Below are 113,929 nucleotides of genomic sequence, written 5' to 3'. Positions count from 1 at the left end.
TTGCGCAGGCTCTTGATCGACGGCACCCAGGTGTCGCCACCCGTGAAATTGACGATAGTATCGACGCCGCCTTCGCCCCAGATGCGCGGCTTGCCGGCGATGCCGTGCAGCGCCTTCATGAAATCCTCGTCCCGATAGTTAATGCCGTGGTCCGCGCCCAAAGCCTTGAGACTCTCGAGCTTTTCCTGGCTGGAGGCGGCCACGATGACCTCGGCGCCGCTGAGCTTTGCCAACTGCACGCAGCAGGTGCCGACGCCGCCCGAGGCTCCCAGGATAAAGACCTTTTCCCCCGCCGCGCTGCCGTCCAGCCGCATGCCGCCGCGCGTGACCATCATACGGTAGGCGGTGCCATAGGCCACCGGCAAAGCGGCTGCCTGCTCAAAGCCGACGTTCTCGGGCAGCGAGATCAATTGATCGGCCGGCACCTTGCAGAACTCGGCCAGGCCGCCATCGAGCGTCTCACCCAGCAAGCTGTAGCGTTCCCGCAGCAGCGGATCGACCATCACGCGGTCGCCTTCCTTCCAGGCGCCGCAATTGGGACCAACCGCCGCGACAATGCCCGCCATGTCGATCCCCATGATGATCGGCATCGGCACCTTGATGCCGGGCATGCCCTTCAGGGTGAAGAGATCGTGATAATTTAGAGAACACGCCTTGACGCGGATCACGACATGGCCGTCCTCGGGCTCGGGGGTCGGCCAGTTTTCCTCATAGGTGATCTGGTCGATGGTGCCATGGGAACGAATGACTTGAGCTTTCATGCTTTCAACCTAATAAAGTGACCGGGCGCCTGGCGTCCAGTGATGAGGGGTCGTCGGACGGAACATCGGGCGGAGATCAGCGGCTCAAGCCGCCCGCCATCTGTTGGATGTGTTTTTTATCGATCTTGTTTGCCGCTGACAGCGGCATCTCGTCGATGAAGCATATAAAACGAGGGTATTGGTAAGCCGGGCCATTGCTCAAGGCGAACTGCTTGAGGTCGTCCCCGCTGACGGTGCTCCCCGGCCGCCGCACGATGAATGCAGCCGGCACCTGGCCCTTGATCTGATCGGGGACGGGCACCACCGCGGCCTGTGCCACGCCGGGATGCTTTTCCAGCAAAAGCTCTATCTCGCCGGGGTACATGTTTTCTCCGCCGCAAACGAACATGTCGTCGGTCCGGCCCACAAAATAAAAGAAACCGTGCGCGTCTCGGCGCATGACGTCGCCCGTCCGGTACCAGCCATCCTTGAGGCGCTTCCGAGTCTCGTCGTCACGGTTCAGGTAGCCGGGCATGATGGCCCCGTTGCGGACATAAAGCTCACCCTCATCCCCGGTCCCGCCCTCGAGCCGCACCTCGACCCCTTGGAGCGGATAGCCCAGCGACAGGGGCGGCCTGTCGATGCCCTCGGGATGCGGCCCAAAGACGGCTGGGCCTGTTTCCGTCGTTCCCCAGCCGTTCTGCACGGTCGCATGGGGGAATATCGCAGCGATTTGCTCGCACAAGGCGCCCGTGAGCGGTGCGGATCCGACCGCCACGCTTTGCACCGCCCCCAGGTCCAGCCGCGCGATCGTTGCCGTTTCACGGGCGCAGAGAGCCAGCATGGTTGGCACCGCGGTGACGACGGCACAGCGATGCCGCATGCAGCTTTCGAGAAATGCGCGCGCATCGAAATGCGTCATCAGCACGAGAGTGCCGCCATACGCCGTCACCGTCTTGGCCAGGAAGAGCGCATTCATGTGGGACAACGGCGCCGCGGTGATCACCCGGGCGGCCGTGCGGCGAATGAACTCGCCGCCATTGACCGACACCCGATCCAGCGTCCAGATATAAGCGCCATGCGTCAGCGGCACCCCTTTAGGCGTTCCGGTAGAGCCGGAGGTATAGAGGATGGTCGCCGGATCCCGTGCCTGGACCTGCGCAATGTCGAACGGTCCCTGATGGAGATGTGCCCACCACGCGGCCCGATCATCCAGGGGCAGCACGGGGACTTTTCCCTCGAGCCGCTCGGCCCAAGCGGCATCGGCATACAGCAGTTCGACCTCGGCATCCTCCACGATGTGCTCCACCGTGTCCTGCGCCAGCTTGTAGCCGATCGGCACCGCACAGAGCCCCGCCTGCATGATCCCGTAGTAGCTCAGCAGATACTCGGCGCAGTTCAAGCCTATGATCCCGACACGCGCATTCGGAGCCAGGCCGCGGGCCCTCAGGGCCAGCGCGACGCCCGCCGCCGCGCGATGCAGATCGCCAAAGTCAAAAACGCGCTCGGCCCCATCGCTCGCAACCTCGATCAGCCACGGCTGAGCGGCCTCGACCTGCGGTGCGATCATGCCCCCGAGGTTGGGGCCCGTCGGAAAGGGAACGTTGCTCATGACCATCCTCAACCAATCTGCGTGCTGTAGCAGCCTCGGCCCACTGCGGTCAGACGCCCCTGGTCGTCAAAGATATCGACATCCGCCACACCCACGGTGCGGCCCGCCCGCCGGACTGTGGCGCGCGCCACCAGGTACTCGCCACCGGATGGACGGAGGTAATCGACACGGAAATTGATCGTGGGCACGCCGCCCCCCACCATGAGCGCAACGGCAAAATCCCCCGCTGTATCGATGAACGAGGCCACGGGACCCCCATGGAATTGCTTGCCGGCCGTATCGCGCGCCAGCTCGGGCAACATGGGCATTTTCATTTCTACGTACCCTTTGCTTGCATCCACCTCGCAGACCTCCATCCGGCAATGGCGTATGAAGGGCGATGCGTCGGCCCAGGATTGCAGGACTTCACGGGTCACAGGCGCATTGGATGAAACGGTCATTCGAAACTCCTTGTCGAGTGCAATCGCACCATCAGTTTTTACGGTATTTCCAGAACACAACGCGTTGATGCGCCAGGCGCACCACGAGTGCGAGCAGCGAGGCCAGCGCCGCCAGCACAAGCACGGCGGCAAACATCGAACTCGCATCGATGTCGTACGAGGCTGCGCGCAGGTAATAGCCCAGCCCGGCGATGGCCGCAAGGAATTCGCCGACCACGCACAGAATGAAGCTCAGGGCCGCACAGACCTCGAGCCCGCTGAAGACATAGTCAAGGGATGCCCGGATCTTGATGGTGAACGCGACGCGCCAGCGGTTTCCGCCAAAGGCGCGCCCCATGTCGAGCAGCTCCGCCGGCGCCGCATGCATGCCTGCGACGGTATGGATGAACATGACAAAAAACGTGCCCACCGCCACCAAGGCCATCTTTGAGGCCAGGCCGATACCAAACCACACGATGACCAGAGGCGCAATGGCCACGATGGGCATGGCCTGCAAGGCCAGCGCCATGGGATACACCGCGCGATCCAGCAGGCGCACTTCGCCAACGATCACGCCGCTCACGAAGCCCAGTCCCGCACCGATGGCGAGCCCTCCCAGGGACCCATAGACCGTCGCCACGAGATGCGGCATGAAACCGCCGCTCGATATCCAGGCGTATAGATTGTTTCCGACCTGCATCGGCGTGGGCAGCAGCCTCGAGTCCGACACGACGAACTCGGCCAAGCCCTGCCATGCCGCAAAGAGCAGCGCCAAGCCAATGGCGGGCAAAGCCACACGCATCCAGCCGGGAATGAACTGATCATGAGTCATTGCGGCCGATCCCCCTCCCAGAAGACGATGCGCCTGCGGATCCCGGACAGCACACCGCCGCCGATATACCCCAGCACCCCCAACAGCACCATCGCCGCCACAGCGGTCACGGTATCGAGCGCGTTGGCCGAGTTGTCGATCAAGAACCCGGCCCCCCCCATGCCCATGATGAATTCCATCACCACGCAACCCACCAGCGCAAATCCCCAGCCCACCTGCAGGCCCGCGGCAATTGAACCGGCCGCGTTGGGCAGGCTGCAATGCAGATAGGTTTTCAAACCGGATGCCTTCAGGGTCTGAAAAAGGTCGAGAAGCACGGCGGGTGTCGATCGGACGCCCACGAATGCGCCGACGAAGGCGGGAAAGAAACAGATCAGGGCGACCAGCGTGATCGTGCTGCGCGCGTCGAAGCCCAGCCAAAGCAGAACGAGCGGTGCGATGGCCACCTTGGGGACCGCCTGTATCAGCACAACCAGCGGATAGACCAGCAGCTCGAGCTTGCGGTTCATGGCCAGCACGCTGCCAAGCGCGATGGCCAGCACCGATCCCAATGCAAACCCCGCGAACGTGCTCTTGAATGTCAGCCACAGATGGAGCCAGAGATCGGCATCCACGAAGAGCCCGGTATAGATGCGCCCGGCGACCTCGAGGGGGCCCGGCATGAGACGGCTGGGAATATCGAAACCCTGCACGAGGCCATGCCAGATGAGGGCCAGGAGGCCGATCGGGGCCAGGCGAAGCGCAAACCCCGCTAAAAAGGTCGACGCTCGGCGCACCACGTCCCCCTTGATCACCGCACGCGGCTGCCGAAGATGGAGAGCATCCCTCATGGTCAAGTCTCTGTGTTGAACAGATCGCGCAACTGATTCGACAGTTCGACAAAGCGAGGATGCGCAAGGGTCTGCACATCGCGGGGCCGGGGCAGGTCGACCGGCACGTCGGCAATGACCTTGCCGGGCCGTCCGCTCATCACCACGACTCGGTCTGAAAGAAAGACCGCCTCCTGGATAGAGTGCGTGATGAACAGCACCGAGGGGCGCGTATCCAGCCAGATGCGCTGCAGCTCGATCATCATGTTTTCACGCGTCATCGCGTCCAGCGCCGAGAACGGCTCATCCATGACGAGAATGGATGGATCCCGGATCAAGGAGCGCGCCAGCGAAACGCGCTGCTGCATCCCCCCCGACAATTCAAACGGGTAGCGATCATGGAAACCCGACAAACCGACCAGATCCAGCAAAGAGCGCGCACGCTCGGAAGCCGACCGGACGGATTGCCCGGTCAGCCGAATCGGCAGCAGCACATTCTCGAGTGCCGTTTTCCAAGGCAATAGCGCCGCCTGCTGAAACGCCACCCCGACATCATCACGGGCGCCCACCGCCGACACGCCATCGAACTCGACGGCGCCGGTGGTCGGTTTTTGCAAACCGGAGACCAGGCGGACCAGCGTGGACTTGCCGCAGCCCGATGGCCCCAGGACCGATACGAAGGATGAGGGCTGGACGCTCAGGTTGAGCTTGTCCAGCGCCAGCACGGGCCCCCTGCGGCTCGGGTAGCTCACGCTGATGTCGCGCAAGTTCAACAGCATGCTTTTAGCCAATTGGAGTTCGTGCGGCAAGGGGGCGTTCATGGCTGCGCGGCATTCGCTGCGGCGCGCACAGCCTCGATGTCAAAATCGTTGGAATCCTTTGCGAAGCGATCCGTATAAAGGGCCGAGATATCAAAATCCGCGGATTTGATCTGTTCGCCGTCCTTCATTTTCTGGACGATATTTTTCCAATCGGATTCCGTATAAACACCGTGCTTGCCCTCCAGGGAGGCCAATTCGCCGATCGTGTAGGTACCCTGGTTGACCGCCACAAAAGTACGCACCCATTGCGCCTCGTTGTCCGCGGTGGGTTTGGAGCTGGGGTCGATCTTCCAGTAGGAACGGACACAATTCTCGGTCGCAGCCATGCAAGCCGCGATGGATTTGCTGACGGCGCGGCTCATCCCGGCCACCAGTTCGGGATTGCTCTGGATCAGTTCATTGCTGGTGGCGATACCGTTGGAGAACACCTTGCGGAATTCCTCGGGAAGCTCGAGGCGCCGGATCGGCGTGCCCGCCTGCTCCATCATGACGTTCTGTGTCGCCGGCAGGTTAAGCGCATCCACGCTGCTCGACTTCAGACGTTCCCAGGCGGCAGGGCCAACGCCCACCGGCAGGACTTTCACATCCTTCATCCACGTCACGCCCACGTCGCTCAGCATCAGGCGCGACATCGGCAGATTGCCCCAGCTCAATGCGCCCACCCCGATTGTCTTGCCCTTGAGATCCGCCAGGGACTTGATCGGGCTGTTCTCGAGAACTGTGAACTCAAAGATGTTGCGGGGATAAAAATTGTAGAAGAATTTGACGGGAAAGGGCTCGCCCTTGGATGCCGCGATAATGGCCAGGTCCGGCGTCATGATGCCGAACTCGACCGAGCCGTTGGCGACCTGCGGGAGCAGGATGGCCGTGCCCTGGACTGAGACGTATTCGAGTGCGATGCCTTCCTCTTTGAAGAAGCCCAGCGTATCGCCAAAGGGAATGGCCGCCTCGACCGCGGACCAGGCCGGCGGATAGCCGATGCGAACGGTTTTCAGCGGCTCGGCCTGCAATGCCGTGGCCACGGAGAACAAGGTTGCCGCCAAGGCGGCGGTGCGAAGCATATTGGGGATTGGATTCATGGTGTCTCCTGTGTCGTGCGTTTGTAGGTTTCTCGTCTCTCTAGTGGAAAACAGGTGCGCCGGAGGATCTATAGAAACCCGGATGTCATGGCAACTTCGCCTCTGGGTGTTCCCAGCCGCACATGCATATAGGGCGCGTCCGCCGCTCGCAAAGGAATCTCCACGCCCAGGTCTCGCCAAAGCAAGGCGAGTCGATCCGCCTGCGGATGGCCCGCTTCGCAGGCCAGCACCGTGGCGTCCGGAGTCAGGCGCCCAGTGGGATGGGGCGTATCGAGCCAATCGATGAAAAGCGGTGCAAACAGGCCGTACGAATTGGCCTCCGGAATCATCAGGCGCCACCGAAGGATCTGGCCATCCTGCGTGAGGCGTTCCAGATCATGAACAGGCGCCTCGATGCCCGACCGGCGGTACGCCTCGGCCAGCGCCGGAAAATCGGCGGACGCGCAGCGCATGATGAATCGATGCAATTGGGGACGCGGCAAAGCCTCCATCCCGTCGCGCATCGGGCTGCGCACGTCGGACGCAGGGTCGGGGGCGATGAGTTCAAGGTAGGTGGATGACCCCGCCCCGACCAGACAATTATGGGTGCCCAGTGTCGGGTGCCGCCCCCCCTGCTCGGGCACGATGCCCGTCAGCGCGGTAAACCCGGTGGCCATGTCGTCCAGGCTGGTGCCGGCATACATGAAATGATCGAGGGTTGTCAGCATGAAGAAAGCTCCGACGTAGGGATGAGAATGCTAAGCGCGCAGCCCGTCGAGCGCCCGACCGACAATCCACAGCCCTTCACGCATGACATCGAGACGCCACTGCGGGTCTCGAGGACAAAAAGAAGCCATGGCCTGCTCGTGCAGCACGGCCCGCTGTTCCTGCTCTAGCATGGTATCAAATCGCAAGCGATGATCGAGCTGCAGGCCCGCAATGGTGGCCTCGGGCGGCGTGGTGCCGAACTCGATCACCGCGCCTGAAAATTCCGCCTGGGCGCAAAATTCGCGCATTCCCTGGAAAACAAGCCCCGAATAGCGGGGCCTGGGCGCGCCGCCGAATCCGCCCTTGTTCTCGATGGCGTCACGCCCCCACCAGGCGCAGCAATGCTCCCACTCGGGACTGCCCGGCTCGTTGAAGCACAGGAAGAAGGATTGGCCGTATTCCCCCAGGCCCGTATGCCAGTCGATGAAGCCGATCCGTCGGGCATGGCCGAGAAAACGATCCGCCACGTTTTGCAGCGCATGATTGGACCATTGGCGCTCTTGGCCCCCATAGATCAAGCCGTCGGGCACCTCGTACTGACCCGCAAAAATGGCATTGAAAAAGGCCGCCTGCCCATTTTCTTCAATCCACGCATCGAGCGCCGCCCGTGCGGCCGCCTTGCCGTGTTCGGTATGATCCCCCGAACAGATCAGCGGGTGGATGGCCCGATACCCTTGATTGCCAGGCACCGGGCTTGAAAAATCAATGAAATTGCGATTCAAGTCGACGTTATTTTCGTTGGTGCGCAGCATGTGGGCAAAGCCATAGGGGTTGACCGCATGCACCAGAAGAACGCCCACGTCGCCAGCCAGCTCCACCTGCTTTTGCGCCTGCAGGAATGCCACCATCAGCGGGGAGGCCGCGTAAGCCTCGGAGCCATGCGTGCCGGCGAGCATCACGAGAACGCGCGAGGCGTCGGCGGCCCCCACATAGGCCGCGTCCAGCGCCAACCCCTCGTTGGCGGGCCCCACCTGATCCGGCAGAACCTGCGTGTACAGTGTCGCATCCGCCGCTTGGGCCGCCGCCAGAAAACGGGCGCGCGCCTGCGCATAGTGGGTCGGATACAAATCTAGAATCTCGGTATCTTTCATGGCTTAGGAACTCTGGGCTATTTTCTCTGGCACGGCGGACACGCCGCGCATGGCGGTAAAGGCGCGCTCCATATCCTGGATCAGATCGTCGGTGCACTCAAGCCCCGCATGGACGCGCACGAGCTGCCCGCCGCTGGCAGCCCGCGGCAATTCTGAATCCGGCCGGGCCGCCAGGGGCACCACCAAGCTCTCGTACCCCCCCCACGACAGGCCAATGCCGAAAACGCGCAGCGTATCAAAGAAAGCCGTCAAGCGCTGCTCGCTTGTGGGCCTGAATACAAAAGAGAACAAGCCGGACACACCGCCGAACAGGCGATTGAAAAGCGCGTGCCCCGGATGGGATGCCAAACCGGGTGAGCACACGACAGCGACCTCGGGTTGCTGCTCGAGCCAGATTGCCAGCGCCAGGGCCGAGTCGCCATGCTCACGCAAACGCACTCCCAGCGTGCGCAGGCCCCGCAGGCCTTGATACAGATCGTCCGGAGACGCCGTCTGCCCAAAGCGTGTGACGGAACTGGCCAACAGCTCCCAGGCGTTCTGATTGCACGAGGCCACGCCCAGGATGCAATCGGAATGCCCCCCGATGTACTTGCTGGCGGACTGGATGGCGATGTCGACCCCGTGCGCAAGTGGTTTAAACAGCAAGGAGGTGGCCCACGTATTGTCCATCAGCACCCAGATGCCACGCTCGTGCGCGCGCGCCGCGATATGGCCCACATCGCTGATCTCGAACGTAATGGAACCCGGCGACTCGAGATACACCGCGCAGGTGTCGCTGCGAAAGCGCGCGGCCACTCCATCGGCATCCAGTTCGGGAAAAAACTCCACCTCGATACCGAGGCGCCTCAGGGTATTTTCGGCAAATTCCCGTAGCGGCCAATAGGCGAACTCACTGATCAGGACGTGCGTGCCCGGCGAGCACACGGACAGGAGCGCATGCGTGCAGGCCGCCAAGCCAGAAGGAAAACACAATGCCCTGTAGGCCTGGTCCAACTCGGCGATGGCCGACTCGAACGCGGCAGTCGTCGGCGTCCCAAAGCGACCGTAATTCGCCTGGGGCTTGTCGCTCGAGCGCAAGCCGGCGCGCTGGCGCCATTGCGCCAGGGAATCCGCCAGAACGGTCGTTCCGCGAACCACAGGCGGATTGACATAGAGGAGAGAACTCTCCTGGCCGCGACCCAGTCGTGTCAGTTGAGTCGCCGCCGAGCCAACCCGGCTCGGGGCACCATGAGATGAAGATGACATTTACATTCCAATTTCTCGATCTGAGTGGAGCGATACTATCACAAGACCCATTAAATCAAAACCACATGCTAGTTCGTAATCCAGTACTAGATTTTAATTTCTATTTTTAAGTTATTAGTAGAATTTATTTCTTTTAATCGTACCCCTACTTCAGCCCCCCAGGGCCAGCCCCTCGCGGCGCGGGTCGGCGGCGCCCAGCAAACGACCGTCGGGCAGGCGCTGGACGCCTTGCAGGCCGCTCGGGAACTCACCTACCCGGACCTCGTGGCCCAGGGCGCGCAGGGGCCCGGCCAGCGCCTCGGCCGGCGTGCCAGCCTCGAGCTCGGTGGCCTGGTTGCGGCTGCCGACATGCGGCAGATCGATGGCCTGCTGGAGGCCCAACCCCCAATCGAACACGCCCACCAGGGTCTGGGCCACGTAATTGATGATGGCGCTGCCGCCCGGCGAACCGATCGCCAGGGCCACGCGCCCGTCGCGCAACGCCAGCATGGGCGCCATCGAGCTGCGCGGCCGCTTGCCGGCCTCGACGCGGTTGGCGATCGGCCGGCCCCGCGCGTCCTGGGCCAGGAACGAAAAATCGGTCAACTGATTGTTCAGCAGGAAGCCGCGCACGAGGAGTTTGCTGCCGAAGGCCCCCTCGATGGAGCTGGTCATCGACACCGCACCGCCCCATGCATCGATGATCGAGACCTGGGTGGTGGACGGCGGTTCGAGGCCCCGGCCGGCGCCCGGACGCGGTGGCGCGGCGGGCGGCACGCCCGCTTCGGCACGGCCCATGCTCCGGCCCGGCCGGATCAGCGCGGCGCGGGCGGCCAGGTAGGCGGGATCGAGCATGCCGGCCACCGGCACCTCGACAAAGGCGGGATCGGCCACGTAGGCGTCGCGATCGGCGTACGCCAGGCGGCCGGCCTCGGCGAACCAGTGCGCGGCCTGCGGGGACTCGGGCGCGGCCCGCGCGATCGGGGTGTGCGCCAGGATGCCGAGGATTTGCAGCACCGCCAGGGGGCCGGAACTGGGCGGCGGCGCGCCGCACAGGCGGTAGACGCGGTACGGCATGCACACCGGCGCGCGCTCGAGGGCGCGGTAATCGCGCAAGTCCTCGAGCGACAGATCGCCCGGCACGGGGTGCGCGGCCACGGCGGCGACAATGTCGCGCGCGATCGGCCCCTCATAGAACGCATCCGGCCCCTCGCGCGCAATCCGCGCCAAGGTGTCAGCCAGCGCGGGATTGCGCAGCACGTGCCCGACCGGCCAGGGCCTGCCGTCCGGACCGTAGAAATAGCGCGCCGCCGCGGCCTGGCGGGGCAAATCCCGGTCGCCCGCCAGCAGGGCATGCAGGCGCGGCGACACCGGAAAACCCGCGCGCGCCAGGTGGATCGCCGGCTGGAACAGCTCGGCCCACGGCAGGCGACCCTGGGCCTGGTGCAGCCGCCACAGGGCGCGCAGCACGCCCGGCACCCCTACCGAGCGGCCGCTGTTGACCGCCTCGTGGAAATCCATGGGCTCGCCCGCGCGCAGGAAGCGCCCGGCGCGCGCCGCGGCCGGGGCGGTTTCCCTGCCATCGTAGGTGAGCACCCCGCCATCGCGTGGATCGAAGGCCACGATAAAGGCGCCACCGCCGATACCGGAGGACTGCGGCTCGACCAGATTGAGGACCATCTGCGCGGCGATCGCCGCATCGGCGGCGGCGCCACCGCGCGCCAGGATGTCGGCCGCCGCCCGCGTCGCCCACGGATTGGCGGTGCTCGCCATGTAGTGGCTGGCGTAGGCCGCCGCGCGCGCCATGCGGCCGCTGGCGGCTTCGGGGTTGAGATGCTCGTGGCCGGCGGCGGCGAGCGCGCCCGCGCAAAACAGGCCGCCGACCAGTAGCGCCGCGAAGCGCCTGCCCATTGCACACCGGAAAGTTGTCATGCGAGCTCCTTGATGCCCGCCCGGTCGCGCGCCCGGCCCAGTCCGGAAACGCGGCGCGCCGCGGTTGACTAGTGGGACACTAGTATCCCACTAGTCGACTTCCAGCTCGAACAGATTGGTCGCCTCGCCCTCGAATACCTGGACATCGTCCTGGTTGTAGACCCGCCAGGTCCAACGCATGATGCCCAGATCGTCCCGGCTGGCGGATACGCGCAAGGCATCGACCGTGGCCTCGAGCCGCAGCCAGTCACCGGGTCGCACCGGCGCCATCCAGCGCAAGCGCTCGAGCCCGGGCGAGCCAAAGGATTCGGAGCCCTCGAGCGCGGCCTGCGCCGCCATGCGCATCGCCAGGCCGCAGGTCATCCAGCCGCTGGCGATCAGCCCGCCCCAACGACCCTTGCGGGCACGCTCGGGATCGACGTGGAACCACTGGGGATCGTAGGCCTTGGCGAAAGCCAGCATTTCCGCCTCGTCCACCTCGATGGGAGGATGGCTGATGACCATGCCGACTTTGAAATCCTTGAACTTCATGACAATAATCCGGATCAATCAATGATTGGGCAGTCTTGCAGTTTAACCGTTCACGGCCGGCGCCCGATCCCCAGGCCCTGGAAAGTCGCCGCCGCGCGCCCGATCCGGTCGTTGACCGCCTGCCAGGCCGGGCCCGACGGCGGACGCTCGAGCACGATCGCGTCATAGCCCCGACCATCCAGCCGGCGCAGGAGCGCATAGAGGTCCCGGGCATAGGCGCGCGGGTCGGCGGGCGCGACCACCCACTCCACCCCGGGCCATGCCGGCCGCTCGCCGCCCTCGAACACGACGGCGGCCACGCGCGCGCCGCCCCGGCCTGCACGCAGCCAGTCGGACAGCGCGTCGCCGCCCATCAGGGCGAGCGGCGTGCGCGGCGCATAGTGCGCCTTGAGCGATCCCGACACCCGGGGGGCCGCCGCATCGGGCAGGGCCGGCCTCACGCCCAGCACCTCGGCGATCTGCGCGGCCGACACCTGCCCGGGCCGCAGCAGCACGGGACCGACGCCCTGCTCGAGCCGGGACAAATCCAGGATGGTGGATTCGATGCCGACCTCGGCGGCGCCCCCCTCGAGGATCATCAGCGCCTGCGCGTCGAGGTCGGGGAATTCGCCGCGCACGTGATCCGCGCGGGTGGGCGAGACCTGGCCGAACTGATTGGCGGATGGCGCCGCCACCCCGCCGCAGCCGTGCGGCTTGAGGAGGGCGAAGGCATGCAGCAGGCGCTGCGCCACCGGATGCGACGGGCAGCGCAGGCCGATGCTGTCCTGCCCGCCGCTGACTGCGTCCGGAATGCGATCGGCACGCGGCAGGATCAGGGTCAGCGGCCCCGGCCAGAAAGCCGCCATCAATTGCCGGGCCTGGGGCGGAACCGACGCCGCCCAGTAACCCGGGTCGGTGTCCGGCGCCAGGTGGACGATGATGGGATGGCCGGCGGGCCGCCGCTTGGCGGCATAGATCCGCTCGACGGCCACGGGGTTTTCCGCATCGGCGCCCAGGCCATACACGGTTTCCGTCGGGAAGGCCACCAGCCGGCCCTGCGCCAGGCGCTGGGCGGCCTCGAGGATCTGGGCGGGGCTGGCCTCGGCCGGGCCCTCGTCCGGGCACGGCGCGGCCGAGGGCCCGGATTCCGGGCGCCGATCAGGCATCGGGCAGCCTCAGCACGGCCGCCACCCGGGCGATGCGCGCTTGCAACTGCGGCGCATCCGCGCCGAGGATGTTCACGTGACCCATCTTGCGGGCGCGGCGCGCCTCGGATTTGGCGTACAGGTGCAGGCGGGTGCCGGGCACCGCCAGCACGCCCGCCCAGTCAGGCTCCCGCCGCCGCCCCTGCTCGTCGAACCACAGGTCGCCCAGCAGATTGAGCATGGCGGCCGGACATCGCATATCGGTTGCCCCCAGCGGCAACCCGGCCAGGATGCGCGCCTGCTGCTCGAACTGGCTGACCAGGCAGCCATCCTGGGTGTAGTGGCCGCTGTTGTGGGGCCGTGGGGCCATTTCGTTGGCCAGCACGCGGCCGTCGCGCAGGACGAAGAATTCCACGCACAGCACGCCGTGGTAGTCCAGGTGGTCCGCCAGCGACAGGGCATGGACACGCGCCTGTTCGGCGACGGCGGGCGGCACCGATCCGTCGGCGACCGCCAGCGCCAGAATGCCATCCCGATGGCTATTGCGCGACGGCGGATAACTGACGACGCGGCCGCGCAGGTCGCGCGCCACCACGACGGAAATCTCGTAGTCCAGCGGCTGCAGGGCCTCGAGGACGCAGGGCACGCCGCGCAGCGCCTCGAAGGCCCGGCGGGCCTCGTCGCGCGACGCCACGCGGGCCTGGCCCTTGCCGTCGTAGCCGAAGCGGACGGTCTTGAGGATGCCCGGGAACAGGGCGTCAGGGCCGGCGTCCACGTCGGCCACCGAGTGGATGGGCGCGTGGGCGGCCACCGGCACGCCCGCCGCCCGGATGTAGGACTTTTCCGCCAAGCGGTCCTGGGCCACGGCCACCGCATCGCCCGAGGGCGCGGCGACGCAGCCGCGCGCCAGGCGGCGCAGGCTGTCGGCCGGGACGTTTTCAAATTCCGTGGTCACCGCGGCACAACGTCGAGCCAGGCAATCGAGCGCCGCCGCGTCGTCATAGGCGGCGCGGATGTGCTCGTCGGCCACCATCCCGGCCGGGCAGGACGCGGCCGGATCCAGGACGGCCACGCGGTAGCCCATGGCCTGGGCCGCCTGGCAGAACATGCGGCCCAACTGGCCGCCGCCCAGCACACCGAGCCAGGCGCCTGGCGGCAGCGGCACGGCGTCGGGCGGTTCGGCGACCGGCATCAGCCCTCCACCGGCGGCACGGTCATGGCGCGCGCGGCCTCGGTCTGGCGCGCACGGTAATCCCGCAGCCGGCGCAGCAGATCGGCGTCCGTCATGGCCAGGTTGGCCACCGCGTGCAAGGCGGCGTTCACGGCCCCCGCCTCGCCGATGGCAAATGTCGCCACCGGCACGCCGCGCGGCATCTGCACGATGGACAACAGGGAATCCTCGCCGCGCAGGTGGCGCGAGGGCACCGGCACGCCGAACACCGGCACCGGCGTGAGGGCGGCCATCATGCCGGGCAGGTGGGCCGCACCGCCCGCCCCCGCGATGATGGCGCGCAATCCGCGCTCATGCGCCCGCGCGCCGTACTCGACCATGTCAAGCGGCATGCGATGGGCCGACACGACGCGGGCGTCATAGGCAACGCCGAAATCGTCGAGCACGGCGGCGGCATGGCGCATGACGTCCCAGTCGCTGGACGAGCCCATGATCAGGCCGACGCGCGCGCCCTCCGCATTCATATCGCCCCCTGGGTCAGGCGGTCCAGGGCTTCAGTGTATTTGTCGGCGGTGCGCTGCAGGACCTCGGCGGGCAGGCGCGGCGCCGGCGGGGTCTTGTCCCAGTCCTGGGTCTCGAGCCAGTCGCGCACATACTGCTTGTCGAAGGACGGCGGGCTGATGCCCTCGGCATATCCTTCCTCGGGCCAGAAGCGCGATGAATCGGGCGTCAAGACCTCGTCCATGAGATGCAGGCGGCCCGACGCGTCCAGCCCGAACTCGAATTTGGTGTCGGCGATCAGGATGCCCCGCCCACGGGCGTACTCGGCCGCCGCCTGGTACAGCTCGAGGGTCACGCGGCGCAACTCGGCGGCCAACGTGCCCCCCACCTGGGCCACGACGTAGTCGAAATCGACATTCTCGTCGTGCAGGCCGAACTCGGCCTTGGCCGCCGGCGTGAAGATCGGTCGCGGCAGGCGCTGGGCCTGGCGCAGGCCGGCCGGCAGCGTGATGCCGCAGACGGCGCCGCTGGCCTGGTAGTCCTTCCAGCCGGAGCCGATGAGATAGCCGCGCGCCACCGCCTCGACCAGGATGGGCTCGAGGCGCTTGACCACCATGGCGCGCCCGGCGACCTGGTCGCGTTCCCGGGGGGCCACCACGTCCTCGGGCGCAATGCCCGTGGCGTGGTTGGGAATGATGTGCGCGAGCCGCCCCAGCCAGAACTCGGTCAGGGCGGTCAGCACCCGGCCCTTGCCGGGCACCGGGTCATCCAGGATCACGTCGAAGGCCGAGATCCGGTCCGACGCCACGATGAGCAATTGATCGTCGCCCACGGCATACATGTCGCGGACCTTGCCGCGCCCGACCAGGGGCAGCGACTCGAGAGTGGATTGATGCAGGGCCTTCATGGCGTTCCTGGTTCCTTGCGCGGCAGGGCGAGCGACGAGACGCGCTTACTGGACGACTTGCTTGAGCTCGCCCGCCGCATAGCGGCGCGCCATATCCGTCAGGGGCACGGCCTTGATCCGCGACGCGTGGCCGGCGGTGCCGAATTGCTCGTAGCGCGCCAGGCAGATTTTCTTGGCGGCCTCGCGGGCGGGTTTGAGGTATTCGCGCGGATCGAACTTGGACGGATTCTCGGCCATGAAGCGGCGGATGGCCCCGGTCATCGCCAGGCGGATGTCGGTGTCGATGTTGACCTTGCGCACGCCGTACTTGATGGCCTCCTGGATTTCCTCGACCGGCACGCCGTAGGTTTCCTTCATGTCGCCGCCGAACTCGCGGATCTCGGCCAGCAGTTCCTGCGGCACGCTGGAGCTGCCGTGCATCACCAGATGGGTGTTGGGCAGGCGGGCGTGGATTTCCTTGATGCGCTGGATCGACAGGATGTCGCCGGTGGGCTTGCGGGTGAACTTGTAGGCGCCGTGGCTGGTGCCGATGGCGATGGCCAGGGCGTCGAGCTGGGTCTGCTGGACAAAGTCGGCGGCCTGCTCGGGATCGGTCAGGAGCTGATCCATGGTCAGGGTGCCCTCGGCGCCGTGGCCGTCCTCTTTGTCGCCCATCATGGTCTCGAGCGACCCCAGGCAGCCGAGCTCGCCCTCGACGGTCACGCCCAGTTTATGGGCCATCTGGACGACCTGGCGGGTGACGTCCAGATTGTATTCATAGGAGGCGATGGACTTGCCATCGGCCATGAGCGAGCCGTCCATCATGACGCTGGAGAACCCCAGGTCGATGGCGCCACGGCAGATTTCGGGCGACTGGCCGTGGTCCTGGTGCATGACCACGGGGATGTGGGGATAGGTCTCGACGGCGGCCTGGATGAGATATTTGAGAAAACCCTCGCCGGCGTATTTGCGGGCGCCGGCCGACGCCTGCATGATCACGGGGCTGTCGGTCTGGGCGGCCGCTTCCATGATGGCCTGGACTTGCTCGAGGTTGTTGACGTTGAACGCGGGAATCCCGTAGCCGTTCTCGGCTGCGTGATCGAGGAGCTGACGCATGGAAACCAGGGCCATGGAAGGACCTCCAAGATAAGGTTGGATGGTTAAAACGGAGATCCTGAGATTTTAAGGCGTATCGGGAATTGCTGCTGGCGCCCTGGATGTTCAAAGCCGATGCGCCAGCGCCGCCGCCTCGTGGAGGGCGCTCATCGCATCGCGCGGCCGCAGGCAGTCGCCGATGAGATGGACGGCGACGCCCTCCAGACGATCGGTCAACACCGCCGCCAGATCCATGACCGGCAGCAGCGGCCTCACCGGGATGACCAGGCCGATGTCACCCACCCGCCATCGCTTGCCGGTATCCCAGAGCCAAGCCTCGTCGGTGCCAAGCGCCTCCACCGTCGTCCGCAGATGGACGTCGACCTGGGGCAGGGCCGCCAAGGCGCCCGCCTGGATCGCCCGCGACCGCATGCCAATGTCGCCGACCAGCTCGGGACCGGCCTCCGCCAGCACGATCGCCATGCCTTTGGCGGCCAGCACCCGGGCGACGCCGACGCCGCGGATCCCGCCGCCGATCACCAGCGCGCGGCCCTTGGCGGCGATCGGACGGCGCAGCACGTCATCGCCGTCAACGACCGGGCTGTCGAGAATGCCGGGGATCTGTGGAATGCCCAGCGTGGCGCCGGTGGCCAGCACCACGACATCGGGGCGCTCGCCCCGCACCAGTTCCTCGGTCACCTCGACGCCCAGCTCGATCCGCGCGCCGGCGCGGCCGACGGCGCTGCTCAGCCAGGGAATATGCCCGGCCATTTCCTCGCGCCCCGGTACCACCCGATTCAGCAGGATCTGGCCGCCCGGCTCGCCGTTGCGATCGAAGATCGCCACCTGGTGGCCGCGCAGGGCGGCGATCCGCGCGCATTCCAGGCCCGCGGGCCCAGCCCCCACGACGAGAATGCGCTTGCGCGCCGGCGCGCGGCGGATGGCGTACTTCCGCTCTTGTCCGGTCGCGGTATTGACCAGGCACAGGATCGGCTTGCCCATCGCATGCCGATCGCTGCACCCCTGATTACAGGCGATGCAAGTGCAAATCTCGTCCAGGCGCCCCTCGCGGGCCTTGTTCGGGAATTCCGGATCGGCATGCAGGGCCCGCCCGAGGGTGACGAAATCCGTCACGCCGGAGGCCAGGATGTCCTCGGCCACGCTGGGATCGGTGATGCGCCCCGACACGCTCAAGGGAATGTCGACATGGGGCCGGATCTTGCGCGCGATGGGCACCAGCACCCCTTGCGGCATTTCCATGGGCTGCGTGATCCACTGATTGGACTCGTAGATGCCGGCGGACACATCGATCAGGTCCACGCCCGCCGCCTGCAGGGCCGGGACGACCGCGCACATATCCTCGTTGGTGAGGCCGCCCTCGATGCGCTCGTCGCCGCTGACCCGGTAGAGGATGGGGACTTCCGGGCCGATCGCGCCGCGCACGGCCGCGATCACCTCGAGGGGAAACCGGAGCCGCCCCCGCAGATCGCCGCCGTATGCGTCGCTGCGCGTGTTGGTGAAGGGCGAGAGGAACTGGCTGAGCAGATAGCCATGCGCGCCGTGTATACCGATGAAATCGAAGCCGGCCTCGCGGGCGCGGCGCGCGCCGGCCCCGAATTTCTCGACGATGCCGGCGATCTCGTCCGGGCTCATGGCGTGCGGCGGCACGCCGCCGGCGCCGGCGTAGGGAACGACCGAGGGGGCCCAGGATTGGAGGCCGCTGACGCTCGGGTCGACGACCCGGCCGCCATAATGCAGCTCGGGACCGATGCGCGCCCCATGCCGACGCACCGCGTCGACCAGCCGCGCCAGATCGGGTATCAAATCATCGGAGTAAATGCCCATCTGCTGTTGCCGCCCGCGCCCCCTCGGATCGACATAGGTCGCCTCGGTGTACATCAAGCCGACCCCGCCGCGCGAACGCGCCTCGAGGAAATCGATGTAGCGCTGGGTGACCCGGCCCTCGGCCGTGCAGTAATTGCGCTCCATGGGCGAGGCGATGATGCGATTGCGCACCGTCATGGCGCCGATACGGCCCGGCGCGAAAAGATGGGGAAACCTCACGATCCATCCCCCCGACGTCAGCGGCGCGCTGATTTGGGCCGGAACGCCTCGACGACGGCCGCATGCGTTTCCACGTAGGGCCCCCCAATCAAGTCCAGGCAATACGGCACGGCGGCGAAAATCCCCGGCACCTGGACCGCGCCGTCCAGGCCGCGCAGACCCTCGAGGGTTTCCTGGATGGCCTTGGGCTGCCCCGGCAGGTTGATGATCAAGGCGGCGTGGCCGGGCATCTCGCGGATCACCGCGACCTGGCGCGACAGAATCGCGGTCGGGACAAAGCGCAGGCTGACCTGGCGCATCTGCTCGGCAAAACCGGGCATCTCGCGGGTGGCCACGTCCAGGGTGGCCTCGGGCGTCACGTCGCGGCGGGCCGGGCCCGTGCCACCGGTGGTCAGGACGAGGTCGCAGCCGGCCCCGTCGACGAGCTCGCGCAAGGTGGCGGCGATCCGGTCGCGCTCGTCGGGGATGAGGCGCGTGACGATCACCGGCTCGCGCGTGAGCGCGCCGCGCAACCAACGCTCGAGGGCGGGGATCCCCTGATCCTGGTAGGCGCCGGACGAGGCGCGGTCGGACACCGAGACGAGGCCCACGAGCAACTCGTCGGGGTGGCTACGCCACAAAGGAAAAATCTCGGACATGCATGGGCTCCAGACGACGATGGAATGTGCCGATTCAGGCGCGGGCGACCATCCCCTCATCCGGGCACAGCAATACTGTACACTGCCCGCAACAGGGGAGCCGGGGTCATGCGATGATTACCCACTTTTCTCACCGCTACGCCACTCAAGACGCACTGGAGGCTCTGCTCAACGACAGCCAGCTTCTGGCGACCGCGTCGGCATCCTCTGCCATATTGGTCCAGATTTTCTCGGCGGACACACGCAGCGAGCACGTGCGGGCGATTTCGGCGCTCATACGCACCGCGCTGCCGTCGGCAATCGCCGTGGGCGCAACCACGGTCGGCGAAGTATACGAAGGACGGTTGCTCACCGGCAGCACCGTGATCGGGATCACCTGTTTTGAGACTTCCACGCTCTCTGTGGTGGCGATGCCTTGCCCCCCGGATGGGGACACGCGCCAGGCGGGTGCGGAACTGGGGACGCGCATCAGCCAGTGCCCGGGCACGATCGCCGGCGTCATTCTGCTGGCCACCCCATTGAGCATCGATGCCGGCGCCCTGCTGCAAGGCATTGAATCCACTGCGGGCCGCCTGCCTATTTTCGGCGGCGGAGCGGCCGATTATGCCGCCATGGCGCACTCGCTGGTATTCGCCGGCGACCAGCAATACTCGCAGGGCGCGGTGGCGGTGGCGCTCGCCGGCGACGAGCTGCACATCGAGTCGAGCACCTACCTCGGCTGGCGGCCCCTGAGCCGATCGATGCAGGTCACCGAGGTCGATCAGCTATCGGTCAAGACGATAGACGGCAAGCCCGCCTTCGATGTGTACCGGCGCTATCTCAACATATCCAATGACGAGAATTTTTTCCTTAATGCCTTGGAGTTCCCGTTCCTCTTTGAGCGGGCCGGTGAACAATTGGCCAGGGTGCCCATCGCGGCAAGCAGGGATGGCGCCTTGCAGTTTGTCGCCGACATCCAGGAGGGCGAGCATTTCCGCATCGGTTATGGCGATATGGATCTGATTGTCAGCGATGCCCTGCACATCCATCACGCCATGGCCGACTTTTCGCCGCAAGCGATTTTTCTCTATACCTGCGGATGCCGCCGCTTCTTGATGCAAAATGATGTGGACCTGGAAACCCTGCCCTTCGAAGCCTTGGCGCCGACCTTCGGTTTCTATACCTACGGAGAGTTCTACTCCTCTGGCAATCTCAGGCTGTTGAATTCCACCATGGTGGCCGTTGGCTTGCGCGAAGGCGAGGCCCGCGCCCGTTCGAGCCGGCCGCCGACGCCGCGCGCCGCCGCGGAAACCCATAGCAGCGACCCCTATGCGCACAAGCACACGCGAGTGGTGTCGCGCTTGATGCGCTTCATCGACGCCGTCACCGCGGAGCTCGAAGCCTCCAATCGCGAAATCACCAAGCTGTCCCGGACGGACCGCCTGACCCACTTGGTCAACCGGATCGAGCTGGATCACGTGCTGGAGCAGAGCCTGCAGCGGGCGCTGCGCTACGCCACACCTTTTTCGATCATTTTGCTCGACCTGGATCACTTCAAGCAGGTCAACGACCTGCACGGCCACCTGGCCGGTGACGAGGTGCTGGTGAGTACCGCCAAGGTCCTGACGGCCTGCACGCGCACCGTCGACACGGTGGGGCGCTGGGGCGGGGAAGAGTTCCTGATCATCGCGCCGAACGCCGACTCGAGCGACGCGGCCAAGCTGGCGGAAAAACTGCGCGCCGCGATCGAGGCGCATGATTTTCCGTGCATCGGGAAAATGACGGCAAGCTTTGGCGTCACATCCTTCGGCCCTGGCGACGATGTCGTGACGATGATCAGTCGAGCGGACATCACCCTCTATGCAGCGAAGCATTCGGGACGCAACCGAGTCGCGATGTCGAACGCCTGAATATCAGGCCAGCCCCGGCCATCAGGCCTTCGCCGCCCGCTCCTGCAACACCGCCACCGCCGGCAGCGACTTCCCCTCGAGGAATTCGAGAAAGGCCCCGCCGCCCGTCGAGATATAGCCGACCCTGTCGGCGATGTCGAACTTTGCGATCGCCGCCAGCGTATCCCCGCCGCCGGCGATCGAAAACCCGTCCGAGGCCGCGATCGCCTCGGCGATCGCCCGGGTGCCCCCCGCGAAAGCCTCGAACTCAAACACGCCCACCGGGCCATTCCAGACGATCGTGCCCGCCTCGCGCAGTTGCGCGGCCAGACGCGCCGCCGTGCGCGGGCCGATGTCCAGGATCAAGTCCTCGGCGCCCACGTCGGCCGCATCCTTGACCGTCGCCGGCGCATCCGCCGAAAAAGATTGGGCAACCACCACATCCTCGGGAATCGGCACCTCGACCCCGCGCGCGCGCATCGCCTCGATGACGGCGCGCGCCTGCCCGACCTGATCGGGCTCGGCCAGCGACTTGCCGATGGGCAGGCCGGCGGCCAGCATGAACGTGTTGGCGATGCCGCCGCCCACGATCAATTGGTCGACGCGCTCGGCCAGGGACTGCAGGATGGAGAGCTTGGTCGACACCTTGGAGCCACCGACGATGGCCACCATCGGGCGGCGCGGCGACTGCAGGGCCTTGCCCAGCGCCGTCAGCTCGGCCTCAAGCAGGGGGCCGGCGCAGGCCACGGGCGCAACGCGCGCGATGCCCTCGGTGGTCGCCTCGGCACGGTGCGCCGTGCCAAACGCGTCATTCACGTACACGTCGCACAGCGCGGCCATGCGGCGCGCCAGTTCCGGGTCGTTCTTTTTTTCCCCAGGGTTGGTCCGGCAGTTCTCGAGCAGGACGACCTCGCCCGGCGCCGCCTGCACGCCGCCGACCCAATCGCGCAGCAGACGCACGGGCTGGCCGAGCAGTTCGGCCAGGCGGCGCGCCACGGGCTCGAGAGAGTCCTCGGGATTCAGGACGCCTTCCTTGGGACGGCCCAGGTGCGAGGTGACCAGGACGGCTGCCCCCGCGTCCAGGGCCATGCGGATGGCCGGCACCGAGGCGCGCACGCGCGTGTCCTCGGTGATGCGACCGGCGTCCAGGGGCACGTTGAGGTCGGAGCGGATAAAGACCCGCTTGCCCGCCAGGGCGCCGGATCGGGCCAGGCCGGACAGGGTCAGGACGGAGGTGCTCATATCGGAAATTCCAGTGAGTGGATGCAATGAGGGCGGGTCGCCCCGCCCTCGGTGTGCCTGCCGGTCCGCCTTACTTGGCCTGCATCAGGGCAACCGTGGTGTCGAGCATGCGGTTGGAGAAACCCCACTCGTTGTCGTACCAGGAGCCGACCTTGACCAGCGTGCCCTCGGACACCTTGGTCAAGCCCGCGTCCACCGTGCTGGACACCGCGGTGTGGTTGAAGTCGACCGAAACCAGGGGCTCGGTGGTGTAGTCGAGGATGCCCTTCAGGGGGCCGTTGGCGGCCGCCTCGAGGATGCCGTTGACCTCGGCCACCGTGGTCGCGCGCGCGGCGACGAAGGTCAGGTCGACGATGGACACATTGATCGTCGGCACGCGGATGGCGTAGCCGTCGAGTTTGCCGTTGAGCTCGGGCAGGACCAGGCCGACGGCCGAGGCCGCGCCGGTCTTGGTCGGGATCATGCTTTGCGTGGCCGAGCGCGCACGGCGCAGGTCCGAGTGATAGACGTCGGTCAGCACCTGGTCGTTGGTGTAGGCGTGCACCGTGGTCATGAGGCCGTTGACCACGCCCAGGTCCTTGTTCAGCGCATAGACCAGCGGCGCCAGGCAGTTGGTGGTGCAGGAGGCGTTCGAGATGACGGTGTCGGTGGCCTTCAGGACCTGATGATTGACGCCGTAGACGATGGTGGCGTCGACGTCCTTGCCGCCGGGGGCCGAGATGATGACCTTTTTCGCGCCGCCCTTGAGGTGGGCCGAGGCCTTTTCCTTGGACGTGAACAGGCCGGTGCATTCGAGCACCACATCCACCCCGAGCTCGCCCCAGGGCAGTTTGGCCGGATCGCGCTCGGCCAGCACGCGGATGCGATCGCCGTTGACGACCAAGTGGTCGCCATCGACCTCGACGGTGCCGGGGAAACGGCCGTGGGCCGTGTCATAGCGGGTGAGGTGGGCATTGGTCTTGGGGTCGCCCAGGTCGTTGATCGCCACGATCTGGAGGTCGTGCTGCTTGCCATCCTCGTAGTGGGCCCGGAGGATGTTGCGGCCGATGCGGCCATAGCCATTGATCGCTACGCGTATGGTCATGATGGATCTCCTGTTTACAAAAGCTGCTCGACCGTGGCGGCGACATGTTCGGCCGTCAGGTTGAAATGTTTGAACAATACCCCGGCGGGTGCGGATTCGCCGTAGGTGTCGATGCCGACGACGGCGCCCTGGGAGCCGACGTACTTGTACCAGGTGGCCGTGCCGCCGGCCTCGACGGCGACGCGCGGCAGGTCGGCGGGCAGCACGGCGGCACGCCAATCAGCCGCCTGGGCGTCGAACACCTCGGTGCAGGGCATGGACACGACGCGGGTGGCGACGCCGCGGGTCGCGAGCAGGTCCTGGGCCTGGAGGGCCAGCCCGACCTCGGAGCCGGTGGCGATGATGACCGCCCGGGCGCCCGGGGCGTCGCGCAGCACATAGCCGCCACGGGCAATGGCCTCGGTGGTCGGCACGTCGCGCGCCACGAAGGGCAGGTTCTGGCGCGACAGCAACAGAGCCGAGGGACCGCCCTCGCGCACCGCCATGCCCATGCTGGCCGGGCGCGACAGCGCCGCCGTCCAGGCGGCCGCGGTCTCGGTGGTGTCGCAGGGCCGCCAGACGTGCAGATTGGGGATCAGGCGCAGGCTGCCGGCGTGCTCGATCGACTGGTGGGTGGGGCCGTCCTCGCCCAGGCCGATCGAATCGTGGGTGAAGACGTGGATCACGCGCTGGCGCATCAGCGCCGCCATACGCAGGGCATTGCGGGAATAGTCCGAAAAGGTCAGGAAGGTGCCGCCGAAGGGCAGATAGCCGCCATGCAGCGCCATGCCGTTCATGATCGCCGCCATGCCGAACTCGCGCACCCCATAGTTGATGTGGCGGCCTGCCTGGATGCCGTCGCCGCCGGCGCGCACCGGTGCGACCCCCTTCCAGTCGGTGAAATTGGAGCCGGTCAGGTCGGCTGAACCGCCCAGCATTTCCGGCAGGAGGGCGGCGAACGCCTCGATGGATTGCTGCGATGCCTTGCGCGAGGCGATGGATTCGCCGCGATCCTGGGTCGTGCCCAGCACCTCGGCGGCGCGCTGCGCGAAATCGGCGGGCAGCGCGCCGGCCATGCGGCGGCGCAGCTCGGCGGCCTCGGCGGGATACGCCTCGGCATAGCGGGCAAAGAGCGCCTCCCAGTCGGCCTGGCGGCGCGCGCCGCGCGCGCGGGCGTCCCAGTACTCGTAGACCTCGGCCGGAATCTCGAAGGGGCCGTGCGTCCAGCCCATGGCCTGGCGCGCGGCGGCGATTTCGTCCGCGCCCAGGGGGGCGCCGTGGACCTTTTCGCTGCCGGCCTTGCTGGGCGCGCCCTTGCCGATGACGGTGCGGCAACACACCAGGGTCGGCCCGCGGCCGGCCGCGGCATTGGCCTGGGCCTGGGCGACCGCGGCCTCGATGGCCGCCATGTCGTGACCGTCGACGCCGCGCAGGACGTTCCAGCCGTAGGCCTCGAAGCGGGCCGGGGTGTCGTCGGCAAACCAGTCGCGCACCTCGCCGTCGATGGAAATGCCGTTGTCGTCATAGAACACGATCAGCCGCGACAGCCCCAGGGTGCCCGCCAGCGAGCACGCCTCGTGCGAAATGCCCTCCATCAGGCAGCCGTCGCCGACGAAGGCATAGGTGTCGTGGTCGATGATCCCGTAGCCGGGCCGGTTGAACTCGCGGGCCAGCAGCGCCTCGGCGAGCGCCATGCCCACGGCGTTGGCCAGCCCCTGGCCGAGCGGGCCGGTGGTGGTCTCGACGCCCGGGGTGATGCCGACCTCGGGGTGGCCGGGCGTGCGGGAGTGCAGTTGGCGAAAGCGCCGCAGTTCCTCGATGGGCAGGTCGTAGCCGGTGAGATGCAGCAGGGCGTAGATCAACATGGACCCATGGCCGTTGGACAGCACGAAGCGGTCGCGGTCGATCCAGGCCGGATCCGCCGGATTGTGGCGCAGATGCCGCGCCCACAGCACGTGGGCGATGTCGGCCATCCCCATCGGCGCCCCCGGATGCCCGGAATTGGCTTGTTGGACGGCATCCATGGCCAGCACGCGGATCACGTTGGCCATGGAGGGATCGGGCGCGGGGATGCTCATAAGTTGTCGGGGCGCGGCGCAAAAGGTTGGACACGCCAAAAAAAGGATTCAAAGCTGCAGATTTTACCATCCCGGGCGATCCGGTTTATAGTCCGCACAGAAGCTCCGAATCCGCCCAGCGGCCAACGAATCCCCCAACGGCAAGGGCGCCGCCCGGCGCCCGTCCCCCCACGCGCAACCCCGGCATGCCCGCACCCCGTTTTCATTGCCCGACGCCGCTGGCGCCCCATGCCCGCATCGACCTGCCCGAGGCCCTCGCCCACCACGCCCTGCGGGTGCTGCGCTTGCGCCCGGGCGCCGCGATCACGCTGTTCGACGGCCATGGCGGCGAGTACGCCGCCGTGCTGCGCGTGGACGGCGGCGCCGCCTGGGCCGACACCGGGGCGCACGACCCCGTCGAACGCGAGCTGCCGGGCCGCATCACCCTGCTGCAGGGGCTGGCCGGGGGCGACAAGATGGACTGGATCGTCGAAAAGGCCGTCGAGACCGGCGCGGCGCGCCTGGTGCCGATCGCCGCCGAGCGCAGCATACTGCGCCTGGCCGGCCCCCGCCTGGACAAACGCCTGGCGCGCTGGCGCGCCATCGCCGGCGCCGCGAGCGAGCAATGCGGCCGCAACCGCCTGATGAGCGTCGTCGACCCCCTGACGTTTGGCGAGGCGCTGGATTTATTGGGCGCCGAGGACGGCCCGGCGCTGTTCTGCCACCCCGAAGGCGCCGTGCCCCTGGCTCAGGCGCTGGCGCCCGTGCGCACGCGCCTGAGCCTGCTGGTCGGCCCCGAGGGGGGCTGGTCCGAGGCCGAGCAGGCCGCGGCGGCGGCGGCCGGGCTGGTTCCGGTCGTCCTGGGGCCGCGCGTGCTGCGCACCGAGACCGCCGGCCTCGCGTTGATCGCGGCGGCGACGGCCCTGCTGGGCTGGTGAAGCGGCCCCTGGCGCGGGACACCGGTCAGAGGCTTTCCTCGCGATGGCCGGAATACGGAGTGGGCTCGATGCCGGGTTCCGGATCGGGATGCCGGCCCGCATGCTGGATGGCGAAGGCGAAGCGGCGGTCGTTGTTGTTGGCGAACTCGATCGCGTCCTCGCAGACCGCCTCGATCGCGACGGCCTCCTCGGCCAGCGCCGGGTCGCCGGAATGCAGGTGCCGGAACCACAGGAACAGGCCTTCCTTCTGGTCGAGCATGGTGTCGCACAGGCAGTCGTAGAGTGCATCGAGATTGCCGCCGAAATACTCGGGGAAATCCACCGCCTTGACGACCGCCCTCAGCACGGCCGAGCGGCTGCGGGCGCGGTCGCAATCGACCACGAACGCCGTCAGGCCCGCCTCGCGCGCGGCGGCCAGGGCCTCGTCCTCGGACACCGCCTTGGCGTCGACGACGCCGGATTTCAGCATCTTTTTAAACTGGGCCTGACTCATTCGGACCACTCCTTGAAAAAAGCCTGGACTTCCCCAGCACGGCTCATGCTATCAGCCCTTCCCAATGCGATCAGGTCTTGCGTATAGCCCGCCTCGAACAACAAATAGGACGCGAGCGCCCCGCCCCCTGCCCGAGCTTGCCGGGGCGACACGCCGAGCACACGAAACAAGGTGCGCGCCGCGCGCGGCAGCTCCTGCAGATGCGCCATCGCGAGATCGTCCAGGGACCGGCTGGGCGCGATCATCAAGCAGCGGATGGGACGCAGTGACTCGCTTTTTAATCCATTTGGAGGACATCGTGCAAGCAGCTCATTGATGCGGGCCATGCGCTCCATGTCCATGGACACGCCGTCGAGGAAAATATTCGACAGCGTATGGCCCGCGATCTGCGCCAAATTGGGGTATGCGGGGCTCAGTTCGCGGGGCTGGGGATGGGTTTCGTCGCGGTAGTTCGTGCCCACGACGAATATTCTTTCCGCCCCCAGATGAATGGCGGAACTCATGGGCGCGAGCTGGCGCATGGAGCCGTCGCCGCACCACAGGGTGGTGTCGCCCATGAGGATGGCGCGCGCCGGAAAGACGAAGGGAATGGCGCTCGAGGCCAGGAGGTGGTCCACGCCGATGGGCGAGCTCACCGCGCGGCGCAACGAGCGCGTCCAGGGCTTGATGGGCGCGCGGGATTGGTAGAAGGTCAGGTGCTCGCCGGTGGTGTAGGCCGTGGCCGTGACGGCCACGGCCGAGAGGTGGCCGCGGGCGAGGTTCTGCTTGAGCCGCTGGAAATTGATGGTGCGCGCCAGCAGGTCGGCCAGCGGCGAATTATCCAGCAGCGAATGCGGCGCGTAGACGTTCAAGCGGGGTTGCAGCCAGCCCAGGCCGAGCATGCCCAGCCATTGCAGGCCGGTGCGCAGCAGCCGGGGCGCGTCGGCGTAGTAGACGTCGTCGGTATGCAGACTGCCCCAGAGCGCGGTCAGGTGGTCGATGGACCGATGGGGTTGATGGGCGCGGCAGGCCAGGGCCGTCGCGTTGATCGCGCCGGCCGAGGTGCCCGAGATGATGGAAAACGGGTTGCGGAAGCCGCGCCTGCGCGTCGGATCGATGATCTCCATCACGCCCGAGAGCACACCCGCCTGGTAGGCGGCGCGCGCGCCGCCGCCCGTCAGAACCAGACCGATCGCCGGCCGGTCAGGTGTGGCGTGGTTTGTTGGCATCGACCACGGTGAGGGCGGCCATATTAACGATCCGGCGCACCGTCGAGCTGGAGGTCAAGATATGCACCGGCGCATTGGCGCCCAGCAGGAACGGGCCCACGGCCACGTTGCCGCCAGCCGCGGTCTTGAGCAGGTTATAGGCGATGTTGCCGGAATCCACATTCGGGCAGATCAGCAGATTGGCCTCGCCATGCAGCGTGGTCGAGGGCAGGATGCGCTCGCGCAGCGAGGGGTCCAGGGCGCAGTCGCCGTGCATCTCGCCATCGATCTCGAGCAAGGGATCGCGCTCGCGCACCCGCGCGAGGGCCTCGCGCATCTTGGTTCCCGAGGATGAACTGCCGGTGCCGAAATTCGAGCGCGACAGCAAGGCGACCTTGGGCTCTATATTGAGACGGCGCATTTCCTCGGCGGCCATCAGGGTGATCTCGGCGATCTGGGCGGCATCCGGGTCGTCGTTGACGTGGGTGTCGGCCAGGGCGAGGGTGCGTTCATCGAGCAGCAGAATGTTCATGGCCGCATAGGTGCGGACGCCGGGCTGGCGGCCGATGACCTCGTCGATGAAGCGCAGATGGTTGCCGTAGGCGCCCACCGTGCCGCAGATCATGCCATCGGCATCGCCCAGGTGAACCATCATGGCGCCGATCAGCGTCAGGCGGCGGCGCATCTCGACGCGCGCCATTTCCTTGGTGATGCCCCTGCGGCACATCATTTCCCAGTACGCGGTCCAATAGTGGTGGAAGCGCTCGTCGTGCTCGGGATTGGTGACCTCGACGTCCTTGCCCAGGCGCAGGCGCAGGCCGTATTTCTCGATGCGCGCGGCCAGCACGGCCGGACGGCCGATCAGGATGGGGCGCGCCAGGTGCTCGTCGACCACGATCTGGACGGCGCGCAGCACGCGCTCGTCCTCGCCCTCGGCGAACACGATCCGCGACTTGCCGCCCTCGCGCACCATGCCGCGGGCGATCGAGAACAGCGGCTTCATGAAGGCGCCGGAGTGATAGACGAACTGCTGGAGCTGCTCGGCGTAGCTGTCGAGGTCCGCCAAGGGCCGGGTGGCCACGCCATCGTCCATGGCGGCCTTGGCCACGGCCGGCGAGATCCGCACGATCAAGCGCGGATCAAAGGGCTTGGGAATGAAGTAGCTGGGGCCGAAGGACACGTCGTACAGGCCGTAGGCCGCCGCCACCACGTCGTTTTGTTCCTCGCGCGCGAGCTTGCAGATCGCCATGACGGCGGCCTTTTCCATGCCGCGCGTGATGGTGGTGGCGCCCACGTCCAGCGCGCCGCGAAAGATGTAGGGGAAGCACAGGACATTGTTGACCTGGTTCGGGAAGTCGGACCGCCCGGTGGCGATCACGACGTCGGGCCGCACCGCCAGCGCGTCGGCCGGCAGGATCTCGGGGTTGGGGTTGGCCAGCGCCAGCACCAGCGGGCGCTCGGCCATTTTCTCGACCATGTGGGGCTTGAGCACGCCACCCGCCGACAGGCCCAGGAACACGTCGGCGCCGCCGATGATGTCGTCCAGGGTCCGGGCGTTGGTCGCCTGCGCGAAACGCGACTTTTTCTCGTCCATCAGCACGGTGCGGCCCTGGTAGACCACGCCCTCGATATCCGACACCCAGATGTGCTCGAGAGGCAGGCCCATGTCGATCATCAGATCGAGGCAGCCCAGGGCGGCCGCCCCGGCGCCCGAGACCACGACCTTGACCTCGGCGATGTGCTTGCCCACGACCTCGAGGCCGTTGATGAAAGCGGCGGTGACACAGATGGCGGTGCCATGCTGGTCGTCGTGAAAGACCGGGATGCGCATGCGCTCGCGCAGCTTGCGCTCGACCTCGAAGCACTCGGGGGCCTTGATGTCCTCGAGGTTGATGCCGCCGAACGTCGGCTCGAGCCCGGCGATGATATCCACGAGCCGGTCGGGGTCCGTTTCGTTGATCTCGATGTCGAAGACGTCCAGGCCGGAGAATTTCTTGAACAGCACGGCCTTGCCTTCCATCACGGGCTTGGACGCGAGGGGGCCGATGTTGCCCAGCCCCAGCACGGCCGTGCCGTTGGTGATCACGCCCACCAGGTTGCCGCGCGCCGTGTAGCGGACGGCGTTGTGCTCGTCAGCGACGATTTCCTCGCAAGCCGCGGCGACACCCGGCGTATAGGCCAGAGCCAGGTCGCGCTGGGTCGACAATTGTTTGGTCGGGGTGACGGAAATTTTTCCAGGCCGGCCGTGCTCGTGATATTCGAGTGCGGCGGCGCGCAGGGGGTCTTCCATGGTGAGGGTGCCTTGACGTGATGTAGGAACGAAACTGCGAACCATTCTAGCCCCTGGCGGGGACAATGTGGCGGGTGCGCGCCCGGGGCTCCCGCGCGAGGTGGCGCCGAGGGCGGCGTGGCGCCCCTCAGGGCCGTTGGCCGGGGTCTGGAAACAGGCGCGCGGAATCGAACAGGTCCTTGGCCGCGCGGTCCAGCGTCGCCGCGCCCACGGTCGTCGCCCGCTTGAAATAGCGCTGCTCGTAGGGCCGCTGCGCGGGCGCCGGCGCCCGCTCATCGAGCACCACCCATTCCACCCAACCCAGATCGCCGCCGTGCCCGAGCAGCAGGTGGGCCAGATTGACCCCCGAGCCGTCGGCGGGCCGCAAGGCGTCGAGACGGTAGCGCGCCCCCCAGCACGGCCCGGCGCCCGCCCCGGCCGCATCCTCGCCGCTGGCGAGCTCGAACAGGCGCGGGATCATCTGCTGCACGCGGATATTGTCCAGCGGCTTTTGGTTGGCGGCGCCGAAGGCGCCCAGATTGGCCTGGGTGCCATCGTCCAACAGCACCAGCGCGTGCACCAGTCCCGAGTCTGCAGTGCGCCCCGCATCCCAATCGCACCCCTCGCGATCGGCCAGCCAGGCGGCGACGGTGAGGTGCGGCGGCAGGTTGCGGAACTGCGGCAGACCCGCCTCCTCGAGGTCGCCGATGAGGCAGCCCGGCTGGACGAACCAACGCGAATCGCCCTCGCCCATGCGTTCGAAGCGCGACATGGCCGTGCCGGGCTCGACCCAGAGCACAGGCCCGCCGTCCAACGGCGCGGCGCGCGGCACCCCGTCGAGCGCCAGCACGACGCCGTGCTCGGCGCAGAGGCTGCGCGCGCGATAGACGTCGGCCATGCGAGCCGGCACCAGCCGCGCGCCGCCCGAGGCGACGGAAAAGTCGAACACCTTGCCCTCGGCCGCGCGCCGCAAGCGGCCGAGAAAGGTTTCCCAGGGGGTCTGCGCCGCGCGGTGTCCCGTCAGGAACGCACGGCGTGCGGGGGATTCCATATCATGAAGCTCCTGCATGGGCGGACTACAATGGTCACTTTTTCCGGAAGTCCGTCATGCCTCGTCTCGCCGCCCGAACCGATCACACGGTGCCATTCTACGCCGTGGAAGTCTTCAAGCAGGCGCAGGCGCTCGCGGCCCAGGGCCACGACGTGATCAGCCTGGGGATCGGCGAGCCCGACTTCACGGCCCCGCCCCAAGTCCTGGAAACCCTGAACCGCGCGGCGGGTGCGGGCCTTGGCGGCTACACGCCGCCAGCCGGCATCCCGGCCCTGCGCGAGGCCATCGCCCACTACTACGGGCAACAATTCCAGGCGCAGGTCGATCCCGCGCGCGTGCTGATCACCTCGGGGGCCTCGGGGGCGCTGCTGCTGGCGGCGATGGCCATGATCAACCCCGGCGACGAGATCCTGATGCCAGACCCCTCCTACCCGGCGAACCGGAACTTCATCACCGCCGCGGGGGGCGTCACGCGGCTGGTGCCCTGCACGGCCCGCAACCGCTACCAGCTCAGCGCCCAGGACGTGGCCGAGCACTGGGGTCCGGCCACGCGCGGCGTGCTGATCGCCTCGCCCAGCAATCCGACCGGCACCACGATCGAACGCGAGGCGCTGCGCGCGCTGATCGCCGAGGTCCGGCAGCGCGGCGGCTTCGTCATCATGGACGAAATCTACCTCGGCCTGACCTACGAGGACCCGCCGCTCAGCGCGCTGACGCTGGACGACGACATCGTGGTCATCAACAGCTTTTCCAAGTATTTCCACATGACGGGCTGGCGCCTGGGCTGGCTGATCGCCCCGCCGCCGATGATGCCCGCCCTCGAGCGGCTGGCCGCCAGCCTGGCGATCTGCGCCCCGTCGCTCGCCCAGCACGCGGCGCTCACCTGCTTTGCTCCCGAAGTGATGCGCACCTATGATCTGCGCCGCCTGTCCTTCAAAGAACGGCGCGACTACCTGCTGCCCGAGTTCGCCCGCCTGGGCCTGGAGGTGCCGGTGGCGCCGGACGGCGCGTTCTATATCTTTGCCGACATCTCGGCCCACAGCCGCGACAGCACGGACTTTGCCCGGCGCCTGCTGAACGAGGCCCTGGTGGCGGCGGTGCCGGGCGTCGATTTCGGCCACGCGCACGCCGACCACACGTTGCGGTTTTCGTATGCGACCGGCCTGGACCGCCTGCGTGAGGCGGTCGCTCGAATGGAGCGCTTTCTGGGCGCCTAGCGCCCCGCCCGGCGTACCATTCGATGCGTACCCGTCAAACCGGACGCTAGCGGCGGTTGGGGGCGATACCCGAGGCGAGCGCGATGCGCCGCTGTTCGGCCAGCACCCGCGCGCCGTACCCCCCATCGCTGGGGCCGGTGGCGCCCACATAGCAGGCCAGGCCCGCAGTCACCGAACCCCGGCGCCGGACGCAGTCGGCCAGGATCTGGGCGCCCACGTCGATGTTCACCACAGGGTTGAATACCGCCGCCTGGCCGCCGCCCGAGCCCTCGAGCTTGTCGTGGTGCACACGTGTCATCACCTGCATCAGGCCTTGCGCGCCGACGGCGCTCTCGGCAAACGGGTTGTAGCGGGACTCGATGGCGATGACCGCCAGCAGCAACTGCGGATCGAGGTTCTTTTGCGCGCCGATCGCGAAGGCGATGCGCACCAGGGCGCCGGCGACGCTGTTGGCGATCTTGTATTTGCGCGCGATGTAGCTGCGCAGGGCCTGCGCCTGGGCCTGGCTGACGCCGGGGATCTCCTGGCCGCGGATGGCCGCCTCGAGCGCATGCGAGAAATTGGGCATCTCGGCCGAGGCGCTGGCGCCGGCGACCTGATTTTCCTGCGAGGGCGCCGCGCCCTCGCCGCCCGACGGGGCGGCGGCGCCGGGTGCCTGGGCATCCGCCGGGGGCGGAACGGGGCCGATCGGCATGGACCAGTCGACCGACCCGAGGTCGGCCAGCGGCTCGTCGGCGCCGGCATAGCCGCCGCCGTCGGTCTGGAACATGGTCAGCACGACCTCGTGGAGCTGCTGGGACTGCTGCCGCATGGACGGCAGCACCAGGCTCAGGCCAAGCGTCGTCAGGACGGCGATGCCCATGTAAATGGCGCTGACATGGATGAACTCGCCGACCGGCCGCACGACCGACATCAGTCCGCCCACCAGGCGCTCACTGGTCGCGACGAGGGGCATGGAGGCTCCGGGCAAAACGGGGGAAGCCCCGAACCGGCCGGGCGGCAGGCAAAGACCCGCGACGCGGTGACCAATTCCGAGCCCTCCCGGGGGCGTCAGTGGTAATCTGTGGCACGAGCTCAACTGTAACCTGACGGCGTCATTCTGTGAAATACCGCGACCTCCGGGACTTTATCGCCCTGCTCGAGCGCCACGGCCAGCTCAAGCGCATCACCCACCCGGTCTCGACCCGCCTCGAGATCACCGAAATCAGCGACCGCGTCCTGCGGGCCGGCGGGCCGGCGCTGCTGTTCGAACGGCCCGTGCACGACGGCACGGACAGCGCCATCCCGGTGCTGGCCAACCTGTTCGGCACGCCCCAGCGCGTAGCCTGGGGCATGGGCGCGGAAACGGTTTCGGCATTGCGCGACACCGGCGAGTTGCTGGCCTCGCTGCGCGAGCCCACTCCACCGCAAGGCATGCGCGACGCCTTGTCCAAGGTCTCGATGCTGAAATCGGCGCTGTGGGACATGAACCCGCGCACGCTGCGCGCGCCCCCCTGCCAGGAGGTCGTGCTCGAGGGCGGCGACGTGGATCTGAACGCCCTGCCTCTGCAGACCTGCTGGCCCGGGGACGTCGGCCCCCTGCTCACCTGGGGCCTGGTCGTCACGCGCGGCCCGCGCGCGCGACGCCAGAACCTGGGCATCTACCGCCAGCAGCTCGTCGGCCGCAACAAGCTCATCATGCGCTGGCTGTCGCACCGCGGCGGCGCGCTGGACTTCCGCGACCACGCCCTGGCCCACCCCGGCCAGCCCTTCCCCATCGCGGTGGCCCTGGGCACCGACCCGGCGACGCTGCTCGCCGCCGTCACCCCCATCCCGGACACCCTGTCGGAATACCAGTTCGCGGGGCTGTTGCGCGGCGCGCGCACCGAGGTCGCCCAGGCGCTGGGCGGCGAGCTGTTGGTGCCGGCCCACGCCGAGATCATCCTCGAGGGCCACATCCTGCCCGCCGCCGATCCGCGCGCCCTGGCCCCCGGCGCTCCGCCGCAGGGCACGCCCGCCGCCCCGGACACCGGCTACGAGATGGCCCTGGAAGGGCCCTATGGGGACCACACGGGCTATTACAACGAGCAGGACTGGTTCCCGGTGTTCACCGTCGAGCGCATCACTCACCGGCGCCAGCCCATCTACCACAGCACCTACACGGGCAAGCCGCCCGACGAGCCGGCGGTGCTGGGCGTGGCCTTGAACGAGGTGTTCGTGCCGCTGCTCAAGCGCCAGTTTCCCGAAATCGTCGATTTCCACCTGCCGCCCGAGGGCTGCAGCTATCGCCTGGCGGTGGTGTCGATGCGCAAGCAGTACCCCGGCCACGCCAAGCGCATCATGTTCGGCCTGTGGAGCGTCCTGCGCCAGTTCATGTACACCAAGTTCATCGTGGTCGTGGACGAGGATATCGACCCGCGCCAGTGGACCGAGGTGGTCTGGGCCATGACCACGCGCATGGACCCGGTGCGCGACACCGTGCTGGTCGAGAACACGCCCATCGACTACCTGGACTTCGCTTCCCCGGTCTCGGGGCTGGGGGGCAAGATGGGGATGGACGCCACCAACAAATGGCCCGGCGAGACCGACCGCGAGTGGGGCCGCCCGATTCACATGGACGCCGACATCAAAGCGCGCGTCGACGCCATGTGGGACCAACTGGGCCTATAGCGCGAAGGCGCAGCGTGGGGGTCTTTTTTGTTTCACGATGACTCCAGCATCGCAATTCGCTGGACTACGCCAAGGCTTGATACAGCAGGTTTATCAATCACTTAGGCGAGTTCAACATATTGTGCAAGATCACCCCTGCGGGCCGCAAGGTGTTTATGCTTCAGTACCGCACGAACACTGGCGAGCGCCGCAAACCCGCTCTGGGGCAGTACGGGGAATTGACCGTCGATCAGGCACGCACGATGGCGCAGGAGTGGCTGGCCGAGGTGCGCAAGGGCGGCGACCCCAGCGCGGCCAAGAACGCCGCCCGCAAGGCACCGACCATGAAGGAGTTCTGCGACACCTTCATGGAGGACTACTCCAAGCAGCACAACAAGCCCAGCACCCAGCGCGGCTATCAGGGCGTCATTGACCGTCGCATCATCCCGATCTTGGGCCGGATGAAGGTACAGGATGTGAAGCGCCCGGACGTCGCTGCGCTGATGAAGAAGCTGGCCTACAAGCAAGCAGAGGCCAACCGCACCTTTGACGTGCTGCGCAAGATGTTCAACCTGGCCGAAGTGTGAGGGCTATGCCCTGACGGCACGAATCCATGCCGCCACGTCCCGATGTACCCGCCCGGCAAGGAAACCCGGCTTATCGTGGACGATGAACTGGTGCGGATCTTCCGTCAGTTGGAGCATTTGGAGGCGGAAGGGCTGGAAAACTACGTCATCCCGCTGGCGATTCGCTTGCAATTCGAGTTCGCCGCACGCCGTTCCGAAATCTGCCCACTCGAATGGGATTGGGTTGATCTGGAAAATCGCCGCGTAGTCCGGCCTGACAGCGAGACTGGTGGTATCTCCAAGCCCATGAGCGAGGAAGCCTATCGGCTGCTGTCCACCGCACCGCGTCGGGAAGGTTGCCCCTACGTCCTGCCGTCGCCGAACGATCCGACTCGGCACATGACCCACGGTGAGCACTACGGCGGCTGGACGCGCGTGCTCAAGGCAGCTGGTGTGCCGCACGTTGGCACGCACGGCATCCGCCACCGGGCGACGACCGACATTGCCAACTCGGGCGTGCCGACCAAGGTGGGCATGAAGCTCACAGGTCACAAGACCGTGGCGATGTTTATGCACTATGTTCATACCGAGGACAAGCCGGTACGGGACGCAGCCGAACTGGTGGCGAATCGGCGGCTGGCGATTACGGGTGCGCGCCGCACGGAGGAAATGGCGATATGACCCGCCTGCGAGCTTCCACGTCTTGCCCTGCCGCGCCTTTGGTGTGGCGGCATCCTGATGCTGATCCTGCAGGCCCAATTGTCGCAACGCTGTCGCGACAATTCAGGCGCTTGCCATCTATACCTGAACGGATATAATAATGACAGAACAACGCAAGCTCCTGTACTGGGAAGGCTCATCGAAGAAGGACTTCAAGGAGTTTCCCGTCCCCGTGCAGAAGGACATGGGCGTGTCATTGTTCGTCGTCCAGTTGGGCGGCACGCCGGACTCGACCAAGCCCTGGAAGGGGCTCGGCTCCGGGGTGTACGAACTGGTGGAAGACCATCGGGGCGACACCTTCCGCGCGGTTTACACAGTGAAGGTCGGGGACGCGGTGCATGTGTTGCATGCGTTCCAGAAGAAGTCCAAGTCCGGCATCGCTACGCCGCAGCCGGATGTGGAGTTGATCGAGAAGCGGTTGAAGGCAGTGCTCGCCCGCTACGCAGCGAACAGGAGAACATAATGAGTCGCAAAGATACCCCTCAAGGCACCGACAACGTGCTGCTGGATCTCGGTTTCGACGATGCGGAAGAATTGTCGGCGAAGGCCGCGCTCGCGCTCAAACTCAACGCGCTGATCAACCAGCGCGACCTGAGCCAGACCGAAGCCGCCCATATCACCGGCATGACCCAGCCCAAGGTGTCCCAGGTTCGCCGCTACAAGCTCCAGAACATTTCGTTGGAGCGCTTGATGCAGGCGCTGGTGTCGCTGGATCAGCATGTGGAAATCGTGGTGCAACCTGCGCGGCGGGAGCATGCGCCCGGCATCACGGTCGCTGCCTGATTTCCATGAAAAGCCCGATCATCGAATCCTTGCGTGACGACATGGCTGCGCTGCATGAAGCCAGCGCGATTAGCCAGGAGACACTGCAGGCGTTCGTCGCACTGCTGACGCGATCTGGGCCTGTCGATTCTCGTGTCACTGATACGAAAATTCCGGAGCGGCAGCCGCCCCAGTCGTAGACATCCCGGCGCTCGGTGGCGAGTTCGCAAGCTGCTCGTCTGAATTTCCCAGACAGTGTCTCGGAAATTCACCCTCGCCGAGTTCGCTTGTGGCCGGGCCAATTCGCCAACAGTGCCTGGCGAATCTTTCTCTCTGCCAACGAGAGGAAAAGTAAACCTGAAGATCGACACCGTAACCCGCCATGCCACCAAGCCGGATGCGAATCGGTTTCTGGAACTAGGTTTCCCACCCGAGGAAACCGAGCGCCTGTGCCTGGCGTCGGAGAAGCAGATCATTGAAACGGAGCAGCTCAAGGAGAGGTTCATTTCCGAGGTCGCCCGGCGTTGACCCTTGATGCCTTTGGCCCTTGTTGTTTGCCCAACTACAGACGGATGCCGGCAGACTTCGGTGTTGCAAACTGTTCGGGTTCTTTGCCGAGCGGGAAGCCAACGATATACAGTACCGTGGCGGGCATCGGCGCAATCCCGATACTCACGCAGGTAGTCCACCAGCATCGCGAAGGTTTCGTCGGCCTCGCGGATCAACTTGAAAGCCGGTTCTGATAAGTCCATCGAGCAAGTTTCTGCCAGCTTGGCCAATTGCTTACCCGTAGTCAGCGGAGTCGCCGTCAAGGTGACGTGCTCCTGGTCGAACTCAAGTCCGACCTGCCGGGCGACGTGATCGCCACGGTGACGGAGCCGATCTACGATACGGCCACTGGCAAGTTCCTACTGATCCCGCAAGGTTCGCGCATTCTGGGGCGCTACAACAGCCAGGTCAGCTACGGCCAGAGCCGTGTGCAAGTGGTGTGGAACCGTATCATCCTGCCGGATACCTCATCGCTCACGCTCGACAACCTGGTCGGCACCGACCCGGCGGGCCATGCCGGACTGGAAGACGAGGTGGACTGGCATTGGGATCGGATCCTTGCCGGTGCCGTGCTGACGATGCTGCTGGACGTCGGTGCCGAACTGGCCGCACCCGAGAACCGCCAGGACGGCAATCGCGTCATCATCGCAGGGCGCGACAGCCTGCAGGACACCGTGAACCAGGTCGGCCAGGAAGTGACTCGGCGCAACCTCAACATCCAGCCCACGCTGACCAGTCGCCCCGGCTTGCCGGTGCGCATCATCGTCAACCGCGATCTGGTGCTGCGGTCTTATCAGCCGCTTTTCTTCAACAAGGGGACTTCACGATGAGCACGATCAGGAAACTGCGGCTGGGGCCGCTGCCCAAGACCGAGAGCATCAAGCTGACCTTTGCCTGCCCGGCTAGCTTGAAAGCCAACCTCGACCGCTACGCCGCGCTGCACGCGCAGGCGTATGGCGACGCGGTTGATGCTATGACGCTGATTCCGTACATGCTGGAGGCGTTCATGGCAGGGGATCGAGGATTCAGGAAGGGGGCTGGGCAGAAGTAACAAAATCCGAAAGAAATTCTATAATTTCCTCATCGGCAATGAGCGGTCGATTGCGACACTCGCTTGATTGGCAACCCTAGGCTGGGCTGCTCCCAAGGGGGCTGGTAATAGTGATTTTTAACAGGCTGATGGCCTTAATAAAATTGTCTTCTAAAATATTGAGGTACGCATGAAGTACTTTCATATCGACACGGAATCTCAACATCGAACGAGATGGCCTAAGTTTTGCGTTGGCGAGGAATTTGTCGTTGGAAATAAGATAAACCCGATATATACCAACTGGATAAACTCAGCCACTAGAGTTGGGACTGGAATCACAACGGAAGATGTTAATAGATCATTTTCTGTCATGCTGCGCGAGCTTGCCTTCGAGAACCTAAGAGCAAAAGAATATCCAACGCTTCCCTCAAGAACAAGCTGCATATGGCTATGTGAGTCAGAAGAAGCCGCTAAATATTGGGTTAATCGGATTCCCCATGTTGGCAAAAAGAGGATTATGGAAATAGAAATACTTGAAGGCGTGCCTCATAAAACATACGAGGAACACCTCACTAATAATCCAGAAAACATCAAGGAGCTGCAAGTGAGAGCGCACGCGTACTGGTTAGGCCAAGGAAATGATCATTCCGAAATTCTGTTCGAAGGGCGCTTCTGCGTTACGCGTGAGATCTGAGATCTACAGCTAAAATCCATTCAATCCGAAACAGTTTAACGATCCGGCTGACCTCGGGCGTTATGCACGAAGGGTTCAAAAAAATCATGGGTGGAACATCGCAAATAGCCCAAGTGCATTCCGATCCTTCAGGCATCCAGCGCCGAAGTCAAGCTGCTTCGGTAGCGCGGTAGGCGCTTGTCGGTGTGACCTGCAAGCTGCGGGTGAGGGTCGGAATCGGTCATCTTCTGGCATCTGCCGTTGTGCCTTGTTTGTTTTGGGTGGCGCGCGAAGGAATGGGCTACTATGACGAACAAGCTAAGTCCGCTGCCTGGATAGTTTTTATCGTCAGAGCACGATGTGGCTTACTTTCCCAAGGCTCTCATGTGGCTCCCAGCCCACAACGCCGCATCCCCTGCAAGCGGCACGAAACAGAGCTAACCTATTGCTCCGTATATGGTTTCAAGCCTCACGTGAATTGCACGAAAGGCTTGACACCGGCCATTTTTTGCCGCAGGGCCGCTCCCAAGGCAAAAAAGCCCCCGTGGGGGCCGCCAGCCGAAGGCGCAGCGTGGGGGCCCTTTTACCCCCTCCCCCTATCCCCGGCGACCGGCGCGCAGCATGCGCCAGACCAGCAGCGCGGCCACGCCCAGGCGGGCGTACGGATGGCCGACGCGCGCGCCCGAGACCACCGAGGACGCCAGCGACAGGAGCATGGGATAACGCCGCAGCGTCCGCACCGTGGCCGCCAGCCACCCCATGCCCGCGGCGCGCAGGCCGGCCGAGGCGCCCGAGGCCAGGGCGTCGGGCCGCAGGCCCTCCAGCGCGTCGCAAGCCGCCCGGCGCAACAATATGCGCTCGTACTGCGCACGGGCGCGCAAGAGCTCGATGCGGGCCCGTCGATCGGTGCTCGTCATGGGGCCTCCTCGGAGGTGCCGGGCTCGGGCCGGGGCGCGGGCACGCGCGCCGGCTCGCGGCGCAGCGCCTGCGCATCCTCGCCGAGCACCTCGGCCAGCGCCGAGAACGGCGCGGGCCCGTGCGCCAGGCCGTGGCACAGGCGCCAAATCAGGACGCCCCCCGCGACCCCGTAGGCCAGGACCAGCAGCCCCAGGGCTAGGTACCGGTATTCGGTCGGCCAGAAATACAGCCCGATGGCCAGCGTCGCCACCAGGAGCGCCATGAACAGGCAGGCCGCCGCCGCCAGGGCCATCCCCATCCGGCGGAACAAATCCGCCCGCGCCTCGGCCGCCTCGAGCGAGAACAGTTCGAAGCGCGTATGCGCCATGGCCGCCGCCTGGGCAGCCACATCAAGCAGGGCGCGTCTGAGCGACACGGACGATCAGCGGCGCGACAGCAAGGCGCCCAGCAACAAGCCCGCGACGCCGGCAATCCCGACGGCCTTCCAGGGATTGGCCTGGACGTACTCGTCGGTGTCGTGCACCACCTTGCGGCCCTGCTGCAGCAGGTTTTCCTGGGTTTCCGACAAGGCCTCACGCCCACGGTCGACCGCCTTGAGGGCGCGCTCGCGCAGATCGGCCGCCTTGTCCCCCGTGGCCTCGGCGGCCTCGCGCAGCAGTTTTTCAGCCTGATCGAGGCTGGTCTTCAGGTCCTCGATCAGCGCGTCCCCAGCCGATTGTGTCGCGATGGTTTTGCGTGTGGCCATGAAATCCTCCAGATTCAATGATAATGAACGACATCATCCTACCTGATTGCCGACGAAGCCGTGTATCGAAATCTTCCATGCCCGAGCCGCGGGATCGAACCGCCCTCAATCGTGCTTCTGGCGGGTGCCGAAGATCCGGTCGCCCGCATCGCCCAGGCCCGGGACGATGTAGCCGTTCTCATCCAAGTGGCTGTCGATCGAGGCCGTGTAGATTTCGACGTCCGGGTGGGCGCGCTCGACGGCGGCGATGCCCGTCGGGGCGGCCACGAGGACCAGGGCGCGGATATTGCGGCTGCCCGCCTGTTTGAGCATGTCGATGGTCGCGACCATCGAACCGCCGGTGGCCAGCATCGGATCGACGATCAGCGCCAGGCGCTGGTCGAGCTGGCCGACGAGTTTTTCCAGGTAGGTGTGGGCCTGCAGGGTTTCCTCGTTGCGGGCGATGCCCACCGCGCTGACCTTGGCCCCGGGCACCAGGCTGAGGACGCCGTCGAGCATGCCAATGCCTGCGCGCAGGATGGGGACCACGGTGATTTTCTTGCCCGCGAGCTTTTCGACGTCGATTTCGCCGCACCAGCCGGTGATGCGGGCGGGCTCGAGCGGCAGGTCCTGGGTGGCCTCGTAGGTCAGCAGGGCGGCGATTTCCTGGGCCATCTCGCGAAAATTCTTGGTACTGAGATCGGCGCGCCGCATCAGGCCGAGCTTGTGGCGGATCAGGGGATGGCGGACTTCGCGGATGGGCATGGCGGGTGTGTTCCAGAGGATTGTGAAATGCAGTGTAACCGCCCCGGGGCGCGCATGGCGGCGCGCGCGGCGGTCAAACGCCGATGTAGCGCTGCCACAGCGAGGGATCGGCGGCCAGCGCCTCGGAGCCGCCCCGCCACACGACCGCGCCGCGCTCGATGATGGTGTGCCGGTCGGCCAGGCGCAGCAGTCGACGCACGTATTTGTCGATGACGAGTATCGTCTGGCCCTGCGCCCGCAAGGTATCCAGGCAGTGCCAGATCTCTTCGCGCACCAGCGGCGCGAGGCCCTCCGTGGCCTCGTCCAGGATCAACAGAAGCGGATTGGTCATGAGCGCGCGGCCGATCGCCAGCATCTGCTGCTCGCCGCCCGAGAGTTGTCCGCCCATGTTCGAGGCGCGCGCGGCCAGGCCAGGGAACAAGGCATACACGCGCTCCAGCGTCCAGGGGTCGGCGGCGGCATTGCGGTGCGAGGCGAACGCCAACAGGTTTTCCCTGACCGTCAGGTTCGGGAATATCTGCCGCCCCTCGGGCACCACCGCCAGGCCCATGCGCGCGATCCGGTCCGGCGCCAGCGCCTCGATGCGCTCGCCGCGGAAGCGCACCACGCCGGCGCGCGCGGGCGTCAGCCCCAGGAGGGAGCGCACCGTGGTGGTCTTGCCCATGCCGTTGCGCCCCAGCAGCGTCGCCACCTCGCCCTGGCGGATCGAAAAGTCGACGCCAAACAGCACCTGGCTGCTGCCGTAGGCGGTCTCCAGGCCCTCGACCTCGAGGAGCGCGCTCATGGTACCCCCCGGCCGAAATCATCGCCCAGGTAGGCGCGCTGGACGTCGGGGTGGGCGTGGATTTCGTCGGGCGTGCCGGTGGCGATCACGCGGCCGGACACCAGCGTCGAGATGCGGTCGGCGAGACGGAACACGGCGTCCATGTCGTGCTCGACCAGCAGCATGCTCACCTCGCCGCGCAGGCCCTGCAACAGCGCGACCATGCGCTCCGATTCATCGGGGCCCATGCCGGCCAAGGGCTCGTCGAGCAGCAGCAGCCTGGGCCGCAGCGCCAGCGCCAGGCCGATCTCGAGCTGGCGCTGCTCGCCGTGCGACAGGGTGCCGGCCATGCGGTCCTGGCGCGCGCTCAGCCCCACGCGGCCCGCCATGACGGCGGCGGCCTCGTAGCGCGCATGGTCCGCGCGCGCCGGCCGCCAGAGCCCGAGGCCGCCGCCATCGCGCGCCAGCACCGCCAGCGCCAGGTTGTCCAGCACCGACAGCCGCCGGAACACGCTGGTGATCTGATACGAGCGCACCAGCCCCAGGCGCGCACGCTCGTGGACGGGCAGCCGCGTGATCTCGCGGCCGGCAAAATGAATCGAGCCCTCGGTGGGCGCCAGGACGCCCGAGAGTTGGTGGATCAGCGTGGTCTTGCCCGCGCCGTTCGGGCCGATCAGCGCATGCAGCTCGCCAATGCGCACCGCCAAGCTGGCGTGGTCGGTGGCCGCCAGGCCGCCAAAGCGCTTGACCAGGCCCTCGGCGCGCAGCATGTCGCCTGCGGCGCTCATGGCGCCCCCTTGTGGCGGCGGGCGAGGCTCATGAGGCCGTTGGGCGCGAGCAGGACGACGGCGAGCAGCACGGCGCCCAGGATGAACTGCCAATGGATGGTGTAGGTCAGGGCCGCCTCTTCGATCAGCAGGAATGCCGCCGCGCCCGCCAGGCCGCCGTACAGGTGGCCCACGCCGCCGAGGATCACCATGACGAGCAGGATGCCGGACTGGCTCCATTGCATCATCGCGGGACTGACAAAACCGGTCTGGTTGGCCAGCAGGGCGCCGGCCAGGCCGGCGATGGCCCCGGCCAGGGTGAAGGCGAACAGCTTGCGGCGATAGACCGCGAATCCCAGCGCCGCCATGCGCGCCTCGTTCTCGCGGATGGCCTGCAGCACGTGACCAAAGCGCGCATTGAGGAGCCGCGCAATGCCGACGAACACGAGGACACCGATCGCCAGCACCACATAATAGAACTGGATATCGTCCGACAGGTCCAGCCGCAGACCAAGCCACGAGCGCGACGCCATCGACAGGCCGTCGTCGCCGCCGTAGGCTTCGAGCGAAGACATCAGATAGAACAGCATCTGCGCGAAAGCCAGGGTGATCATGATGAAATACACGCCGCGCGTGCGCAGACTGACCAGGCCGATCACAAAGGCGAACAGGCCGCCGACCACGAATGCCGACGGCCAGGCGATCCACGCGGACGCCACGCCGGCGCGCATCAGGATGCCGACGGTATAGGCGCCCATGCCGACAAAGGCGGCGTGGCCGAAACTCACCATGCCGCCGAACCCGAGGATCAGGTTCAGGCTGCTGGCGGCCAGGGCAAAGATCAGCATGCGGCTGGCGACCCCGATATAGAAGCTCTCGTCCAGCGCAAGAGCGATCATCGGCAGCAGGATCAGCAGCACCAATAGCGGCACCGCGACGCGCGCACGCAGCGCATGGTCCAGCGGGCTCTGGGCCGCAGGCTCGGGGGTCGGGGTCATCGCACCCTCAACCATGGGCGGGAAACAGGCCCTGGGGCTTCCAGAACAGGACAGCGGCCATCAGCACATAGATCAGGATCGAGGCGACCGCCGGCCCGGCGCTGGCCGCCGCCGAAGGCCCCATCAGCATGCCAAACAGCAGCGGCACCACGGTGCGCCCCGCCGTATCCACCAACCCCACCAGCAGCGCGCCCAGCAACGCCCCGCGAATCGAACCGATGCCACCGATCACGATGACCACAAAGGCCAGGATCAGAATGCTTTCGCCCATGCCCACCTGCACGGCGAGCAAGGGCCCCAGCATCCCACCGGCGACGGCGCACAGTCCGGCGCCCGCCGCGAACAGCACGGTAAAAAGCCGCCGCACGTCCGCGCCCATGGCCTGCGCCATCTCGCGATTGGAGGCGCCCGCGCGCACCTGCATCCCCATGCGGGTGCGCGTCACCAGCACGTACAGCAGCAGGGCCACCGCCAAGCCGACCCCGATGATGAACAGGCGATAGGCCGGGTAGGTAAAGCCGGGCAGGAGCTCGACCGGACCCGAGAGCTCGGCGGGCATGGCCATCGGCACCGGCTGCGCGCCCCAGATCATGCGCACGCCCTCATTGGCCATCAACAGGATGGCGAAGGTGCCCAGGACCTGCGACAGATGGTCGCGGCGGTACAGGTGGCGGATGACGGTGTACTCGAGCAGCACACCCACGAGCGCCGTGGCGGCGATGCCGCCCGCCAGCCCAATCCAGAACGAACCCGAGGCGCCGGCGACGGTGGCGACCAGGTAGGCGCCGATCATGTACAGCGAGCCGTGCGCCAGGTTGATCATGTCCATGATGCCGAACACCAGCGTCAGACCGGCCGCCAGCAGGAACAGCATCAGCCCGAACTGCAGGCTGTTCAGGAGCTGTTCCAGGACGAGGATGCCGTTCACGCGCCCGGTATCCGGCGATCAGGAGGGCATCTGGCATTTGCCGACATACGCGTCGGCATGGTTCTCGAGCACCGGCCCCACCAGTTTGTTAGTGACCCGGCCCTGGGCGTCCTTCACGACCTCGCGCAGGTAATAGCTCTGCACCGGATAGTGGTTCTTGTCGAACTTGAACGCGCCGCGCACGGACTCGAAGGGCGCGGCCTCGAGTGCGGCCCGCAAGGCCGCCTTGTCCTCGACCTTGCCGCCCACCTTGCGCACGGCGCCGTCGATGAGGCGCGCCGCGTCATAGCCCTGCGAGGCATACATCGTCGGCAGGCGGCCGTATTCCTTTTCAAAATCGGCGACGAAACGCTTGTTTGCCGCATTGTCCATGTCGTGCGCCCACTGCGAGGTATTAAAGATGCCCAGCATGGGTTCGCCCACCGCCCGGATCACGTCCTCGTCGGCCGAGAAGCCCGGCGCAAAGAGCTTCATGTCCTGATTCAGGCCCGCGCCGACGAACTGCTTGATAAAGTTCACGCCCAGGCCGCCCGGCAGGAAGATGAACACCGCATCAGCCCCCGAGGCCCGCAGCTTGGAGAGCTCGGCGCCGTAATCGAGCTGATTGAGCTGGGTGTAGTCCTCCATGACCACCTCGCCCTCGTAGAAACGCTTGAATCCGGCCAGGTGATCCCGGCCCGCAGGGTAGTTGGGCGCCAGCAGCGCGACCTTCTTGAAGCCGCGCGCCTGCACGACCTTGCCGGCGGCCTCGTCGATCGTGTCATTCTGATAAGACGCGCTGAAGAAGTACGGGTTGCACTGCTCGCCGGCGTACTGCGAGGGACCCGCGTTGGCGCTGATGTAGAAGGTCTTGGACTGGAACACCGGCTGCCCCACCGCCAGCATGATGTTGGAGAACACGATGCCGGTCATGAAATCCACCTTTTCGCGCTTGAGCAGCCGATCAGCCGTCTGCTTGGCGGCATCGGGGCTCATCTGGTCGTCGGCCACGATGACCTCGGCCGGCACGCCGCCGAGTTGACCACCCGAGTGCTTGACCGCCAGTTCGAAGCCGTCGCGGATATCGATGCCCAGGGCCGAGCCCGGGCCCGAAAGGGTGGTCAGCAGGCCGACCTTGATCTTGTCGTCGGCCTGGGCCGCGCCCGCCAGGCAGGCCAGAACGGCTGCGGCGGTGATGAGGCGAAGAGATGGGTGCATGGGGTTGTTCCTCCTGGTCGGAATACTGCTTTTTGGTTGAAGTCGTGGTTCGAAAAAAGGGGCGCGGCGGCGCAATCCATCCGCGCCCTAGCGGGCGGCCAGCCAGCGCACCAGCGCATCGTCGAAGGCGCGCACCCCGGCGGCGTTGGCGTCGTTGACCAGGCTCACCAGGATGTAGCGCTTGCCGCTGGCGCCGCGCACATACCCGGCCAGCGAGCGCGCATTGCGCAGCGTGCCGGTCTTGAGGTGGGCCTGGCCCCGGGTCTCGTCGCCGCGCAGGCGCCGGCGCACCGTGCCGTCGACGCCCGAGATCGCCAGCGACGAGATGAACTCGGGCATCAGGGGCGAGCGCCAGGCATAGTCCAGCATCTGGGCCAGGCCCCGGGCGGTGATCCGGCCGTCCCGCGACAGGCCCGAGCCGTTGTCGAACACCCAGCCCGTGGTATCCACGCCCTGATTGCGCAGTAACTGAGCGACGCCGCGCCCGCCACTGGCCGGGGTCGCGCCGCGCCCCTCGAGCTCCGCACCCAGGGTGAGCAGCAGCATCCGCGCCATCACGTTGTTGCTGTGCTTGTTGATCTGGCGAATGATATCCGACAGGGCCGGCGAGTCGTGCCAGACCAGCGGCGTCGCCGACGCCGGAACGGGACCCTCGCGCACATCGCGCGCGAGGGTCCCGCCCAACTCCTTCCAGAGCATGCGGAACAGGGCCTCGAAGTACGCGGATTGGCTCGCGGCCAGGCGGTACACGCTGAATTCGCCGCAAGACCCCGCGGCGCGGCCCCGGACCTGAATGACGGTGGCGCCATCCTGGTGCAGGACGTCGGTCGCTACGGCGGGCGATCCGGGGCAGCGGCCGTCGGCCCACTCGATCTGGCCGCTGACCCGCACGTCGCGGGTCGGAGGGTCGACGATGGCGATCCATTTCCGCGCCGTGGGATCGGGCTGGAAGAGGAGACGGGTGGCACCGAAATTCACCATCATCGCGTCCGGGCTGGCGTTATAGGGCCGGTCGGGCGAGTCGTCGAAATCGCCCGGATCGATGGCCACCTGGCCGAAGATCCCGCGGTCGACGACGACCTCGGACAGATTCTTGACGCCGCGCAGGCGCAGCTGGCGCAGCAGGTTCCAGAGGTCTTGGACGGCAAAGAACGGATCGCCGGCGGCCTGCACGTACAGGGGACCCTTGAGCGTGCCCTGGCCGTCGACCTGCTGGCCGCGCTCGGTCAGCAGGCGGGTGCGCCAGACATAGTCCGGCCCCAGGCCCGACAGCCCCGACCAGGTGGTGACCATCTTCATCACCGAAGCCGGGTTGCGGGGCTCGCTGGGCTGGACCGACATCAGGGCCGGGCCACCGGCCTCGCGGACCTCGAGCGACAGGGCCGAGAGTGGGATGCGAGTGGCCTTCCAGGCCGCCTGGAGCTCCGGCGGCAAGCCCTGGGCCGCGGGTGCCGCGACGGCCCCGACCCACAAGGCGAGACCCGCCAGGCCGCGCCCCAGGCCACGCGTCCACCCCAAAAAACCGGTCCTCATCACACCAACCCTCGCAGGATCATGCTCGCACCCAGGTACAAAAAAGTATCAGCATAATCCAAAGCGCGGGGAGTCCAGAAGCGGTCGGACGCCGGACGGCTTAAAATACGGCCCTGCCCATCACCAGCCCCGGCCCGCCCGGCGCGCGCCTCAACCCCGTGGAACACGAACTCGACCTCAGCCAGTTCGATTACGAACTGCCTCCCGAACTCATTGCCCAGGCTCCGGCCGAACGGCGCGACGCGAGCCGCCTGCTGCGGCTGGACGCCGGCGGCGGCCTGCACGACCTGCGTTTCCTCGACCTGCCGTCCCTGCTGCGCGCGGGCGACCTGCTGGTCTTCAACGACACCCGCGTGATCAAGGCCCGCCTGCGAGGCCGCAAGGCCAGCGGCGGCCGGGTCGAGGTCCTGGTCGAGCGCATCACCGCGCCCCAGCGGGCCCTCGCCCACGTGCGCGCCAGCAAAGCGCCCGGCCCGGGCACCCGGCTGAGTCTGGCCGACGGCGCGCTCGAGGTCGAGGTGGCGGGCCGCGAGGGCGAGCTCTACGATCTGCGATTCCCGGCCCGGGTGCTGGACCTGCTCGAGCGCCACGGCGCGGTGCCCCTGCCCCCCTACATCACCCACGCGGCGGACGCGGGCGACGAGGCCCGCTACCAGACTGTCTACGCGGACAAGCCCGGCGCGGTGGCCGCCCCCACGGCCGGCCTGCACTTCGACCAGGCCATGCTCGAGCGACTGGACGCCCAGGGCATCGAGCGCGCCTTCGTGACCCTGCACGTGGGCGCCGGCACCTTTCAGCCCGTGCGCGCCGCGCACCTGCGCGACCACGTGATGCACGCCGAGCGCTACGTCGTCCCGGCCGACACCCTGCGTCGGGTACGCGAGACGCGGGCGGGCGGCGGGCGGATCATCGCGGTGGGGACCACCAGCGTGCGCGCCCTCGAGGCCGCCGCCGCCCAGGGCGGCGACGCGGGCGCGGCGCGCGAGGGCGACACCCGCCTGTTCATCACCCCGGGTTACACCTTCGCCTGCGTTGATGCCCTGATCACCAATTTCCACCTACCGCAATCGACGCTGCTGATGCTGGTCTCGGCCCTGGCCGGGATGGCGCCCATCCGCCGCGCCTACGCGCATGCCGTGCAATCCCGCTACCGGTTCTTCAGCTACGGCGATGCCATGTTCATCGAATCCGCCCACCAGCCATGACCGGACTCCAGTTCTCTCTCCTGCACACCGACGGCGCCGCGCGGCGCGGCCGCCTGATCCTGAGCCACGGCGAAGTGCAGACGCCGATCTTCATGCCCGTGGGCACCTATGGCAGCGTCAAGGCCATGCTGCCGCACGAGCTCGAGGACATCGGCGCCCAGATCGTGCTCGGCAACACCTTCCATTTATGGCTGCGCCCGGGCACCGACATTCTCGACCTGCACGGCGGCCTGCACGGCTTCATGCAATGGCCCCGGCCGATCCTCACCGACTCGGGGGGATTCCAGGTCTTCAGCCTGGATGGCCTGCGCAAGGTCACCGAGGAGGGCGTGCGCTTCGCCTCGCCGATCGACGGCTCACGGCTGTTCCTCACGCCCGAGGAATCGATGCGCATCCAGCGCTCGCTCAATTCCGACATCGTCATGGTGTTCGACGAGTGCACGCCCTACCGCATCGACGGGCGGCCCGCCACCCACGACGAGGCCGCCGCCTCGATGCGCATGTCCCTGCGCTGGGCCCGGCGCTCGCGCCAGGCGTTCCTGGCGCAGGGCAACCCGAACGCGCTGTTCGGCATCATCCAGGGCGGCATGTACGAGGACCTGCGTGACGAATCGCTGGCGGGGCTGACCGGGATCGGCTTCGAAGGCTACGCCATCGGCGGCCTGTCGGTGGGCGAGCCCAAGGAAGACATGATGCGCGTGCTGGCCCACGTGGCGCCGCGCATGCCCGCCGAGGCGCCGCGCTACCTCATGGGCGTCGGCACCCCCGAGGACCTGGTCGAAGGGGTCCGGCTGGGCGTCGACATGTTCGATTGCGTCATGCCCACGCGCAACGCGCGCAACGGCTGGCTGTTCACACGCCGAGGCGACATCAAGATTCGCAACGCCCGCTACCGCAACGACACGCGCCCCCTGGACCCGGACTGCGCCTGCCACACCTGCCGCCGGTTTTCCCGTGCCTATCTGCACCACCTGCAGCGCGCGGGCGAGATCTCGGGGTCGCGCCTGAACACCCTGCACAACCTGCATTTCTACCTGGGCCTGATGGACGAAATGCGCGGGGCGATCGAGCGGGGCCGTTTCGACGCCTGGCGCGAGGCCTTCGCCCGCGACCGGGCCCGGGGCATCGAATGATGCCGATCCGGATGATCCCGCGCCTGTCCGGACACCGCGATATGCCGCTACAATAAAGAGTTAAGCCTCAAAACCCCAAACCCCAAACCCTCAAACCCATACGCCACGCAACTGGAGCCTTCATGTCCCTCGCCGACACCTTGACCCTGATCACCGCCCAGGCCGCCGCCGGCGGCGAGAACGCCCTGATGGGCATGCTGCCCATCATCCTGATGTTCGTGATCCTCTATTTCCTGATGATCCGGCCACAGATGAAGCGCCAAAAGGAGCACCGCAACATGGTGGCCGCGCTCGCCAAGGGCGACGAGGTCATCACTTCGGGCGGCCTGCTGGGCAAGGTCACCAAGGTCGGCGACAACTACCTCACCCTGGAAATCGGCCAGGCCGGCGACAAGGTGATCGAATCCATCGTCCAGCGCACCGCCGTCACCACCATCCTGCCCAAGGGCACCATCAAGTCGCTCTGATCCGACGACGGGGCGCCCCGCGCGCCCCGCCCCCGCTCCCCGTCCCTCGATCGACTATGAACCGCTACCCACTCTGGAAATACCTCACCGTGCTGGCCGCCCTGATCATCGGGCTGCTCTACACGCTGCCCAATTTCTACGGCGAATCGCCCGCTGTCCAGATCGCCGGGGCCAAAACCTCGACCAAGGTCGACGCCGGCACCATGACGCGCGCCGAGCAGATTCTCGCCCAGGCCGGTATCCAGTCCACGGGCTCGTCCTTCGAGATGAACGGCCCGGTGGGCGCGGTGCGGCTGCGCTTCGACTCCACCGACACCCAGCTCAAAGCCAAGGACCTGATCGAGAAAACACTCAATCCGGATCCCAAGGACCCCGATTACACCGTGGCCCTGAACCTCATGCCGGCCTCGCCGAACTGGCTCTCGGCCCTGGGGGCGCACCCCATGTACCTGGGCCTGGACCTGCGCGGCGGCGTGCACTTCCTGCTGCAGGTCGACATGCAGGGCGCGCTGACCAGCCGCTACGATTCCATGGCCGGCGAGGCGCGCACGGCGCTGCGCGACGCGCGGCTCAAGTTCGAGGATGTCGAGCGCAACCAGTTGTCGGTGCGGGCCACCTTCGCCACGGCCGAAGACCGCGACGCCGCGGCCGACGCGCTGCGCCGCGCCATGCCCGAGATCACCCTCACCTCTGGCCGCGCGGGCGACGCCTTCATCCTCGACGGGGTGCTCAGCGCCTCGGCGGTCACGCAAGTCCAGAACAACGCACTCAAGCAAAACATCACCACCCTGCACAACCGGATCAACGAACTGGGCGTGGCCGAGCCGGTGATCCAGCAGCAAGGCGGCGACCGCATCGTCGTGCAGTTGCCCGGCGTGCAGGACGTGGCCAAGGCCAAGGAAATCCTCGGACGCACCGCCACCCTCGAGATCCACATGGTGGACGACTCGCCCACCGCGTCGGCGGCGCTGGCCTCGGGCACCGTGCCCTTCGGCCTGATCCGCTACAACGACCGCGACGGGCGCCCGATCCTGCTGCGCCGCCAGGTGATCCTGACCGGCGAAAACCTCCAGGATGCCCAGCCGGGCCGCGATCAGCAGACCCAGCAACCCACCGTCAACCTGACGCTGGATTCCAAGGGCGCGCGGATTTTCCGCGACGTCACGCGCGACAACATCGGCAAGCGCATGGCCATCGTGCTGTTCGAGAACGGCAAGGGCGAGGTGGTGACCGCGCCGGTGATCCGCAGCGAGATCCCCGGCGGCCAGGTGCAGATCTCGGGCAGCATGACCGCCCAAGAGGCCGCCGACACCTCGCTGCTGCTGCGCGCCGGCTCGCTCGCCGCGCCGATGCACATCATCGAGGAACGCACGATCGGCCCCAGCCTGGGCGCCGCCAACATCCAGCAGGGCTTTGATTCGACGCTGTACGGCTTTGCGGCCATCGCGGTGTTCATCATCATGTACTACCACCTGTTCGGCGTGTTCTCGACCCTGGGCCTGAGCTTCAACGTGCTGCTGCTGCTGGCCGTGCTGTCGATGCTGCAGGCCACGCTGACGCTGCCGGGCATCGCCGCCATCGCCCTGACGCTGGGCATGGCCATCGACGCCAACGTGCTGATCAACGAACGCATCCGCGAGGAACTGCGGGCGGGGCTACCGCCCCAGCAGGCGATCCACCTGGGCTTCGACCGCGCCTGGGCGACCATTCTGGACTCGAACCTGACGAGCCTCATCGTGGGCGTTGCCCTGCTGACTTTCGGCACCGGCCCGGTCCGCGGCTTCGCCGTGGTGCACTGCATCGGCATCCTGACCTCGATGTTCTCGTCGGTGGTGGGTGTGCGCGCGCTGGCCAACCTGTGGTATGGCCGCCAGCGCAAGCTCAAGTCGATCTCGATCGGCCAGGTCTGGAAACCCAAGCAGGACTAACCCGGGACTCATCATGGAATTCTTCCGCATCCACCGCACCATTCCGTTCATGCGGCATGCGCTGATCCTGAATATCATCAGCCTGCTGACATTCATCGCCGCGGTGGTCTTCATCGCCACCCGGGGCTTTCATCTGTCGATCGAGTTCACCGGCGGCACGGTGGTCGAGGTCCACTATACCCAGAGCGCCCCGGTGAACGACATCCGCACGGCGATCGAGAGCCTGGGCTACAGCGATTTTCAGGTCCAGAATTTCGGCACCTCGCAGGATGTCATGATCCGCCTGCCGATCCGGCCGGGCGAGGATTCCGCCAAGCAAAGCGAAACGGTCATGACGGCCTTGCAGGCCCAGGACGCCGGTGTGCAACTGCGCCGCGTCGAGTTCGTCGGTCCGCAGGTGGGCCAGGAACTGCTGCACAACGGCCTGATGGCGCTGCTGTTCGTGGTGGTGGGCATCATGATCTATCTGGCGGTGCGCTTCGAGTGGAAGCTCGCGGCCTCCTGCGCGCTGGCCAATCTGCACGACGTGGTGATCATCCTGGGATTTTTCGCGTTCTTCCAGTGGGAGTTCTCGCTGTCGGTGCTGGCGGGGGTGCTGGCGGTGCTGGGCTATTCGGTCAACGAGTCCGTGGTGGTGATGGACCGGATCCGCGAAAATTTCCGCAAGCAGCGCAAGGCCTCGGTGCGCGAGATCATCAACGCCTCGATCACGCAAAATATTTCCCGGACCATCATCACCCACGGCTCGACCCAGATGATGGTGCTGTCGATGTTCTTCTTTGGCGGCCCCACGCTGCATAATTTCTCGCTCGCGCTGACGATCGGGATCTGGTTCGGGATTTATTCCTCGGTGTTCGTGGCGGCGGCCCTGGCGATGTGGATGGGGATCAAGCGCGAGGACCTGGTCAAGCCGGTCAAGAAGGACGGCCCGGAAGTCGAACTGGGGTGATTGATTTTCCGTGCTGACGCACGGCATGTGTCGCTTCGGCCTTGCATCGGGCGTGCCGGGGGCTAAAGAACGCCGCACACCCACAGTACAATACCCACTTTTCCACCCTCATCAGCCCCCGGGATATAAACCCGTCACGGCGACCGACCATGCAAGAAACCACTCTGCGCCGCCCCGGCGCCCCCGTCCCCAAGCCCGCGCCCGCCAGCCCCGATCACGACCGCGCCCTATCGGCCCTGCTGCAGCCCACCGAGCCCGGTGGCACCCACCCCCGCAAGCTCTTCATCCGCACCTTCGGCTGCCAAATGAATGAATACGACTCGGAGAAAATGGCCGACGTGCTGCGCGAGGCCGAGGGCGTCGAGCTCACCCAGGACCCCGAGGACGCCGACATCATCCTCTTCAACACCTGTTCGGTGCGCGAGAAGGCCCAGGAAAAAGTCTTTTCCGACCTGGGCCGGGTGCGGCACCTCAAAGCATCGAAGCCCGGACTGGTCATCGGCGTGGGCGGCTGCGTGGCCAGCCAGGAAGGCGAGGCGATCGTGCGCCGGGCCCCCTACGTCGACATCGTGTTCGGCCCCCAGACCCTGCACCGGCTGCCCGATCTGATCAGCCGGCGGCGCGCCACGGGCCAGGCGCAGGTCGACATTTCCTTTCCCGAGATCGAAAAATTCGACGCCCTGCCGCCCGCGCGGATCGACGGGCCGACGGCCTTCGTCTCGATCATGGAGGGCTGCAGCAAATATTGCAGCTTCTGCGTCGTGCCCTATACGCGAGGCGCCGAAGTCTCGCGCCCCTTCGATAGCGTGCTGGTCGAGGTGGCCGACCTCGCCGACCAGGGCGTGCGCGAGGTCACCCTGCTGGGCCAGAACGTCAACGCCTATCGCGGCCCCGCCGGCGAAGGCGGCGAGGTCGCCGACTTTGCCATGCTGCTCGAGTATGTGCACGAAATCCCCGGCATCGAGCGCATCCGCTACACGACCTCGCACCCCAAGGAGATGACCGCCCGCCTGATCGAGGCCCATGGCCGCCTGCCCAAGCTCGTGCCCTTCCTGCACCTGCCGGTCCAGGCCGGCAGCGATCGGGTGCTGGCCGCGATGAAGCGCGGCTACACCGTGCTGGAATACAAGTCCATCATCCGGCGCCTGCGCGCGGCGCGCCCGGACATGACGCTGTCCTCGGACTTCATCGTGGGGTTCCCGGGCGAGACCGAGGCGGATTTCCAAAAGACCCTGGACCTGGTGCGCCAGGTCGGGTTCGACCAGTCCTTCTCCTTCGTGTACTCGCGCCGGCCCGGCACCCCGGCGGCGGACCTGGCCGACGACACGCCACAAGAAGAAAAACTCGAACGCCTGCACCGCCTGCAAGCCCTGATCAACGAACAGGCCGCAGCCATCAGCGCCGCCATGGTCGGCGGCACGCAGCGCCTACTGGTCGAAGGCCCTTCGCGGCGCGATCCCCACGACATGAAAGGACGCACGGAAAACAACCGCATCGTGAATTTCGCCGGCCATCCGCGACTGATCGGGCGCATGGTCGACGTGCGCATCACGCAGGCCCTCGCCAACACCCTCAGGGGCGAGATCATCCCCGAGCACGTCGAGGCCCGCCCATGAGTGAACGCCGCAAGCCCCTGTCGCTGCAACTGTCCGGCGACAACACGCAGCTCGCCAACCTGTGCGGCCCGCTGGACGACAATCTGCGCCAGATCGCCCAAGCCTACGGGGCCGAGGTTTCACGGCGCGGTAATCGCTTCTCGCTGCGCGGCGAGGGCGCGGCGCGCGCGGCGGAGGCCTTGCGGTGGTTCCACGAGCGTGCGGCCCAGGGGCCGCTGTCGCTGGACACCTTGCAGCTTGGCCTGGTCGAGCTGGGCGCCGGCGCGGATGGCGTGCCGCTCAAAGGCCCGGCGCTGCCGGAGCTCCCGCCCATCGACGACGCAAGCCTGAGCTTGCGCACGCACAAGGCCGACCTGCGGCCGCGCACCCCGCGCCAGCGTGACTATCTGAATGCCATCCTCAAGCACGATGTGACTTTCGGCGTGGGGCCCGCCGGCACCGGCAAGACCTGGCTGGCGGTGGCCTGCGCGATCGACGCCCTCGAGCGGGAATCGGTCTCGCGCCTGGTGCTCACCCGTCCGGCCGTCGAGGCCGGCGAACGCCTGGGGTTCCTGCCGGGCGACCTGGTCCAGAAAGTCGATCCCTACCTGCGTCCCCTGTACGACGCCCTATACGACTTGCTGGGCTTCGAGCGTACCCAGCGCCTGTTCGAAAAACAGACCATCGAAATCGCGCCGCTCGCCTACATGCGCGGGCGCACGCTCAATCACGCCTTCATCATCCTCGACGAGGCCCAGAACACCACCCCCGAACAGATGAAGATGTTCCTGACGCGCATCGGTTTCGGCAGCAAGGCGGTGATCAACGGCGACCCCTCGCAGGTCGACCTGCCGCGTGGCCACCAGAGCGGCCTGCTGCACGCGCTCGAGGTGCTCGACGGCGTGCCGGGCATCGCCTGCACGCGGTTCACCAGCCGCGACGTCGTGCGCCATCCCCTGGTCGCCCGCATCGTCGACGCCTACGAGCGGGCGGGCGACCATGTATCCTGAGTTCTCGCTATCCATCCAGTACGGCGAGCCGGCCCCCGAGCTGCCGCGCTGGCGCCTGCGGCGCTGGGTCGGACGCGCCCTGGCCGGCGCGCTGGCGCCGCCGCAGCCGCGCGCCGGCCGGCCCGTCGCCCTGGCGCTGCGCCTGGTCGGCGAGGACGAAGGCCGCGCCCTGAACCTGGCCTACCGCCAGCGCGACTACGCGACCAACGTCCTGACCTTCGAGTACGGCGAGGACCCCTCGGGCCTGATCAGCGGCGACATCGTGCTGTGCGTGCCGGTGCTGCGCCGCGAGGCCCGCGGCCAGGGCAAACCCCTGACGCACCATGCCGCCCACCTGGTCATCCACGGCGTGCTGCACGCCCTGGGATACGACCACATCGAGCCCGACGAGGCCCGCGCCATGGAATCGCTCGAGACCGCCATCCTGGCGGCACAGGGAATTCCCGATCCCTACCAGGCATCGCCACGGGCCTGACGACAGGGCTTTTCGGTTATGCTAGGCGTTCCGTATACGCGTCCCCAGGACAATGCCAGACCCCAACCCATCCGACCCCGAACCCCGACCTACGCGCTCGACCGGCAAACGCCTGTTCAACCGCCTCACCGCCTTCCTGAGGCCCGCGCCCCCCGCAGACCGTAAAGACATCAAGGCCGTCCTCGACGCGGCCCACGACCAGTCGGTGCTCGACGGCGAATCCTACGCCATGATTTCCGGGGCCCTCGAGGTCGCCGACAAGACAGTCTCGGACATCATGGTGCCCCGCTCGCGCATGGACCTGCTCGACGTCAGCCGGCCGCTGGCCGAACTGATGCCAGACATCATCGAAACCGGACACTCACGCTTTCCGGTCTACGAAAACGACCGCGACAACATCCTGGGCACCCTGCTGGCCAAGGATCTCCTGCTGGCCCTGTCCGACCAGCAGTTCGACGTCCGCGGCCTGGTGCGCCCGGCGGTCTTCATTCCCGCCACCAAGCGCCTGAACGTCCTGCTGCACGAGTTCCGCAGCAACCGCAATCACCTGGCCATCGTCATCGACGAACACGGCGGGATTTGCGGCCTGGTCACCATGGAGGACGTCCTCGAGCAGATCGTGGGCGACATCGAGGACGAATTCGACGAGGACGCCGAAAAGACCATCTTTCGCACCGGCGACAATAGCTGGCGGGCGATGGGCTCGACCGACATCGAGGTCTTCAACGACACCTTCGAGGTCTCGCTGCCCGACGAGGACCACGACACGCTCAACGGCTGGCTGGCCGAGGAACTGGGCCACATTCCCCGCCGGGGCGAGCGCCTCGAGCGCGAGGGACTGCTGCTGACCGTGGTCAGCGCCGACAGCAAGTGCGCACGCTGGCTGCACATCCAGCGCCAACCCCAGCAAACCCACGACGATGCCGCCTGAGGCCGCGGCCACGCCGGGCCGCAAGCCCCTGCTGCACGGTCCGCTGGCGGCGCTGGGCGCGGGCGGCCTGCAGGCCCTGAGCTTCGCCCCGGGCCCGCTGCCCGCCTGGAGCCTGCCCTTCGTCCAGGTCGTCGCCCTGGCGGTCCTCGCCCATCAGGTCTTTTGCGCGGCCTCGCCGCTGCGCGCCGCCTGGCGCGGCTGGCTGTTCGGCTTTGCCCTGTTTCTGGTCGGCGTCTACTGGCTGACCATCAGCATGCACACGTTCGGCGGCATGCCCCTGGCGCTGGCCATCGCGGCCCTGGCGCTGTTCGCCGGCGCCATGGCCTTGTACGCCGCCCTGGCCGCCGCCCTCACAAGGCTGCTCTGCGGGCCGCGCGGCGGCGTGGCCGAGCGCGCGCCCCGGCAAATCCTGAACGCCGCCCTCTGGGCCTCGGCCTGGACATTATGCGAATGGCTGCGCAGCACCTTGTTCACCGGCTTCCCCTGGCTGAACATCGGCTACGCGCATGCCGAGGGCATGTTCACAGGCTGGGCGCCGATCATCGGCGTCCACGGCCTGGCGTGGCTGGCGGCTTTCGCGGCGGGCGCCATCGCCCTGATGGCCCGCGCCAAGGACACCGTGTACGACCGCTCGGCGGCCGCCACGATCGGCCTGGCCGTGGCCACCGGCCTGCTGGGCATCGCCTGGACGCACATCGCCTGGGTGCGGTCCGATGGCGCGCCCATGGTCGTGCGCCTGGTCCAGACCGGCACCCCCCAATCCCAGAAATTCGATGCCGCCCGCTTCCAGGACGCGCTGGCCAAGGATCTGCGCCTGGCGGGCCTGCCCCCAAAATCGCCGGACGATGCGCCCGGCCTGGTGGTGTTGCCGGAAACGGTCATGCCCGCGTTCCAGGATGCGATCCACGAGGACATCTGGGCGCGCTGGCGCGCGGTGGCGCAGGCCCTGGGCGCGCCGGTGCTCATGGGCATGCCCCTGCGCCGCACCACGCCAGAGGGCGTACGCGTAACCAACGGGGCGCTCGTCATCGAGCCGGACGGCGCGGCAGGCGCCACGCCGGGGCTGGCCTGGCACTACGACAAACGCCACCTCGTCCCCTTCGGCGAATTCGTCCCGCCGGGATTCCGCTGGTTCGTCGACGCCATGGACATCCCCCTGGGCGACTTCGACCGGGGCCCGGCGCATCAGCCGCCGCTGCGGGCCGGCTCGCAGACCTTCGCCGTGGACATCTGCTATGAGGATACCTTCGGCGCCGAGATCGCCGCCACCGTCAGGCCCGGCCCGCAAGGAGACAGCCCCAGCGTGCTGGTGAACCTCAGCAACCTCGCCTGGTTCGGCGACACCTGGGCCCTGCGCCAGCACCTGCGGATCGCCCGCCTGCGAGCCCTGGAAACCGGACGGCCCATGATCCGCGCAACCAACACCGGCATGACGGCCGCCATCGACCCCCTGGGGCGCGTGCGCGCGACCCTGGATACACAGGGGCCGGGCGTGCTGGACGTCGAAATCCAGGGGACGCAAGGCCTGACGCCCTACGTGCGTTGGGGCGATCTGCCCACTCTGGCCTGGACGCTCGCCTGCCTGCTGCTGGGCCTCGCGCGCCGCAATGCGCCCCGCCGGCACGAGGCTACAGCAGACGCCGGCCAATCAGATCCTTGATCCCGCCGGGCTCGAGGGGCTGGGCAAAGAAATAGCCCTGGGCATAATTGCAGCCCGCCATCCTCAGCAATTCGCACTGTTGCGTGGTGGACACCCCCTCAGCGATGACGGCCAGCCCCAGTTTGTGCGCCATCACGATGATGGCCTGACACAGCGCAAGGCTCTCGGTGCCGGCGCCCAGCGCGTCGACGAACGTGCGGTCGATCTTGATGTAGTCGATATCGAAGCGGTTCAGGTATGACAGCGAGGAATAGCCTGTCCCGAAATCATCCAAGGCCACCTGGACCCCCGCATCGCGGAAGGCCAGCAGCTTTTCCTGGGTCGCCGGCCCCATGTCCATCAGCAGGCTTTCAGTGATCTCGACCGTCAGGCGCTCGGGCGCGACGCCGAGCTCGCGCAAGTGCGCCAACCAGTCCCCTGTCTGGATACCGTCGGCAAGCAACTGGATGGGCGAGACATTGATGCTCATCTGCAGGCCGTCCGCGAGGGCGTGGCGCCAGGCCACGAGCTGCATCGTGGCCTCGCGAAACACCCAATCGCCGATCTCGCGGATGAGGCCGGATTCCTCGGCCTGCGCAATGAATGCCGTCGGCGACAACACGCCGCGCGCCGGATGACTCCAACGCAGCAGGGCCTCGACCTTGACCATGCGGCCGGTATCCAGTTCGACGATGGGCTGGTAGAGCAGGTGGAATTGACGTTCGGCCAGGGCGGACTGAAGGTCGCGGTGCAGTTGGCGGCGCATCAGCGCGGCCTCGCGCATCGAGGGCTCGAAGCGCCGGTACTGATTGCGCCCGCCTTCCTTGGCCGCGTACATCGCCAGGTCGGCGTTGCGCAACAGCTCGCCGGCCTCCTCGCCATCCTCGGGGTGGAAGGTCACGCCCGCGCTCGCCGAGACCGTGACCTCCTGGCCGCTCAACAGGTAGGGCCTCGCCAGCGCCTCGAGCACGTCGCGCAGGATCCGGTCGACGGCCGGCGAATCGCCGCCGATCCCTTCCAGGATCAGGGTGAATTCGTCGCCGCCCAGGCGGGCCACCACGTCGTTCTCACGGACCGCGCCGCCGATCCGCGCCGCCACCGCGCGCAACAGGGTGTCCCCGACCTCGTGCCCCAGGGTATCGTTGACCTCCTTGAACAGGTCCAGGTCGAGAAAGACCAGCGCCACCGAGCCGTGCGCGCTCGCACGCGCGCGCTCCAAGGCTTCCTGCAGCTTGAGATGGAAGTGCTGGCGATTGGGCAGGCTGGTCAGGCTGTCATAATGCGCCTGGCGCCAGATCAAGTCCTCGGAGCGCTTCTGCTGCGTAATGTCGCTGAAAATCCCGACAAAGCACCGCACGCCGCCCTCGGCGTCGTAGACCGCGTTGATGGTCAGGTGCTCGGCATAGTCCTGGCCGTCCTTGCGCCGATTCCACAGATCGCCGCTCCAGCGGCCCCACACCCGCAGGTCCTCCCAGAGCTTTTGGTAAAAGGCGCCATCCTGCCGGCCCGAGGACAGGACCCGCATATTGACGCCCAGCATTTCTTCCTGTGTATAGCCGGTGATCACGCTGAAGGCGGGGTTGGTGTTGAGCACGCAGCCTTGGGCGTCGGTGACGACGATCGCCTCGCTGGTCGACTCGAAGACCAGGGACGCCTCGCGGGCCGCCGCCTCGGCCTCGCGCCGCTCGCTCACGTCCATCAGCAGCACGACCACCGCGCGGTCCGGCCCCAGCCGCATCGACGAGCAGAACAGCTCGACCGGCAGCCCCTTGCCGTCCGCCGAGCGCAAGTGAAAGACGTGCGCGCGGTCCGTGCTGAGCCGGCCATCCAGATAACCGCCCAGCAGGGCCTTGATGCGCTGCCGGTCCCGCGCGACGAAGGCATCTTCGACCCTCGAGTCGTAGAGCGGCGCGCCGGCTTCGAGGCCCAGCATCCGGGCGTAAACACCGTTGGCATAGCGCAGGCTCATATCGTTGAGCACGACGATCACGCCCACCGCCGCGTTATCCGCCACGCCCTGAAACAGAGCCTCGGCCCGCAGCAGATTGTCGTGCTCCGTCTGGATCCGCTTCATGAGTTCGTGCGTGCGCCGCGCGCTGTCGTTCAGGCCCCGCGCGAGCTGGCCGATCTCGTCATTGGGCGTATAGGCCACGCGTGCCGCGTAGTTCCCCCGGATGAGCTCCTGACAATACCCGGACAGCACCCGCAAGGGACGCAGCACATACTGCCGCACGGCCGCGCTGGCCAGCAGCAACAGCAGCAAGTCCAGGCCGAACACCAGGTAGAGCGCCTCGAGGTGGCTGCGGCGGTAGGCCGCCTCCTTGTCCACCAGGCTGACCAACAGTTCCTCGGTCGCCCGCAAGACGGCCTGGGCCTGCGCATCGAGAGCCTGGAACGCGCGGGCGCGATCCTCGTCGTCGGGAATGCCGCCCGTCAGGTGACGCGCCAAGGCGTCCTCGCGATACTGGCGCCAGGCGCCCCCGACCTCGCGCAGGCCCTCCTGCAGCGCGCCTTCGAGCGGACGCACCGTCATGCCGAAGACCTCACCGCCGACCGACAAGGCCCGATAGGCGTGCTCGAAATCGGCAACGTCCCCGCGCAGCCGCCCGCCCATGGCGTCCCATCCCTGGGCTGCCGCCTGCCCATGATATGCCGCGCGCTGGCTGAGCATGCGCATCTTGCCCGCCACGTTCACGATCGCGGCGACCGAATCGGAGCGATCGATCGCCAGACGAACCACGATGATATTGGCCGCCGCCAACAGGAAGATCAACAGGAACACCACGCCAGCCTTGCGCCCCAGGCTTTGATCATGCAGGGACCTCAGCCACCTGCCGCCCGACGCTATCCAAGCCCACCTCATACGCCGCGCGCCACCCGACCCCGCCTTTCGGCCAGACGCCGCTCGAGCCCCGCGGGCTCGAGCGGCTCGTCATACCAATACCCCTGGCCCGCATCGCAGCCCGCGCGCAGCAGGAGCTCGTGCTGCGCCTCGCTGGTCACGCCCTCGGCGATCACCTGCACGCCCAGCTTGTGGGCCAGCAAGATGATGGCCTCGCACACGTGCAGGGCCTGAACGTCCTCGACAATGTGCGCGGTGGTGGCATGATCGAGCTTGATATAGTCCGCGGGCATGCGGCCGATCGTGGACATTGAGGCCGAGCCGATCCCGAACGCATCCAGGCCGATGCCCATGCCGGCCTCGCGCAGGGATCGCAAATTGGCCAGCGCGCCGACACCCATGCCCGCCAGCGCGCGTTCCGAGAATTCGAGCACGATGCCGTCGGCCGCCAGGCCATGCCGCCGCAGACATTCGAGCCATTCCAGACGGTTGCCCTCGCCGCCCTCGAGCTGCGCGGGCGACACATTGACCGCCACCCGGAATTCCCCGCCGTACCGCGCGCGCCAGTCCGAGGCCTGGGTTGCCACGCGATCGAGGACCCAATCGCCGATGGTGCCGATCAACTGGCGGTCTTCGACCATGGGCAGGAAATCCATCGGCCGGATGATGCCGAGCTCGGGATGATTCCAGCGCAACAACGCCTCGGCCTCGGACAAGCGGCCGGTGCCCATGTCGTAGATCGGCTGGTACACGAGAAAGAACTGCTCGTCGGCCAAGGCTCCGGGCAGGCCCTGGACCAAATCCCTGAGCATCCGCGCGCGGGTGCGCATGTCCTTATCGAAATAGCGATGGTGGTTCGGCCCCTCGGCCTTGGCCGCGTACATGGCCAGATCGACGTGCCGCAGCAAGGAGTCCTTGTCCTCGGCGTCCTTGGGATACAGGGCGATCCCGATGCTGGCGGAAACCCGCAGGGATTCCCCGGCCATCAAGTAGGGCGCCGTCACGCTGCGCATGATGTCGCGGCGCAGGCCCTCGACCTGGGCCTGGTCGCCGGCCCCGCCCAGGAGAACGACAAACTCGTCACCGCCCAGCCGAGCCACGAACCCGGCCTCGCCGGCACAGGCGCGCAGGCGCCCAGCCACCTCGGTGAGCACCTGGTCGCCCACGGCATGGCCCATCGAATCATTGATCGCCTTGAATCCATCCAGATCGAGGAACATGAGGGCGAGCGGCGGACCGCCGCGCGCAACCCGTTCCACCGATCGCTCGAGCCGATCGTTGAAGTACTGGCGATTGGGCAGCGCGGTCAAGGGATCATGGTGCGCCTGCCACCAGACTTGCTTCTCGGCATGCTTTTTTTCCGTGATGTCGCTGACCATTGCCACCCGGCAATTGACCGAACCATCATGGTTCCAGGCGGTGTCGACGACCACGCGCTCGGCATAGTCCTCGCCGGATTTGCGCCGGCTCCAGTACTCGCCCTCCCAGCGCCCGGTGGTGTTGATCGCATGCCACATGGCGTCGTAGAAGTCGCGATTGTGCCGGCCTGGCTTGAGCAGCGGCAACATCTCGCCCACCACCTCGTCGGCCCAGCGACCCGTGATCCGGGCATAGGCCGGATTGACATCCATGATCACGCCTGCCGCATCGGTGACGGCGATCGCCTCGCCGCTGTTCTCGTAGGCGATACCCGCGAGTTGGGCCGAGGCCTCCGCATTCTTGCGTTCCGTAATGTCCTGGACGATCCCGATGATCGCGGTGGCCTCCCCGACCTGGAGGCTGGAACTGAAGACCTCGACGTCGATGACGGTCCCGTCCTTGCGCCGCCCATGGCGCTCGTAGCGCACCGTCCCATCCTTGCGCTTGAGGCTGGCCTTGATCGACTCGGCCACCAGGTAGCGCTCGCGCGGCACGATCACCCCCATGACCGGCAGCGTGTCGATCATTTCCTGGGGCGTATAGCCGAAGATCTCGGCCATCTTGGCGCTCACGAAGCTGAAGCGCTCACCCTCGGCGAGATAGATGCCAACCATGGAATTGACCGCGAGGCCCCGAAAGATCGTATCCGAGCGCTCGCGCCCGATCCGGTCCTTGCGCGTGGTCTCGAGCAGGTCCTGGATGCGCTGCGCGCCGCTATTGAACGCCTGGACCAGGTCGCTCAACTCGTCCGTGCCCTTGTAGTCGATCCGCGTCGCGAAATGGCCGCGCATCCAGTCCCTGCACGACAGGTGCAGCTTGCGCAGCGGCGATATCAGGCGACGACGCACCAGCACGAAAGCCACCAGCAGGACGAGCAGGTCGATCGCCAACAAGCCCGCACCCAGGCCGAGGGCAAGGGCTTTGCGCCGCTGCACGACCTCGAGCAGCTCGTGGCTCAGCGCCTGCAGGGATTGGGTCAGCGCCTCGGCATCATCGATGACCCATTGCCGCAACACCGACGACGAGACGCCCGTGTGTCCGACATCGGACAGGCCCTTGACGGAATAACTGTCCAGCACCACGGACTGGACCCGACTGCGGAAGGACTCCCAATCGCGCTGGATCTTGGGCAGATAGGCGCGCAGGCGGGGATCCTCGAGCGGAGCGATCTCGCGACCCGCAACCGCGCCCCCGTGCTCGAGGGCCGCCAGGCTCTGGCTGAAGACATCGACGCCACCGCCCAGATAGGCATCGAGCGCATGATTCGCGTCGGTGAGGCGCACCGACTGCAAGGCGGTCTGCAGGCCGAGCACCCGCATCCTATCCAGGGTATCGAGCTTGGCGACGGCATTCGCATGATAAGACTGGAGGATATACGCGGCGAACCCGTTGCCGATCACGAGCACCAGGAGCAACGCGAAGAACACCCCCGCCATGGTATTCAATCCGCGGGGGGGAGCGTGGCGAGCGTGTGAATCTCCTGTCATGCCCCACCATGTGAATCGTCAGAGGGTCAGTTAAAGTAACACATTGTACCTTTGACAGGAGCTTTCAAACCGACTGCAATCGTGGATACCAGCGCCGAAACGTATCTGTCATCGGCCCCGCGGAACCTGCCTATCATCCGAGCAGGGGAATCCCGCGCGCCCCTCAAGCGCGCCGGAACTCGCAACTGCCGGGGACCCGATGCTTATGACGTGGCCGCGTTTTGCGCAAGGACACGCCCTATGATGGCCTCGGTCTCGCCCAGGTAATCCGACCACTCCAGCGCCGTGGCCAGTTCAGCCTCACCAAGGTGCTGCATGAGATCGGTGGAGGAGCGCAGAATATCGGTGAACGATCCGCCTTCCTTCTGGAACCTGGATACACACCGCCAGAGGAGGTCATGGGCCGCCTCATGGCCGATCTGCCGGCCCAGCTTCATCATGACGCTCTCCAGCATGATCTGCCCGCCGCTCAGGGCCAGGTTTTCCGCCATGCGCTCGGGATTGATCGTCAGCCCCTGCGCCAGCACCGAAAGATTCGCCGCCAGCCCGGCCGCCAACACGAATGCATCGGGCAAGGCGATCCATTCCACGGGCCAGATCGACATGTCACGCTCGAAGGCATGGACCCCCGCCCCGATGCACTGCTCGGCCTGGGCGCGCATCATGCGCGCACCCGATACCATGCATTCCGCACGGTGTGGATTGCGCTTTTGAGGCATCGTCGAGGACCCGACATGCTGCGGGGAGATCGGTTCGGACATTTCGCCCAGTTCGGTGGCCTGCAGGCGAATGACCTCCTGCCCGATGCGCTCGACCGAGACGGACAAGTCGATCAGGGCGTGACAGACCTTGCGGATGTGATCACGCGAGGTGTGCCACGGGACCACCGGATCCACGAGGCCAAGCACCTGGCAATAGGCCTGGCGCACCCGGGCGGCGTCATCACCCAGCGACGCCATGGTCCCAACCGCGCCCGCCAACTGTCCCGGCAGGCTATTGCGCGCAACCTCGAGAGAGGCCACAACGCGTCCCAGTTCATCAAGCCAGATCGCAACTTTATAGCCTGCCGTGATCGGCAAGGCATGTTGGGCATGCGTTCGGCCCGCCATCGGAACGGCGCGCCACTGCCCGGCCTTTCCCGCCAATGCGGCCGTGGCGCTTTTCAGATCGGCCAGAATGAGGTCCAGGCCATCGCGCATCTGCAGGACGGCGCCGGTATCGATGATATCCTGCGTTGTCGCTCCCCAGTGCACCCATTGCGCCCCCGCGCCCTCGGTCTTCTTGACGATGGCCCGCACGATGGGTACGAGAGGGTGCAGGGTGCTGCAAATCTCAGCCTCGATCGCGTCAATGTCGTAGTCATCAGCGTCGCACGCAATGGCGATTGCGGCGGCGGCATCGGCGGGAATCACCCCCAGCTCGCCCTGTGCCTGCGCCAGCGCCTTCTCTACCCGCAGCCAGGACCGCAATGTGCCATAGGTGGAAAAAATGGCGCGCATGGCTTCCGTGCCGAACAAATTGCGAAACAGTTGATTCTCGAGCCCTGTGGACATGGGTCACTCTCCTATGGATTGAACCTGGCACGCTCCGCTGGATCAAGCATGGCGACGAGGCCTTGCTCCCAGGCCAGGTATTGGCGTGCCGCGTCAAGATTTCCGTCATGACGGTCATGCACGAAGAACAGATAATCGATTGCGTCATCATCGGTAGGCACTGCGGGCGAAGCCTCGGGGCGCCCGCCGGCATCCAGCCAGCCGCGGCAGCCTCCTTCAAGATAATGAATGTCCTGACCTCGCCGCTGCACCAGTTCTAGCGCCGCCATCCGGATCATGACGAGATCGTCGGAAATCAGCACCACCCGCCTTGGGCTGTCCGGAACGTCCTCGGCGAGGCGCGACCGTATGGACCATATAGAGCCCGGGATATGGCCTTTTCTGAAGTCCATGCTCGAGCGGATATCGACAAGGAGGCACTCGCCGGTCCGGCGCCAATCATCCAAGCGCCCGGGCTCCACCGGAATCGGCAACGGCATGGATGAGGCGATGTCACACTCGCGGTCGCGCGGTTTCAGGGCAAATCCCTCGGATACCCGGACGGTATGCGCATCCCAGCCCAGACGCCGCAGCCATTGCGCGACCACCGGGGCCCTGATGCCGTCATGATCGGCCAGCAACACCCGCGCACCGCGCACCGCTAGCCATTGATCAGTCGCCTGAATCAACTGCCCGCCGGGCGCGCTCTGCGCCCCCGGCGCCGCATCCGCCGAGAATTCCTCCGGGGTTCTGATATCGAGCCAATACGTCGTGCGGTCCGTGTCCGCGAGCCACCGACACGCCTCGCTGACGTCCAGAGCACGCACACCCCGCCGCTGCGCCAGCGCCGCGACGGATGCCGCGCGTTCGACCAGCGCGGAGACGGGCGGCTGGGCTGGATAGCGACGCGTGCCGCCATATTCCAGATCGTACCCAGCCAAAGCCCACCCTTGTGTCCCGTTTTCCAGCGCGTACACGGGATTCCGCAGACCGATATCGATCAGCGTCTGCGCACCGATGATGCTGCGTGTACGCCCCGCGCAGTTGACCACGATGGGTATTGATTCATCGGGGGCGATTGCGGATATCCGATAGGCCAGCTCGCCATTGGGGCAACAGACGCTACCCGGTATGTTCATCTTGCTGTATTCGGCGAACGGCCGGCCGTCTACGACAATCACGTGTTCCCCGCGAGCCTGTCGCGCATGCAGATCTTGGGCCGATATGCGCGGGGTGTGACAGACTTCCTCGACAAGCTCGCCAAATGTCTTGCTCGGAACATGGACCCCGGCGAAAAGGGGATATCCCGCGCTGCGCCAAGCCGCCGTCCCCCCCCCGAGCACATGCACCTGCTCGTAGCCAAGCATCGCGGCGCGCTGGGCGGCGCGCTGCGCGACCCCTGACACCCCATCGTCACAAAAAACCAGGCGCGTGGCGCGGTGCGGCACCAGCCGATCCAGCTCGACCTCCAGCCTGCTATACGGCAGCGGAATGGCAAACAGCAGATGCCCCCAGCCAAACTCACCCGCCTCCCTGACATCAAGAACCGCCAGTTCCGTCTCGCTATTCAACAACCAGTCCTGCAATACAAGGGGAGTGACGATATTCATGATGCCTATCCGGAAAGGGTCGCGTCCCCGGAACCCACCGCCAAGTGTCGCGCCGCACGGTATGCGAAAACGACAGCCGCGCCAAGCGTGGCACCGGGACCGGGGTAAAAACCGCGAAATACAGAACTGATGTCATTGCCACAGGCGTAGAGCCCCGGCATCGGATTGTCGTTCTCGTCCAGCACCCGGGCATCGGCATCGGTCGCCAAGCCGATCGTGGTCCCGATGGTGCAAGGGTGAACTTTCAGCGCATAGTAGGGCGGATGCGCAATAGGACTCATACAAGGGTTCGGCCGATGTGCCGGATCCCCGTTGAACCGGTTGAGGATCCGGCTACCCCGCCCGAACTGGCTATCGTCCCCCTGCTGGGCATCGACGTTATACGTCGCGACCGTCTCGCGCAATGCCAACGGATCGATGCCGGCGCGCTCGGCCAGCGCCTCGATCGAGTCGGCTCGTATCAGATAACCATCGCGCACGAACGGCTCGATCCTGGAGATCAGCGGGCGCACCAAGCCCAGCCCGTACTTCCGAATGAAGCGATGATCGCAGATCAGGTAAGCCGACGGGATCGGCGCGCGCCCATCGCCGCCAAACATCGCCAGGACGAAATCATGGTAGGAGTCCGCCTCGTTGACAAACCGCCGACCCGAGGCGCCGACCGCCATCAGACCCGGTTTGCCACGATCCATATGGCCGTGGATCCATAAAGTCCGGCTACCGTCCTCCCGCTGACGGATCGAGGCCGGCGACCAGTACGCGGGGTTGGAAACCGCCGCATCGACCTTGGCCCCTGCACTGCGCGCCACAGTCACACCGTCACCCGTGTCCCCTTCATCGGCCATCGAATGATCGTGCGGATGCGCGGCCATCCACTCGGCACGCAGGGGTTTGCTGTGCGCGATGCCCCCTGTTGCGAGTACGACGCCTCGACGCGCACGCACCAGCCACCGGCGACCGGCCCGCTCGACCACCGCCCCTGCCACGCGTCCGTCTTCTCGATGCAACTCGACCAGTCGGGTTTCATAGTCGATGGACACACCGCGCTGGCGCAAGCTGTACATATACCGGGCGATCAAAGCGTTGCCGATCAGCAAGCGTGTGCCCCGCGGATAACGCAAGCGGTCGCGCGCGTAGCCGGCCAACAGGCTGACGGTACGGCGGAAGTTGGCGACGCTCGAGAAGGGGCGCAAGAGCATGGGGATCTCGCGGCGCCCCACCATCATGCCCCCCAGCACCATGAACACATCCCTGGGCGGTTTCAGGCGTGCAAAGTCCGCCCCAAGCCGGCGGGCATCAAACGGCAGCGCGGTGATCGCATGACCCGTCGCCGAGCCAAAGGGAGCGTCCGCGTGATAGTCCGGATTGGTGGCATGGGCGAACTGCACCGCGCTGTGTTGCGCCAGATAATCGATCGCCTCTGGCGAGGCTGCGAGAAATGCGTCGAGCAGGTCATGCCGGACCCAGTCGCCAAGCTCTCCCAGGAGATACTTCCTGGCGAGGTCGACGGTAGCCTCCGGCGTATCCCGGAGGGTCTGTGCCGTGCCGGGCACCCACAGAGAGCCCCCGGAGGTCGCCGTCGTCCCGCCCGCGAACGCCGATTTCTCGAAGACCCTGACCTCCAGGCCCTCGACGGCAGCCACCAGGGCCGCGGTCAAGCCGGCGGCACCCGTCCCAAAAACCAGAACGTCCGCCTGTTCCTGCCCACTGTGTGTCTGTATCTGCGTCATAGCCTATCGCTGGGTGGCGACGCTGAGATTCATCTTGGAGCACGTCTGCGCCAAGACATCGAACGCAAGGCGGTCGGTCAGCGTCTCGAGGGCACGGCCATACAGATGCAGGTGACGGATCACTTGCTCGCCCTGGATATGCACGGAATGGATGTCATCGGGCATGAGCGCGATTCCGGCTCCCGGCCCGACGACAACCAGACGGTCTTCCTCGAGGATCGCCACGTTTTCTCTCGAACCATCATCGAGGCGGCGATAGACCTGATTGTGCTCAACCCCGTCCACCGCGGCGATACACGCCCACGTCGTGTGATTGTGCGGCACGATCTTCTTGCCCGGGCGCATGACATTGAGGTAGAGCGCAAAGCTCCGATCCGAATCCTCCGAAATCAGATAACGCGCTTGGAGGTCCGGTTTCTGTGGCGAGGGGAAGAGATCCACGGACCACCACGCCGTATTCTCCGCCAGACGTTTCAACTCAGATAGCACGCACTCGAGCGCCGTCCGGGTCACCCCGCCCGCCACCGCCGCGCGCACACGCTCTAGAGCCGCCTGCACGCAGGCATTCCGCTCTTTGAGATCCCCGCCCGCCGCCTCACCTCTTGCCGCTGGTTCCATCCGATTACCCCCCGTCACTTTTTCAAGCTCGAGACGCCCGGCCGCCAGGCCATCCACATCCAGCGGATGATCCCATGGCCGGTCGAGTCGCCGCCTACCTTAATCCGACACGCCCGGATACGCCGTCGATGGCTCGATCCGGCCACGGCATTCCCCGAAGCCGATCGAAACAAACCCTTCCCGCTCGCAGCGGGCGCGCATGATGACCTCGTCCCCGTCCTCGAGAAACGTTCTGGACTCGCCACTAGGAAGCTCGACGGGGCGTGCCCCATTCAAGGTCTTTTCGAGCAGGCAGCCCTCCTCTCCGGGTGTCGGGCCCGAGATCGTGCCGGTGCCCATCAGATCGCCGGGATTCAGATTGCAACCATTGCTCGCATGGTGCGCAAGCATCTGAAACACGCTCCAATACTGCTGAGCGAATGCCGCCTTGGCGAGTACCGCCGGCTTCTGCCCCTTGCCTCGCATGCCGTCGGTCTCTAGTGCGACTTCGACTTCGATGCCCAGCGCGCCGCGCTGATCGTGGGCGGGATCCGACAGATAGGCCGGCACCGCAGGCTGCGCCGGATCCAGAGTCATCGACCGCCGAAAGGGCTCAAGAGCCTCCATGGTCACAATCCAAGGAGAGATCGTGGTGAGAAAGCTCTTGCCCAGAAACGGGCCTAGAGGCTGGTACTCCCAAGCTTGGATATCGCGCGCCGACCAATCATTGAGCAGACACACGCCGAACACGTGCTGCTCCGCCGACGCCATCGGAATCGGTTCACCCGGCGCATTGCCGGGGCCCACGAAAATCGCCAACTCAAGCTCGAAGTCGAGCTTGGTGGACGGCGCGAAAACGGGCTCGGCAGCTTCCGGACGGCGCTGCTGTCCCCAGGGCCGCCGACACGGATGGCCGCTGGCGACAATGGACGAGGCCCGGCCATGATAGCCGACGGGCAGTCGGGTAAAGTTCGGATAGAGCGGATTGTCGGGGCGGAAGATCTTCCCGGCATTGGTGGCGTGGTGTATCGACGTATAGAAATCCGTATAGTCCCCAACGGTTGCGGGAAGCCTCATCTCGACGTCATCATGCCGCCGCAGGAGCGGCAGCGTTTGCGCGCGCTGACCCGAGCCCTTGCGCAGCAGCCGCGAGAGCGCAAGCCGCAGCACATGCCAGCTCTGCGGGCCAAGCCCCATCAGCTCGTTGAGTGTCGCCTGGCGGCAGGCGCGCGCCAGCGGCTCTGAATCCCCCGCAACCAGGCCCTGCTCTACGGCAGCGCGCAGGTCCAGCACATAGTCCCCGATGGCGACGCCCAAGCGGGCCTCGCCGCCCGCCTTGGGCGCAAAGACTCCGAATGGCAAATTCTGGATCGGGAAATCCCCCCCCGGCTCCTGCGCACCCTGCACCCAGCTCGTCAGCGTCTTGTCATGTGTTTCGTTCAGCATCTACCTGACCTCCTCGATCAATTTCACATCACGGCCGCTAGGCGACCTGTCCCTGCCCTTCAGACATTGCCCGACGCCGGGCGGTGGTCCCCTCGACATCGATCTCCAGGTCATCCCCAAAGGCCACACCATAATCGGCAAGCGCGGCCTCGCGTGACACATAGCCGAAGCGGACATCGGTTCGGACGCGCTCGGGATCCCGCCGCCAAGCGTAGCCATAGCCCCCGCCGCCACCGGTGCGAATCACGATGCGATCGCCTTCATCCACCTCGTAAGTCCCCTTGAAGGAACGGATATGGGAGCCGTCACGACGAAAGATGTCGACGTCCGACACCTTGCCCTCGCTCCCTCCGGCAACGCCCCAGGGCGCACATTTGGTCCGGTCGATCTTGAGAGTGATCCGACAGGGCCCCGTGACCAGATAGGTTTTTTCGACACCCAGACCGCCCCGGAACTCGCCCGCCCCCGCCGAGTCGCCGCGCAAACGGTAAGAGACAAAGCGAAACGGATAGTATGCCTCCTGCACCTCTATCGGCACGTCCGAGGTATCGCCATGCACATTCGATCGTGAGGGGCCGTAGCCGTCCATGGTCGAGGACGCACCCCAGCCACCCACCGAGGTGTCGAGGTGAAAAAACGGCTCTCCGGTGAAAGCGCTGATTCCGTGGAATGCGTAGGCCCCGTAGGTCCCGTGATGAGCCGCCGCCACCCGATCCGGAAAGGGCTCGGCCAAGGCGCGCAAAATCGTATCCACCGTGGTGGGAATCATGTGCCCTGAAAGTCCCAAGGGCGCATTGCGGCGAGCCGACAGGAATTTTCCCTCGGGAATCTCGACATCCAGAAAATCAAAGTCACCCTCATTCAGAGGCTCATCGGGCGAGATCAGATACTTGAGCGCAATCCGGGCGGCGGCAACCGCGCCACCGTTACGTCCGGCATTCATCGGGCCGGATAGCTGGTCCGCCACATCGACGTAATCAACCGTGAGGCGCTCTCCGTCCAGTCGCACCTGGACGCCGATGGGAACCGTCTTATCGAGTTGCACGCCGTCGTTATCGAGAAACGCGAAGGCTGAAAACTCACCCTTTGGAGCGGCCTTGATCGCCTGCCTGCTCAAGCGCCTGGCATGATCCCGCATGGCGGCGACCGCGTCCCTGAACCCTTCGATTCCATACTTTCCGACGATCTGAGCCACCATGTCCCGGCCCAATAGACAGCCGGCGATCTGTGCCTCGACATCGCCGATCAGTTCCTCTGGAAAACGCGTGTTGTACCGGATCATCCGGAACATGTCCTCGGAACGCTCACCACGATGCATCAGCTTCACGCTACGGAACTGAATGCCTTCCTGAAAAATCTCAGTGGTCGAGGTCGATGTGCTGGAACCCACCATGATCCCACCGACATCAATCCAATGCATGAGTACACAAAAGAACGCGACGATCTCGCCACGCCCCTGATCCGCCCGCACCGGCGTATACATGACCACGTTATTGAGATGCTGTCCGAGCGTCTCTGCGTGGTTTGAGATCAGCACATCCCCCTGACCGAGGTTTTCCTCCCCGTGCAGCGCGAGCCCGTCCCGAACTGCGGTACCCAACGCATTCGCCGCAAAAATCAACAGGCTGCCGCGAGACTGGGAAATCAGGTTGCCATCGGGATCCACGATGCCGACCGCATAGTCCTTGTACTCATTGATCAACTGCGAAAATGCGGTGCGCGTCACGTTCCGATCGATCTGATTCGGAATCGACACCAGGTCGTTACGAATGATCTGAAGCGTGATCAGATCGTCGAGCGTCGGTACACGCTCGGCATTGCCTTCCAGCCCCACCACTTTGGCGTCCATCACATTGCTCCGCATCATGACAAGTCACACGAAATCGAAATCTCGCCCAGCTTTCCAACTTCGGCGATATCACCAGGCAGGATCACCGTCGTCGAGCTGTACTCCTCGATGATCGCCGGGCCGACGATCTTGAAACCAACAGGCAGCGAGGCCCGATCCCACACGTCGGTCTCGACCCGGCTGAACGGCCTGGGGAAATAGACGGAACGTCGCGATGACGGCACCGGCTGTGTCGCGCCGACGTTCATCCCGCCCCCGCCAAGCGCCTCGAGCCCCGGGCGCGCGACGTCGCCCTCCATGAACAGGCGCGCACCGACGATCTCGATGGCACAATCCGCGTTGACATGCCCATAGCGCGCACTGTAGATCTCATCAAATTTCTGCACGATCGTCTCGACGGCCGACTCGCGATCGATCCTGACCTGTACGCTGTGCTTCTGCCCCCGATAGCGCATCTCCAGCGATCGCTCGCTGTTCATGGTTCCGGATTTGCATTCCCGCTCGAGCGTCACCCGAGCCTCGTCCTCCAATGCCTCGAATATTGCCTCCGCCTCGCGCAGAGTATCCTCTGACACGGCGCCGACGACCGTCCTGGCCAAATCAACCCGGATGGGGGCCAACAACATCCCAAGGCAACTGAAATTCCCTGGGTGCGGCGGTACGATCACCCGAGGGATCTTGAGCGCACGGGCAAGCTGGCAGCCAAACAAGGGGCCGCTACCGCCAAAGACGAAGAGCGCGAATTCCCTGACGTCATACCCGCGCTCGATCGAGATTTCCTTGATGGCATTGGTCATGGCGATATTCGCAAGGTCGAGCACGCCCTGGGCCGCGGTATCCACGCCGTCCGCATCGCCGTGGCCAAGGGGCTCGGCGATATTTGTCCTGATCGCATGCCGCGCCTGGTCGACATCGAGGCTCAGGCGACCACTCATGAATTTCCCCGCGCCGATACGCCCGAGCACCAGATTGGCATCCGTGATCGTGGGCTCGACGCCGCCCCTGCCAAAGGCCACGGGCCCTGGCTCGGAGCCCGCGCTTTGCGGCCCCACCACGAAATCCCCACCTGGGTCGATATGTGCGATGGAACCTCCCCCGGCGCCGACCTCCACGATATCGACGACCGGCGTGCGCAGGGGAAAGCCGTGGTCATAGCCACCCACGTAGTAGAGCGGCTGCACATCGAATTGCGCATTCATGACGAGGGCGCACTTGGCCGTCGTCCCCCCCATGTCGAAGGCGATGACGTTCTCGATCCCGAGTTCCGCCGCATACCTGGCGGCACCGATACATCCACCGACCGGCCCCGACTCGACCAGTGCGATGGGCTCCTTCACGGACCGCTCCGTCGACAGCACGCCGCCATTGGAGCCCATCATGTAGAAGGTCCCGCCAAAGGCGCGCTGCTTGAGCCGCGCATCGAACATATCCACGTAGTGGCGCATCTTCGGGCCGACATACGCATTGGCGGCTGCCGTGGAGGTCCGTTCATACTCGTACCATTCGCGGCTCAAGGCGCTGCCCGAGGTGACATAAGCCCGCGGGAGCCTCTCTTGTAGAATCTCGACCGCGCGCTGCTCATGGGCCGAGTTGAGATAGGCGTTGAGAAACGCAACCGCCACGGCTTCGATACCCAGGGCCTCGAGACGCCGCGCCAGCGTCTCGAGCTCTGCTTCGTTCAAAGCCACGACAATCTCGCCCTTTGCGTCGATGCGCTCCTCGACGTCGAAACGCAAGTCACGGGCAACCAGCACCGGATCCCTCCGATACCGCAAAGAAAACGGTACCGGGCGGTTGCCGCGGCCGATTTCCAGCAAGTCGGAAAACCCCTTGGTGGTCACCAACGCGGTCTTGGCGCCATTGCGCTGAATGAACGCATTGATCACGTGCGTCGTGCCGTGCTTGAAAAGCAGCCCATGCGACAGATCGACGGCGGCGCTCTCCAGGCCTTCCAGGGCGCCGTCCGCAAGATTGGAATAGTTCGTCAGCGCTTTTCCGTAGCTGATCTGACCGCTCGACGAGTCGAATGCCACGACATCCGTGAATGTGCCGCCGGTATCAGCCGCGATCAAATAAGTCCTGTCTGCCATTGAGAGCCCTCGAGTGATGATTGCCAAAAATTATAGGTTTGGGCTCTGTCCGGTAGAACTACCAAAAAGGTACTTGAACTATGGCGCCTATCGCCATAATCTCCTTGTGACAAGGGGTTCCGGGCCTGCGCCTGTCCAGTGAACGCACCGGCCTTGCGCTATAGTCAGGTGAGGAAGCACCCAAAGCCGCTCCCGCGGGATGTCGGCTGGATACTTTGTCAGCGTCTTCTTTAGGCGCCTGGGGCACCCGATCAGATAGGTTTGACAATGACGAGTAAAAACGCCTCCAAAGACCTCACCTCAAGCCAACCCGTTCAACCCACTTCGCGCGTGCGCTCGAGGGTCACGCTCGCCCAGATCGAGCTGATGCAACAGGTTGCGAGAATGCACAACATCACGGCGGCGGGCCGCGAGATCGGCATCTCGGGGTCGCTCGCGGCACGCCAGATCGCAGCCCTGGAGCGCGCCCTCGGCGTGCGATTATTCCAGCGCACGACGCGCAGCATCCGTCTGACCGAGGCGGGCGAGCGTGTCCTGGAGTGGGCGAGCCAGACCCTCGAAGGCTTTACGGCGCTCGAGGACTCGATGACCACGATGACTCAGACACCCCGTGGCATGATCCGGCTTGCCGTCAATTACTATGCCGCGGGAACCTATCTGCCCCGCGTCCTGTCTGAATTCTGCGCCACCTACCCCGAAATCAAGCTATCAGTCATCACCACTGACGAGCTGATCGATCTCGTGACCGACACCATAGACGTCGCGGTCCACTCCGGCCGGATCCCGGACAGCAGCATGGTCGGCATCCGCGTCCGCAGCGTACACCGGGTTCTTTGCGCCTCGCCCGAATACCTTCGACGCAAGGGCACCCCAAAAAACCTCAGCGACTTGAATGCGCATGACTGCCTCGTGCACTCCTCGAACGAACCCACAAACTGGTTCTTTCGGCATGGAGACAATACGGTCGGCATCACCGTGCGGTCCCGGCTCGAGGCGAACAACCACAACGTGCTGGTGGAGTTCGCGCGCTACGGCCTGGGCATTGCCAGATTGGGCAGAAACACCGTCAGGGAGGATTTGAAATCAGGCCGCCTGATTCAGCTTCTACCGGACTATGCCTGTGTCTACCCATCCGGCGAACTCCCCAATGTCTGGATTCTCTATCCAAACCGCAAGCTGCTCTATCGGACTCGCGTGCTCGTCGATTTTCTATCCGAAAAACTCTCGGCCTTGACCGAGTACCCACCCGGCGAATAAAGCCGCCACGCGCCCTGAAACGGCGGGGCGTGTCGGATCAAGCCCCGCCATCCCCCCCAGCCTGCGCGGCTTTGGCGGCTGCCCGCCCCGCCCGGCGACCGGAAAAGACGCAGTCGGCAATCGAGAGGCCGCTGACATTGAAATTAGAGGGCAGGCCCACCGCCGCGCGCCCCGCCGCATACAGTCCCCCGATCACAGATTGGTCGGCACCCCGGACTTGTCCGCTGCGCTCATCGACCAATAAGCCGCCCAAAGTCAGCGACGTGGGTGGAAAGCCTTTGCTGTCCGGCGAACAGTCAATGGCGTAATAGGGCCCCGGGCCCAGCGATGCGATATTCGGCGGCAGTTTGCCCAGCCAATCCTCCTGCTGATTGCGCAGGCAACCATCATATCGGTCGAAGGTACGGCGCAAACCCTCGGCCTGAATGCCGCACTTGCCGGCCAGCCCCTCAAGCGTTCCTGAACGCCGCCAGGCAAACAGCAAGGGCATGAGCGCGCGGACCCGGTATCGCAGGATCATCGGCCGCCACGGCATCACGAGCCGCCACGCTGCCCTGAACTGCTCGGCGTCTAGAATCAGCCAGGCGGCATGGCCGTCCTGCTGAAATATTTCATGTCCGATGGTCAGGCCATAGGCATCCTCGGCAATGAAACGCTCACCCGCCCGATTGACAAGCAAGCCGTACTTGAACGGCTTGGGCACCAGGAGGGAACGGCCCGATTCACCGCAATCCATTCGCGTCAGGGCGCCGATCGACTGCCCCAGGCGAATGCCATCGCCCAGACAACCCGCGGAACCCATGGGTATCGCATTCAAGTGCTGAGGAAGATACTCAGACAGCATCCGACGATTGTTGATGAAGCCGCCGGTTGCCAGCACCACGCCGCCCGTGGCGCGTATCCGTTTCGGGACACCGGATCGTTCAGCCCAGGCAATGCCTCGCGCCAGCAGGCGCGCCGGCGGTCCATAAAGATTCCCCTTGCCCTTGTGGTACAGGCGCTCGCACAAGCGATGCAGGCGCCAGGCTGGGCTTCCCGGTGCGATTTGTACCACCTCGACACCGACGACATTCCCGGCGGCATCGAGGACCAGCCTGCGCACCGGAGAACGCAGCCTTGTCTCAACCCCCATGCGCTCGACCGCCGCACGCAAGGCGGCAAACAAATGCACCCCTTTCGAGCCGAACCCCGGGCCCACGGTGATGTGGCCGCGCGGCGCGGGTTTCGCAACGGCGGCATACGAGCGGACAAACTCATTGCCGCTGAAGTACAGCGAAGCGCCCGCCGACAAGGCGACGTCATACGCCTCGTCCGGCTTCGCCAGCCGCGCGCCATAGGTCGCCCCATGCGAAATCAGCCAATCGAGGTTCCCGGCGCTGTTTTCGCAGAATCGCCGCAAGGTATCGGCACCGACGATATCCCCGACCTCGAGTTCGAGGTACTTGATCATTTCGTCGACGGAGTCCTCATAACCGGCTTCCTGCTGGAAGCGCGTCGCACCAGCATAGACCACACCACCGCTTAGCGCCGTGGTGCCGCCGCCTTCGAACTTGTCAACGAGAATAACGCTGGCGCCACCCGCCCGAGCCTCCAGAGCGGCACAGGACCCCGCGGCGCCAAACCCCACAACCACCACATCAGCGGTGGCGTCCCACGCCACGTCCGCCGGATCGCCGATCCTCAAGGGAGAGAGAGTCATCAGTAGTTCTCCAGATACCGCTAGAACGCCATCCGGCTAGGCAGCCAGGTCACGATTGGAGGGAAAAAGATGAGCAGGAGCAGCAATAGCCAGATCACGCCTATGAAGGGCGCCGCCCCGCGTGCCACCGTCATGAGGGACGTTCCAGGCGGCGAGATGCCCTGGATCACGAACAAATTGACGCCCACCGGCGGCGTGCACAGCGCCATCTCGGAAGCGATCACCATGATGACGCCAAACCAGACACCGTCATAACCGGACTGAACGGCCACCGGGAGGAAGATGGGCACCGCGATCATGATGAGGGCGATGACATCGAGAAAGGTGCCAAGCACAGTCAAGATGAGCAGGACCAGGATCATCGTCCCCCATCCCGGCAGGTTGAAGCTCAGCAGGAAGTCCGACACCAGATCCCGAAAGCCGGTGATAAAGAACACGTGGCTGAGGATGGTCGCCCCGACAATGATCATGTAGATCATCCCGGATACTTTGACGGTCCTCTTCATCGCATCAAGGACATTGGCGACACTGAGCCTGCGGTAGGCGACAAGCAGTATCAACGTGGCGAACACGCTGACGGCGCTCGCCTCAATCGCCGTGAAGATCCCGGCATACATGCCCCCGATGATCGTGACGAACAGGAAAATCGCCGGCGCAAGTTCCTTGAGCCCCAGGATCTTCTCCGTCCAACTTGCCTTGTCACCCCGCGGCGCGCGCTTCGGGAACACGCGCGCGTAAAGGTAGATGTACAGACTCATCAGGAAGGTCAGCAAAATGCCCGGCAGGATTCCGCCGACAAATACCCGTCCAATCGACACATTCGTGGCCGCGCTGCCGTAAATGATCATGATGGTGCTGGGCGGAATCAAAGCCGCAAGCGTCCCGGCGACCGCCAGGGTCCCGAGGCTGAGCGGCCGATAGTATTTCTTCTCCTCCATGGCCGGGATCGCCACCGAGCCCACCGTCGCAGCCGCGGCGGTGTTCGATCCACTCATGAAGCCGAAGATCGCGCACACCACGGTGCTGCCGATGGCGAAGCCCCCGGGCAAAGAACCGAACCACCGATGCAAGCCACTGAATAAATCCTCTCCCATCCTGTGGGTCGTCAGGAGATTACCCATGAGGATGAACATCGGGATCGCCAGCAAGGGAAAGCCCAGCAATTGGTTGAAAGCCAGCTTCCCTGCGATATTCGACAGCGCGTTATATCCCTCTAGGTAGTGCAGACTGGCGAGGCCCGAGAGCAGCAGGCCCATGAAGATCGGCATACCAATGATGAGAAAGAACCCCAGCAAACCAAGGCAAATCATCATGCCCATCATGTCGTGTGTCATCGTGGCCCCCTATCCATGTGCCCCACCCGTACGAATCTCCACACACTCTTGGAGCAATATCGCCTCGCGCATCAAAACTGACATACGTACTTGCCGCCATCGACGGTGATCGGACCACCATTGACATACTCGGACAACGGCGACGCCAGGAAACAGATGACCCTGGCCAGTTCCTCGGTGGTTCCAAACCTGCCGGATGCAATGACCGATCGCATCTTCTCGCCGACCTCACCGGCATGGCCGGGCTTGGTGAATTCGGTTTCCACCACACCGGGCCGGACGTAAACCGCGGTCACACCGAAGGCGCCAAGCTCTCCCGCCACGATCTTGGACAGCGCCTCGAGACCCGCTTTGCTGGCGCTGTACGCGGCGAAGCCCGCGGCGGGCAGGCCGGCGGCAAACGAGGAGATATTGATCATTCGCCCGCCTCCTTGCTCCTTCATGATGCGTCCTGCCATTTGCGAGCAGTTGAAGGCGCCACGCAGATTGACCGCAATGACCTGATCCCATTCGGCGGCTTCCATCTCTAGGAAGGGAATCCTGCGGATCGCGGCACAGGCGTTATTGATCAGTACATCGATACGCCCAAACTGCGACCGGATGCCCTGCATCGCCGTTTCAACAGCGGCCCTATCCGTCACATCGATCTGATGCGCGCTGCTGGCCCCGCCGCGCCGCACGATTTCGTCCGAAACGCGCCGGGCGCTTTCGCCATCGAGGTCCAGGACGGCCACCGTCGCACCCGCCTGCGCCAGGGCAAGCGACATTGACTCACCATGCCCACGGCCGGCGCCGGTGACCACAACGATTTTGCCGGACAATTCAAGATCCATTTCGACTCCGTTGAATGAAAGGTAAACAGCGCCCGCACGGCAGCCGCGACAGAGCCGACGGCGACGGCGACGCCAAAGCGCGAGTCACACGCGCAGATGATCTTTAAGCGACGACATAACCGCCGCTTACGTTGAGTGTCACCCCGGTGACATAGCTGGCTTGGTCCGACAGAAGATAGGCGACCGAATCGGCGATCTCTTCCGGTTCGGCAAAGCGTCCCAGAGGGATTCTGGCGCGCGCCGCCTGGTTGCGCTCATCCGATGACAACTTGGCCATCGGCGTATCCACCCGTCCGGGCGCAACCGCGTTAACGCGTATGCCGTGCCGCGCGACTTCCTTCGCCAGAGTCCGCGTCAAAGCCGCCACCGCGCCCTTTGATGCTGAATAATGAGCCGCGGCCAAAATGCCACCATCCAAGGCAGCCGAGGATGAAATACTCACAATGGCGCCGGCGCCTTGGCGCTGCATGTGCGGAATACTCGCGGCACACATGAGAAACACGGAGGTCAGATTGACTCTCATCACCGTTTCCCACTCTGCAAGCGGTATCTCGACGAGGGTCGCTTTCGCGCCGTCCGGCTTCTTGGGGGAAATGCCGGCGTTATTCACCAAACAGTCGACCCGGCCATACTCGACGATGGTTTGCTCCAAGCAGCGGCGCACATCGGCCTCATCGCCCACGTCAACGCGACAGGGGATGGCTTGGCCGCCCTCCTGCACGATTTCTTGCGCGAGGGATTCAACGCCTTCCGGCACCTTGTCCACCAAGACCAGACGCATGCCGGCCCGCACCAGCTTGACGGAAATGGCCCGGCCGATGCCCCCACCGGCACCCGTCACAATCGCAACCTTTTGATCCCGCTCCACGAGAGCCCCCTATGTACGTCGATTCCTCGCCGGCACGTTCATGCGCCGGCGCCGCGGCCTAGACACGGCTCCGGATACTGTTGAGAAACATGGCGAAAAACTGCAACGCCAGTACAAAGAAACAAAAAGGCAGTAGGAATTTCCAGGGATAGATCGGTAGCGTGATACCGTAGGACGACTCGGAAATCATGTAGCTCTGGCTGAAGGTGCGCCAGCCTAGGACAACCATCCACAGGCTACCCACGGTACAAATGCCGTTTGAAAGAATATCGAACTGCCTTTGAGCGCGCCGGCCGACCATCGTCGACAGCAACTCCATATTGATATGCCCGCCATCCCGCAGAACCGGAGCCGCCGCCGCAAAAGCCAAGGTGACCTGCACCAGTTGAACCACATCGAGCACCCAGTCCGTCGGACTATGGAAGACATAGCGCATGATGATGTCGTAGATCAACAGACACGCCATGACGCCCAGGGTCACCAAAGCCACACCATGGAAAAAGGAGGTCACCCGGTCGATGACGCGAGACAGGGCATTGTTTGGTACATCGGCTGAACCGGACATCTGGGCGGCCTCCTGAAGGAACTAGGACGATCTATCGAGAGAAAATCAATTCTGCGGATTGAACTGATAGACGTATTCCAGCCCCTTCTGGATCAAGGGATCCTTGGCGGCCTTGTCCTCGAACACCTTCCTGGACGCCTGCGCCGCCTGGACCCACTCCTTGTGCTCTTCCGCATTGGGCTGATAGACCTGCACACCCAGGGACTCGGAGGCCCGTGCGATGGATTTCTCGTTCAACGCGCTCAGCCCGACACGCACATGGTCCGCCACTTCCCTCATGCCGCTTTCCACGGTCTTCCGATCGCGCGGGTCAAGCTTGTCCAGCACGGAGGGGTTGTAGATCACATGCATCAGGACGGACGTGAGATCCATATTCGTCACATGTTTCACCAGTTCGAATTGGCTCCGGTCCTCGATCATCATGAACGCGTTGGTCACACCATTAATGATGCCGCGCGACATGGCCTCGTACACCTGGTCCATCGTCATATTGACCGGGCTCGCGCCGATGTCCCGGATCATGTCGGATTCGGCCCCCACGCTCCTGATCTTCAGACCTTTCGAATCCGCGGGGCGCCGAACCTGCTGGCTTACCGCCAACACCCGCGGCAGACATTCGCTGACGCCGGCCACTTTCACGTTGGTCAGGCCTTGCCGCACCAGCGCCTCGGTATAAATATCGTTGAGGCCGGCGTCAAATGCGCCCACCACCCCTTTGCAACCACCCGTCCAAACGGGAATGGTTTCAATATCGAAGAGCGGGATCGTCTTGGACATGTACGGCATATACCAAATGGCCATGAATGCCGTGCCGTCATTTACCCCGCTGGCCATCTCGGTGGTCGGCACCAATGTCGAGGCCGCATAGACCCGGAATTTCACACGGCCTTCTGTTTCGCGCTCGATCTTGGAAAAGACCTCTTTACTCAACTCGATGATCGGGTGGCCATCAGGCTGATAGAACGCCGTTTTAAGAACGGTGGCGCTTTGTGCCTGCGCAGCGGGTACGCCCATGCCAAACAGGGCGAGCGACAGAGTCGTGCCCGCCGCAATCGCGGCTCGACGCAAGCCGAACGAAAAAAACTCTCCTGCCTTGATCATTACTGTCTCCTTGGTTCTTGGATATCGCTCGCCTCTTGCAGCGAGTACGCTCGAAAAAAGAGTATTCGAACGACCAGGGGGTCGTAAAGCCAAGAAACTGAACTAGAGAAGGTCAAAAGGCGTCTCAATGATGCCAACGTCCCTGATACAAGGGCTGGAAGGCCAAACGCGCTGGGAAGATACTGCCGACATTCCTGGCGATCAGGGGATCACGAAGACGCCCATGCGAAGAATGGCCATCCCCCACTAATGGGGTAGAGCCTAAAACTTGTTTCAAAATTGGAATTTGGAACGAGAAAAAGGGCTACGTGAAATCACGTAGCCCTTTGAATTCGTTGGCGGAGCGGACGGGACTCGAACCCGCGACCCCCGGCGTGACAGGCCGGTATTCTAACCAACTGAACTACCGCTCCGGGTATCCGTAATTCCAGGGAGAACCTGGCGTCCCCTAGGGGATTCGAACCCCTGTACCCACCGTGAAAGGGTGGTGTCCTAGGCCTCTAGACGAAGGGGACCGGACATTCGAAAACTAAGCTGTTTGGTGGAGGTAAGCGGGATCGAACCGCTGACCTCTTGCATGCCATGCAAGCGCTCTCCCAGCTGAGCTATACCCCCAAACAAGGCCTTCGTTAACGAAGAAGCGAGATTATGCATGAAAAGATAGGGGTGCGCAAGTCGAAGCCTTGTCCAATATCAGCTGAGTCTGAACGGGTTCTCGTGATTCCAACATCCGATGAGTCTGGAGCTTTGGCGGCAAGTCGTCGATCATGTCCGCCGTGCGGCGGGCCACCCGACGCCGCCGCGATGTGCTAAGGTGGCTGCGACCATCGAGCCCTGGGGAACACCATGAGCGAGTTCACACCCGAGACAGGATCTTCCGAACGTGGCCGCGCGCAGGCGGCCTTGCACGAGAAGTGGAAATGGTTCATTGCCTTGGGCGCCTTGCTGATCGCGGTGGGCCTCGTGGCCTCTTACCACATCCTGACGGCGACCATCACCAGCGTGATTTTCATCGGTATCCTGATGCTGATCGGCGGGGCGGGGATGCTGGTGCATGCCTGGCGGGTCCAGGGGTGGCGCAGCTTCCTGCTGTGGACTGTCAGCGGGATCCTATATTTGGCCGCCGGCGGCGTCGCCTTTTACAACCCCCTGGTGGGCGCCACATTATTTACCCTGTTGATCGGCGCCACGCTGATTGGCTCGGGCGCCTTTCGCTTGTGGGTGTGGTTCCAGAACCGAGCCCAGCGGGGCTGGCAGTGGCTGGCGCTATCGGGGGCGGCGTCGCTGCTGGCGGGGCTGGCCATCGCCGCCGGCTGGCCGGAAAACAGCGTCTGGGTGCTGGGGCTGTTGCTGGCCCTGGACCTGCTTCTTCAAGGCTGGACCCTGATCATGGTGGGCCTGGCCTTGCATCGCATATAGCGCTTTCTGTTCGTTCATCGCGAGTCCTCCCCTTGTCGATCGGCGAGGTGGTCAGGGATACCGTGGTTGACGGTCCGGATGAGGCGTTGTCCGCGCAGGTTCATCAGCTTCACATCAAGTTCCACGGCGCATAGGCGGCAGCGCGCACTTGGGTGTTGTGCGCACGCTATTCGGCCACGACGCCCCCTTCATGGACGTCCGTGATGGGCGCCCAGGCAGTAGCATACGGGCCATGAACCAGCCCTCAGCCAAATCCATCTCCAATGCATCCCCGCTGGCAGGGATCGCCTGCGTGTCCGCGGGCATCCTGTTCCTGACATGCAGCGACGCCCTGGCCAAATGGATTGGCGATTATTACAGCCCGGTGCAGATCCTGTTCCTGCGGTCGGTGATCGCCTTGCCAGTAGTACTGGCGGTGGTCCTCGCCCTAGGCGGGCGGCGCGCCCTGCGCACGCGTCATGCGGGCCTGCACCTGCTGCGCGGCGGACTCAACATCATTTCGGCATCGCTGTTCTATCTGGCTCTGCGCACGCTGCCCTTGGCAGAGACCACCGCGATTGCGTTTTCCGCGCCCTTGTTCGTGACCGCGCTGTCCGTGCTAGTGCTGAAAGAGCGTGTGGACCGCAAGGGCTGGCTGGCGGTGGCGGCCGGGTTCGCGGGCGTGCTGGTCATCGTGCGGCCTGGCGCGGACAGCTTCCAGATGGCGGCGTTGTTGCCGTTGGCGACCGCGGCGATGTATGCCGTCATGATGCTGAGCGCCCGGGGCATCAACGCCGCCGAGAGCATGCTGACGACGATGTTTTATATCGTGGCGGGCCAGTTGGCCTGGAGCGCGGTCGCCGCGCCGCCGTTCTGGACGCCGCCAGCCTGGTCGCATTGGCCGTTCTTCGCCGGCATCGCTTTGTTCAGCACGCTGGGGCTGACCTTCATTACCCAGGGATTCCGCATCGGGCCCGCGTCGGTGGTCGCGCCGTTTGATTACACGGGCCTGCTGTGGGCATCATTGTTGGGATGGCTGATGTGGCGGGACAGCCCCGACCTGCTTGATAGCCTCGGAGCGGCACTGATCGTCGGCAGCGGCTTGTGCATCGCGTGGCGGGGAACACGTCCTCGCAAGAATTACGGCTCATAAGAACCGGGGAACTGGTCAGCGCCCGATGCCGTGACCATATACCAGGCGGCCGCCCAGCCAGCCGCCGATGGCCAGTGTGATGAAGCCGGCAAGGTCCAGAACAAGGGACAAAATATCCGGTGCGAGCGGCTGCAAATGGTCCAGGCGCAACAGGAGACTTGTCGAAAAAAGGACGAAAGCGGTCAGCATGAGCCCCATGTGCAGGTAGACATCGCCCAGGGCGGGGCCATCGGGGACGCGGGACAGTTCCATCATTCCGGCCGCCATGGCCGGCAATGCGACGATACAGCCCACCGCGAGCAGGCCAGCCGACCATTTCCATGCGGATTCCCCGAACCAGAGACTGCTGAAATCCGCCAGCGTCGCCAGCGGCCAACAGGCAATTGGGAAGTGGACCAATGCGGGGTGCAAAGGATGGCGCATGGTGTCAGAGAACAACACTGAGGAGAGTCAGGAAACCGATGACGGCGATTGCGGCGTGCACGACCACCACGGCTTTCGGCGGGAGGCGCTTGCGTGCATGAAAGGAGACCAGGAAGAAACCCCCGAGCGCTGCAATCAGCAGCAGGATAAAGCCGATCAGCACGGGTTGTGAGGAGGATCCCTGGATCAGGGCGATGATGAGCAGTATCAGTCCCACCGCCCCCAGCAAGGCGTGTAGTAGCGATAAGGCCCAGGGGGCGAACTTGTCGCGCAGGACGTGGGCGGCGAGAATCAAGCCTCCCACGGCGGCAATGGCGAAGACGATGATGGCAGCGGTGATCATTTTTTGTCCTTGGATAACAGTATCGGATCTCGAAAACATACCCGATCATTGGGGGTACATCCGTATAGATGCTTCCTGACTGAAAGACGTTTCATTGTTCCACTCTCCACCAAAGCCTCTTTGAGCGCATCGGGCAGTCTTTTGCGCTGGGCGTTGGAAAGGCCCACGAGATCGGATGCATCGGTCGTCGGATCCCGGTGGTCGTCAGAGGTCCTTTTCCAGAATTTCGACCCGCCAACGCCGGCTCCCGCGACACCGCGCGCGAATCCAGGCCCGCAAACAATGCGGGGATGAAGGGCTTCGCTTGCGGGTTAATAAATAGTTACATCTATGCGGGGTCCGAGAATCGCAAAGATATCGAGGGATCAAAAACAAAATTAAGTTGAATTAATGAATTTTAAGAGATTTTATTGTTTTTTGAGCTCTATTTAATGTAATTTTGAGCTTGCCAGGCCCTCGTTGCGCTCTTACCATTGCGCAGTTTCCAGCTCACGACAGATCATCCATGCAGAGTATCGAATACCGTCGCCCGGGGTCCGGGCCCGTCTGGACTCCCGACGCCATCCTGGATTTGTACGGCCAGCCCCTGAACGACTTGCTGCTGCGTGCGCAAACCGTGCATCGCCTGCATCATCCGGCCAATGCCGTCCAGCAATCCAGCCTCTTGTCCATCAAGACCGGCGCCTGCCCGGAGGACTGTGCCTACTGTCCGCAATCCTCGCGCCATGCGACAGCCGTCGAAGCCGAGCCCCTGATGGCGCGCGAGGATGTCCTGGCGGCGGCGCGGGCCGCCCGCGACGCGGGCGCCCAGCGGTTCTGCATGGGCGCGGCCTGGCGGTCACCCACCGAGCGGCAGCTCGATGACGTGATCGAGCTGGTCCGCGCGGTCAAGGCCATGGGGCTGGAGACCTGCGCAACCCTGGGCATGCTCAAGCCGGGCCAACCAGAGCGCCTGAAGGCGGCCGGCCTGGACTACTACAACCATAATCTGGACACGGCGCGCTCGCACTACCACGAGATCATCACCACCCGCCGCTACGAGGACCGGCTGGACACCCTGGCGCGCGTGCGCGGTGCCGGCCTGAAAGTCTGCTGCGGCGGCATTGTGGGGATGGGAGAATCCCGGCGGATTCGCGCCGCGTTGATCGCCGAGCTCGCCAGCCTGGCCCCACCCCCCGAATCCGTGCCCATCAACCAGTTGGTCAAGGTCCCCGGCACGCCGCTGGCCGACGCGCCCGCGCTCGATCCGATCGAGTTCGTACGCACGATCGCCGTGGCGCGCATCGCCATGCCCAAGGCCGTGGTGCGCCTTTCGGCGGGGCGTGAAACCATGGACGACAGCACCCAGGCGCTGTGCTTCATGGCCGGTGCCAACTCGGTCTTTCGCGGCGAACGACTGTTGACCACCCCGAACCCGGGGCCGGACGCTGATGCGCGGCTGTTCGAGCGCCTGGGCCTGCATCCCATGCCCGATGCCGCCGCCCTCCCCGAATCCACGCCCGCCGCCTCCCAGGCCGCGCCCAGCCGCGCCCACACAGCCGGCGCGCCGGCTCCCCACGCCTGACCCCGCCATGCACACCCTCATTCTCAGCATCGCCTGCAGCGTCGCCGTCTCGATCTTCCTGAAGCTGGCGCGGCGCGGCGCCATTCATGTCGATCAGGCGATCTTTGTAAACTACCTCACGGCGGGCGCCCTGTGCCTGTTCCTCCTGCGGCCGGACACGGCCCGCTTGCTGGACCAGCCGGCCGAGGCCTGGTGGATCCTGTCGCTGCTGGGCGTCCTGCTGCCCTCGATCTTTCTGGTGATGGCCGCCGCGGTGCGCCACGCCGGGATCGTGCTGAGCGACGCGGCGCAGCGCCTATCGCTCACTATCCCCCTGCTGGCGGCCTTTCTGCTGTTCGGCGAAACGCTCTCGGGCATGAAACTGGCCGGCATCGCCCTGGCATTCGCCGCCCTGGCCTGCCTGCTGACCCGGCCCGACGCCCGGGCGCGCGGCCCTGCGGCCGCCGGCCCGGCCGCGCTGGTCGCACTGCTGGGGGTCTGGCTGGGCTATGGAACGATCGACATCCTGTTCAAGCAGCTCGCCAAGAGCGGCGCAGCCTTCTCGAGCAGCCTGCTGCTCTCCTTTGCGATGGCGGCGGTCCTGATGCTTGCCTGGCTGAGCCTGCGCCGCGGCACGCCGTGGAACACGCGCAGCCTGGCCTCGGGGGTGCTGCTGGGGCTGCTGAACTTCGGCAATATCTATTTCTACATCCGCGCGCACCAGACCTTTCCGCAGAATCCGACGCTGGTGTTTGCCGCCATGAACATCGGAGTGATTTCGCTGGGCACCCTGGTGGGCGCCGGCATCTTTCGCGAACGCCTAGGACGCCTGAACGCGCTGGGGATAGCCCTCGCCCTGGCCGCCGTCGTCCTGCTGATCCCCCGCTGAGGGCGACGCGGCGGCGACCGGATCGTGGGAAATATCCTTCTGGATATCGATGCGCGGGTCGAGCACGGCCATGACGTGGGAATTCTGCAGGGTGTCGGCCATGGGCACGAAATGCGTGGGCGCGTCCTCGCTCAGGTGGGTGCCCTTGACCCTTTGCTCGCGGATGAAGAGCACCAGAATCAGGGCGCAGGCCGACACATACATGAAATAGACGTCCGGGCCCCAGGCGCGCATCAGCGCGCCGGCCACCAGCGGCCCCAGGCAGGCGCCCAGCCCGTACACCATGTACAACAGGGCGCTCAGGCCCACGCGTCGCTCGGGATCCACATTGTCATTGGCGAACGCCGCCCCCATGGGATAGAGGGTGAACTGGAGAATGCCAAGCACCGCCGAGAATCCCAGCAGGAGGGGGTAGGGCATCTGGAACCATCCCCACAGGGGCACGCCCAGCGCCAGCAGGACCACGGCGCCCCAGCGGATCAGGCGGACCCGGCTCACGCGGTCCGCCAGCCAGCCCAGCGGCCACTGGAACACCAGGCCCGCGGCGACCGAGGTCGCCACAAACACCCCCACCTGCTGGTTGCTCAGGCCGTGCAGCAGGCCGTAGACGGGGGTCAGGCCATAAAAGGCGCCGGACAGCATGCCGGCGATGAACAGCACGGTCAGCGACAGCGGGACGCGCGCCACGTAATAGCGCACGGCCAGCGGCGCCGGCACCTGCAACGCCGGGTGCAGGCGCCGCGTCAGCGCCATCGGCATCAGGCTGAGGACGCAGCAGATCGCGACGAACACCAGCGGTTCGTAATTGAGGTTGCGGAACAATCCCAGGACGAGCTGGCCGAACACCGTGCCCATGCAGGAGAACAGCATGTAAAAGGCGAATACCGTGCCGCGCGAGGCGTTTTCGGTCTGCTCGTTGAGCCAGCTCTCGATCGCGATGAACAGGGTCACCATCGCCATCCCGGCGATGAAGCGCAAACCCAGCCAGACCCACAGATCGTCGATCAGGATCTGGATCAGGACCGTGATGGTGACCAGCGCCGCGCTCGCGGCGTAGGCGCGGATGTGGCCGACCTGGATGATGAGCCGGTGCCCGACGCGGGCGCCAAGCACCAGGCCGATGTAATAGGCCGCGATGATCGCGCCCACCCAGACTTCCGAGATCGAGAGGGCCGTCAGGCGCAGGCCCATGTACGTGTTGAACAGGCCCGAGCCCATCAACAGGATCAGGGTCGCCAGATACAAGGAAAAAAACGCGCCGAGAGTCTTGACCATGCATCCGCCACAACGGCCCGAGCCGGCGAACACCGGCCCGCAGGCGCCTGAAATTTGGTTCTTTAAGATTGATCAAGAATCATCATAGCAGGCCCGCCGGCCGGATTACCCTGGCCGCGCTTTGCGTATATGATTAAAGACCGGATCGATGCACAGGCGCCCCGCGTCAAGCGGGGCCGATACAGGAACCATGGCCGAAACCACCCCTACCCTCAGTCACCTGGATGACCGCGGCCAAGTCCGCATGGTCGATGTCGGCAGCAAGGCCGACACCGACCGCCAGGCCATTGCCGAGGGCTCCGTGCGCATGAGCCCGCAGGCCTACCGTCTGCTCCAGGCCCAGGCCAACGCCAAGGGCGAGGTCCTGAATACGGCGCGCATCGCCGCCATTCTGGCGGCCAAGCGCTGCGCCGAGCTGATCCCCCTATGCCACAGCCTGCCGCTGGCCTTTGTCGGCGTGGACTTCGCCCTGGATGATGCGGCATGCCGCATCGCCATCCGCGCCCACTGCCGCACCCGCCACCAGACCGGCGTCGAAATGGAGGCCATGACCGCGTGCAGCGTGGCGGCGCTGACGATCTATGACATGTGCAAGGCGGCCGACAAGGGCATCGTCATCGAGCAGGTCCGGCTGATCTACAAATCCGGAGGAAAAAGCGGTGAATGGCGCAACGATTGAGGTTCTGTATTTCGCCCAGGTCGCGGAACACATGGGCACGCGGCGGGAAACACTCGCGCTGGCCGGGCCCATGCCAGCCGCGCGCTGGCTCGAGGACTTGGTGGCGCGCTGCCCGGACCTGGCGCCGGTCGACCGTCTGAAACTGGCCATCAACCAGGAACACGTGGACCACCTGGCCATGATCCACCCGGGCGACGAGGTCGCGGTGTTCGAGCCCGTGACCGGAGGCTGAGGCATGGTGGTGGTCCAGACTGCGGATTTCGATCCCGCCGCCCTGTACGCGGCCCTGCAGGCCCGCGCGTCGGGGCGGGCCGGGGCGACGGTCAGCTTCATCGGCACGGTGCGCGACTACGCGCCTGGCGAGGCCACGCGCACCCTGTTCCTGGAGCATTACCCGGGCATGTGCGAACGCGAGATCCAGACCCTGTGCGACACCGCCGCCCAACGCTGGCGCATCCTCGACACCATGGTGGTGCACCGCGTGGGCGAATTGGCGCTGGGCGACCGGATCGTTTTCGTCGGCGTGACCAGCGCCCACCGGGGCGACGCCTTCAGGGCCTGCGAATATATCATCGACGCGCTCAAGACCCGCGCCCCGTTCTGGAAGCGCGAAACCCTGGATTCGGGCCGCGCGTTCTGGGTCGGGCAGCACGAGGACGACGCGCGCAAGACTGCCCAATGGGATACGAGGACACCACACGATGAAAGCTGACCCCACCCTGCCGCCCGTGGCGCTGGGCTGCGCCGTGCTCACGATTTCCGACCGGCGCACGCCCGAGGACGACACCACCGGCGATTACCTGTGCGACACCTTGCGCGCCGCCGGCCACGCGCTGCGGACCCGGGCGATCTGCCCCGACGATCCCTACCAGATCCGCAAGGTCCTCAGCGACTGGATTGTGGACGCCGGCATCCAGGCGATCCTCACCAACGGGGGCACCGGCTTTACGCATCGCAAGTCCACGGTGGCGGCGGTCACCCCCCTGCTGGACCAGGCGATTCCCGGTTTCGGCGAACTCTTCCGCCATCTGTCGTGGCAGGAAATCGGCTCGTCGGCGCTGCAATCCGAGGCCCTGGGGGGCCTGGCCAACGACACGCTGATCTTTTGCCTGCCCGGCGCCACCCGGGCCTGCCGCCTGGCCTGGGAGGGCATTCTGCGCGAACAGCTCGACAGCCGCCACCGGCCCTGCAATTTCGCCGGCGCCTACCGCGACGCGCAGGGATCCTGACATGCTGGATTTCGATTCGGCTCAGGCCATGCTGGCGGCGCGCGCCCGTGTACCCGAGGCCACCGAGACCCTGCCGCTGGACACCTTGGCCGGGCGCGTCCTCGCCGAGGACGTGATCGCCGGGCTGGACCTGCCCTCGGACGACAACAGCGCGATGGACGGCTATGCACTGCGCTGCGCCGATTTTGCGCCCGACAGCATCCTCCCGATCCAGGCGCACCACTATGCGGGCCATGCATCCGAGGCCCTGCGGCCCGGCCAGGCGATCCGCCTGTTCACCGGCAGCCTCATCCCCGAGGGCGCCGATACCGTGGTCATGCAAGAAGACACCGAGCGCACGGACGAAGGCGTGCGCATCCTGCGCGCCCCGCAAGCGGGCGACCACGTGCGCCGGCGCGGCGAGGACATGCACCGCGGTGAGGTGGTCCTGTCACGCGGCACGCTGGTCGGACCCGGCCAGATCGCCGTGCTGGCGGCCCAAGGCCGCGCTACGGCCCTCGCCTACCCGCGCCTGCGCATCGGCATCCTCACCAATGGCGACGAGTTGGTCCCGCCCGGCCAGCCGCTGGCGCCCGCCACCCTATACAACTCGAACGGGCCGATGCTGGCGGCGCTGTGCAAAGGCATGGGCGCGGATCCGGTGGCCGTCCTGCATGCGCCCGACCAGGCCGAGGCCATCGAGTCGGCCCTGGACGGGTTAGCGCGCGATTGCGATCTGATCTTGAGCGTGGGCGGCGCCTCCGTGGGCGACAAGGATCTGGTCAAGCCCGCCATCGAAGCCCTGGGCGGTACGCTCGACCTCTGGCGCGTGCGGATGAAACCCGGCAAACCCGTCGCCCTCGCAGCGCTCGGGAACCGTCCCCTGATCTGCCTGCCGGGTAATCCGGTCTCTGCGTTCGTCGTCTTCGCGCTGCTGGCCACCCCGTTGATCCGCGGCCTGCAAGGACGCCGGAACGTCCTCGCGCCGGTGCGCAGCGGCGTCCTGCGCACCGACCGGACCTGGGCCAGCGGGCGCGACGATTTCCTGCGGGTGCGCGTCGAGCACCCGCCCGGTGAACTGCCCGCCCTGACGCCCCACCGGCAGCAGAGCTCCGGCTCGATGGGCAGCCTGGCATGGGCCCACGGCCTGGCGCGCATCCCCGCCGAGACCCGGACCGGCGACGGCTCGGTCGTGGACTGGTATCCCCTGGCCGACTGGCTGGCCTGACGCCGGCCCCAAATGTCCGGCCCGCCTGGCCGCGCGACACGGCGGGAGCACCGGCCGCCGCGCTAAGGCGGGCAGGCGCCCGCCCGGTGCCAGTCCTCGGGCGTATTCAGGTTGAGAAAGCCGCCACCCTCGAAACCCACCGGTCGGGCACCGACCCGGGCCAGCCAGTCCTGCACCTTGCGCCCGCCGTCCGCCAGCCAGGCGGACAAATCCGCCGCCACGCCGCGAGGTGCCAACAAACACAGTGGATGCGGCCCGTCCGGCGTGCACGCATATGCGGGATGCCCGGCATCGGCCGCCCGCATGAGCCGGTCGGCCATGTCCGCCGGCAAGGCCAGCACGTCGACGGGCACCGTCAGCAGCCAGTCGTCCGGCGTGGCCTCCAGGGCCGCCGCGACACCCAGCAAAGGCCCCTGAAAGGCTCCGAACCGCGGAGGATCCGCGACGACTCGTCCATACCGGCGATAGTCCTGCGCATGGCGGTTGGCGCTGATCAGGATCGCGCCGGCCCCCTGCCCCCGCAGATAGCGGCAGGCATGGGATACGAGGGGTTCGCCCTGGAACGGTGCAAGGCCCTTGTCGGGGCCGAGCACGCCGTCCCCACCCAGGCGCGAGGATCGGCCACCCGCCAACACCAGCCCGGTGAACGCGGGCGGCGCGGCCTCAGCCACCGATGTAGCTCATTTCGATCTTGTGTTCGCGCTGCGCCTCGCCGCGATGTTCGGAATACCGATCGCCGCGCGCCCGCCAGACCCCGCCCAGGCGCTCGGCCAGCGCGGCATCGCTCGCGCCCGCGCGCAGCAAGCCCCGCAGATCGTGACCCTGTTCGGCGAACAGACAGGTGAACAGCCGCCCCTCGGGCGACAGCCGCATCCGGGTGCAATCCCCGCAGAAGGGCTGTGAAACGCTGGTGATGAGGCCGATCTCGCCGCCACCGTCCCGATAGGCCCAGCGGGCGGCGACCTCGCCCCGGTATCCGGCGCCGACCGGCTCGAGCGGGAACTCGGCACCGATGATCCCGACGATCTCGGCGCCGGTCACCACCTCGTCCATACGCCAGCCATTGGTATTGCCGACATCCATGTACTCAATGAAGCGCAGGATGTGGCCGCTGCCCCGGAAATGACGGGCCATCGGCAGGATCTGGGCGTCGTTCATGCCCTTGCGCACCACCATGTTGACCTTGACCGGCGCCAGGCCGGCTCGCGCGGCGGCCTCGATGCCCTCGAGGATCGTGGCCACCGTCACGCCGCCATCGCTCATGCGCTGGAACAGCACATCGTCGAGGGCGTCGAGACTGACGGTCACACGCTGCAGGCCCGCCTCGGCCAGGGCCTTTGCCTTGCGCGCAAGCAGGGCGCCGTTGGTGGTCAGCGCAATCTCGAGGGGCTCGCCCTCCGGGGTGCGCAAGGCCGCCAGCATGCCGACGAGGACCTCGAGCTGTTTGCGCATCAGGGGCTCGCCCCCCGTCAGGCGGATCTTGTGCACCCCCAGGCCGGCGGCGATCTGCGCAACGCGCGAGATTTCCTCGAAGGTGAGCAGCGCGCTGTGCGGCAGGAAAGCATGATCCGCCCCGAAGACCTCGCGCGGCATGCAGTAGGTGCAGCGAAAATTGCAGCGATCGGTCACCGAGATGCGCAGGTCGCGCATCGGCCGCCCATGGGTATCGAGAACCCCGCCCTTGGGCGCGGGCGCCTGCGGCGCCCCCGTGGAGTTGTGAAAGATGACGCGGCTCATGGGACGCCGGGGCGCGTAAACGCCCCGCCTCAGTCGTTTTCCTTGACCCGGTAGACGAGCGTGGCCACCTTGGCCAGGCCCAGCACCTTGACGGTCACGCTGCCCAAGAGGAGCCGCGACAAGCCGCTGCGGCCATGGCTGCCGATGAAGATCAGGTCGCAGCCTTCCTCCTCGGCGGCCTGGACCACGCCATCGGCCACGTTGAAATTGGACACGGCCCTGGCCGACGCCTTGACGCCGGCGGTATCGGCGCGATCGAGCACCGCCTTGAGATATTTCTGGGCCTGCTCGGCTGCGCTGCGGTCGTAATCCTCATCGGTGATGGCATAGGCCGCCGCCATCCCGTCAAAGCCCACGGTGGCCGCAAACGGCTGGGTCACGTGCAGTGCGACGACCTCGGCGCCAATCGAGCGGGCGAAACATACCCCCTTGTTCGCAGCCTGGGCGGAGAGCTTTGAACCATCGGTGGGAATCAGGATTTTCTTGAACATACAAAACCGTCCATAGAGTTAATCGTCACTCTCCAGCATAACCGCAAGCTCCACGGAAGAACAGTTGGTATCAGCCCTGGGATTGACCTTTCTCAGTTCGCTGGTCAGCCGTGTTCCTGCGAGGCTTGATACAAATTGGTGCAACGCGCGCCCGACCGGCAGAACGCCAGCACGGGCCCCGGCAGCTCGTGCAGCAGACGCGAGAATTCGGCGACGTCCGCGAGCGTGATCGCGCCGCTGACCACAGGCTGATAGCGCACCTCGAGGCCGGCCTCGCGCGCGGCGCGCATGACGTCCTCGGCGCGCGGCTGGTCGGGCCCACCCTCCCCGTCCGGCCGGTTGATGATCACGGACCTGAACCCGGCCTCGGCCAGCGGCTGCATGTCGTCGGGACCTAATTGCGGCGCAACGGCGAAATCGTCGGCCAAAGCATGATAGGAAAGCGTCATCCGGAGCTCCCGGGCGCCTGGGCGCCCACGATGGAAATACGATAATGCGCCAGCAGGTCGGCCATGGCCTCGCCTCCCAGCACCTCGAACTCGGCCTGGCGCTGTGCCGACAGGGCATCCCGTGGATCCGGCCCCAGGGCCGGATGGCACATCAGCACGTCGCCGTCACGGCAGGCCCCAAGCCAGCGGCGCATCCAGCTCAGGTAGGCCGGCACGCCACCTTGAAAATCATACACCCCCAGAAAGCCGCCGCTGGTGCGCAGGCCGCGCGCGCGCGCCTGCCGCCGCAGGGACGCGGCCCCCAGGGCGGCAATCACCCACGCCTTGGCGCGCAGGCGCAGGGGCAGGCCCGCCGCCCGGGGGTTGCCAGTGTCGCGCAGCCAAGGGCGGGGTTCCGGATACCGGCCCATCGCCTCGACCAAAGCCTCGCGCACCCCTGGCAGTTGGTGCACATGCTGGTGGCCATCGACGTAATCGGGCACCCGCCCGATGCGGTACTCGAACCGGCGCAACTGGCGTTCGATGCTGGCCTGCAGCGCCCGCCGCGGCAGGCGCCGCAGGTAGGCCGAGGCAATCAGGCTGGACAGCGGCTGGCAAGGCCCGGCTTGGCCAAAGGATTCGGTGAAGTTGAGGTGCAGCCCCAGCTGCAGCCCGCTGTCCGCCAGGCGGCGAGCGCCCGCCTCGAACGTCGGGCCATCGACCAGGCAACTGGCCCCCGAGAGGCGTCCACGCCCGGCCAGGCCGAGAATGCCCGCGTCCACGGCCGCGTTCATGCCAAAATCGTCGGCGCACAATACAATGCGCCGGTATTCGGTACCCGCTGCGTTGAACTGGGAATCCATGCTGAAACTCGCTGCCCAAATCGGATGGTTCGTCATTGTAGGCTGCGTCGCGGCCGCGACGCACTGGGCCGTCGCCGTCGCCTGCGTGGCCATCGGCGGCCTGGTGCCGCTGCTGGCCAATGTCGCGGGCTGGCTGGTGGCGTTCTGTGTGTCGTTCGCCGGCCATTACCGCCTCACCTTCCGCCACCAGCACGCGCCCCTCGCGCGGGCCGCCCGGCGGTTTTTCACTGTCTCGGCGCTGGGCTTTGCCGTCAACGAGGCGGCCTACGCGGCGCTGCTGCGCGCCACCTCGATCCGCTACGACATCCTGCTGGCGCTGATCCTCGTCGGCATTGCCGGCCTGACCTTCATTCTGGGGCGCTACTGGGCGTTTCGGCGCACACGCTGAGCGCATCGTCGGGCGCCAGGCGCCACAGGCCCATGCGCCGAGTCGACGCCAAAGGCGCAAGGCCCTGCAAGGCGGGCTGGCCCGACGCCTCTTTCAAGTAGGCCATGACCCAATACACGGGGCGGTTCGGCGCGCACAGCGCGGCATGCCACTGCGCGGCGCGCCACAACACGTCGCGGGCGGTCTCGGGCGCGAACAGCCCGGCATCATAGAGCTCGCGGCGCCAGTTGTCGGAACGCGGGAGCTCCGGATCGTCCCAATCCGCCACCACGATGGACGGCGTCGCGCGATGGGCGTAGAAAGGCACGTCGTAGGCGTAAAGGTCCAACATGACCAGACGATCGTCGGGGCCGGCCTGCTCGGCAAGCACCCGGGCCAGGGGCTTGTTGCTGGGCTGCGGCGCAACCACCATGGTGAGGACCGCGACGGCGCAGATGAGTACGGCGATCAAGGCCGAAGCCGCCAGCCCGCGCTCCGCCCGCGCCCGATCGTTCGCAGCACGTGCCTCGAAGACCTCGGCAATGAACCAGGCCAGCGGCGGCAGGGCGGCGATGACGTAGCCCACGAGCTTGGAGGCGGGAATCGAGAAGAACACCAGGATCACCAGCAGCCAGGACAGCATCAGGCCGCGCAGCACGGGCCGGTCGACCTGCTCGAAGGTCTCGGCTGGCGGCACGAAGGCCAGGTTCGCCGGCCCGTCGCGCCGGCCCCAGCGCCAGAGCTGGACCGACCAGGGCAGCGTCAGGCCCAACAATACCGGCACATAGAACCAGAAGGGATGCGGATTATTGAAGCCGGACTCGAGGAAACGCTGGAAATGCTGGTAGACAATGTAGTAGTCGAAGAATCCAGGATGGCGCGCCTGCATCGCCGCCATCCAGGGCAGCGACAGCACGAGGAACAACAGGATGCCCGGCCACCACAGCAGCCGCCTCATGGCGGCGAAGCGCCGCCGGCCCAGCAGCCAAAAGAAGAGCACCCCGCCAGGCAGGACCACGCCGATCAGTCCCTTGGCCAGGAAACCGAACGCCGCGGCCGCGTACATGCACAGCACCGCCGCCCGGTCCGGGCGCGTCTGCTCGTGGCGGAAGACCGCCGTGGCCCCCGCCATGACGGTCAGGCCGATGACGGCCCCCACCAGCATGTCCAGATTGGCATAGTGCGAAGCGCCGAACAGAAAGGGCTGGATCGCCAGGATCAGGGTGGCGTAGCCGGCGATGCGCGGATTGGCGCGCACGCGCAAGAAACGGTGGAACAGCGTGACGAGGACGGTCGCCGCCAAGACAGAGCACAACCTGGCCGCCCAGGCATTGGCGCCGAACAGCGCCAGCGACGAGGCCGTCAGCCAGTAGAACAGCGGCGGCTTGTGAAAGAACGGCATGCCGTCGAGCATGGGCGTGAGGTAGTCGCCCGATTCGAGCATGTGCCAGGCCACGCCCACATAGCGCCCCTCGTCGGGCAGGAGCAGTGGATACACCCAGGTGGTGGCGGCCAGCCAGAGAAAGGTGAGGCCCGCCACCCACGGCCAGGACCCCAGGGCTTGTCCCCTGATCAGCAGCCGCTGGCCGCTGTCGACCAGGCGCGACCAGCGGCCGCGCAACGCGCCGGCGGCGGCCGACGGCCTCATGTGCCCTCCTGGCGGTCGCCCGGTTCGGCGCGCTCGCCAGGCCTGGCCGGCAAGCCGGCGCCGGCGCGCTCGCGCAGCAGGTAGACCGGCCGCCCCTTGACCTCGGTGAAGATGCGCGCGACATACTCGCCCACGACCCCCAGCGAGATCAGGTTCACCCCGGCGAAGAACAGCACCACGGTGATCAGCGAGGCCCAGCCCTGCACCGGATTGCCGTACAGCCAGTAGCCGATGACGATCAGCAGGCCATAGCCGAAGGACATCAGCGACAACAGCACCCCCGCCAGGCTCAGCAGACGCAGCGGCCAGGTGGTGAAGGCCGTCAGGCCATCCACGGCGAAACTCAGGAGCTTCAAGGGCCTGAACCGCGATACGCCGTGCAGGCGCACGGGCGGGTTGTAGGCCATGGGCTCGGCCTCGAAACCAACCCAGGCGAACAGGCCTTTCATGAAGCGGTCACGCTCCGGCAAACGCAGCAGGGCATCGACCACTGCCCGATCCATCAACCGGAAGTCGCCCGCGTTCTCGGGGACGCCCAGGCCGTTGGACGTGCGCATCAAGGCATAGAACAAGCGCGTCCCCAGGCGCTTGAAACGGGTCTCGTCCTCGCGCGAGGCGCGCACCGCATAGACCATCTGCACCCCCTCGCGCCAGCGCTCGAGCATGGCCGGAATCAGCGTCGGCGGATGCTGCATGTCGGCGTCCAGGCAAACAACGACCTGACCGCGCGCCGCCTCCAGCCCCGCGGTCATGGCCGCCTCCTTGCCGAAATTGCGCGATAGACGTAGATACATAATCTCATCATGCCGCTCGGTCCAGTGACGCATCGCATCAGGCGTTCCATCCGTGCTCCCATCATCCACGACAATAATCTCGAACGCGCAGCCCTGCTGCCTCACGACGTTCAGCAACTCGGGCAGCAACACGCCCAGATTGGCTTGCTCGTTGAGGCAGGGAATCACGCAAGAGATGGATGCGAGTGTCGGCATAGCTCCCCCCGCCGCTCTCGCGGCGGTGACAAATCTGGTAACACCACTTTCAGGACGCAAGCATCATACTCGAACCTCCCGGCCGCGGTCGATGGCCGGGGTCTCGGTCCGCGCCGAGGCGGCGGCAGTCAGGGCCTTGGCCGAGCCGGCGCCCCTCAGCCCGAATCGCGCGCGAGCGCCAGGAACTCGGTGCGCGACGCGAGGTTGGTCCGCATGCCGCCCAGCATGGCCGAGGTCACGGTCTCCTCGCCCGGGGTGCGGATGCCGCGGCTTTCCATGCAGAGATGGCGGCAGCGCACGACGACCCCGACCGACAGGGGCTTCATGTGGGTCATCAAGGCATTGGCCACCTGGATCGTCAGGCGCTCCTGGACCTGCAGGCGCCGGGCAAAGCAATCGACCAGCCGCGTCAGCTTGGACAAGCCGACGATCCGGCCGTTGGGGATGTAGCCGATCGTGGCGGTGCCGAAGAACGGCGTGAGGTGATGCTCGCAATGACTGTAGACAGGGATGCCACGCACCACGATGAGCTCGCTGTACTGCTCGGCCCCATCCTCGAACACTTTGAGCACGTCGGCCGGGTCCTGAGCATAGCCCGACGTCCAATATTGCCACGCGCCGATCAGGCGCTGAGGGGTCTCGAGCAAGCCGCTGCGCTCGGGATCCTCGCCAATGCTGCTCAGAAAGCGGCGCCAGTCCTCCACCCCAAACTGCTGTGTGTCCATTGAAAAGTCTTCCCAAGTTACCTGTCGACGCCAAAGGCGCCGACCGCCAATCAAGTGTCCGTCATTATGCCCCCGGCAGCCGTGCCGTGCCGGACGCGGTCCGGCGCGCGCAGGCACGGCACGGTTGCTGCGGACACCGCCAGCCGAGGCGCGATGCGGCGGCGCCCGGCGGCGCAAAACCGCATGGATGCTGGGACCCACCGGATCTCCGCACTCCCCGGAAGAGAGCCCCCGGCGCGCCGCGGCCCATCGAACGCATGCAATTCATGCATGGTTTTGTTGAAAATTATGCAATTGAAGGATTGCGGATGACACGATAGCCTACTATTGCGCGCCCTGGATATCGTCGGATCAAACTCGTTCAGGCCGGCCATGACTAAAACATCAAGGAGATAACGTGAAAATCGGCAAAACATTGACCACCCTGCTGGCGGCCACGAGCCTCAGCATCGGCCTGAGCGGCGGCGCCGTGGCACAGCAAGAACAGGCCAAGAAGGATTTGATCCCCGTGAACGTTGGCGGGCCAAGCGCCGGCTACTGGAATACCTACTTGGCGGAGCAAATGGGCATCTATGAGAAATACGGCCTCAAGCCCACATTCCACTGGTTCACCAGCGGCGCCCCGCTGCTGGCCGCGCTCAAGAGCGGCAGCATCGACCAAGTGGTCACCGGCCTGGCCACGGTGTTCGCGATCGGCCAGAACATCCCGCTGAAGATCGTCTCCTGGGAGCTGGACAACGGCCAAGGCGAGGGCCTGCTGGCCAAGGATGGCAGCGGGGTCCTGAGCTACAAGGACATCGCCAAGGCCAAGACCATCGCGGCCCAGCCGGGCACCTGCTCGCAGGTGAGCTTGTACATCATCGCCGAAAAGGCCGGCGTCAAGGTGAGCGACCTGAACGTGGTCAACCTGGCGCCACCGCTGTTCGCCAACGCCTTCGCCAGCCGCAATTCGATCGACGCCGCCATCGGCTGGGCGCCCTATACGATCATGCAGGGGCCCGACGTCAAGGTCGTGAGCTGGGACGCCGATTACGGCGGTGTCTGCCCGAGCGTCAACGCCTTCAGGAAGGATTACGTGGAAAAATACCCGGACGTTCCCATCCGGATGATGCAGGCCCATGCCGAGATCATGGAGCGCGTCAAGCAGGACCCCAGCCTGGCCGTCAAAGCCCTGGAGCGCTACCTGCAGCTCACCCCCGAGGTCGCGCAGCGCTTCTACGAACTGCATTCAGGCGACAAGATGCCCTCCTTCACACAGCAGCTTGATCCCGATTCGCCCTACTCTCTGGTGGCTCCGCAAGGCGGGCTGGCCGGCCAGCTCTACCTTGCCAGCCAGATGCTCGCAAAGGCTGGTACCATTCCCCAACCTCTGAGCTGGGAAGTGATCAACGATTCCATCGACGCATCGTACATGCAGAAGTTCGTGGCGCAACAGCAAGGCAAGTGAGACCGAACATGAGCAACTCGACAGCGCGTCAACCCATCCCGGCGGTGTGGATCTCGACCGCCACCATCCTGAGCCTGCTGGCGATCTGGTGGGCCGCCACCACTTTCCAGTTCATCAGCGCGACCTACCTGCCGTCTCCCCAGACCCTGCTCTCGGTGACCTACGACCTCATCACTGACGGCTACCAGCGAGTCCCGCTGCTCGAGCATATCGGCATCAGTCTGTTCCGCGCCCTGGCCGGCTTCGTGCTGGGCGTGGCCCTCGGCATTCCAACCGGCCTGATCACCGGCTACTACCGCAATTGCGATGCGATGATGTCGCCCATCATGGCCTTCATCCGGCCGATTCCGCCGATCGCCTTCATCCCGATGGTCGTCCTGTATTTCGGGCTGGGCGAGCTGGGCAAGGTGGTGCTGATCTTCATCACCGCCTTCAACTATGCGCACGTCAACGCGCACTCGGGCGCGGCGCACGTCCCCATTCTGTACCTGCGCGCCGCACAGTCGCTGGGGCTGACCCAGTTCCAGTTGTTCCGCAAGATCGTGCTGCCGGCCGCCCTGCCGCAGATCTTCACGGGGCTCAAGGTGGCGATGGCCCTGAGCTGGGCCGTGGTGGTGGCCGCCGAGCTGGTCGGCGCGCAGCGCGGCCTGGGGTTCATGATCTCGGATGCCGCACAGCTCTTTCAGATTCCGGTCGTCTTCGTCGGAATCGCCCTGATCGGCCTGATCGGCCTGGTCTTGAACCTCATCCTGAGCGCGGCGGAAACCACGCTGGTGCACTGGAAGGGGCGCTGAACCCATGCCGCCGGTGGCACCGGAATTCCCCGGGCTCTCGCCCAGCGGCAGGTGCTTTGCCCTGCTGGACGATTGCACCGCCACCGCGCAGCAGCCGCTGTCCCGCCTCTATACGGGTCATGCGGGAACACTGGCCTGCGAGCGCGCCGATCAGCTCAAGTCCCTGTTCGACGCCCTGTCGCTGGCCACGCGCGCGGGCCTGCACGCAATCGGCCTGTTTTCCTATGAGCTGGGCGCGGCGCTGCAAGGCGCCCGGCCGACCTCGACCGCCGCGCCCTTGGCGCGTATCCTCCTCTTCAACCACCTGGAACGACTCTCGAGCGAGCAGGTCGGTGCCTGGCTGGCGGCGCGCGACGGCCCCGGGCGGGCCGGGATATCGGACCTGCGCGCCGACGTGGACGAGGCGCGCTACCACGCCGACATCGCCCGCATCCAGGCCTACATCGACCAGGGCGACACCTACCAGGTCAACTACACCTTTCGCCTGAACTTCCAGGCCCATGGCAGTCTGCACGGCCTCTATGCCCGCCTGCGGGCGCGCCAGCCCGTGCCCTATGGCGCCCTCATCGAATTGCCCGACGGCGAGGCCATTGTCTCGCTGTCGCCCGAGCTGTTCATGCGACACCGGGACGGGGAACTGACCGCGCGCCCGATGAAGGGCACGGCAGCCGCGGGCCCCGAGGGACCCGCCCGCGCCGCCCGCGCGCAGGCGCTCGCCGACGACCCCAAGAACCGCGCCGAGAACGTGATGATCGTCGATCTGCTGCGCAACGACATCGGGCGGATTGCGCTGACGGGGTCGGTCACGGTGCCCAGCCTGTTCGACGTCAAGGCCTTTGGATCGGTGCTGCAGATGACCTCGACGATTCGCGGCCGGCTGCGGCCCGGCCTGGGGCCGGATGAACTGTTCGAGGCCCTGTACCCCTGCGGATCGATCACCGGGGCGCCCAAGCGGCGCACCATGGAGATCATCCGCGAGATCGAGCGCTCGCCGCGCGGCCTCTACACCGGTGCCATCGGCTGGCTCGAGCCGCCGGCCGGCGTACCGCACCGCATCGGCGAATTCTGCCTGTCGATCCCGATCCGGACCCTCGAGCTGGACCGCCCCGACCCGGAGGGCGCACGCGCGGGCCGCATGGGCATCGGCTCGGGCATCGTGCACGACAGCGACGCCGGCATGGAGTTCCAGGAATGCTGGCTCAAGGCTGCTTTCTTGAGCGAGATCGCGCTAAACGACGCGGACGGCGAACCCCGGCCGACGCCGCAGGGCGGTCCCCCGTGGCACCACCCGCCGGATCGATCACCGCAATCCCCGGCGGCCTGAAGCGCCGCCAGGCCCAGCCGCAAGCGGACGCCGCCAAGCCCCCCAGCACCCCCCAATGCAGCGCCGGCGTCGAGACCAGCGTGGCGACGAACGTGGCCAGTGCGACCAGCCCATCCGCGGGCGTCGCGCGGACCGAACGCCAGATCGCGCGCAAATTGATCAGGCCGGTAACCGGCGCGATGATGATGGCGGCCAGGATGGCGCGCGGCAAATGGAACAGAAAGCCGGTCGCCCACAACAGACAGGCGAATATGCAGACCGAGGCAAACAGCGCGGACCAGCCGCTGGTCGCGCCGACATAGGCGTTCAGAGCCGAGCGCGAGAACGACCCACTGACCGGGAAAGCGCCGCTGAAGCCGCTGGCGATCTTGGCCAGTCCCTGCCCGATCAGTTCCTGATTCTCGCTCCAGGGCGTGTTGAATTTTTTCGACAGGATCCGGCAACTGGACATGGCTTCGGTGAAGCTGATCAGCGCGATGATCAAGGCGCCCGACAACAGCGTCACATGCTGCGAGGCGGTGATGGCGGGCGGCGCCTGGAGGCCGGGCACCCCCTGGGGGATCGTCCCGACGGTGCCGATGCCATATTCCGCCAGGTGGCCCAGACCGCTGACGACGATGCCGCCCACGCAGACCAGCAGCACGCCGGGCAGGCGCGGCGCATAGCGGCGCTGCAGCGCGAGCAGACACAGCGCGCCCACCCCGAAGGCGCTCGTCAGCGCCACCGGCAGGGGCGCCTCGCGCAGGGCGGCCAGGGCCTCGAGCGGCCAACCCGCATTGAACGCCATGGGCGGCAGGCCCAGCAACGGCGGAATCTGCGAGAGGATGATGATCATGGCCGCGGCATTGATGAATCCGGTGATGACCGCGTCGGACACGACATGCGCGATCGCGCCCAGCCGCAGGACCCCCAGGGCGAGCTGGATGAGCCCCGAATAGACGGCGAGCCAGATCGCCAGCGCGACCCACTGCGAGCCTCCGGCCGCGGCCAGGGGCAGCAAGACGGCGGAGGTCAACAGGCTCGTCAAGGCGACGGGGCCGACCGCCAGCAGCGAGGAGGATCCCCAGAGGATGCCGACGACCGCCGGCAACATCGCCGCATAAAGTCCGGTTTCCGGCGGCATGCCCGCCAGCGTGGCGTACGCCAGAGACTGCGGGATCAGGACCAGTGCGACGCTCAAACCGGCCCATGCGTCCTTGCGCAGCGATGCCGCCGTAGGGCGCGGCCATTGGAGAAACGGCAGCAGCCGGCGCGCGCGGGACCCCGCCATGGGCGTCCTCCCCCGCTAGCGACGAGGGGCAAGCGCGCCGTTCACGCCCGCCACGATGTCCTGGACCAGGGCAGCCGAGGGCGCGATCCCCCGGGCGTGCAGCTCGGCGACCACGGCGTCGATGACGCCGGCCGGGGATGCGGCGGCGGGACGGGCCGGCGAGGAAGGCGCCTGCACGCGGGCAGGCACGGGGGCTGTAGAAGCCTGCGGCGGCGCGGATCGCGGCTGGGTCGCGCCCGCCCGGGGCTTCTGGTCCGCATGCTGAATGACGATCCCGAGCTTGAGGGCGTGCTCCCGGGCTTCGTCGGTGATCGTGCCGCGCTCGCCGAGAGTCAGGGCGGTCTGGCCGCTGTTGACCAGGGCGTCGATGTCCGCGCGGGTGTAGACCTCGCGAAAACGCACGGGGGGATCGTAGTAAGGCGTGGAATGGGCTGTCATGGCATGGATTCCATCGGGTTTAGGCGAGAAGCTGTCGCTGGCGCCGCCGCACCGGACGCCAGCGGGCGTGGATCGCGCGCGCCAGATCCTGGACGAGCGGGTGCTCATCGGCATGGGCGCCCGGAGGCGGCATGAAGGCGGCGGACGCCGCGGGAGGCCGCGACGCGGCATATGGCGCCGGTGCAGCCTGCAGTGGCGGAACCGCCTGCTGCGGGGCCGGCGTGAACGGCTGGCCGACCGGCGGCGCGGATGCGGATGCCGGCGTGGGCGTGGGCGGCGGAGACGCGGACCGCGCCGGATCTGGCTTGACGATCGCCACGCCCAGATCGTGCGCCGCCTCGCGCGCCGCATCGGTGATCACCAGATCGTCCACATGGACGATCTCGCGGCAGCCGCTCGCCGCTGCGTCCTCGATGTCACGCACGGTGAGGAAGCGCTTGACGCGGCGTGGACGCTCTTGGGGGGGGTGAAAATAGGCCATGGCGCTACCCCGTCAAGAGGCCTGGCCGTGGGTCGCCCCGGCGGCCTTGAGCCGATCCAGCACCCCACGCACGATCGCATCCACGTCCTGCGCATCCGCGTGCCGCGGGCCGCGCGCATCGGACCGCGCGGCCGCCTCGGCATCAGGCGGCGTCCAGGACACCAGCTCCCAGCCCACACGCTTGATGTTGATCAGGTGCGTGACCGTGATGTTGTCGCCGCTGATCGCTCCGCCGATGCCGCCTGTCCCCAGAGTGAAGGACGGCGCGAAACCGCAGGTATGGCCGACGCTGCCCAAGGTGGACATTGAATTGACCACGATGCGGAACGCCGGCAGGCGCAATGCCATTTCCTCAACCTGCGCGCGGTCCTGGGAATGAATGACCGCCGTGTGCCCATCGCCGCCGAACTTCAGGATCGACAGGCAGGTCTCCAAACCTTGGCGCGCATCCGGCGCGGTGATAAAGCCCAGCACCGAGGTCAGCTTCTCGCGCGACAGCGGATGCTGCGCGCCTACGCCGCCCAGAGGGGCCACCAGCACCTTGACCGTCTCGGGAACCGCCAGGCCGATCGCCTTGGCCAGGGCTTGCGCGCTCTGGCCCACGGAGCGGGTGTTCATGCCGCCGTCGGGACGAAACAAGAGTTCGCCCAAACGCGCCGCCTGCGCCTCGTCCACCCAGTACGCGCCGGCATCCTCCATATGGCGGCGCAGATCCTGTGCGATCGCCTGGTCGGCAACGACCGTTTGCTCGGTGGCGCAGATCAAGCTGCAATCGAAGGACTTGCTCCACACCAGGTCGCGCGCGGCCTTGCGGATGTCAGCCGAGCGGTCGACCCAGGCCGGCACATTGCCCGGACCGACGCCATAGGCCGGCTTGCCGGTGCTGTGCGCGGCGCGCACCATCGGCCCGCCGCCGGTCGCCAGGATCACGGTAACCGCGTAATGCCGCAGAAGCTCCTGCGTGGCCTGCAGCGTCGGCTCCTCGAGGCAGACGATCAGGCCCCGGGGCGCGCCGGCGCGCTCGGCGGCGGCGGCCACGATGCGGACCGCCTCCTGTGTGCAGCGGGCGGCCGAGGGATGGGGCGAGATCACGATCCCATTGCGCCCCTTGACGGCGATCAAAGACTTGAAGATCGCCGTGGAAGTCGGATTCGTGCTGGGCGTCAGAGCGGCCACCACACCCATGGGCTCGGCGATGGTCATGACCTTGCGCGCCTCGTCGCGCGACACCACGCCCACGGTCTGGATGCCGCGAATCGACTCCCAGACCGCTTTCGCCGCATGCTGATTCTTGATGGTCTTGTGGTCCGGGTTGCCATAGCCGGTTTCCTCGTGCGCCATCAGTCCCAGGCGCGAGGCCTCCTGATAGGCAGCCTCGGACATGGCCTGGCAGATCGCATCGACCTGCGCCGCACTGGCCGAGGCGAACTGCCGCTGGGCGGCCCGGCACTGTTCCAGCAGGCGGCGCGCCTGCTGCACGGACCTCAAGTCCTTGTCGTACTCTTGTTGTGACACCGCTTTCTCCTACGGGTTGCGCCTGCCGTTACCGCGATTTGCGCGGAGCGCCGGACTTCGAGAACGTCAGCTTGCCGCCACCCGAGGTCGAGTCGATGATTCCGACAATCGCGGCATCCACCGGGCCGCCGCGGGTCCGTTCAGTCTCGCGGGCGGCACTGCCGACGGCGACCAGCACCAGCTCATCCTCGCCGCTGCCGACCGTGTCGATCGCGACGAAGGGTTCCCCAATGGCGTCGCCATTGGCGGCCGTGCGCCGCACCAGCAGCAGCTTGCTGCTGGCCAGCGCGTCTTGCTTGATGGTGGAGACCACCATCCCTATGGTTCGGCATATCAGCATGACTAGTGTCCTGTTCGATCAACCGGCGGTCATTTATCGACGCCGGTGAGATTCTCGATGGCGGCGATCGATGCCAGTTGCGCAGTGCGGACCTCGGCTTCGGTGCCGGCCATGAACAAGCGGCCAAAGCGGCCCACGTCCTGCAGGCGGATGAGGCGCACGTTGGCTGATTTCTCGGCCTCGTTCGCCGCGAGGTCGATGTACGCGGCCGGAGTCACCTCCAGCACGTACAGCGCCTCGCCCGGCACCAGCATGTGGCCGCGCCGCGAGCGGTTGATCAACTGCGCCTGGTATGGCGATACATTGGTGATCAATTGCACCGAGGCGACCTTGGGCCGGATCCGGTCCTCTTCCCGCATGCCCAGGCGCTCCAGGATCACGCGACCGGCCTCGCGCACGGACTCCTGGGACTCCGAGTGCACCTCCAGGACGCCGAACTCGCGCTCCACGATCTGGACCCCGGGTTTGACGTCTGTGGCCTTGAGCGCCATGTCGACGATGCGGAACACCTCGTTGCCAGGCGCCAGTTCGACGTAGAGCTGGGCCATTCCCGCAACCGGAATGTCCCCGGACGTGACGGTGCCGAAGTATGCCGCGTACTGGGCCTGCATCCGGTCGATGTAGAAGAACGCCCGCAGTTGTAGATTGCTGTTGTTCGTCGCCATGGCCGTCACTTGGCTTGAGAGGACGCGGTGGCGCGCGCCGGCAGGACCGAGGACAGATCGCCGTGCGGGCGCGGGATGACGTGGACCGAGACCAGGTCGCCGACCCGCTTGGCCGCCGCCGCGCCGGCGTCGGTGGCCGCCTTGACCGCGCCGACGTCGCCACGGACCATCACGGTGACGAAGCCGCCGCCGATCATCTCCTTGCCCAACAGCGACACGTTGGCCGCCTTCACCATGGCGTCAGCCGCCTCGATTGCGCCCACCAGGCCGCGCGTCTCTACCAGTCCCAGAGCGATGTGACCGTCATTTGCCATTTTTTCCACCTCGAAAGTGATGATTTAAGTAAAGGGGTACGACACTAGAATCGCCGCCTACGCCGCGGCCGTGAAACCGCCCGGCTGCGCATGGCTGAAAGATGCGTTCCCATCGAGGGAGCGCAGGTACTGCAACATGTCGGCAAGCACCCGGTCGTCCGCCTGCACCGTATGCTGCGGGGCGGGGAACTGGCGCTGGCCGACGCTGTCTCGAAAGCGGGCATAACCCTCGATCGCCGCATGGCCCAGATGGGCGAACTGCTGCACGAATTTGGGAACGAACTTGTCAAACAAACCCAGCATGTCCTGGCTGACCAGCCCCTGGCCATCGCAATAGGGACCTGCGCCGATGCCGATCGTCGGCACGCCCAGCAATTGCGTGATGAGCTGGGCGAGGCGATCGGGGATGCACTCCAGGATGACGGCGAAGGCGCCGGCATCGGCGAGCGCCATCGCATCCTCGACCGTCTCCAGCGCCGACTGGGCATCCATGCCCATCGTGCGATAGCTGCCGGTGCGCGCGGCGACCTTCTTGGTCAGGCCCACGTGCGCCACCACCGCGATGCCGCTGTCGACCAGGGCATTGATGGTGGGCGCCAAATCGGCGCAGCCCTCGATCTCGATGGCGTTGGCGCCGCCCTCCTTGACCAGCCGACTGGCCGAGGCAATCGCCTCGCGAGGGTTCGGATAGGACAGATAGGGCAAGGTCGCGAGCACGAGGCTGTTGCCCGAACCCGCCTTGACCGCCTTGGTGTGGTGGATCATCTCGTCGATCGTGACCGACAGGGTGTCGTTGCGCCCCAGCCCGACGCTGGCAAGTGCATCGCTCACAAAAATGATGTCGATGCCGGCCTCGTCCGCGCAGCGGGCGAACGGATAGTCATATGCCGACACCAGCGTAATGGGATCCGCGCCGTTCTTGCGGCCTCGTATGGCATTCGGGGTCACGCGCTTGCGTCGGGCGACTGGATTCTGGCTCATACCGGATAGGTCCTGTTCTACGGCGCTGGGGCCTTTCGAAGTGATTCTGAAACTTGCGATGGGGCCAGATTATCATCGGGGTTTCTATACATCCAATGCATTGTTTTCAACAATTCAATGCGTTAACTGCAATTTACCAACCCGCCGGACGTTTCCCGCTGGGGCGCCCCGAGAGGCCGGAATAGAAATGCGTTGACTGCATCAAAATCGAAAAAATAATGCATTGGATGTATGGCGATCGCGATGCTAGTCTGCCTTCGTGCCATGCCCCACCACCCGATTTCATGGCCGCGCAATCACGGAGATTCCATGATCGCGCATCCACGGGACATGGCGCTGGGCATGCCGCGCAGCAGCCTCATCGACATCACCGCGCTACTGGAGACACAGGAAATGAGCACCGAAAAGCGTAAGAAAACCACTATCAAGCAACTGTTGAACAAGAAGGAAAAAGGCGAGATGATCGTCAGCCTCGGGGTCTACGACGCCCCCATGGCCGCCATCGCCGACGAGATCGGATTCGACCTGCTGATCAACGGCAATGCGGGTCCCATGTCCTTGTTGGGGCATCCCACGCCGCTGACCGTGCGCTTCGAGGAACAACTCATCCTGACCCAGGCGGTGAGCCGGATGACGAAGTACGCCATGACCGTGGGCCACATGCCCTATATGACCTACAACATTTCGGCCGAGGAAGCCGTGCGCAACGCGGCGCGCTTCATCAGCGAGGGCGGCGCGGACGCCGTCAAGTGCGAAGGCAATCAGCACACCGCCAAGAACGTCGCCGAAATCGTGCGCGCCGGCATCCCGGTCATGGGTCACATGGGCATGCAGGCCTCGCGCAAACTCGAGCAAAGCGGCTATGGTTTCAAGGGCCGTTCGGCCGAGGATGCGTTCAAGATCGTCGAAGACGCGCGTGCGTTCGTGGACGCCGGCATCTTTGCCATGATCATCGAATACGTGCCGGTCGAGATCACGCAGTACCTTGCCAAGACCCTGCCGGTGCCCGTCATCAGCGTGGGCGGCGGCGCCTCGCCCGACGGCATCTACCTGATCAGCGGCGACGCGGTGGGCTACAGCGCGTTCCCGCGCCCCAAGCACGAAGGCTCTTTCGTGGACGTGCGCCCCCTCATCCAACAGGGCCTGCGGGAATACAAGACGCAAGTGCTCGACGGTCGCTATCCGAACATCGAGTTCACGCAGAACATGACTGCGCAAGAGCACGAAAAATTCCTCGACTTGGTGAAATAGGGCCTGTCAACGGGAGGTCATGCAATGACTGAAGCCATACGCAAGAAAGTCACCGTGAAGTCCGTGCTCGCCAAAAAGCAGCGCGGCGAGCCCCTGGTCTGCATCGCCGCCTATGATGCGCCCATGGCCGCCATCGCCGACGAAGTCGGATTCGACCTGATGATCAACGGCAACGCGGGCCCCATGTCCCTGCTGGGGCACCCCACGCCGCTGACCGTTCGCTTCGAGGAGCAACTCGTCCTCAGCCAGGCGGTCAACCGGGTCGTGAAGTACGGCATGAAAGTGGCGCACATGCCGTACATGAGCTACAACCTCTCGATCCAGGAGTCGATCCGCAATGCCGCCCGCCTGATCAGCGAGGGCGGCGCCGACGCGGTCAAGTGCGAGGGCAACCGTCATACCGCGCGGCACGTGGCGGAAATCGTGCGCGCCGGCATCCCCGTCGTCGGGCACATGGGCATGCAAGCCTCGCGCAAGCTCGAGCAAAGCGGCTACGGCTTCAAGGGCCGCGACGCGGTGGAGGCGGCGACGATCGTGGACAGCACGCGGGCGTTCGTCGAGGCCGGGGCCTTTGCGATCATCCTGGAGTACGTGCCGTTCGAGATCACGCAGTACCTGGCGCGGACCCTGCCGGTTCCGATCGTCAGCGTGAGTTCGGGACCCTCGCCCGATGGCATGTACATCGGCACGGGCGACGCCGTCGGCTACAGCGCGTTCCCGCGTCCCAAGCAGGCCAAGGTGTTCGTGAACATCTCGGCCGTCATCGCGCAGGGCCTGCGGACCTACAAAGAGCATGTCCTGACGGGCCGCTATCCACTGGCGGAGACCACGCAGCACATGACCTCCGAGGAGCACCAGCGCTTCCTCGCCCTTTGCGAGGGCGCCGCGACGCCCCCCCGGCATCCGGACCGTTGAAGGCGCACAGACATGGCTTACAGAAACGCGATACGAGAGGGGCTGCGCGATGGTCGGTTCCTCTACACCCTGGAGCACGTGCCGGCCCTGCTCAGCGATGGCGTCAAGGCGCTGGACGAGCTGGCGCGCAACGCCGAGCTGGTCGGGCGCGATTCGCGCATGCGCGGGGTCAATATCGGCGACCGGGTCAAGTCCACGGCATGCTTCAGCACCGTGGAATGCGGCAAGATCGCGGCCGAGGCCAGCGGCTTGGTACCGCTGCTGCACTTGGCGGGCAAGGATCGGCTGCCCGCTGAAGCGGTCGGCGTGATCCGCAGCGCCCTGGAGGCGGGGCTGTGCAACCTGCTGCTGGTGACCGGCGACCGAGTCATGGAGCCCACCCGCCCGGGGCGCACCCGCTACCACGAGTCGGTGGTGGCGGTCCGGGATGCCAAGGGCATGGACCCCGACTGCACCGTCGCCACGGCCATGTCACCGTTCAAGTACCGCGAGGAGGAACTCGCGAACCAGTACCTGAAGATGGTCAAGAAGATCGGCGCGGGCACCGACTACCTCATCACCAACTGCAGTTGGGACATGCGCAAGTTCGAGGAGCTGATCTGGTATCGGGACGCGCGCGGCTTCGATGTCCCGATTGTCGCCAACCTCCTGCTGCCCTCCATTGGCTGGGCGCGCGGCATCCATTCGGGCCGGCTGCCCGGGGTGTATATGTCCGACAGCCTGTTTGCGTTGATCACGGAAGAATACGGCGGGGGCAAGGAAAAGGCCCGCGGCTTCTACCATCGGCGCCTGGCCATGCAGGTCGTGGGCGTCAAGCTCATGGGCTACGCCGGGGTGCAATTGAGCGGGGTGGAGACCTACGAATCCCTGTCCGAGATGATTGACCTGGTCGAGGAACTGGAACAGACCATCACCAGCCGCGACGCCTGGGACCAGGCCTGGGCCGAGATCAACCGCCTGCCCGATGGCGGGCAGGTGGTCTTCAACCCCCCGG

At 65.9% G+C, this 113,929-nt stretch carries 106 protein-coding genes, 3 tRNA genes and 3 pseudogenes (2 of these 112 cut by a window edge); 38 read left to right on the top strand and 74 right to left on the bottom strand.

The genetic code is table 11. The annotated features are described in order from the left end of the window. The 19 genes from ABS761_RS09405 to mog form a co-directional block, all read right to left on the bottom strand. Positions 1-761, bottom strand: the 5' portion of a protein-coding gene (locus tag ABS761_RS09405) for a zinc-binding dehydrogenase (RefSeq protein WP_350408042.1). It extends 259 nt beyond the left edge of the window; only the first 761 of its 1,020 coding nucleotides appear in the window; the start codon lies at positions 759-761; the stop codon falls past the left edge of the window. Positions 762-837: 76 nt separating this feature from the next. Beyond that, positions 838-2,352: a class I adenylate-forming enzyme family protein gene (locus ABS761_RS09400; protein WP_350408041.1), complete on the bottom strand. Its 1,515-nt coding sequence runs from the start codon at positions 2,350-2,352 to the stop codon at positions 838-840. An 8-nt stretch (positions 2,353-2,360) separates the two neighbouring features. Continuing rightward, positions 2,361-2,792 carry a PaaI family thioesterase gene (locus ABS761_RS09395; RefSeq protein ID WP_350408039.1) on the bottom strand — a complete coding sequence of 144 codons (432 nt, stop codon included), beginning with the start codon at positions 2,790-2,792 and terminating at the stop codon, positions 2,361-2,363. Between the two features lie 31 nt (positions 2,793-2,823). Continuing rightward, on the bottom strand, positions 2,824-3,603 hold the full coding sequence (locus ABS761_RS09390) for an ABC transporter permease (protein WP_350408037.1): 780 nt from the start codon (positions 3,601-3,603) through the stop codon (positions 2,824-2,826). Next, positions 3,600-4,433, bottom strand: a complete 834-nt coding sequence (locus ABS761_RS09385) for an ABC transporter permease (RefSeq protein ID WP_350408035.1) — start codon at positions 4,431-4,433, stop codon at positions 3,600-3,602. Before ABS761_RS09385 ends, ABS761_RS09390 begins: the two co-directional genes overlap by 4 nt. Before the next feature lie 2 nt (positions 4,434-4,435). Then, on the bottom strand, positions 4,436-5,191 hold the full coding sequence (locus ABS761_RS09380; RefSeq protein WP_350408033.1) for an ABC transporter ATP-binding protein: 756 nt from the start codon (positions 5,189-5,191) through the stop codon (positions 4,436-4,438). Positions 5,192-5,229: 38 nt separating this feature from the next. Continuing rightward, entirely contained in the window at positions 5,230-6,312 is a 1,083-nt protein-coding gene (locus ABS761_RS09375; protein ID WP_350408031.1) for an ABC transporter substrate-binding protein, read from the bottom strand. Between the two features lie 68 nt (positions 6,313-6,380). Continuing rightward, on the bottom strand, positions 6,381-7,019 hold the full coding sequence (locus tag ABS761_RS09370; protein ID WP_350408029.1) for a VOC family protein: 639 nt from the start codon (positions 7,017-7,019) through the stop codon (positions 6,381-6,383). Between the two features lie 30 nt (positions 7,020-7,049). After that, a complete protein-coding gene (locus ABS761_RS09365; protein WP_350408028.1) occupies positions 7,050-8,150 on the bottom strand; it encodes a DUF2817 domain-containing protein in 1,101 nt (366 codons plus the stop codon). Between the two features lie 3 nt (positions 8,151-8,153). Further along, a complete protein-coding gene (metC, locus tag ABS761_RS09360) occupies positions 8,154-9,395 on the bottom strand; it encodes a cystathionine beta-lyase (protein ID WP_350408026.1) in 1,242 nt (413 codons plus the stop codon). Between the two features lie 150 nt (positions 9,396-9,545). Beyond that, a complete protein-coding gene (gene ggt / locus ABS761_RS09355) occupies positions 9,546-11,306 on the bottom strand; it encodes a gamma-glutamyltransferase (protein ID WP_350408024.1) in 1,761 nt (586 codons plus the stop codon). Between the two features lie 90 nt (positions 11,307-11,396). Beyond that, the gene (locus ABS761_RS09350; RefSeq protein ID WP_350408022.1) at positions 11,397-11,837 is read right to left on the bottom strand and encodes a MaoC family dehydratase; all 441 of its coding nucleotides are present in this window, start codon (positions 11,835-11,837) and stop codon (positions 11,397-11,399) included. 50 nt (positions 11,838-11,887) lie between these two features. Then, on the bottom strand, positions 11,888-12,982 hold the full coding sequence (locus ABS761_RS09345) for an L-threonylcarbamoyladenylate synthase (RefSeq protein WP_350408020.1): 1,095 nt from the start codon (positions 12,980-12,982) through the stop codon (positions 11,888-11,890). Further along, complete coding sequence (locus ABS761_RS09340) at positions 12,975-14,153, bottom strand: 5-(carboxyamino)imidazole ribonucleotide synthase (RefSeq protein WP_350408018.1); 1,179 nt, start codon at positions 14,151-14,153, stop codon at positions 12,975-12,977. The genes ABS761_RS09345 and ABS761_RS09340 overlap by 8 nt, the downstream gene beginning before the upstream one ends. Beyond that, a complete protein-coding gene (purE, locus tag ABS761_RS09335; protein WP_350408017.1) occupies positions 14,153-14,656 on the bottom strand; it encodes a 5-(carboxyamino)imidazole ribonucleotide mutase in 504 nt (167 codons plus the stop codon). The genes ABS761_RS09340 and purE overlap by 1 nt, the downstream gene beginning before the upstream one ends. Beyond that, on the bottom strand, positions 14,653-15,540 hold the full coding sequence (locus ABS761_RS09330; protein WP_350408015.1) for a phosphoribosylaminoimidazolesuccinocarboxamide synthase: 888 nt from the start codon (positions 15,538-15,540) through the stop codon (positions 14,653-14,655). The genes purE and ABS761_RS09330 overlap by 4 nt, the downstream gene beginning before the upstream one ends. A 45-nt stretch (positions 15,541-15,585) precedes the next feature. Beyond that, on the bottom strand, positions 15,586-16,650 hold the full coding sequence (gene fba / locus ABS761_RS09325; RefSeq protein ID WP_350408013.1) for a class II fructose-bisphosphate aldolase: 1,065 nt from the start codon (positions 16,648-16,650) through the stop codon (positions 15,586-15,588). Positions 16,651-16,740: 90 nt separating this feature from the next. After that, entirely contained in the window at positions 16,741-18,678 is a 1,938-nt protein-coding gene (locus tag ABS761_RS09320; RefSeq protein ID WP_350408011.1) for an oxidoreductase, read from the bottom strand. Positions 18,679-18,695: 17 nt separating this feature from the next. Further along, on the bottom strand, positions 18,696-19,316 hold the full coding sequence (mog, locus tag ABS761_RS09315; protein WP_350408009.1) for a molybdopterin adenylyltransferase: 621 nt from the start codon (positions 19,314-19,316) through the stop codon (positions 18,696-18,698). 113 nt (positions 19,317-19,429) lie between these two features. Between mog and ABS761_RS09310 the strand changes: the two genes are divergently transcribed. Then, positions 19,430-21,205, top strand: coding sequence for a sensor domain-containing diguanylate cyclase (locus ABS761_RS09310; protein WP_350408008.1), 1,776 nt, complete (start codon positions 19,430-19,432; stop codon positions 21,203-21,205). Positions 21,206-21,226: 21 nt separating this feature from the next. On the opposite strand, the gene ABS761_RS09305 is transcribed toward ABS761_RS09310, so the two are convergent. From ABS761_RS09305 to tkt, 3 genes are all read right to left on the bottom strand, one after another. Then, complete coding sequence (locus ABS761_RS09305) at positions 21,227-22,426, bottom strand: phosphoglycerate kinase (RefSeq protein WP_350408006.1); 1,200 nt, start codon at positions 22,424-22,426, stop codon at positions 21,227-21,229. A 70-nt stretch (positions 22,427-22,496) separates the two neighbouring features. Continuing rightward, positions 22,497-23,510 (bottom strand): type I glyceraldehyde-3-phosphate dehydrogenase, encoded by a 1,014-nt coding sequence (gene gap / locus ABS761_RS09300; RefSeq protein WP_350408004.1) that lies wholly within the window; start codon positions 23,508-23,510, stop codon positions 22,497-22,499. A 14-nt stretch (positions 23,511-23,524) separates the two neighbouring features. Next, a complete protein-coding gene (gene tkt / locus ABS761_RS09295) occupies positions 23,525-25,567 on the bottom strand; it encodes a transketolase (protein WP_350408002.1) in 2,043 nt (680 codons plus the stop codon). 185 nt (positions 25,568-25,752) lie between these two features. Between tkt and ABS761_RS09290 the strand changes: the two genes are divergently transcribed. Then, the gene (locus ABS761_RS09290) at positions 25,753-26,484 is read left to right on the top strand and encodes a 16S rRNA (uracil(1498)-N(3))-methyltransferase (protein ID WP_350408000.1); all 732 of its coding nucleotides are present in this window, start codon (positions 25,753-25,755) and stop codon (positions 26,482-26,484) included. Positions 26,485-26,509: 25 nt separating this feature from the next. On the opposite strand, the gene ABS761_RS09285 is transcribed toward ABS761_RS09290, so the two are convergent. The 4 genes from ABS761_RS09285 to ABS761_RS09270 all read right to left on the bottom strand — a co-directional run bounded on the left by ABS761_RS09285 (position 26,510) and on the right by ABS761_RS09270 (position 31,484). Beyond that, on the bottom strand, positions 26,510-26,986 hold the full coding sequence (locus ABS761_RS09285) for a barstar family protein (RefSeq protein ID WP_502881402.1): 477 nt from the start codon (positions 26,984-26,986) through the stop codon (positions 26,510-26,512). Further along, positions 26,974-28,185 carry a patatin-like phospholipase family protein gene (locus ABS761_RS09280; protein WP_350407997.1) on the bottom strand — a complete coding sequence of 404 codons (1,212 nt, stop codon included), beginning with the start codon at positions 28,183-28,185 and terminating at the stop codon, positions 26,974-26,976. The genes ABS761_RS09285 and ABS761_RS09280 overlap by 13 nt, the downstream gene beginning before the upstream one ends. After that, complete coding sequence (locus tag ABS761_RS09275) at positions 28,160-30,454, bottom strand: NADP-dependent malic enzyme (protein WP_350407995.1); 2,295 nt, start codon at positions 30,452-30,454, stop codon at positions 28,160-28,162. Before ABS761_RS09275 ends, ABS761_RS09280 begins: the two co-directional genes overlap by 26 nt. Before the next feature lie 127 nt (positions 30,455-30,581). Beyond that, complete coding sequence (locus ABS761_RS09270) at positions 30,582-31,484, bottom strand: hypothetical protein (RefSeq protein WP_350407993.1); 903 nt, start codon at positions 31,482-31,484, stop codon at positions 30,582-30,584. 56 nt (positions 31,485-31,540) lie between these two features. Here ABS761_RS09270 and ABS761_RS09265 point away from each other — a divergent pair, with 56 nt between their 5' ends. After that, the gene (locus ABS761_RS09265; protein WP_350407991.1) at positions 31,541-32,701 is read left to right on the top strand and encodes a pyridoxal phosphate-dependent aminotransferase; all 1,161 of its coding nucleotides are present in this window, start codon (positions 31,541-31,543) and stop codon (positions 32,699-32,701) included. Positions 32,702-32,747: 46 nt separating this feature from the next. Here the strand turns inward: ABS761_RS09265 and ABS761_RS09260 are convergent, their stop codons facing one another. Next, positions 32,748-33,656 carry a transglycosylase SLT domain-containing protein gene (locus ABS761_RS09260; protein ID WP_350407989.1) on the bottom strand — a complete coding sequence of 303 codons (909 nt, stop codon included), beginning with the start codon at positions 33,654-33,656 and terminating at the stop codon, positions 32,748-32,750. A 146-nt stretch (positions 33,657-33,802) separates the two neighbouring features. Here ABS761_RS09260 and ABS761_RS09255 point away from each other — a divergent pair, with 146 nt between their 5' ends. The 8 genes and pseudogenes from ABS761_RS09255 (at position 33,803) to ABS761_RS09220 (ending at position 39,650) form a co-directional block, all read left to right on the top strand. Continuing rightward, positions 33,803-35,350 (top strand): UbiD family decarboxylase, encoded by a 1,548-nt coding sequence (locus ABS761_RS09255; RefSeq protein ID WP_350407988.1) that lies wholly within the window; start codon positions 33,803-33,805, stop codon positions 35,348-35,350. Between the two features lie 119 nt (positions 35,351-35,469). Beyond that, positions 35,470-36,576, top strand: a pseudogene (locus ABS761_RS09250) (tyrosine-type recombinase/integrase); the annotation flags it as partial. Between the two features lie 139 nt (positions 36,577-36,715). Further along, entirely contained in the window at positions 36,716-37,078 is a 363-nt protein-coding gene (locus tag ABS761_RS09245) for a type II toxin-antitoxin system RelE/ParE family toxin (RefSeq protein ID WP_350407986.1), read from the top strand. Then, positions 37,078-37,398, top strand: a complete 321-nt coding sequence (locus tag ABS761_RS09240) for a helix-turn-helix domain-containing protein (protein WP_350407985.1) — start codon at positions 37,078-37,080, stop codon at positions 37,396-37,398. The genes ABS761_RS09245 and ABS761_RS09240 overlap by 1 nt, the downstream gene beginning before the upstream one ends. A 5-nt stretch (positions 37,399-37,403) precedes the next feature. Then, positions 37,404-37,577 carry a hypothetical protein gene (locus ABS761_RS09235; RefSeq protein WP_350407983.1) on the top strand — a complete coding sequence of 58 codons (174 nt, stop codon included), beginning with the start codon at positions 37,404-37,406 and terminating at the stop codon, positions 37,575-37,577. Between the two features lie 621 nt (positions 37,578-38,198). Next, positions 38,199-38,756: pseudogene (locus ABS761_RS09230) on the top strand (TraB/TrbI/VirB10 family type IV secretion system protein); the annotation flags it as partial. Next, positions 38,753-38,977: a DUF2274 domain-containing protein gene (locus tag ABS761_RS09225; RefSeq protein ID WP_350407981.1), complete on the top strand. Its 225-nt coding sequence runs from the start codon at positions 38,753-38,755 to the stop codon at positions 38,975-38,977. The pseudogene ABS761_RS09230 and the gene ABS761_RS09225, both read left to right, overlap by 4 nt. Positions 38,978-39,146: 169 nt before the next feature. Then, complete coding sequence (locus ABS761_RS09220; RefSeq protein ID WP_350407979.1) at positions 39,147-39,650, top strand: DUF2441 domain-containing protein; 504 nt, start codon at positions 39,147-39,149, stop codon at positions 39,648-39,650. 575 nt (positions 39,651-40,225) lie between these two features. Here the strand turns inward: ABS761_RS09220 and ABS761_RS09215 are convergent. The 10 genes from ABS761_RS09215 to dacB all read right to left on the bottom strand — a co-directional run bounded on the left by ABS761_RS09215 (position 40,226) and on the right by dacB (position 48,222). Further along, on the bottom strand, positions 40,226-40,546 hold the full coding sequence (locus ABS761_RS09215) for a hypothetical protein (protein ID WP_350407977.1): 321 nt from the start codon (positions 40,544-40,546) through the stop codon (positions 40,226-40,228). Further along, positions 40,543-40,962: a phage holin family protein gene (locus ABS761_RS09210; protein ID WP_350407975.1), complete on the bottom strand. Its 420-nt coding sequence runs from the start codon at positions 40,960-40,962 to the stop codon at positions 40,543-40,545. Before ABS761_RS09210 ends, ABS761_RS09215 begins: the two co-directional genes overlap by 4 nt. Positions 40,963-40,968: 6 nt before the next feature. After that, the gene (locus tag ABS761_RS09205; RefSeq protein ID WP_350407974.1) at positions 40,969-41,292 is read right to left on the bottom strand and encodes an ElaB/YgaM/YqjD family protein; all 324 of its coding nucleotides are present in this window, start codon (positions 41,290-41,292) and stop codon (positions 40,969-40,971) included. Positions 41,293-41,397: 105 nt separating this feature from the next. Then, a complete protein-coding gene (gene upp, locus ABS761_RS09200; RefSeq protein WP_350407972.1) occupies positions 41,398-42,036 on the bottom strand; it encodes a uracil phosphoribosyltransferase in 639 nt (212 codons plus the stop codon). 73 nt (positions 42,037-42,109) lie between these two features. Then, positions 42,110-42,820, bottom strand: coding sequence for an ABC transporter ATP-binding protein (locus tag ABS761_RS09195; RefSeq protein ID WP_350407970.1), 711 nt, complete (start codon positions 42,818-42,820; stop codon positions 42,110-42,112). Continuing rightward, the gene (locus tag ABS761_RS09190) at positions 42,817-43,587 is read right to left on the bottom strand and encodes an ABC transporter ATP-binding protein (protein ID WP_350407968.1); all 771 of its coding nucleotides are present in this window, start codon (positions 43,585-43,587) and stop codon (positions 42,817-42,819) included. Before ABS761_RS09190 ends, ABS761_RS09195 begins: the two co-directional genes overlap by 4 nt. Further along, positions 43,584-44,579: a branched-chain amino acid ABC transporter permease gene (locus tag ABS761_RS09185; protein WP_350407966.1), complete on the bottom strand. Its 996-nt coding sequence runs from the start codon at positions 44,577-44,579 to the stop codon at positions 43,584-43,586. The genes ABS761_RS09190 and ABS761_RS09185 overlap by 4 nt, the downstream gene beginning before the upstream one ends. After that, on the bottom strand, positions 44,572-45,492 hold the full coding sequence (locus tag ABS761_RS09180) for a branched-chain amino acid ABC transporter permease (protein ID WP_350407964.1): 921 nt from the start codon (positions 45,490-45,492) through the stop codon (positions 44,572-44,574). Before ABS761_RS09180 ends, ABS761_RS09185 begins: the two co-directional genes overlap by 8 nt. 18 nt (positions 45,493-45,510) lie before the next feature. After that, on the bottom strand, positions 45,511-46,689 hold the full coding sequence (locus tag ABS761_RS09175) for an ABC transporter substrate-binding protein (RefSeq protein ID WP_350407963.1): 1,179 nt from the start codon (positions 46,687-46,689) through the stop codon (positions 45,511-45,513). 87 nt (positions 46,690-46,776) lie between these two features. After that, positions 46,777-48,222, bottom strand: a complete 1,446-nt coding sequence (gene dacB, locus ABS761_RS09170) for a D-alanyl-D-alanine carboxypeptidase/D-alanyl-D-alanine endopeptidase (RefSeq protein WP_350407961.1) — start codon at positions 48,220-48,222, stop codon at positions 46,777-46,779. Between the two features lie 158 nt (positions 48,223-48,380). Between dacB and queA the strand changes: the two genes are divergently transcribed. The 10 genes from queA (at position 48,381) to lnt (ending at position 59,575) form a co-directional block, all read left to right on the top strand. Next, positions 48,381-49,427, top strand: a complete 1,047-nt coding sequence (gene queA / locus ABS761_RS09165; protein WP_350407960.1) for a tRNA preQ1(34) S-adenosylmethionine ribosyltransferase-isomerase QueA — start codon at positions 48,381-48,383, stop codon at positions 49,425-49,427. Continuing rightward, complete coding sequence (tgt, locus tag ABS761_RS09160) at positions 49,424-50,560, top strand: tRNA guanosine(34) transglycosylase Tgt (protein ID WP_350407959.1); 1,137 nt, start codon at positions 49,424-49,426, stop codon at positions 50,558-50,560. The genes queA and tgt overlap by 4 nt, the downstream gene beginning before the upstream one ends. Before the next feature lie 122 nt (positions 50,561-50,682). Beyond that, on the top strand, positions 50,683-51,027 hold the full coding sequence (gene yajC / locus ABS761_RS09155) for a preprotein translocase subunit YajC (protein WP_350407958.1): 345 nt from the start codon (positions 50,683-50,685) through the stop codon (positions 51,025-51,027). 56 nt (positions 51,028-51,083) lie between these two features. Beyond that, complete coding sequence (secD, locus tag ABS761_RS09150) at positions 51,084-52,955, top strand: protein translocase subunit SecD (protein WP_350407957.1); 1,872 nt, start codon at positions 51,084-51,086, stop codon at positions 52,953-52,955. 13 nt (positions 52,956-52,968) lie between these two features. After that, on the top strand, positions 52,969-53,904 hold the full coding sequence (secF, locus tag ABS761_RS09145) for a protein translocase subunit SecF (RefSeq protein WP_350407956.1): 936 nt from the start codon (positions 52,969-52,971) through the stop codon (positions 53,902-53,904). A gap of 149 nt (positions 53,905-54,053) precedes the next feature. Continuing rightward, positions 54,054-55,520 (top strand): tRNA (N6-isopentenyl adenosine(37)-C2)-methylthiotransferase MiaB, encoded by a 1,467-nt coding sequence (gene miaB, locus ABS761_RS09140; protein WP_350407954.1) that lies wholly within the window; start codon positions 54,054-54,056, stop codon positions 55,518-55,520. Continuing rightward, entirely contained in the window at positions 55,517-56,509 is a 993-nt protein-coding gene (locus ABS761_RS09135; RefSeq protein WP_350407952.1) for a PhoH family protein, read from the top strand. Before miaB ends, ABS761_RS09135 begins: the two co-directional genes overlap by 4 nt. Next, positions 56,499-56,984 carry an rRNA maturation RNase YbeY gene (gene ybeY / locus ABS761_RS09130; protein WP_350407950.1) on the top strand — a complete coding sequence of 162 codons (486 nt, stop codon included), beginning with the start codon at positions 56,499-56,501 and terminating at the stop codon, positions 56,982-56,984. Before ABS761_RS09135 ends, ybeY begins: the two co-directional genes overlap by 11 nt. Positions 56,985-57,036: 52 nt before the next feature. Further along, positions 57,037-57,915, top strand: a complete 879-nt coding sequence (locus ABS761_RS09125) for a CorC family transporter (RefSeq protein ID WP_350407948.1) — start codon at positions 57,037-57,039, stop codon at positions 57,913-57,915. Beyond that, positions 57,905-59,575: an apolipoprotein N-acyltransferase gene (gene lnt, locus ABS761_RS09120; RefSeq protein WP_350407947.1), complete on the top strand. Its 1,671-nt coding sequence runs from the start codon at positions 57,905-57,907 to the stop codon at positions 59,573-59,575. Before ABS761_RS09125 ends, lnt begins: the two co-directional genes overlap by 11 nt. On the opposite strand, the gene ABS761_RS09115 is transcribed toward lnt, so the two are convergent. From ABS761_RS09115 to ABS761_RS09075, 9 genes are all read right to left on the bottom strand, one after another. Next, the gene (locus ABS761_RS09115; RefSeq protein WP_350407945.1) at positions 59,544-62,417 is read right to left on the bottom strand and encodes an EAL domain-containing protein; all 2,874 of its coding nucleotides are present in this window, start codon (positions 62,415-62,417) and stop codon (positions 59,544-59,546) included. The genes lnt and ABS761_RS09115 overlap by 32 nt on opposite strands. Further along, on the bottom strand, positions 62,414-65,251 hold the full coding sequence (locus ABS761_RS09110; RefSeq protein WP_350407944.1) for a bifunctional diguanylate cyclase/phosphodiesterase: 2,838 nt from the start codon (positions 65,249-65,251) through the stop codon (positions 62,414-62,416). Before ABS761_RS09110 ends, ABS761_RS09115 begins: the two co-directional genes overlap by 4 nt. Before the next feature lie 254 nt (positions 65,252-65,505). Next, complete coding sequence (locus tag ABS761_RS09105) at positions 65,506-66,855, bottom strand: class-II fumarase/aspartase family protein (RefSeq protein WP_350407942.1); 1,350 nt, start codon at positions 66,853-66,855, stop codon at positions 65,506-65,508. Between the two features lie 11 nt (positions 66,856-66,866). Further along, positions 66,867-68,444 (bottom strand): rhodanese-like domain-containing protein, encoded by a 1,578-nt coding sequence (locus ABS761_RS09100; protein WP_350407941.1) that lies wholly within the window; start codon positions 68,442-68,444, stop codon positions 66,867-66,869. Between the two features lie 5 nt (positions 68,445-68,449). Continuing rightward, a complete protein-coding gene (locus ABS761_RS09095; protein ID WP_350407939.1) occupies positions 68,450-70,174 on the bottom strand; it encodes an FAD-dependent oxidoreductase in 1,725 nt (574 codons plus the stop codon). Between the two features lie 3 nt (positions 70,175-70,177). Beyond that, a complete protein-coding gene (locus ABS761_RS09090) occupies positions 70,178-70,792 on the bottom strand; it encodes a cysteine dioxygenase family protein (protein ID WP_350407937.1) in 615 nt (204 codons plus the stop codon). Between the two features lie 99 nt (positions 70,793-70,891). Next, positions 70,892-72,217 carry a fumarylacetoacetase gene (fahA, locus tag ABS761_RS09085; protein WP_350407935.1) on the bottom strand — a complete coding sequence of 442 codons (1,326 nt, stop codon included), beginning with the start codon at positions 72,215-72,217 and terminating at the stop codon, positions 70,892-70,894. A gap of 37 nt (positions 72,218-72,254) precedes the next feature. After that, positions 72,255-74,066, bottom strand: coding sequence for a hydantoinase B/oxoprolinase family protein (locus ABS761_RS09080; RefSeq protein ID WP_350407934.1), 1,812 nt, complete (start codon positions 74,064-74,066; stop codon positions 72,255-72,257). A 14-nt stretch (positions 74,067-74,080) separates the two neighbouring features. Beyond that, positions 74,081-76,156, bottom strand: coding sequence for a hydantoinase/oxoprolinase family protein (locus ABS761_RS09075; protein ID WP_350407932.1), 2,076 nt, complete (start codon positions 76,154-76,156; stop codon positions 74,081-74,083). Positions 76,157-76,423: 267 nt separating this feature from the next. Between ABS761_RS09075 and ABS761_RS09070 the strand changes: the two genes are divergently transcribed. Next, a complete protein-coding gene (locus tag ABS761_RS09070) occupies positions 76,424-77,413 on the top strand; it encodes a LysR family transcriptional regulator (RefSeq protein ID WP_350407930.1) in 990 nt (329 codons plus the stop codon). Positions 77,414-77,450: 37 nt separating this feature from the next. Here the strand turns inward: ABS761_RS09070 and ABS761_RS09065 are convergent, their stop codons facing one another. The 9 genes from ABS761_RS09065 to ABS761_RS09025 form a co-directional block, all read right to left on the bottom strand. Beyond that, a complete protein-coding gene (locus ABS761_RS09065; RefSeq protein WP_350407928.1) occupies positions 77,451-79,112 on the bottom strand; it encodes an FAD-binding protein in 1,662 nt (553 codons plus the stop codon). A gap of 20 nt (positions 79,113-79,132) precedes the next feature. Further along, positions 79,133-80,422 carry a TRAP transporter large permease gene (locus tag ABS761_RS09060; RefSeq protein WP_350408117.1) on the bottom strand — a complete coding sequence of 430 codons (1,290 nt, stop codon included), beginning with the start codon at positions 80,420-80,422 and terminating at the stop codon, positions 79,133-79,135. Positions 80,423-80,517: 95 nt separating this feature from the next. Next, complete coding sequence (locus tag ABS761_RS09055; RefSeq protein ID WP_350407927.1) at positions 80,518-81,279, bottom strand: SDR family NAD(P)-dependent oxidoreductase; 762 nt, start codon at positions 81,277-81,279, stop codon at positions 80,518-80,520. Between the two features lie 103 nt (positions 81,280-81,382). Beyond that, the gene (locus ABS761_RS09050) at positions 81,383-82,147 is read right to left on the bottom strand and encodes an SDR family NAD(P)-dependent oxidoreductase (RefSeq protein ID WP_350407925.1); all 765 of its coding nucleotides are present in this window, start codon (positions 82,145-82,147) and stop codon (positions 81,383-81,385) included. A 58-nt stretch (positions 82,148-82,205) separates the two neighbouring features. Further along, positions 82,206-82,712 carry a TRAP transporter small permease subunit gene (locus ABS761_RS09045; RefSeq protein WP_350407923.1) on the bottom strand — a complete coding sequence of 169 codons (507 nt, stop codon included), beginning with the start codon at positions 82,710-82,712 and terminating at the stop codon, positions 82,206-82,208. A gap of 45 nt (positions 82,713-82,757) precedes the next feature. Further along, positions 82,758-83,813 carry a TRAP transporter substrate-binding protein gene (locus tag ABS761_RS09040; protein ID WP_350407921.1) on the bottom strand — a complete coding sequence of 352 codons (1,056 nt, stop codon included), beginning with the start codon at positions 83,811-83,813 and terminating at the stop codon, positions 82,758-82,760. Positions 83,814-84,149: 336 nt separating this feature from the next. Further along, positions 84,150-84,226 (bottom strand) — tRNA-Asp (locus ABS761_RS09035). Between the two features lie 26 nt (positions 84,227-84,252). Further along, positions 84,253-84,328 (bottom strand) — tRNA-Glu (locus tag ABS761_RS09030). A gap of 24 nt (positions 84,329-84,352) precedes the next feature. After that, a tRNA-Ala gene (locus tag ABS761_RS09025) sits at positions 84,353-84,428 on the bottom strand. A gap of 231 nt (positions 84,429-84,659) precedes the next feature. Between ABS761_RS09025 and ABS761_RS09020 the strand changes: the two genes are divergently transcribed. Beyond that, positions 84,660-85,232: an HdeD family acid-resistance protein gene (locus ABS761_RS09020; protein WP_350407920.1), complete on the top strand. Its 573-nt coding sequence runs from the start codon at positions 84,660-84,662 to the stop codon at positions 85,230-85,232. 232 nt (positions 85,233-85,464) lie between these two features. After that, the gene (locus ABS761_RS09015; RefSeq protein WP_350407918.1) at positions 85,465-86,364 is read left to right on the top strand and encodes a DMT family transporter; all 900 of its coding nucleotides are present in this window, start codon (positions 85,465-85,467) and stop codon (positions 86,362-86,364) included. 15 nt (positions 86,365-86,379) lie between these two features. Here the strand turns inward: ABS761_RS09015 and ABS761_RS09010 are convergent, their stop codons facing one another. Beyond that, the gene (locus ABS761_RS09010; RefSeq protein ID WP_350407917.1) at positions 86,380-86,787 is read right to left on the bottom strand and encodes a DUF2231 domain-containing protein; all 408 of its coding nucleotides are present in this window, start codon (positions 86,785-86,787) and stop codon (positions 86,380-86,382) included. 4 nt (positions 86,788-86,791) lie between these two features. After that, the gene (locus ABS761_RS09005) at positions 86,792-87,130 is read right to left on the bottom strand and encodes a hypothetical protein (protein WP_350407915.1); all 339 of its coding nucleotides are present in this window, start codon (positions 87,128-87,130) and stop codon (positions 86,792-86,794) included. A gap of 505 nt (positions 87,131-87,635) precedes the next feature. Here ABS761_RS09005 and bioB point away from each other — a divergent pair. Both bioB and ABS761_RS08995 read left to right on the top strand, forming a co-directional pair. After that, positions 87,636-88,694: a biotin synthase BioB gene (gene bioB / locus ABS761_RS09000; protein ID WP_350407913.1), complete on the top strand. Its 1,059-nt coding sequence runs from the start codon at positions 87,636-87,638 to the stop codon at positions 88,692-88,694. Positions 88,695-88,701: 7 nt separating this feature from the next. Then, positions 88,702-89,562: an EamA family transporter gene (locus tag ABS761_RS08995; protein ID WP_350407911.1), complete on the top strand. Its 861-nt coding sequence runs from the start codon at positions 88,702-88,704 to the stop codon at positions 89,560-89,562. Here the strand turns inward: ABS761_RS08995 and ABS761_RS08990 are convergent. Next, complete coding sequence (locus ABS761_RS08990) at positions 89,494-90,837, bottom strand: MFS transporter (RefSeq protein ID WP_350407909.1); 1,344 nt, start codon at positions 90,835-90,837, stop codon at positions 89,494-89,496. The two genes, ABS761_RS08995 and ABS761_RS08990, sit on opposite strands and share 69 nt — an antisense overlap. Positions 90,838-91,027: 190 nt before the next feature. Between ABS761_RS08990 and moaC the strand changes: the two genes are divergently transcribed. From moaC to ABS761_RS08965, 5 genes are read left to right on the top strand one after another with little or no spacing between them, the layout of a single operon-like run. Further along, positions 91,028-91,516, top strand: coding sequence for a cyclic pyranopterin monophosphate synthase MoaC (gene moaC, locus ABS761_RS08985; RefSeq protein ID WP_350407907.1), 489 nt, complete (start codon positions 91,028-91,030; stop codon positions 91,514-91,516). Then, the gene (locus tag ABS761_RS08980; protein ID WP_350407905.1) at positions 91,497-91,748 is read left to right on the top strand and encodes a MoaD/ThiS family protein; all 252 of its coding nucleotides are present in this window, start codon (positions 91,497-91,499) and stop codon (positions 91,746-91,748) included. The genes moaC and ABS761_RS08980 overlap by 20 nt, the downstream gene beginning before the upstream one ends. A gap of 3 nt (positions 91,749-91,751) precedes the next feature. Beyond that, positions 91,752-92,228 carry a molybdenum cofactor biosynthesis protein MoaE gene (locus ABS761_RS08975; protein WP_350407903.1) on the top strand — a complete coding sequence of 159 codons (477 nt, stop codon included), beginning with the start codon at positions 91,752-91,754 and terminating at the stop codon, positions 92,226-92,228. Then, positions 92,218-92,745 carry a molybdenum cofactor biosynthesis protein B gene (gene moaB / locus ABS761_RS08970; protein ID WP_350407901.1) on the top strand — a complete coding sequence of 176 codons (528 nt, stop codon included), beginning with the start codon at positions 92,218-92,220 and terminating at the stop codon, positions 92,743-92,745. The genes ABS761_RS08975 and moaB overlap by 11 nt, the downstream gene beginning before the upstream one ends. Position 92,746: 1 nt before the next feature. Beyond that, positions 92,747-93,952 carry a molybdopterin molybdotransferase MoeA gene (locus tag ABS761_RS08965; RefSeq protein WP_350407899.1) on the top strand — a complete coding sequence of 402 codons (1,206 nt, stop codon included), beginning with the start codon at positions 92,747-92,749 and terminating at the stop codon, positions 93,950-93,952. 62 nt (positions 93,953-94,014) lie between these two features. Here the strand turns inward: ABS761_RS08965 and mobA are convergent, their stop codons facing one another. The 5 genes from mobA to ABS761_RS08940 form a co-directional block, all read right to left on the bottom strand. After that, a complete protein-coding gene (mobA, locus tag ABS761_RS08960) occupies positions 94,015-94,623 on the bottom strand; it encodes a molybdenum cofactor guanylyltransferase (RefSeq protein ID WP_350407897.1) in 609 nt (202 codons plus the stop codon). After that, positions 94,616-95,689: a GTP 3',8-cyclase MoaA gene (gene moaA / locus ABS761_RS08955; RefSeq protein ID WP_350407895.1), complete on the bottom strand. Its 1,074-nt coding sequence runs from the start codon at positions 95,687-95,689 to the stop codon at positions 94,616-94,618. Before moaA ends, mobA begins: the two co-directional genes overlap by 8 nt. A 29-nt stretch (positions 95,690-95,718) precedes the next feature. After that, on the bottom strand, positions 95,719-96,180 hold the full coding sequence (locus tag ABS761_RS08950; RefSeq protein WP_350407893.1) for a universal stress protein: 462 nt from the start codon (positions 96,178-96,180) through the stop codon (positions 95,719-95,721). A 104-nt stretch (positions 96,181-96,284) separates the two neighbouring features. Then, entirely contained in the window at positions 96,285-96,629 is a 345-nt protein-coding gene (locus tag ABS761_RS08945) for a protein tyrosine phosphatase family protein (protein ID WP_350407891.1), read from the bottom strand. Then, positions 96,626-97,471, bottom strand: coding sequence for a ChbG/HpnK family deacetylase (locus ABS761_RS08940; RefSeq protein ID WP_350407889.1), 846 nt, complete (start codon positions 97,469-97,471; stop codon positions 96,626-96,628). The genes ABS761_RS08945 and ABS761_RS08940 overlap by 4 nt, the downstream gene beginning before the upstream one ends. Between ABS761_RS08940 and ABS761_RS08935 the strand changes: the two genes are divergently transcribed. Continuing rightward, positions 97,470-97,859, top strand: a complete 390-nt coding sequence (locus ABS761_RS08935; protein WP_350407887.1) for a GtrA family protein — start codon at positions 97,470-97,472, stop codon at positions 97,857-97,859. The genes ABS761_RS08940 and ABS761_RS08935 overlap by 2 nt on opposite strands. On the opposite strand, the gene ABS761_RS08930 is transcribed toward ABS761_RS08935, so the two are convergent. The 3 genes from ABS761_RS08930 to folE all read right to left on the bottom strand — a co-directional run bounded on the left by ABS761_RS08930 (position 97,819) and on the right by folE (position 101,200). After that, a complete protein-coding gene (locus tag ABS761_RS08930; protein WP_350407885.1) occupies positions 97,819-99,486 on the bottom strand; it encodes an ArnT family glycosyltransferase in 1,668 nt (555 codons plus the stop codon). The genes ABS761_RS08935 and ABS761_RS08930 overlap by 41 nt on opposite strands. Next, positions 99,483-100,475, bottom strand: a complete 993-nt coding sequence (locus ABS761_RS08925; RefSeq protein WP_350407884.1) for a glycosyltransferase family 2 protein — start codon at positions 100,473-100,475, stop codon at positions 99,483-99,485. The genes ABS761_RS08930 and ABS761_RS08925 overlap by 4 nt, the downstream gene beginning before the upstream one ends. A gap of 155 nt (positions 100,476-100,630) precedes the next feature. Further along, positions 100,631-101,200 (bottom strand): GTP cyclohydrolase I FolE, encoded by a 570-nt coding sequence (folE, locus tag ABS761_RS08920; protein ID WP_350407882.1) that lies wholly within the window; start codon positions 101,198-101,200, stop codon positions 100,631-100,633. A 397-nt stretch (positions 101,201-101,597) separates the two neighbouring features. Here folE and ABS761_RS08915 point away from each other — a divergent pair, with 397 nt between their 5' ends. From ABS761_RS08915 to ABS761_RS08905, 3 genes and pseudogenes are all read left to right on the top strand, one after another. Beyond that, a complete protein-coding gene (locus ABS761_RS08915) occupies positions 101,598-102,647 on the top strand; it encodes an ABC transporter substrate-binding protein (RefSeq protein ID WP_350407880.1) in 1,050 nt (349 codons plus the stop codon). Between the two features lie 8 nt (positions 102,648-102,655). After that, entirely contained in the window at positions 102,656-103,441 is a 786-nt protein-coding gene (locus tag ABS761_RS08910) for an ABC transporter permease (protein ID WP_350407879.1), read from the top strand. A 4-nt stretch (positions 103,442-103,445) separates the two neighbouring features. Next, a pseudogene (locus ABS761_RS08905) lies at positions 103,446-104,597 on the top strand (chorismate-binding protein); the annotation flags it as partial. 43 nt (positions 104,598-104,640) lie between these two features. Here the strand turns inward: ABS761_RS08905 and ABS761_RS08900 are convergent. Genes ABS761_RS08900 through panB form a run of 8 tightly spaced genes read right to left on the bottom strand, consistent with a single transcriptional unit; the run spans position 104,641 to position 110,769 of the window. Further along, on the bottom strand, positions 104,641-106,035 hold the full coding sequence (locus ABS761_RS08900) for a SulP family inorganic anion transporter (protein ID WP_350407877.1): 1,395 nt from the start codon (positions 106,033-106,035) through the stop codon (positions 104,641-104,643). A gap of 15 nt (positions 106,036-106,050) precedes the next feature. Next, entirely contained in the window at positions 106,051-106,473 is a 423-nt protein-coding gene (locus tag ABS761_RS08895; RefSeq protein ID WP_350407876.1) for a hypothetical protein, read from the bottom strand. A 19-nt stretch (positions 106,474-106,492) separates the two neighbouring features. Next, positions 106,493-106,954 carry a hypothetical protein gene (locus tag ABS761_RS08890; RefSeq protein WP_350407874.1) on the bottom strand — a complete coding sequence of 154 codons (462 nt, stop codon included), beginning with the start codon at positions 106,952-106,954 and terminating at the stop codon, positions 106,493-106,495. Positions 106,955-106,966: 12 nt separating this feature from the next. Further along, complete coding sequence (locus tag ABS761_RS08885; protein ID WP_350407872.1) at positions 106,967-108,469, bottom strand: aldehyde dehydrogenase family protein; 1,503 nt, start codon at positions 108,467-108,469, stop codon at positions 106,967-106,969. Between the two features lie 28 nt (positions 108,470-108,497). After that, positions 108,498-108,809, bottom strand: coding sequence for a EutN/CcmL family microcompartment protein (locus ABS761_RS08880; RefSeq protein ID WP_350407870.1), 312 nt, complete (start codon positions 108,807-108,809; stop codon positions 108,498-108,500). 29 nt (positions 108,810-108,838) lie between these two features. After that, entirely contained in the window at positions 108,839-109,474 is a 636-nt protein-coding gene (locus tag ABS761_RS08875; RefSeq protein WP_350407868.1) for a hypothetical protein, read from the bottom strand. Between the two features lie 5 nt (positions 109,475-109,479). Next, the gene (locus tag ABS761_RS08870) at positions 109,480-109,788 is read right to left on the bottom strand and encodes a BMC domain-containing protein (RefSeq protein ID WP_350407866.1); all 309 of its coding nucleotides are present in this window, start codon (positions 109,786-109,788) and stop codon (positions 109,480-109,482) included. Positions 109,789-109,845: 57 nt separating this feature from the next. After that, positions 109,846-110,769, bottom strand: a complete 924-nt coding sequence (gene panB, locus ABS761_RS08865) for a 3-methyl-2-oxobutanoate hydroxymethyltransferase (RefSeq protein ID WP_350407864.1) — start codon at positions 110,767-110,769, stop codon at positions 109,846-109,848. 309 nt (positions 110,770-111,078) lie between these two features. Between panB and ABS761_RS08860 the strand changes: the two genes are divergently transcribed. The 3 genes in view from ABS761_RS08860 to ABS761_RS08850 are tightly spaced (at most 24 nt apart) and all read left to right on the top strand, a layout consistent with a single transcriptional unit that may run on beyond the window. Beyond that, on the top strand, positions 111,079-112,020 hold the full coding sequence (locus ABS761_RS08860) for a 3-methyl-2-oxobutanoate hydroxymethyltransferase (protein ID WP_350407863.1): 942 nt from the start codon (positions 111,079-111,081) through the stop codon (positions 112,018-112,020). Positions 112,021-112,044: 24 nt separating this feature from the next. Then, the gene (locus tag ABS761_RS08855) at positions 112,045-112,935 is read left to right on the top strand and encodes a 3-methyl-2-oxobutanoate hydroxymethyltransferase (protein ID WP_350407861.1); all 891 of its coding nucleotides are present in this window, start codon (positions 112,045-112,047) and stop codon (positions 112,933-112,935) included. A 12-nt stretch (positions 112,936-112,947) separates the two neighbouring features. Continuing rightward, positions 112,948-113,929 carry the 5' portion of a methylenetetrahydrofolate reductase C-terminal domain-containing protein gene (locus ABS761_RS08850; RefSeq protein WP_350407860.1) on the top strand. 575 nt of this gene lie beyond the right edge of the window, so only the first 982 of its 1,557 coding nucleotides appear in the window; its start codon is at positions 112,948-112,950; its stop codon lies beyond the right edge, outside the window.

This window comes from Castellaniella sp. GW247-6E4, from assembly GCF_040276065.1.
Classification (GTDB): domain Bacteria; phylum Pseudomonadota; class Gammaproteobacteria; order Burkholderiales; family Burkholderiaceae_B; genus Castellaniella.
Note: the sequence above shows the minus strand (reverse complement) of the source record. Positions and strands in the feature narration are given on the sequence as shown.

Excerpts from the sequence above, each read along its gene's own strand:
- ABS761_RS09400 (WP_350408041.1), bottom strand. The coding sequence starts at position 2,352 with ATGAGCAACGTTCCCTTTCCGACGGGCCCCAACCTCGGGGGCATGATC.
- ABS761_RS09395 (WP_350408039.1), bottom strand. The coding sequence starts at position 2,792 with ATGACCGTTTCATCCAATGCGCCTGTGACCCGTGAAGTCCTGCAATCC.
- ABS761_RS09390 (WP_350408037.1), bottom strand. The coding sequence starts at position 3,603 with ATGACTCATGATCAGTTCATTCCCGGCTGGATGCGTGTGGCTTTGCCC.
- ABS761_RS09385 (WP_350408035.1), bottom strand. The coding sequence starts at position 4,433 with ATGAGGGATGCTCTCCATCTTCGGCAGCCGCGTGCGGTGATCAAGGGG.
- ABS761_RS09380 (WP_350408033.1), bottom strand. The coding sequence starts at position 5,191 with ATGCTGTTGAACTTGCGCGACATCAGCGTGAGCTACCCGAGCCGCAGG.
- ABS761_RS09375 (WP_350408031.1), bottom strand. The coding sequence starts at position 6,312 with ATGAATCCAATCCCCAATATGCTTCGCACCGCCGCCTTGGCGGCAACC.
- ABS761_RS09370 (WP_350408029.1), bottom strand. The coding sequence starts at position 7,019 with ATGCTGACAACCCTCGATCATTTCATGTATGCCGGCACCAGCCTGGAC.
- ABS761_RS09365 (WP_350408028.1), bottom strand. The coding sequence starts at position 8,150 with ATGAAAGATACCGAGATTCTAGATTTGTATCCGACCCACTATGCGCAG.
- metC (WP_350408026.1), bottom strand. The coding sequence starts at position 9,395 with ATGTCATCTTCATCTCATGGTGCCCCGAGCCGGGTTGGCTCGGCGGCG.
- ggt (WP_350408024.1), bottom strand. The coding sequence starts at position 11,306 with ATGACAACTTTCCGGTGTGCAATGGGCAGGCGCTTCGCGGCGCTACTG.
- ABS761_RS09350 (WP_350408022.1), bottom strand. The coding sequence starts at position 11,837 with ATGAAGTTCAAGGATTTCAAAGTCGGCATGGTCATCAGCCATCCTCCC.
- ABS761_RS09345 (WP_350408020.1), bottom strand. The coding sequence starts at position 12,982 with ATGCCTGATCGGCGCCCGGAATCCGGGCCCTCGGCCGCGCCGTGCCCG.
- ABS761_RS09340 (WP_350408018.1), bottom strand. The coding sequence starts at position 14,153 with ATGCCGGTCGCCGAACCGCCCGACGCCGTGCCGCTGCCGCCAGGCGCC.
- purE (WP_350408017.1), bottom strand. The coding sequence starts at position 14,656 with ATGAATGCGGAGGGCGCGCGCGTCGGCCTGATCATGGGCTCGTCCAGC.
- ABS761_RS09330 (WP_350408015.1), bottom strand. The coding sequence starts at position 15,540 with ATGAAGGCCCTGCATCAATCCACTCTCGAGTCGCTGCCCCTGGTCGGG.
- fba (WP_350408013.1), bottom strand. The coding sequence starts at position 16,650 with ATGGCCCTGGTTTCCATGCGTCAGCTCCTCGATCACGCAGCCGAGAAC.
- mog (WP_350408009.1), bottom strand. The coding sequence starts at position 19,316 with ATGTCCGAGATTTTTCCTTTGTGGCGTAGCCACCCCGACGAGTTGCTC.
- ABS761_RS09310 (WP_350408008.1), top strand. The coding sequence starts at position 19,430 with ATGATTACCCACTTTTCTCACCGCTACGCCACTCAAGACGCACTGGAG.
- ABS761_RS09305 (WP_350408006.1), bottom strand. The coding sequence starts at position 22,426 with ATGAGCACCTCCGTCCTGACCCTGTCCGGCCTGGCCCGATCCGGCGCC.
- gap (WP_350408004.1), bottom strand. The coding sequence starts at position 23,510 with ATGACCATACGCGTAGCGATCAATGGCTATGGCCGCATCGGCCGCAAC.
- tkt (WP_350408002.1), bottom strand. The coding sequence starts at position 25,567 with ATGAGCATCCCCGCGCCCGATCCCTCCATGGCCAACGTGATCCGCGTG.
- ABS761_RS09290 (WP_350408000.1), top strand. The coding sequence starts at position 25,753 with ATGCCCGCACCCCGTTTTCATTGCCCGACGCCGCTGGCGCCCCATGCC.
- ABS761_RS09280 (WP_350407997.1), bottom strand. The coding sequence starts at position 28,185 with ATGCCAACAAACCACGCCACACCTGACCGGCCGGCGATCGGTCTGGTT.
- ABS761_RS09275 (WP_350407995.1), bottom strand. The coding sequence starts at position 30,454 with ATGGAAGACCCCCTGCGCGCCGCCGCACTCGAATATCACGAGCACGGC.
- ABS761_RS09270 (WP_350407993.1), bottom strand. The coding sequence starts at position 31,484 with ATGGAATCCCCCGCACGCCGTGCGTTCCTGACGGGACACCGCGCGGCG.
- ABS761_RS09265 (WP_350407991.1), top strand. The coding sequence starts at position 31,541 with ATGCCTCGTCTCGCCGCCCGAACCGATCACACGGTGCCATTCTACGCC.
- ABS761_RS09260 (WP_350407989.1), bottom strand. The coding sequence starts at position 33,656 with ATGCCCCTCGTCGCGACCAGTGAGCGCCTGGTGGGCGGACTGATGTCG.
- ABS761_RS09245 (WP_350407986.1), top strand. The coding sequence starts at position 36,716 with ATGACAGAACAACGCAAGCTCCTGTACTGGGAAGGCTCATCGAAGAAG.
- ABS761_RS09240 (WP_350407985.1), top strand. The coding sequence starts at position 37,078 with ATGAGTCGCAAAGATACCCCTCAAGGCACCGACAACGTGCTGCTGGAT.
- ABS761_RS09235 (WP_350407983.1), top strand. The coding sequence starts at position 37,404 with ATGAAAAGCCCGATCATCGAATCCTTGCGTGACGACATGGCTGCGCTG.
- ABS761_RS09225 (WP_350407981.1), top strand. The coding sequence starts at position 38,753 with ATGAGCACGATCAGGAAACTGCGGCTGGGGCCGCTGCCCAAGACCGAG.
- ABS761_RS09220 (WP_350407979.1), top strand. The coding sequence starts at position 39,147 with ATGAAGTACTTTCATATCGACACGGAATCTCAACATCGAACGAGATGG.
- ABS761_RS09215 (WP_350407977.1), bottom strand. The coding sequence starts at position 40,546 with ATGACGAGCACCGATCGACGGGCCCGCATCGAGCTCTTGCGCGCCCGT.
- ABS761_RS09205 (WP_350407974.1), bottom strand. The coding sequence starts at position 41,292 with ATGGCCACACGCAAAACCATCGCGACACAATCGGCTGGGGACGCGCTG.
- upp (WP_350407972.1), bottom strand. The coding sequence starts at position 42,036 with ATGCCCATCCGCGAAGTCCGCCATCCCCTGATCCGCCACAAGCTCGGC.
- ABS761_RS09195 (WP_350407970.1), bottom strand. The coding sequence starts at position 42,820 with ATGAGCGCGCTCCTCGAGGTCGAGGGCCTGGAGACCGCCTACGGCAGC.
- ABS761_RS09190 (WP_350407968.1), bottom strand. The coding sequence starts at position 43,587 with ATGAGCGCCGCAGGCGACATGCTGCGCGCCGAGGGCCTGGTCAAGCGC.
- ABS761_RS09185 (WP_350407966.1), bottom strand. The coding sequence starts at position 44,579 with ATGGTTGAGGGTGCGATGACCCCGACCCCCGAGCCTGCGGCCCAGAGC.
- ABS761_RS09175 (WP_350407963.1), bottom strand. The coding sequence starts at position 46,689 with ATGCACCCATCTCTTCGCCTCATCACCGCCGCAGCCGTTCTGGCCTGC.
- dacB (WP_350407961.1), bottom strand. The coding sequence starts at position 48,222 with ATGAGGACCGGTTTTTTGGGGTGGACGCGTGGCCTGGGGCGCGGCCTG.
- tgt (WP_350407959.1), top strand. The coding sequence starts at position 49,424 with ATGACCGGACTCCAGTTCTCTCTCCTGCACACCGACGGCGCCGCGCGG.
- yajC (WP_350407958.1), top strand. The coding sequence starts at position 50,683 with ATGTCCCTCGCCGACACCTTGACCCTGATCACCGCCCAGGCCGCCGCC.
- secD (WP_350407957.1), top strand. The coding sequence starts at position 51,084 with ATGAACCGCTACCCACTCTGGAAATACCTCACCGTGCTGGCCGCCCTG.
- secF (WP_350407956.1), top strand. The coding sequence starts at position 52,969 with ATGGAATTCTTCCGCATCCACCGCACCATTCCGTTCATGCGGCATGCG.
- miaB (WP_350407954.1), top strand. The coding sequence starts at position 54,054 with ATGCAAGAAACCACTCTGCGCCGCCCCGGCGCCCCCGTCCCCAAGCCC.
- ABS761_RS09135 (WP_350407952.1), top strand. The coding sequence starts at position 55,517 with ATGAGTGAACGCCGCAAGCCCCTGTCGCTGCAACTGTCCGGCGACAAC.
- ybeY (WP_350407950.1), top strand. The coding sequence starts at position 56,499 with ATGTATCCTGAGTTCTCGCTATCCATCCAGTACGGCGAGCCGGCCCCC.
- ABS761_RS09125 (WP_350407948.1), top strand. The coding sequence starts at position 57,037 with ATGCCAGACCCCAACCCATCCGACCCCGAACCCCGACCTACGCGCTCG.
- lnt (WP_350407947.1), top strand. The coding sequence starts at position 57,905 with ATGCCGCCTGAGGCCGCGGCCACGCCGGGCCGCAAGCCCCTGCTGCAC.
- ABS761_RS09115 (WP_350407945.1), bottom strand. The coding sequence starts at position 62,417 with ATGAGGTGGGCTTGGATAGCGTCGGGCGGCAGGTGGCTGAGGTCCCTG.
- ABS761_RS09110 (WP_350407944.1), bottom strand. The coding sequence starts at position 65,251 with ATGGCGGGGGTGTTCTTCGCGTTGCTCCTGGTGCTCGTGATCGGCAAC.
- ABS761_RS09105 (WP_350407942.1), bottom strand. The coding sequence starts at position 66,855 with ATGTCCACAGGGCTCGAGAATCAACTGTTTCGCAATTTGTTCGGCACG.
- ABS761_RS09100 (WP_350407941.1), bottom strand. The coding sequence starts at position 68,444 with ATGAATATCGTCACTCCCCTTGTATTGCAGGACTGGTTGTTGAATAGC.
- ABS761_RS09095 (WP_350407939.1), bottom strand. The coding sequence starts at position 70,174 with ATGACGCAGATACAGACACACAGTGGGCAGGAACAGGCGGACGTTCTG.
- ABS761_RS09090 (WP_350407937.1), bottom strand. The coding sequence starts at position 70,792 with ATGGAACCAGCGGCAAGAGGTGAGGCGGCGGGCGGGGATCTCAAAGAG.
- fahA (WP_350407935.1), bottom strand. The coding sequence starts at position 72,217 with ATGCTGAACGAAACACATGACAAGACGCTGACGAGCTGGGTGCAGGGT.
- ABS761_RS09080 (WP_350407934.1), bottom strand. The coding sequence starts at position 74,066 with ATGGACGCCAAAGTGGTGGGGCTGGAAGGCAATGCCGAGCGTGTACCG.
- ABS761_RS09075 (WP_350407932.1), bottom strand. The coding sequence starts at position 76,156 with ATGGCAGACAGGACTTATTTGATCGCGGCTGATACCGGCGGCACATTC.
- ABS761_RS09070 (WP_350407930.1), top strand. The coding sequence starts at position 76,424 with ATGACGAGTAAAAACGCCTCCAAAGACCTCACCTCAAGCCAACCCGTT.
- ABS761_RS09065 (WP_350407928.1), bottom strand. The coding sequence starts at position 79,112 with ATGACTCTCTCTCCCTTGAGGATCGGCGATCCGGCGGACGTGGCGTGG.
- ABS761_RS09060 (WP_350408117.1), bottom strand. The coding sequence starts at position 80,422 with ATGATTTGCCTTGGTTTGCTGGGGTTCTTTCTCATCATTGGTATGCCG.
- ABS761_RS09055 (WP_350407927.1), bottom strand. The coding sequence starts at position 81,279 with ATGGATCTTGAATTGTCCGGCAAAATCGTTGTGGTCACCGGCGCCGGC.
- ABS761_RS09045 (WP_350407923.1), bottom strand. The coding sequence starts at position 82,712 with ATGTCCGGTTCAGCCGATGTACCAAACAATGCCCTGTCTCGCGTCATC.
- ABS761_RS09040 (WP_350407921.1), bottom strand. The coding sequence starts at position 83,813 with ATGATCAAGGCAGGAGAGTTTTTTTCGTTCGGCTTGCGTCGAGCCGCG.
- ABS761_RS09020 (WP_350407920.1), top strand. The coding sequence starts at position 84,660 with ATGAGCGAGTTCACACCCGAGACAGGATCTTCCGAACGTGGCCGCGCG.
- ABS761_RS09015 (WP_350407918.1), top strand. The coding sequence starts at position 85,465 with ATGAACCAGCCCTCAGCCAAATCCATCTCCAATGCATCCCCGCTGGCA.
- ABS761_RS09010 (WP_350407917.1), bottom strand. The coding sequence starts at position 86,787 with ATGCGCCATCCTTTGCACCCCGCATTGGTCCACTTCCCAATTGCCTGT.
- ABS761_RS09005 (WP_350407915.1), bottom strand. The coding sequence starts at position 87,130 with ATGATCACCGCTGCCATCATCGTCTTCGCCATTGCCGCCGTGGGAGGC.
- bioB (WP_350407913.1), top strand. The coding sequence starts at position 87,636 with ATGCAGAGTATCGAATACCGTCGCCCGGGGTCCGGGCCCGTCTGGACT.
- ABS761_RS08995 (WP_350407911.1), top strand. The coding sequence starts at position 88,702 with ATGCACACCCTCATTCTCAGCATCGCCTGCAGCGTCGCCGTCTCGATC.
- ABS761_RS08990 (WP_350407909.1), bottom strand. The coding sequence starts at position 90,837 with ATGGTCAAGACTCTCGGCGCGTTTTTTTCCTTGTATCTGGCGACCCTG.
- moaC (WP_350407907.1), top strand. The coding sequence starts at position 91,028 with ATGGCCGAAACCACCCCTACCCTCAGTCACCTGGATGACCGCGGCCAA.
- ABS761_RS08975 (WP_350407903.1), top strand. The coding sequence starts at position 91,752 with ATGGTGGTGGTCCAGACTGCGGATTTCGATCCCGCCGCCCTGTACGCG.
- moaB (WP_350407901.1), top strand. The coding sequence starts at position 92,218 with ATGAAAGCTGACCCCACCCTGCCGCCCGTGGCGCTGGGCTGCGCCGTG.
- ABS761_RS08965 (WP_350407899.1), top strand. The coding sequence starts at position 92,747 with ATGCTGGATTTCGATTCGGCTCAGGCCATGCTGGCGGCGCGCGCCCGT.
- moaA (WP_350407895.1), bottom strand. The coding sequence starts at position 95,689 with ATGAGCCGCGTCATCTTTCACAACTCCACGGGGGCGCCGCAGGCGCCC.
- ABS761_RS08950 (WP_350407893.1), bottom strand. The coding sequence starts at position 96,180 with ATGTTCAAGAAAATCCTGATTCCCACCGATGGTTCAAAGCTCTCCGCC.
- ABS761_RS08945 (WP_350407891.1), bottom strand. The coding sequence starts at position 96,629 with ATGACGCTTTCCTATCATGCTTTGGCCGACGATTTCGCCGTTGCGCCG.
- ABS761_RS08935 (WP_350407887.1), top strand. The coding sequence starts at position 97,470 with ATGCTGAAACTCGCTGCCCAAATCGGATGGTTCGTCATTGTAGGCTGC.
- ABS761_RS08940 (WP_350407889.1), bottom strand. The coding sequence starts at position 97,471 with ATGGATTCCCAGTTCAACGCAGCGGGTACCGAATACCGGCGCATTGTA.
- ABS761_RS08930 (WP_350407885.1), bottom strand. The coding sequence starts at position 99,486 with ATGAGGCCGTCGGCCGCCGCCGGCGCGTTGCGCGGCCGCTGGTCGCGC.
- ABS761_RS08925 (WP_350407884.1), bottom strand. The coding sequence starts at position 100,475 with ATGCCGACACTCGCATCCATCTCTTGCGTGATTCCCTGCCTCAACGAG.
- folE (WP_350407882.1), bottom strand. The coding sequence starts at position 101,200 with ATGGACACACAGCAGTTTGGGGTGGAGGACTGGCGCCGCTTTCTGAGC.
- ABS761_RS08910 (WP_350407879.1), top strand. The coding sequence starts at position 102,656 with ATGAGCAACTCGACAGCGCGTCAACCCATCCCGGCGGTGTGGATCTCG.
- ABS761_RS08900 (WP_350407877.1), bottom strand. The coding sequence starts at position 106,035 with ATGGCGGGGTCCCGCGCGCGCCGGCTGCTGCCGTTTCTCCAATGGCCG.
- ABS761_RS08895 (WP_350407876.1), bottom strand. The coding sequence starts at position 106,473 with ATGACAGCCCATTCCACGCCTTACTACGATCCCCCCGTGCGTTTTCGC.
- ABS761_RS08890 (WP_350407874.1), bottom strand. The coding sequence starts at position 106,954 with ATGGCCTATTTTCACCCCCCCCAAGAGCGTCCACGCCGCGTCAAGCGC.
- ABS761_RS08880 (WP_350407870.1), bottom strand. The coding sequence starts at position 108,809 with ATGCTGATATGCCGAACCATAGGGATGGTGGTCTCCACCATCAAGCAA.
- ABS761_RS08875 (WP_350407868.1), bottom strand. The coding sequence starts at position 109,474 with ATGGCGACGAACAACAGCAATCTACAACTGCGGGCGTTCTTCTACATC.
- ABS761_RS08870 (WP_350407866.1), bottom strand. The coding sequence starts at position 109,788 with ATGGCAAATGACGGTCACATCGCTCTGGGACTGGTAGAGACGCGCGGC.
- panB (WP_350407864.1), bottom strand. The coding sequence starts at position 110,769 with ATGAGCCAGAATCCAGTCGCCCGACGCAAGCGCGTGACCCCGAATGCC.
- ABS761_RS08860 (WP_350407863.1), top strand. The coding sequence starts at position 111,079 with ATGATCGCGCATCCACGGGACATGGCGCTGGGCATGCCGCGCAGCAGC.
- ABS761_RS08855 (WP_350407861.1), top strand. The coding sequence starts at position 112,045 with ATGACTGAAGCCATACGCAAGAAAGTCACCGTGAAGTCCGTGCTCGCC.